105 protein-coding genes (1 of these 105 running past the window's edge) are annotated in these 114,473 nt (G+C 61.6%); 29 read left to right on the top strand and 76 right to left on the bottom strand.

Annotation, left to right across the window (positions count from 1 at the left end):
* Window positions 1-848, bottom strand: the 5' portion of a protein-coding gene (locus QZ190_RS09350; protein WP_291915491.1) for a LysR family transcriptional regulator. The gene continues 79 nt to the left of window position 1, outside the view; the window shows 848 of its 927 coding nt (coding positions 1-848); its start codon is at window positions 846-848; the stop codon falls past the left edge of the window.
* A 150-nt stretch (window positions 849-998) separates the two neighbouring features.
* On the opposite strand from QZ190_RS09350, the gene QZ190_RS09345 reads away from it, so the two are divergent.
* The gene (locus QZ190_RS09345; RefSeq protein ID WP_291915490.1) at window positions 999-2,012 is read left to right on the top strand and encodes a tripartite tricarboxylate transporter substrate binding protein; all 1,014 of its coding nucleotides are present in this window, start codon (window positions 999-1,001) and stop codon (window positions 2,010-2,012) included.
* A 31-nt stretch (window positions 2,013-2,043) separates the two neighbouring features.
* Window positions 2,044-3,753: an amidohydrolase family protein gene (locus QZ190_RS09340; RefSeq protein WP_291915489.1), complete on the top strand. Its 1,710-nt coding sequence runs from the start codon at window positions 2,044-2,046 to the stop codon at window positions 3,751-3,753.
* A gap of 70 nt (window positions 3,754-3,823) precedes the next feature.
* On the opposite strand, the gene QZ190_RS09335 is transcribed toward QZ190_RS09340, so the two are convergent.
* The 8 genes from QZ190_RS09335 to QZ190_RS09300 all read right to left on the bottom strand — a co-directional run bounded on the left by QZ190_RS09335 (window position 3,824) and on the right by QZ190_RS09300 (window position 15,601).
* Entirely contained in the window at window positions 3,824-6,247 is a 2,424-nt protein-coding gene (locus QZ190_RS09335) for a response regulator (protein ID WP_291915488.1), read from the bottom strand.
* A 126-nt stretch (window positions 6,248-6,373) separates the two neighbouring features.
* A complete protein-coding gene (apbC, locus tag QZ190_RS09330) occupies window positions 6,374-7,462 on the bottom strand; it encodes an iron-sulfur cluster carrier protein ApbC (RefSeq protein WP_291915487.1) in 1,089 nt (362 codons plus the stop codon).
* Between the two features lie 43 nt (window positions 7,463-7,505).
* Window positions 7,506-10,562, bottom strand: a complete 3,057-nt coding sequence (locus QZ190_RS09325; RefSeq protein ID WP_291915486.1) for a DEAD/DEAH box helicase family protein — start codon at window positions 10,560-10,562, stop codon at window positions 7,506-7,508.
* Complete coding sequence (locus QZ190_RS09320) at window positions 10,559-10,957, bottom strand: HI0074 family nucleotidyltransferase substrate-binding subunit (RefSeq protein WP_291915485.1); 399 nt, start codon at window positions 10,955-10,957, stop codon at window positions 10,559-10,561. The genes QZ190_RS09325 and QZ190_RS09320 overlap by 4 nt, the downstream gene beginning before the upstream one ends.
* A 1-nt stretch (window position 10,958) precedes the next feature.
* Window positions 10,959-12,860: a DNA methyltransferase gene (locus QZ190_RS09315; RefSeq protein WP_291915484.1), complete on the bottom strand. Its 1,902-nt coding sequence runs from the start codon at window positions 12,858-12,860 to the stop codon at window positions 10,959-10,961.
* 21 nt (window positions 12,861-12,881) lie between these two features.
* Window positions 12,882-13,442, bottom strand: a complete 561-nt coding sequence (locus QZ190_RS09310; protein ID WP_194945614.1) for a hypothetical protein — start codon at window positions 13,440-13,442, stop codon at window positions 12,882-12,884.
* Window positions 13,439-14,833: an AAA family ATPase gene (locus tag QZ190_RS09305; protein WP_291915483.1), complete on the bottom strand. Its 1,395-nt coding sequence runs from the start codon at window positions 14,831-14,833 to the stop codon at window positions 13,439-13,441. Before QZ190_RS09305 ends, QZ190_RS09310 begins: the two co-directional genes overlap by 4 nt.
* Before the next feature lie 30 nt (window positions 14,834-14,863).
* Window positions 14,864-15,601 (bottom strand): UPF0149 family protein, encoded by a 738-nt coding sequence (locus tag QZ190_RS09300; RefSeq protein WP_291915482.1) that lies wholly within the window; start codon window positions 15,599-15,601, stop codon window positions 14,864-14,866.
* A gap of 85 nt (window positions 15,602-15,686) precedes the next feature.
* Here QZ190_RS09300 and metG point away from each other — a divergent pair, with 85 nt between their 5' ends.
* The 5 genes from metG (at window position 15,687) to QZ190_RS09275 (ending at window position 21,479) form a co-directional block, all read left to right on the top strand.
* Window positions 15,687-17,780: a methionine--tRNA ligase gene (metG, locus tag QZ190_RS09295; RefSeq protein WP_291915481.1), complete on the top strand. Its 2,094-nt coding sequence runs from the start codon at window positions 15,687-15,689 to the stop codon at window positions 17,778-17,780.
* A 26-nt stretch (window positions 17,781-17,806) separates the two neighbouring features.
* Entirely contained in the window at window positions 17,807-18,544 is a 738-nt protein-coding gene (locus QZ190_RS09290; protein ID WP_291915480.1) for a YoaK family protein, read from the top strand.
* 30 nt (window positions 18,545-18,574) lie between these two features.
* Entirely contained in the window at window positions 18,575-20,254 is a 1,680-nt protein-coding gene (locus tag QZ190_RS09285) for a SulP family inorganic anion transporter (protein WP_291915479.1), read from the top strand.
* A gap of 77 nt (window positions 20,255-20,331) precedes the next feature.
* A complete protein-coding gene (locus QZ190_RS09280) occupies window positions 20,332-20,535 on the top strand; it encodes a DUF3460 family protein (RefSeq protein WP_291915478.1) in 204 nt (67 codons plus the stop codon).
* Between the two features lie 146 nt (window positions 20,536-20,681).
* Window positions 20,682-21,479, top strand: coding sequence for a ScpA family protein (locus QZ190_RS09275; protein ID WP_291915509.1), 798 nt, complete (start codon window positions 20,682-20,684; stop codon window positions 21,477-21,479).
* A gap of 10 nt (window positions 21,480-21,489) precedes the next feature.
* On the opposite strand, the gene ruvC is transcribed toward QZ190_RS09275, so the two are convergent.
* From ruvC to QZ190_RS09200, 15 genes are all read right to left on the bottom strand, one after another.
* Complete coding sequence (gene ruvC / locus QZ190_RS09270) at window positions 21,490-22,038, bottom strand: crossover junction endodeoxyribonuclease RuvC (protein ID WP_291915508.1); 549 nt, start codon at window positions 22,036-22,038, stop codon at window positions 21,490-21,492.
* A 26-nt stretch (window positions 22,039-22,064) separates the two neighbouring features.
* Complete coding sequence (mtgA, locus tag QZ190_RS09265; protein WP_291915507.1) at window positions 22,065-22,796, bottom strand: monofunctional biosynthetic peptidoglycan transglycosylase; 732 nt, start codon at window positions 22,794-22,796, stop codon at window positions 22,065-22,067.
* Window positions 22,797-22,833: 37 nt separating this feature from the next.
* Entirely contained in the window at window positions 22,834-23,763 is a 930-nt protein-coding gene (locus QZ190_RS09260; protein WP_291915477.1) for an energy transducer TonB, read from the bottom strand.
* Window positions 23,753-25,816, bottom strand: a complete 2,064-nt coding sequence (locus tag QZ190_RS09255) for an RNB domain-containing ribonuclease (RefSeq protein WP_291915476.1) — start codon at window positions 25,814-25,816, stop codon at window positions 23,753-23,755. The genes QZ190_RS09260 and QZ190_RS09255 overlap by 11 nt, the downstream gene beginning before the upstream one ends.
* 44 nt (window positions 25,817-25,860) lie before the next feature.
* Entirely contained in the window at window positions 25,861-26,445 is a 585-nt protein-coding gene (locus QZ190_RS09250; RefSeq protein ID WP_291915475.1) for a YqiA/YcfP family alpha/beta fold hydrolase, read from the bottom strand.
* A 6-nt stretch (window positions 26,446-26,451) separates the two neighbouring features.
* Window positions 26,452-28,320 (bottom strand): potassium transporter Kup, encoded by a 1,869-nt coding sequence (locus QZ190_RS09245; protein WP_291915474.1) that lies wholly within the window; start codon window positions 28,318-28,320, stop codon window positions 26,452-26,454.
* 111 nt (window positions 28,321-28,431) lie between these two features.
* A complete protein-coding gene (gene gshA, locus QZ190_RS09240) occupies window positions 28,432-29,727 on the bottom strand; it encodes a glutamate--cysteine ligase (protein ID WP_291915473.1) in 1,296 nt (431 codons plus the stop codon).
* A gap of 127 nt (window positions 29,728-29,854) precedes the next feature.
* Window positions 29,855-31,135 carry a glutamate-5-semialdehyde dehydrogenase gene (locus tag QZ190_RS09235; RefSeq protein WP_291915472.1) on the bottom strand — a complete coding sequence of 427 codons (1,281 nt, stop codon included), beginning with the start codon at window positions 31,133-31,135 and terminating at the stop codon, window positions 29,855-29,857.
* Window positions 31,136-31,164: 29 nt separating this feature from the next.
* Window positions 31,165-32,217, bottom strand: coding sequence for a DNA polymerase III subunit delta (gene holA / locus QZ190_RS09230; protein ID WP_291915471.1), 1,053 nt, complete (start codon window positions 32,215-32,217; stop codon window positions 31,165-31,167).
* An 8-nt stretch (window positions 32,218-32,225) separates the two neighbouring features.
* Window positions 32,226-32,762, bottom strand: coding sequence for an LPS assembly lipoprotein LptE (gene lptE, locus QZ190_RS09225; protein ID WP_291915470.1), 537 nt, complete (start codon window positions 32,760-32,762; stop codon window positions 32,226-32,228).
* A gap of 42 nt (window positions 32,763-32,804) precedes the next feature.
* On the bottom strand, window positions 32,805-35,492 hold the full coding sequence (leuS, locus tag QZ190_RS09220) for a leucine--tRNA ligase (RefSeq protein WP_291915469.1): 2,688 nt from the start codon (window positions 35,490-35,492) through the stop codon (window positions 32,805-32,807).
* Window positions 35,493-35,573: 81 nt separating this feature from the next.
* On the bottom strand, window positions 35,574-35,993 hold the full coding sequence (locus QZ190_RS09215) for a biopolymer transporter ExbD (protein ID WP_291915468.1): 420 nt from the start codon (window positions 35,991-35,993) through the stop codon (window positions 35,574-35,576).
* 6 nt (window positions 35,994-35,999) lie between these two features.
* Entirely contained in the window at window positions 36,000-36,644 is a 645-nt protein-coding gene (locus tag QZ190_RS09210; RefSeq protein WP_291915467.1) for a MotA/TolQ/ExbB proton channel family protein, read from the bottom strand.
* A 28-nt stretch (window positions 36,645-36,672) separates the two neighbouring features.
* On the bottom strand, window positions 36,673-37,488 hold the full coding sequence (dapB, locus tag QZ190_RS09205) for a 4-hydroxy-tetrahydrodipicolinate reductase (protein ID WP_291915466.1): 816 nt from the start codon (window positions 37,486-37,488) through the stop codon (window positions 36,673-36,675).
* Between the two features lie 70 nt (window positions 37,489-37,558).
* Window positions 37,559-38,122, bottom strand: a complete 564-nt coding sequence (locus tag QZ190_RS09200; RefSeq protein WP_291915465.1) for an outer membrane protein assembly factor BamE — start codon at window positions 38,120-38,122, stop codon at window positions 37,559-37,561.
* A gap of 85 nt (window positions 38,123-38,207) precedes the next feature.
* Here QZ190_RS09200 and fur point away from each other — a divergent pair, with 85 nt between their 5' ends.
* On the top strand, window positions 38,208-38,639 hold the full coding sequence (fur, locus tag QZ190_RS09195; RefSeq protein ID WP_062406039.1) for a ferric iron uptake transcriptional regulator: 432 nt from the start codon (window positions 38,208-38,210) through the stop codon (window positions 38,637-38,639).
* Between the two features lie 19 nt (window positions 38,640-38,658).
* Here the strand turns inward: fur and hprK are convergent, their stop codons facing one another.
* The 4 genes from hprK to QZ190_RS09175 all read right to left on the bottom strand — a co-directional run bounded on the left by hprK (window position 38,659) and on the right by QZ190_RS09175 (window position 42,038).
* Entirely contained in the window at window positions 38,659-39,600 is a 942-nt protein-coding gene (gene hprK, locus QZ190_RS09190; RefSeq protein ID WP_291915464.1) for an HPr(Ser) kinase/phosphatase, read from the bottom strand.
* Between the two features lie 25 nt (window positions 39,601-39,625).
* A complete protein-coding gene (locus QZ190_RS09185; RefSeq protein WP_108351589.1) occupies window positions 39,626-40,093 on the bottom strand; it encodes a PTS sugar transporter subunit IIA in 468 nt (155 codons plus the stop codon).
* A 144-nt stretch (window positions 40,094-40,237) separates the two neighbouring features.
* Window positions 40,238-40,567: a ribosome-associated translation inhibitor RaiA gene (gene raiA, locus QZ190_RS09180; RefSeq protein ID WP_108362105.1), complete on the bottom strand. Its 330-nt coding sequence runs from the start codon at window positions 40,565-40,567 to the stop codon at window positions 40,238-40,240.
* Between the two features lie 247 nt (window positions 40,568-40,814).
* Complete coding sequence (locus QZ190_RS09175; RefSeq protein WP_291915463.1) at window positions 40,815-42,038, bottom strand: MFS transporter; 1,224 nt, start codon at window positions 42,036-42,038, stop codon at window positions 40,815-40,817.
* A gap of 99 nt (window positions 42,039-42,137) precedes the next feature.
* Here QZ190_RS09175 and QZ190_RS09170 point away from each other — a divergent pair, with 99 nt between their 5' ends.
* Both QZ190_RS09170 and corA read left to right on the top strand, forming a co-directional pair.
* A complete protein-coding gene (locus tag QZ190_RS09170; protein ID WP_291915462.1) occupies window positions 42,138-43,343 on the top strand; it encodes a patatin-like phospholipase family protein in 1,206 nt (401 codons plus the stop codon).
* Between the two features lie 156 nt (window positions 43,344-43,499).
* On the top strand, window positions 43,500-44,486 hold the full coding sequence (gene corA / locus QZ190_RS09165) for a magnesium/cobalt transporter CorA (protein WP_291915461.1): 987 nt from the start codon (window positions 43,500-43,502) through the stop codon (window positions 44,484-44,486).
* 9 nt (window positions 44,487-44,495) lie between these two features.
* Here the strand turns inward: corA and QZ190_RS09160 are convergent, their stop codons facing one another.
* The 4 genes from QZ190_RS09160 to QZ190_RS09145 all read right to left on the bottom strand — a co-directional run bounded on the left by QZ190_RS09160 (window position 44,496) and on the right by QZ190_RS09145 (window position 50,202).
* Entirely contained in the window at window positions 44,496-45,257 is a 762-nt protein-coding gene (locus tag QZ190_RS09160) for a 5'-methylthioadenosine/adenosylhomocysteine nucleosidase (RefSeq protein WP_291915460.1), read from the bottom strand.
* Between the two features lie 97 nt (window positions 45,258-45,354).
* Window positions 45,355-47,037, bottom strand: a complete 1,683-nt coding sequence (locus tag QZ190_RS09155) for a long-chain-fatty-acid--CoA ligase (protein ID WP_291915459.1) — start codon at window positions 47,035-47,037, stop codon at window positions 45,355-45,357.
* Between the two features lie 127 nt (window positions 47,038-47,164).
* Entirely contained in the window at window positions 47,165-48,583 is a 1,419-nt protein-coding gene (pntB, locus tag QZ190_RS09150) for a Re/Si-specific NAD(P)(+) transhydrogenase subunit beta (RefSeq protein ID WP_291915458.1), read from the bottom strand.
* 17 nt (window positions 48,584-48,600) lie between these two features.
* The gene (locus QZ190_RS09145) at window positions 48,601-50,202 is read right to left on the bottom strand and encodes a Re/Si-specific NAD(P)(+) transhydrogenase subunit alpha (RefSeq protein ID WP_291915457.1); all 1,602 of its coding nucleotides are present in this window, start codon (window positions 50,200-50,202) and stop codon (window positions 48,601-48,603) included.
* A gap of 228 nt (window positions 50,203-50,430) precedes the next feature.
* Here QZ190_RS09145 and QZ190_RS09140 point away from each other — a divergent pair, with 228 nt between their 5' ends.
* Both QZ190_RS09140 and QZ190_RS09135 read left to right on the top strand, forming a co-directional pair.
* Window positions 50,431-50,925 carry an NUDIX hydrolase gene (locus QZ190_RS09140; protein WP_291915456.1) on the top strand — a complete coding sequence of 165 codons (495 nt, stop codon included), beginning with the start codon at window positions 50,431-50,433 and terminating at the stop codon, window positions 50,923-50,925.
* Window positions 50,922-51,683: a sulfite exporter TauE/SafE family protein gene (locus tag QZ190_RS09135; protein ID WP_291915455.1), complete on the top strand. Its 762-nt coding sequence runs from the start codon at window positions 50,922-50,924 to the stop codon at window positions 51,681-51,683. Before QZ190_RS09140 ends, QZ190_RS09135 begins: the two co-directional genes overlap by 4 nt.
* Window positions 51,684-51,704: 21 nt before the next feature.
* On the opposite strand, the gene QZ190_RS09130 is transcribed toward QZ190_RS09135, so the two are convergent.
* From QZ190_RS09130 to QZ190_RS09115, 4 genes are read right to left on the bottom strand one after another with little or no spacing between them, the layout of a single operon-like run.
* Window positions 51,705-53,156, bottom strand: a complete 1,452-nt coding sequence (locus QZ190_RS09130) for a GDSL-type esterase/lipase family protein (RefSeq protein ID WP_291915454.1) — start codon at window positions 53,154-53,156, stop codon at window positions 51,705-51,707.
* Window positions 53,153-54,136, bottom strand: coding sequence for a DUF459 domain-containing protein (locus tag QZ190_RS09125; RefSeq protein WP_291915453.1), 984 nt, complete (start codon window positions 54,134-54,136; stop codon window positions 53,153-53,155). Before QZ190_RS09125 ends, QZ190_RS09130 begins: the two co-directional genes overlap by 4 nt.
* A gap of 13 nt (window positions 54,137-54,149) precedes the next feature.
* Window positions 54,150-55,562: an MBOAT family O-acyltransferase gene (locus QZ190_RS09120; RefSeq protein ID WP_291915452.1), complete on the bottom strand. Its 1,413-nt coding sequence runs from the start codon at window positions 55,560-55,562 to the stop codon at window positions 54,150-54,152.
* Window positions 55,563-55,572: 10 nt separating this feature from the next.
* Window positions 55,573-56,301: a lytic transglycosylase domain-containing protein gene (locus QZ190_RS09115; RefSeq protein ID WP_291915451.1), complete on the bottom strand. Its 729-nt coding sequence runs from the start codon at window positions 56,299-56,301 to the stop codon at window positions 55,573-55,575.
* Between the two features lie 74 nt (window positions 56,302-56,375).
* On the opposite strand from QZ190_RS09115, the gene mnmA reads away from it, so the two are divergent.
* Window positions 56,376-57,521, top strand: a complete 1,146-nt coding sequence (mnmA, locus tag QZ190_RS09110) for a tRNA 2-thiouridine(34) synthase MnmA (RefSeq protein WP_291915450.1) — start codon at window positions 56,376-56,378, stop codon at window positions 57,519-57,521.
* 1 nt (window position 57,522) lies between these two features.
* On the opposite strand, the gene tcuB is transcribed toward mnmA, so the two are convergent.
* The 7 genes from tcuB to QZ190_RS09075 all read right to left on the bottom strand — a co-directional run bounded on the left by tcuB (window position 57,523) and on the right by QZ190_RS09075 (window position 64,898).
* Window positions 57,523-58,689 carry a tricarballylate utilization 4Fe-4S protein TcuB gene (gene tcuB, locus QZ190_RS09105; RefSeq protein WP_291915449.1) on the bottom strand — a complete coding sequence of 389 codons (1,167 nt, stop codon included), beginning with the start codon at window positions 58,687-58,689 and terminating at the stop codon, window positions 57,523-57,525.
* Complete coding sequence (tcuA, locus tag QZ190_RS09100; protein ID WP_291915448.1) at window positions 58,676-60,118, bottom strand: FAD-dependent tricarballylate dehydrogenase TcuA; 1,443 nt, start codon at window positions 60,116-60,118, stop codon at window positions 58,676-58,678. Before tcuA ends, tcuB begins: the two co-directional genes overlap by 14 nt.
* A 32-nt stretch (window positions 60,119-60,150) precedes the next feature.
* Entirely contained in the window at window positions 60,151-60,906 is a 756-nt protein-coding gene (locus tag QZ190_RS09095; RefSeq protein WP_291915447.1) for an SDR family oxidoreductase, read from the bottom strand.
* 163 nt (window positions 60,907-61,069) lie between these two features.
* Window positions 61,070-62,029, bottom strand: coding sequence for a LysR substrate-binding domain-containing protein (locus tag QZ190_RS09090; RefSeq protein ID WP_291915446.1), 960 nt, complete (start codon window positions 62,027-62,029; stop codon window positions 61,070-61,072).
* 4 nt (window positions 62,030-62,033) lie between these two features.
* Window positions 62,034-63,062 (bottom strand): C4-dicarboxylate ABC transporter, encoded by a 1,029-nt coding sequence (locus tag QZ190_RS09085; RefSeq protein WP_291915445.1) that lies wholly within the window; start codon window positions 63,060-63,062, stop codon window positions 62,034-62,036.
* 75 nt (window positions 63,063-63,137) lie between these two features.
* A complete protein-coding gene (gene ssb / locus QZ190_RS09080) occupies window positions 63,138-63,632 on the bottom strand; it encodes a single-stranded DNA-binding protein (RefSeq protein WP_291915444.1) in 495 nt (164 codons plus the stop codon).
* Window positions 63,633-63,710: 78 nt separating this feature from the next.
* On the bottom strand, window positions 63,711-64,898 hold the full coding sequence (locus tag QZ190_RS09075) for an MFS transporter (RefSeq protein WP_291915506.1): 1,188 nt from the start codon (window positions 64,896-64,898) through the stop codon (window positions 63,711-63,713).
* 192 nt (window positions 64,899-65,090) lie between these two features.
* Between QZ190_RS09075 and uvrA the strand changes: the two genes are divergently transcribed.
* The 3 genes from uvrA to QZ190_RS09060 all read left to right on the top strand — a co-directional run bounded on the left by uvrA (window position 65,091) and on the right by QZ190_RS09060 (window position 69,126).
* A complete protein-coding gene (gene uvrA, locus QZ190_RS09070) occupies window positions 65,091-67,994 on the top strand; it encodes an excinuclease ABC subunit UvrA (RefSeq protein ID WP_291915505.1) in 2,904 nt (967 codons plus the stop codon).
* 52 nt (window positions 67,995-68,046) lie between these two features.
* A complete protein-coding gene (locus QZ190_RS09065; RefSeq protein WP_291915443.1) occupies window positions 68,047-68,433 on the top strand; it encodes a glutaredoxin in 387 nt (128 codons plus the stop codon).
* A gap of 81 nt (window positions 68,434-68,514) precedes the next feature.
* Window positions 68,515-69,126 (top strand): CYTH domain-containing protein, encoded by a 612-nt coding sequence (locus tag QZ190_RS09060; protein ID WP_291915442.1) that lies wholly within the window; start codon window positions 68,515-68,517, stop codon window positions 69,124-69,126.
* On the opposite strand, the gene QZ190_RS09055 is transcribed toward QZ190_RS09060, so the two are convergent.
* Entirely contained in the window at window positions 69,123-70,067 is a 945-nt protein-coding gene (locus QZ190_RS09055; RefSeq protein WP_291915441.1) for an AraC family transcriptional regulator, read from the bottom strand. The genes QZ190_RS09060 and QZ190_RS09055 overlap by 4 nt on opposite strands.
* 99 nt (window positions 70,068-70,166) lie before the next feature.
* Here QZ190_RS09055 and QZ190_RS09050 point away from each other — a divergent pair, with 99 nt between their 5' ends.
* Window positions 70,167-71,564 (top strand): cytochrome P450, encoded by a 1,398-nt coding sequence (locus tag QZ190_RS09050; protein ID WP_291915440.1) that lies wholly within the window; start codon window positions 70,167-70,169, stop codon window positions 71,562-71,564.
* Between the two features lie 5 nt (window positions 71,565-71,569).
* Here the strand turns inward: QZ190_RS09050 and QZ190_RS09045 are convergent, their stop codons facing one another.
* The 4 genes from QZ190_RS09045 to QZ190_RS09030 all read right to left on the bottom strand — a co-directional run bounded on the left by QZ190_RS09045 (window position 71,570) and on the right by QZ190_RS09030 (window position 72,942).
* Window positions 71,570-71,821 (bottom strand): Txe/YoeB family addiction module toxin, encoded by a 252-nt coding sequence (locus QZ190_RS09045; RefSeq protein ID WP_291915439.1) that lies wholly within the window; start codon window positions 71,819-71,821, stop codon window positions 71,570-71,572.
* A gap of 7 nt (window positions 71,822-71,828) precedes the next feature.
* Window positions 71,829-72,083, bottom strand: coding sequence for a type II toxin-antitoxin system Phd/YefM family antitoxin (locus tag QZ190_RS09040; RefSeq protein WP_291915438.1), 255 nt, complete (start codon window positions 72,081-72,083; stop codon window positions 71,829-71,831).
* A 95-nt stretch (window positions 72,084-72,178) separates the two neighbouring features.
* Window positions 72,179-72,586, bottom strand: a complete 408-nt coding sequence (locus tag QZ190_RS09035; RefSeq protein WP_291915437.1) for a PaaI family thioesterase — start codon at window positions 72,584-72,586, stop codon at window positions 72,179-72,181.
* The gene (locus tag QZ190_RS09030; RefSeq protein ID WP_291915436.1) at window positions 72,583-72,942 is read right to left on the bottom strand and encodes a MerR family transcriptional regulator; all 360 of its coding nucleotides are present in this window, start codon (window positions 72,940-72,942) and stop codon (window positions 72,583-72,585) included. Before QZ190_RS09030 ends, QZ190_RS09035 begins: the two co-directional genes overlap by 4 nt.
* A 242-nt stretch (window positions 72,943-73,184) precedes the next feature.
* Between QZ190_RS09030 and QZ190_RS09025 the strand changes: the two genes are divergently transcribed.
* Both QZ190_RS09025 and QZ190_RS09020 read left to right on the top strand, forming a co-directional pair.
* On the top strand, window positions 73,185-73,718 hold the full coding sequence (locus QZ190_RS09025) for a hypothetical protein (protein WP_291915435.1): 534 nt from the start codon (window positions 73,185-73,187) through the stop codon (window positions 73,716-73,718).
* Between the two features lie 115 nt (window positions 73,719-73,833).
* The gene (locus QZ190_RS09020) at window positions 73,834-75,009 is read left to right on the top strand and encodes a serine hydrolase (RefSeq protein WP_291915434.1); all 1,176 of its coding nucleotides are present in this window, start codon (window positions 73,834-73,836) and stop codon (window positions 75,007-75,009) included.
* Window positions 75,010-75,039: 30 nt separating this feature from the next.
* On the opposite strand, the gene QZ190_RS09015 is transcribed toward QZ190_RS09020, so the two are convergent.
* Window positions 75,040-76,020 carry an AraC family transcriptional regulator gene (locus QZ190_RS09015; RefSeq protein ID WP_291915433.1) on the bottom strand — a complete coding sequence of 327 codons (981 nt, stop codon included), beginning with the start codon at window positions 76,018-76,020 and terminating at the stop codon, window positions 75,040-75,042.
* 107 nt (window positions 76,021-76,127) lie between these two features.
* Between QZ190_RS09015 and QZ190_RS09010 the strand changes: the two genes are divergently transcribed.
* From QZ190_RS09010 to gdhA, 6 genes are all read left to right on the top strand, one after another.
* On the top strand, window positions 76,128-76,517 hold the full coding sequence (locus tag QZ190_RS09010; RefSeq protein ID WP_291915432.1) for a carboxymuconolactone decarboxylase family protein: 390 nt from the start codon (window positions 76,128-76,130) through the stop codon (window positions 76,515-76,517).
* Between the two features lie 21 nt (window positions 76,518-76,538).
* A complete protein-coding gene (locus QZ190_RS09005) occupies window positions 76,539-77,600 on the top strand; it encodes a 3-keto-5-aminohexanoate cleavage protein (protein WP_291915431.1) in 1,062 nt (353 codons plus the stop codon).
* A gap of 30 nt (window positions 77,601-77,630) precedes the next feature.
* Entirely contained in the window at window positions 77,631-78,632 is a 1,002-nt protein-coding gene (locus tag QZ190_RS09000; protein ID WP_291915430.1) for a tripartite tricarboxylate transporter substrate binding protein, read from the top strand.
* A 6-nt stretch (window positions 78,633-78,638) separates the two neighbouring features.
* A complete protein-coding gene (locus tag QZ190_RS08995; protein ID WP_291915429.1) occupies window positions 78,639-79,463 on the top strand; it encodes an SDR family NAD(P)-dependent oxidoreductase in 825 nt (274 codons plus the stop codon).
* A gap of 136 nt (window positions 79,464-79,599) precedes the next feature.
* Complete coding sequence (locus QZ190_RS08990; protein ID WP_291915428.1) at window positions 79,600-81,219, top strand: long-chain-fatty-acid--CoA ligase; 1,620 nt, start codon at window positions 79,600-79,602, stop codon at window positions 81,217-81,219.
* 201 nt (window positions 81,220-81,420) lie between these two features.
* Window positions 81,421-82,764, top strand: coding sequence for an NADP-specific glutamate dehydrogenase (gene gdhA / locus QZ190_RS08985; protein WP_291915427.1), 1,344 nt, complete (start codon window positions 81,421-81,423; stop codon window positions 82,762-82,764).
* A gap of 10 nt (window positions 82,765-82,774) precedes the next feature.
* On the opposite strand, the gene QZ190_RS08980 is transcribed toward gdhA, so the two are convergent.
* Window positions 82,775-83,392 carry a glutathione S-transferase family protein gene (locus QZ190_RS08980; protein WP_291915426.1) on the bottom strand — a complete coding sequence of 206 codons (618 nt, stop codon included), beginning with the start codon at window positions 83,390-83,392 and terminating at the stop codon, window positions 82,775-82,777.
* Between the two features lie 220 nt (window positions 83,393-83,612).
* Here QZ190_RS08980 and QZ190_RS08975 point away from each other — a divergent pair, with 220 nt between their 5' ends.
* Both QZ190_RS08975 and QZ190_RS08970 read left to right on the top strand, forming a co-directional pair.
* Complete coding sequence (locus QZ190_RS08975; RefSeq protein WP_291915425.1) at window positions 83,613-84,800, top strand: acyl-CoA dehydrogenase family protein; 1,188 nt, start codon at window positions 83,613-83,615, stop codon at window positions 84,798-84,800.
* A gap of 39 nt (window positions 84,801-84,839) precedes the next feature.
* Window positions 84,840-85,889, top strand: a complete 1,050-nt coding sequence (locus tag QZ190_RS08970) for a serine hydrolase (protein ID WP_291915424.1) — start codon at window positions 84,840-84,842, stop codon at window positions 85,887-85,889.
* Window positions 85,890-85,904: 15 nt separating this feature from the next.
* Here QZ190_RS08970 and QZ190_RS08965 read toward each other — a convergent pair whose 3' ends face one another.
* The 5 genes from QZ190_RS08965 to pyrF all read right to left on the bottom strand — a co-directional run bounded on the left by QZ190_RS08965 (window position 85,905) and on the right by pyrF (window position 89,244).
* Window positions 85,905-86,318: a VOC family protein gene (locus QZ190_RS08965; RefSeq protein ID WP_089953187.1), complete on the bottom strand. Its 414-nt coding sequence runs from the start codon at window positions 86,316-86,318 to the stop codon at window positions 85,905-85,907.
* Window positions 86,319-86,501: 183 nt separating this feature from the next.
* Window positions 86,502-86,714: a hypothetical protein gene (locus QZ190_RS08960; RefSeq protein ID WP_291915423.1), complete on the bottom strand. Its 213-nt coding sequence runs from the start codon at window positions 86,712-86,714 to the stop codon at window positions 86,502-86,504.
* Between the two features lie 87 nt (window positions 86,715-86,801).
* Window positions 86,802-87,422 carry a DUF1016 N-terminal domain-containing protein gene (locus QZ190_RS08955; RefSeq protein WP_291915422.1) on the bottom strand — a complete coding sequence of 207 codons (621 nt, stop codon included), beginning with the start codon at window positions 87,420-87,422 and terminating at the stop codon, window positions 86,802-86,804.
* Window positions 87,423-87,622: 200 nt separating this feature from the next.
* Window positions 87,623-88,387 (bottom strand): enoyl-CoA hydratase/isomerase family protein, encoded by a 765-nt coding sequence (locus QZ190_RS08950; protein WP_291915421.1) that lies wholly within the window; start codon window positions 88,385-88,387, stop codon window positions 87,623-87,625.
* A gap of 11 nt (window positions 88,388-88,398) precedes the next feature.
* Complete coding sequence (gene pyrF / locus QZ190_RS08945) at window positions 88,399-89,244, bottom strand: orotidine-5'-phosphate decarboxylase (RefSeq protein ID WP_291915420.1); 846 nt, start codon at window positions 89,242-89,244, stop codon at window positions 88,399-88,401.
* A 34-nt stretch (window positions 89,245-89,278) separates the two neighbouring features.
* Between pyrF and QZ190_RS08940 the strand changes: the two genes are divergently transcribed.
* Entirely contained in the window at window positions 89,279-90,166 is an 888-nt protein-coding gene (locus QZ190_RS08940) for a DMT family transporter (RefSeq protein ID WP_291915419.1), read from the top strand.
* A gap of 57 nt (window positions 90,167-90,223) precedes the next feature.
* Here the strand turns inward: QZ190_RS08940 and lpxC are convergent, their stop codons facing one another.
* The 21 genes from lpxC to dapF form a co-directional block, all read right to left on the bottom strand.
* Window positions 90,224-91,147 carry a UDP-3-O-acyl-N-acetylglucosamine deacetylase gene (gene lpxC, locus QZ190_RS08935; protein WP_291915418.1) on the bottom strand — a complete coding sequence of 308 codons (924 nt, stop codon included), beginning with the start codon at window positions 91,145-91,147 and terminating at the stop codon, window positions 90,224-90,226.
* A 153-nt stretch (window positions 91,148-91,300) separates the two neighbouring features.
* Window positions 91,301-92,515, bottom strand: coding sequence for a cell division protein FtsZ (gene ftsZ / locus QZ190_RS08930; RefSeq protein ID WP_291915417.1), 1,215 nt, complete (start codon window positions 92,513-92,515; stop codon window positions 91,301-91,303).
* A gap of 135 nt (window positions 92,516-92,650) precedes the next feature.
* Window positions 92,651-93,880, bottom strand: a complete 1,230-nt coding sequence (gene ftsA / locus QZ190_RS08925; RefSeq protein ID WP_108362535.1) for a cell division protein FtsA — start codon at window positions 93,878-93,880, stop codon at window positions 92,651-92,653.
* A 40-nt stretch (window positions 93,881-93,920) separates the two neighbouring features.
* Window positions 93,921-94,709 (bottom strand): cell division protein FtsQ/DivIB, encoded by a 789-nt coding sequence (locus tag QZ190_RS08920; protein ID WP_291915416.1) that lies wholly within the window; start codon window positions 94,707-94,709, stop codon window positions 93,921-93,923.
* On the bottom strand, window positions 94,706-95,680 hold the full coding sequence (locus tag QZ190_RS08915; RefSeq protein ID WP_291915415.1) for a D-alanine--D-alanine ligase: 975 nt from the start codon (window positions 95,678-95,680) through the stop codon (window positions 94,706-94,708). Before QZ190_RS08915 ends, QZ190_RS08920 begins: the two co-directional genes overlap by 4 nt.
* Complete coding sequence (murC, locus tag QZ190_RS08910) at window positions 95,677-97,113, bottom strand: UDP-N-acetylmuramate--L-alanine ligase (protein ID WP_291915414.1); 1,437 nt, start codon at window positions 97,111-97,113, stop codon at window positions 95,677-95,679. The genes QZ190_RS08915 and murC overlap by 4 nt, the downstream gene beginning before the upstream one ends.
* The gene (gene murG / locus QZ190_RS08905; RefSeq protein WP_291915413.1) at window positions 97,110-98,180 is read right to left on the bottom strand and encodes an undecaprenyldiphospho-muramoylpentapeptide beta-N-acetylglucosaminyltransferase; all 1,071 of its coding nucleotides are present in this window, start codon (window positions 98,178-98,180) and stop codon (window positions 97,110-97,112) included. Before murG ends, murC begins: the two co-directional genes overlap by 4 nt.
* Window positions 98,177-99,427, bottom strand: coding sequence for a putative lipid II flippase FtsW (gene ftsW / locus QZ190_RS08900; RefSeq protein WP_291915504.1), 1,251 nt, complete (start codon window positions 99,425-99,427; stop codon window positions 98,177-98,179). Before ftsW ends, murG begins: the two co-directional genes overlap by 4 nt.
* Window positions 99,428-99,474: 47 nt before the next feature.
* Complete coding sequence (gene murD / locus QZ190_RS08895) at window positions 99,475-101,229, bottom strand: UDP-N-acetylmuramoyl-L-alanine--D-glutamate ligase (protein ID WP_291915412.1); 1,755 nt, start codon at window positions 101,227-101,229, stop codon at window positions 99,475-99,477.
* Between the two features lie 3 nt (window positions 101,230-101,232).
* Window positions 101,233-102,411, bottom strand: a complete 1,179-nt coding sequence (gene mraY / locus QZ190_RS08890) for a phospho-N-acetylmuramoyl-pentapeptide-transferase (RefSeq protein ID WP_291915411.1) — start codon at window positions 102,409-102,411, stop codon at window positions 101,233-101,235.
* Complete coding sequence (gene murF / locus QZ190_RS08885; protein ID WP_291915410.1) at window positions 102,401-103,849, bottom strand: UDP-N-acetylmuramoyl-tripeptide--D-alanyl-D-alanine ligase; 1,449 nt, start codon at window positions 103,847-103,849, stop codon at window positions 102,401-102,403. Before murF ends, mraY begins: the two co-directional genes overlap by 11 nt.
* On the bottom strand, window positions 103,846-105,378 hold the full coding sequence (locus tag QZ190_RS08880; RefSeq protein WP_291915409.1) for a UDP-N-acetylmuramoyl-L-alanyl-D-glutamate--2,6-diaminopimelate ligase: 1,533 nt from the start codon (window positions 105,376-105,378) through the stop codon (window positions 103,846-103,848). The genes murF and QZ190_RS08880 overlap by 4 nt, the downstream gene beginning before the upstream one ends.
* Entirely contained in the window at window positions 105,378-107,117 is a 1,740-nt protein-coding gene (locus tag QZ190_RS08875; protein WP_291915408.1) for a penicillin-binding protein 2, read from the bottom strand. Before QZ190_RS08875 ends, QZ190_RS08880 begins: the two co-directional genes overlap by 1 nt.
* Window positions 107,114-107,425: a cell division protein FtsL gene (gene ftsL, locus QZ190_RS08870; protein ID WP_291915407.1), complete on the bottom strand. Its 312-nt coding sequence runs from the start codon at window positions 107,423-107,425 to the stop codon at window positions 107,114-107,116. The genes QZ190_RS08875 and ftsL overlap by 4 nt, the downstream gene beginning before the upstream one ends.
* Window positions 107,422-108,351 (bottom strand): 16S rRNA (cytosine(1402)-N(4))-methyltransferase RsmH, encoded by a 930-nt coding sequence (rsmH, locus tag QZ190_RS08865; RefSeq protein WP_291915406.1) that lies wholly within the window; start codon window positions 108,349-108,351, stop codon window positions 107,422-107,424. The genes ftsL and rsmH overlap by 4 nt, the downstream gene beginning before the upstream one ends.
* A 5-nt stretch (window positions 108,352-108,356) precedes the next feature.
* Window positions 108,357-108,785: a division/cell wall cluster transcriptional repressor MraZ gene (gene mraZ, locus QZ190_RS08860; RefSeq protein ID WP_291915405.1), complete on the bottom strand. Its 429-nt coding sequence runs from the start codon at window positions 108,783-108,785 to the stop codon at window positions 108,357-108,359.
* A gap of 339 nt (window positions 108,786-109,124) precedes the next feature.
* Entirely contained in the window at window positions 109,125-109,940 is an 816-nt protein-coding gene (dksA, locus tag QZ190_RS08855) for an RNA polymerase-binding protein DksA (RefSeq protein ID WP_291915503.1), read from the bottom strand.
* Between the two features lie 407 nt (window positions 109,941-110,347).
* The gene (locus QZ190_RS08850) at window positions 110,348-111,445 is read right to left on the bottom strand and encodes a GTP-binding protein (RefSeq protein WP_291915404.1); all 1,098 of its coding nucleotides are present in this window, start codon (window positions 111,443-111,445) and stop codon (window positions 110,348-110,350) included.
* A 119-nt stretch (window positions 111,446-111,564) separates the two neighbouring features.
* A complete protein-coding gene (gene xerC, locus QZ190_RS08845; RefSeq protein WP_291915403.1) occupies window positions 111,565-112,554 on the bottom strand; it encodes a tyrosine recombinase XerC in 990 nt (329 codons plus the stop codon).
* Window positions 112,555-112,572: 18 nt separating this feature from the next.
* Window positions 112,573-113,259 carry a DUF484 family protein gene (locus QZ190_RS08840; protein WP_291915402.1) on the bottom strand — a complete coding sequence of 229 codons (687 nt, stop codon included), beginning with the start codon at window positions 113,257-113,259 and terminating at the stop codon, window positions 112,573-112,575.
* 25 nt (window positions 113,260-113,284) lie between these two features.
* Window positions 113,285-114,154 carry a diaminopimelate epimerase gene (gene dapF, locus QZ190_RS08835; protein ID WP_291915401.1) on the bottom strand — a complete coding sequence of 290 codons (870 nt, stop codon included), beginning with the start codon at window positions 114,152-114,154 and terminating at the stop codon, window positions 113,285-113,287.
* Window positions 114,155-114,215: 61 nt separating this feature from the next.
* On the opposite strand from dapF, the gene QZ190_RS08830 reads away from it, so the two are divergent.
* Window positions 114,216-114,473: NUDIX domain-containing protein (locus tag QZ190_RS08830; protein WP_291915400.1), on the top strand; the 258-nt coding region annotated here is incomplete at its 3' end.

The following is a 114,473-nucleotide window of genomic DNA, read 5'->3' as shown; positions in this document are numbered from 1 at the left end:
CGCTGGCGGTGGTGAACCACAGAAATACCGACTGGCTGGGCCTGTGCGTACTGCACGTGGCGCAAGACCTGCACACGCCCTTGTGTCAGACAGCTGTGCATGCCCTCGTGCGTGGCCAGCAACACATGGTCACTGGCAGCCACCACGGCTTGCAGCACATGGATCTCGTCACAAACCAGCGCCATGGGCAAGGCCTGCACATCCTCGATGCCGTACAAAGCGCACAGGTTTTCCTGGGCCTTGCGCGGCAGCTGGGGCCCCATCAAACCATAGGTCCGAAAAGCCGCCAACTGCCTGACCGCGCCCATCGCCAACAAGGGATGCCCCGTTCGGACAAAAAAAGCAAACCGCTGGCTGGGCAAGGCTTGAATCTGAAAATCCTGCGGCGGCGGCAAGCTCTGGGTCAGGGCCACCACAAAATCGAGTTCATGGCGTTCGAGCTTGCCCAACAACCTCTGCCAGCTGCCAATGTCCACCTGGACTTTGAGCCCCGGACGCTCGCGGGCCTGGTGGATCAAGACCCCCGTCAAAAAAGCCGCAGCCGGAAAAACCCCGACCCCGAAGTTCACCTGCCCGGTCTGCACGCCGCGCAACTGGTCTGCTTCATTTTTGAGGTTCTGCGCATCCCCCAAAAGACGGTTGGCCCGCTGCACCACGAGCTGGCCCGCATCGGTGAGGCTGACCCCCTCATGGGATCGGTTGAGCAACGCCAGACCTAAAGTGCTCTCCAGCGTCTGGATGCTGCGGGTCAGCGCCGGGGGTGTCAGGTGCAAGCGCTGGGCAGCCTTCAAGAACGAATGCTCTTGCGCGATGACGACCAGGTGTTCCAAGCGTTTGAGGTTCAACATAAAAAATAGTCAATTGCTTCATATTATTTTGCAATTGTTTTTAACACTGCAAGCCTCTAAGCTGAGCTTTGATGCGCTGCAGGTGACAGCCCACGGCTTTGATCACGGCGTCCTTGGCCAGCCATCCCACCACCACAACAGGAGACAAAAATGAACTTTCGCAAGAACGAATCGCTGCAACCAGTTCGCCGGCAATTGACGGCCCTGATGCTCTTGGCCTGGGGCGTGAGCAGTGCACCGGCCATGGCACAGGAGCCTCAGTGGCCCACACCCGGCAAACCCGTGCGCATCGTGGTGCCGTTCCCTGCCGGCTCTGGTTCTGATGGGCTGGCCCGCACGATTGCGCGCAAATTGAGCGAAGACACCGGCGGCAACTTTGTCGTGGACAACAAGCCCGGCGCGGGAACGCTGATCGGTGCACAGGACGTGGCACGCGCGGCCAACGACGGTCACACCCTGCTGTACACCATCGTGGTCACCCACACCCAGAACCCGCATCTGTACAGCAAACTGCCCTACGACCCGTTCAAGGACTTCACGCCCATCACCCAAGTGGCCCGCTCCGCCACAGTGCTGGTGGTCAACAAGGAGTCGCCCTTCAACTCGGTGCGCGACATGCTCAACTTTGCACGCAGCAACCCTGGCAAACTCAACTTCGCCTCCTTCAGCCAGGGCTCGACCTCGCACCTGAATGCCGAAATGCTGATGATGCGCAGCAACACCCAGATGGTGCATGTGCCCTACAAAGGCACGCCAGACGCCACACGGGCCCTGATGGCAGGCGATGTGCAGTTTTACTTTGACGGCACCGCCACCGCTGTGGAGGGCGCCAAGGCGGGTCGATTCAAGCTCCTGGCGGTTGCTGCCGACAAGCGCTTGAGTGTCCTGCCCGACTTGCCCACCATGACCGAGGCTGGGGTGGAGGGCATCGACATTGTGGGCTGGCAGGGCTTTTTTGCCCCTGGCAACATGTCGCCTGCCCTGGCCAAAAAAGTCTCTGACGCCATGGGCCGCGCCTTGAAATCGACCGAGGTGAGCCAAATGATCACCACCCAGGGCAATGAAGTCAGCGGTGCTGGACCTGAAGAGTTTGCCCGCATCGTCAAGCGCGACCACGAACGCTGGGGTGCCGTCATCAAACGCCTGAACCTCAAGCTCGACTGAACTTCTCCCCCATCACCACAGGAATTTCCCCATGCACGATCTCGTGATTCGCGGCGGCAGCCTCATTGACGGCACCGGCGCACCCGCCCAAGCAGGCGACATCGCCATCGACCAAGGCGTCATCAGCCAGGTGGGTGGCAAGGCAGGCCCAGCCCGCCGCACCCTCGACGCCCAAGGCGCCCTGGTCACACCCGGCTGGATCGACATCCACACCCACTACGACGGCCAGGCCACCTGGGACCCCTACCTCTCACCCTCCACGGCGCACGGCGTGACCAGCGTGGTCATGGGCAACTGCGGCATGGGCTTTGCCCCGGTCAAGCCCGACAAGCGCGACTGGCTGATCTCGGTCATGGAGGGCGTGGAGGACATCCCCGGTGCGGTGCTGTCCGAAGGCATCCAGTGGGATTGGGAAAGCTTTCCCGAATACATGGATGCCCTGGCACGCCGCCCCAAGGCCCTGGACATCGCCACGCAAATCCCCCACTCGGCCGTGCGGGCCTATGTGATGGGCGAACGCGGCATCCAGCACGATGAGACCACACCGGACGACCTGTTCGAGATGTGCGCCATTGTGCGCGAGGCGCTCAAGGCTGGCGCGTTTGGTTTTTCCACCTCACGCACCTTTTTGCACAAATACGACCAGCGCAAATACCCGCCAGGCACCTTTGCCACGGGCGAAGAAATTTCCACCCTGGGCCAAGTGCTGGGCGAGGTGGGTCACGGCGTGTTTCAGATGACGTCCAACCACATCTCCATGCACCACGAGATTCCGTGGATGCGCAATCTGGCCCTCAAAAACAAGCTGCCCGTGCTCTTTAACTTGCAGCAAACCGACCCGGCACCCGATTTGTGGAAAGAGATTCTGGGCACCCTGAAAGACGCCCACCAACAAGACATCCCCCTGTATGGCGGCATCTGCGGCCGCCCTGTGGGCCTGCTGTTTTCGTGGCACAGCAGCTTGCACCCCTTCATCGTGAGCCCGGTCTATCTGGAGATCGCCAAGCTGCCCTGGCCCGAGCGCATCGCACGGCTGCGCCAGCCTGAAGTACGCCAGTCCATCCTGACCGGCGAACGCCTGCGCACCGACGAGCGCATGCGCACCATGTTTGGCAACTTCCACAAAATCTACCGCCTGGCCGACAACCCGGACTACGAGCCCGAAGCCAGCGAAAGCGTGCAGGCCATGATGCAAGCCCAGGGCCGCAGCGGCCTGGAAATCGTCTATGACCTGATGATGGAACGCGATGGCATGGCCATGCTCTATTACCCGAGCTTCAACTACTCCTACGGCAATCTGGACCACCTGCAAGAATGGCTGCAGACCGATGTGACCGTCAACAGCCTGTCGGATGGCGGCGCGCACTGCAACTACATCTGCGACGTGAGCATGCCCACCTTCATGTTGACGCACTGGAGCCGTTCGCGCACCCGGGGCGGCACATTCAGCGTGGAAGCCATGGTCAAGCGCCAGACACATGACACGGCCCGCCTCTACGGCATGCAGGACCGGGGCACACTGCAAGTGGGCAAGAAAGCCGACATCAACATCATCGACTACGACAAACTGCGCCTGTACGCCCCCGAAATGGTGTACGACCTGCCCGCAGGCGGGCGGCGCCTGACCCAGCGCTGCGATGGCTACATCGCCACCTTGGTGGCTGGCCAGCCCATCTTTGAAAACCAGCAAGCCACTGGCGCTTTGCCGGGTCAACTCATGCGGGCCGGCCAAAAAAGCTGACGCCGCCAAGCATCAGCGAATCCCCCTCAGCGCTGTCTTGCGCTGGGGGCCCTCATCAGCCAACCAAAAATCAGTTCGGTGCGTCGCCCTCAGCAGCATGGGGCACATTCAGCACCCGCTCAATTTCCTTTTGCAACGCCGCCTGTGACATGGGCTTGGACACATAGCCGTCCGCCCCCGCCCCCAGGAAACGCTCACGGTCACCGGTCATGGCGTGGGCCGTGACCATGAGGACGCGGGTTCTTCGGCCTTGTTCAGCCTCCCGCTCACGCAGCAGCTTGAGGGCGGTGATGCCATCCATGACCGGCATCATCACGTCCATCAGGACCACGTCGAATCGGTCTTTCTCCAGCACATCCAGCGCCTGCAAACCATCACAGGCAGAGACGTAACGGTAACCCATGCGCTGCAGCATGATCTCGGCCAGCTTGCGGTTGATGTCGTGGTCCTCCACGAGCAACACCGAGATCGGTTTTTGGTAAACCGGGCTCAAACTCAGGTCCGAGGTCTGGCCAGATGCTGCGCTTTGGTCGTCGGCATCCAAACTGGTTTTTTCGACCGGCAAGGTCACTGTGAAGCAAGCGCCCAGGTCGGGCTGCCCGTTGGCGCTGATTTCACCGCCCATCAAATGCACCAGTCGACGGGTGATGGCCAGGCCCAGGCCCGTGCCCCCGAACGAGCGCGTGACCGAGCCATCGCCTTGGGTGAAGGGGCTGAACAGCGCCGCCGTGCGAGACGGATCAAAACCAATGCCTGTGTCGGTGATGCTGATGCGCAACACGCAGTGGTCCGCGTCCTGGCCGGGCACGGCTTGCGCGGCCACGGTGACCGCACCGACTTCGGTGAACTTGATGGCATTGCCAATCAGGTTGGTCAAGACCTGGCGCATGCGCACCGGATCCATCCAGGCCCATTCGGGCACCGCCGCTGAAATGTCCACCTGCAGATCGATGCCCTTGACACGGGCCAACTGCTCCAGGGAACGGCTGGTGTCGTGGATCAATTGACCCGGACTGACCTTGAGCAGCTCCAGCTCCAACGCCTGGGCTTCGATTTTCGAAAAATCCAGAATCTGGTTGATGATGTGCAGCAAGTGGTTGGCCGAGTCGCGCGCCAGAGTCAGGTATTCCTTTTGCGCCGCCTTGTCCTGGGTGTCCATGGCCAGTTCGGTCATGCCCACGATGCCGTTCATGGGGGTGCGGATTTCATGGCTCATGTTGGCCAGGAATTCACCGCGCATGCGGTTGTCCTGCTCTGCCTTTTCCTTGGCCTCGATGAGCATCCGCTGGGCATTTTCAATGGCCGTGAAGTCCTGCATCACCCCGACAAAATGCACCTCCTCGTCCACCCGCATCTCGCTGATGGTCAGGCGCAGCGAGAACAATTGGCCATCTTTGCGACGACCATGGAGCACGCGCGGCTGGTTGATGATCTTCTTTTCACCCGTGCGTTGGTAGGTCTGCATGTAATCGTCATGCCGCCCCCCATCCTCGGGTCCCATCAGCATGTCCAGTTTCTGGCCGTTGAGCTCCTCGGAGGTGTAACCGAAGATGGCCTCGGTGGCGGCATTGCACTGCACGATCAAACCTTGGGCATCGGCCACCACAATGGCCTCGGGCACCGACTTGAAAATGCTTTGCAACTTGCTTTCGCTCAAGCGCATTTGCCGCTCTATTTGCTTGCGCTCGTTGATTTCTTCGCTCAGCTGCTCAATCGCCGCACGCCGCTCGGTCGACAATTTGCGCGACGTGAGCAAGGCCTGGCGGAATCGCCGCACCGTCCACCACACCAGCAGCAGACCCAAAAAGAGCACCGCCAACAGGACCACAAAGGTGCGGTTGAGGATGCCAGTGCTGGTGGTTTGCCACTGCGAGACGGGCAGCACCACCTCCAGGGCGCCACGCACATCGCCGGTTTTCCAGTCGGTGCGGGGTGAGCTGGGGTAACTGTTGTGGCAGGCCACGCAGCGCAGCGTCATGCGGTCGGCTTGGGCGTAGCGCAATACCCGCTCGCCGTTGAGGATCTCCTCGCGCACAAAAGGCACATCCGGCTTTTCTTTCAGATGCTGCAGGGCCTGGCGTTGAAAGTCATCGAGTTGACGCTCTTGCACGCGCCAAGGGAAGGGCTTTTCGCTGTACAGCCGCACCTGGGTGCCGCCATCCACCTTGGACAGGTAATGCCCCAAATCCAGCGTCAAGGTGGCAGGCAAAGGCAGTGTATTTTTCCGATTTTTATAGTCGTGCGTCACATGCACGCCCGCCTCCATGGCGCGGGGCACGATCTGATCGGTGTAGAAATTGCGAAATTGCGTGAGGCTCACGGCATGGGCCTGCGCACTTTCGGTGGCGTATTGGCGCACCATACGCTCGCTGGCCTGGTAGGTGTAGAGCACCACCCACAGGCAAACGCCCGCCAAAAGGAGGCCCAGCCACCACAAAGGCCAGCGCTGAAGCGTTTGACGAATCCAAAAAATGGGTAAAAGGAGGTATTTCACATGACGCCTTTGATACTGGACGCATGATAACAACGAATACCTATGGACTCTTTACAGTGGGTATCCCAAGAAACCCAGGGTTCACGGCCCGCCCGGCTGCCTGGCCGGGCGGCCGTGACTTGGCGCTCAGGTGTCCTTGCTGACCTTGATGGTCGGGAACTTGGACGAGAAGTCTTTGGCCTTGGCCGCGATCTTGACCGCCACCTGGCGGGCTACCGCTTTGTAAATCTGGGCCACTTCGCCGTCGGGGTCGTAGACCACGGTGGGCTTGCCGCTGTCGGCCTGCAGGCGAATTTGCATGTCCAGCGGCAGTGCGCCGAGGTAATCCATGCCGTATTCAGCGGCCATTTTCTTGCCGCCGTCAGCGCCAAAGATGTGCTCGACATGGCCGCAATTGGTGCACACATGCACCGCCATGTTTTCGACCAAGCCCAAAATCGGCACGCCGACTTTCTCGAACATCTTCACGCCTTTTTTGGCGTCCAAGAGGGCAATGTCCTGCGGGGTGGTCACGATCACCGCGCCCGTCATGGGCACGCGCTGGCTCAGCGTCAGCTGGATGTCGCCCGTGCCCGGGGGCATGTCCACGATCAAATAGTCGAGTTCTTTCCAGTTGGTCTGGCGCAGCAGCTGCTCCAGCGCCTGGGTGGCCATGGGGCCGCGCCAGATCATGGCTTCGTCGGCGTTGACCAGGAAGCCAATCGACATGACTTGCACGCCGTAGTTCTCCAGCGGCTCCATGGTCTGGCCGTCTTCGCTCTCGGGGCGGCCTTCGATGCCCATCATCATGGGCTGGCTGGGGCCGTAAATGTCGGCGTCCAGCAGGCCCACTTTGGCCCCCTCGGCCGCCAGCGCCAGGGCCAGGTTCACGGCGGTGGTGCTTTTGCCCACGCCACCCTTGCCGGAGGCCACAGCCACGATGTTTTTGACCTGCGGCAGCAGGGCCACACCGCGCTGGGCGGCGTGCGCCGTGATCTTGCTGGTCACGTTGGCCGACACGTTGAACACACCCGCCACGCCTTTGGCGGCGGCAATCAAGGCCTGGCGAATGCCGGGAATCTGGCTCTTGGCCGGGTAGCCCAGCTCCACGTCAAAGGCGACATCGCCGCCTTCGACTTGCAGGTTTTTCAGGGTTTTGGTGGAAACAAAATCTTTGCCCGTGTTCGGGTCAATGACGGCTTGCAGGGCTTGGAGGAGTTGTTCGGTGGTCGCCATGGGTCTCTTTATTGAAAAAAATTGGTTTGAAGTCTAACGGGCTTCAGTTGTGCCCAAAAAAGCGTCGGTCGATGTCCGCACGCCATGCGCGGTCAAAAACTAAGCCGCATTCGAGTTGCGTGCGGCCATCTTGTTCCAGCGCCAAGTCACCCGCCTGCGCAAAGCGTTCATCGCAAAAAGCCTCTGTCAGCCGGTCCAAAAGCGCTTGTTTGTAGTCCGTGTCCTCGTTGTCCAGGTGCAGGCCCTTGGTTTCCATGAGCACCAGGCGGGCTTCGTTGCCCTCGCTCAAAAAGCCGAACACGAAGTCTGGGTAAACCTTGTGCCTGCGCCAGCCTTGCAAGCCGTATTGGGTTTTGGCCACATTGCGGTGCCACCAGCGCAAGGCGGCCTGCTCGTCCAGATAGCCTGCAAAAGCCGCCTCAAAGTCATTCATATCGGGCGTTTGCAAGGCAGGCACAAGCAGACTCTTTTGTACATCGGTCAAACCATCGCTGCGGGTGAGCTTGTGGGCCTTGCCGGTTTGCAGCCATTCGTCGTGGCTGGGCAATTCGTAATCGGTGGCATCCGCCCGCAAACGAAACTCGATGCGCCCTTGTGCCGTCAACCCCTCAAACACCTGCTGTGCCATCTCGTCACGCCAGGCCTGCAGCTCAACCCGCAACCGCTCAATCAACGTGGCCGCCGACGCTGCCACCGCCGATTCGGCCCAGGTCTGCAAACAGCGCTGCACCACCGCATCGACCCAGCCCCACACCAGCCAGGGATTGGGGGCAATATCGACCAAAGCCCGTACCAGCTGCCCACGGTCCAAAGTCAGGGCTTCGGCCGAATCGCTGCGCGCCCGGCGCAACGGAGCCTGCACGTCTTGCAACACCGTCAAATCCACCATCAAGCGGGCCTCGCTGCCCGACATGCGCAGCGACTGACTGGGTTTCCAGCCCACCGCCAAGGTATCGGGGTTCAGGTCTTGCCAGGGCACGCGGGCCAGCACATCGCTCTCGTACACCAGCTTGCGCCGGGGCTGGCCAGGCTCGGCCCATGTCACGGTGGGCAAAAACAAACGCAAATGCGCCAGTCCCTCGCGCCGCGTCAATTGGCGCACCTGCGGGGCATCCGGCCCCGAACCACCATTGCCGCGCACCGCCATGGCCAAGTCGCCCATGCCTTCAGTCTCCAGCGACTGCTTGATGGCCTTGACCACCTCGCCGGTCTGAATGTCATGGCAAAACACATAACAAGCGTCCAGCGCTTCATGCCCCGTTTTGGCCACATGGGGCAGCCGCAAAATCCGCCCCACCAATTGCGTGAGCGCCCGCTTGCCCTTGCTGGCTGCCAGCGAACACAGCACATAGGCAAAGGGGCAATCCCAGCCCTCTTGCAAGGCCTGCTTGGTGATGATCACCCGCACCTGCGAGGTGGGCGAGAGCAAATCCTCGTCGCCCAATTCGTCCTTGTCGCTGGTTTTTTCGCGAATTTGGGTCTCGGCAAAGCCCATCTGCGCCAAAAACTCGCGCACATGCTGGGCATGGATGAAGCCTGAATCGATCTGGTCCTTGCCCGTGCGCTCCACCTGCACCAGCAAAATCGGCCGAATGTAGCGCGCCGTCTCGCCCTGCAGCACCTCGGCCTGTCGGGCCAGCGCATTGAGTTGGTCCACGCTGGCCGATAAGCAGCTTTGCCAGTCGGCCCAAGCGCGCACGTCCACATGAATGGGCAGCTTGATCATCTCGGCGGCATCCAGATCGGTGCCGCGCACGTCCACCAAAATGTTGGAACCCGACACCGCACCCGCCGCTTTGCTGCCTGACGCGCCCGCCTCTACCACACGCGGCGTGGCCGACAACTCCAGCATGAAGGACGGGTTGAACCCGTCAATGGTGCGCAAAGCGTTGTCGGTGTAGCCGTGGTGCCCTTCGTCAATCACCACCATCGGGCGCACAAGCCGCATCACATTGCCCAACGAGCTTTTGACAATGCTGCCCTTTTGGCGCGCCTGCATACCGCCCGAATCCTTGCCCGATCCGTCAGCCCAAACACTGCCATACACATCCAGGTTGGGCACATCGGCCAGCAAGGCCCAATGGGCCTCGATGTCGTCCTCGAACGGCAAAAAGCCCTGCACATTGCCCCGGTCCCGGAAAAATCGCAGCGTCTCCTTGGACTGCCGCGCCGCCGAAGCCAGCATCAGCACCATCACGCACAAGTGGCTTTCCACATCCAGGCGCGACAGCGGCGAGTCTTTCTCCAAAATCTTCACCCGCCCTGCCCCGACCACGTTGAGCATTTGCCGGTAAGGGTGGTCGCGATTGGACAGCGTCTTGAGGGTCTGGCGGTAAATCGCCTCGTTGGGCACCACCCACAGCACCAGGCCGGTAGACCGGCGCAAATACCCCTCAAACACCTTTCCCACGCTGGCCGCAGCCAGCAGCGTCTTGCCGCCGCCCGTGGGCACCTTCAGGCATACATTCGGAATGGCCCGGCCAGCCCCGTCAAAGCGGCTGGAATGCGGGCGCTCGGCATAGGCCTCTGGCAAAGCACGCGCGTCGTGCAAGGCCTGCCAAGCCGACTTGGGGAAATCGGCCAGGGACTGCTTGGCATCGCTCATCTTCTCCATGGCCTTGACCTGCGCCATGGCCGCCAAAGCCTGATCAGAATCGGCGCGGGCGCTGCGCAACTCGGCCAAATAGGCATCGAGCTTGAGCAGTGACTTGGCCTGAAAGTCTTTCAGATCGTCAAACCCCAGTGCACGGGGCAAGCTCACCGCGGCTCGGCGCGGCTGCCAAAAGACCTGCCGGTCTTTTTCCACCTGCTGCCTGAAGCCATCGCTCAAAGTCGATTGCCAATGGCTCAAATCAATGCCTCTGAGCGAACGCAAATCGTCCACAGCCGCCCAAAGCGCGGTGAAGTCCTGTGCGCTCCAATCGGGCGCATCCGCCATCAGATCAATGTCCGACGCCGGGCGATGGTCGCCCCGGGCGCGCGATCCATACACCCACACGCGCTCCAACCCCACAAAGCGTCCAAACACCTCATGCAGTTGCAGCGTGAGTTCCGGCCCCAAGCCAAAGTCGATCACCGCATTGGAAACCACGGCCGTCATGCTTGCGCCTGCAGATGCGCCAGCACACGCTCGAACTCCGGGATGGCATCCAAGCGCACCATGGCGGCCAGGCCGATGGCCATGTCTTCGTCGTAGGCATGGCTCACCCCATTGCGCCCTTTGCGCAAGCGATCCCACAAGGACTCATCAGTGATGTAGCGCATCTTGAATGCCGTCTCCAACGCGGCAAACGCCACCCTCGGGGTTTCCACATCCCCCTTGTCCTGCAGCACGGCCCGCATGGCTTGCCAAGCCATTTCAAACGTGTAGACAAAGCGCAGCAACAGCGAATCGCGTGTCTTGCGGTCTTCACTGTCCTGAGCCGTTTCTTTCAGCGTCGCCAGGGCTTGCGTAAACTTGTCTAACTGCAGCTTCGTACTCTGAGAAAAAGCCATTTCACCACCCCCTGAGCAAAGCAAAGGGCAGCGCCGCAAAGTCCATGCGGTTCTCGGCCAATTGCTTGTTGCTCAAATACTTGGCCGGGGCAAACACCAGGTGTTTTTTGCCATCGCCCTTGTCCGCGCCCCACTGGGCAAAGGCCTGCGCCCGGCTCAGGTTGAGCGCCGCCTCGGTCGACTTGAGGAAGGCCAGGTTCGGCTCATAGACCAGCCAAACATGGGCATCGGCCGCCTCGCCCAGATAAAAGCGCGGGGCTTTTTTGGGGGTGGGTGGCAAGGTGCCGCCCGTGGCGGTGTGGAACAGCCAGGCCCCCAAGGCCTCAAACGCGGGCAAGTTTTCGCCGGACAGCATCTTCTCGATGTTGAGCGGATCGCCCAGCGTGCAATAGGTGAACTCGCCGCCCAGGCCTTCGGCGCGTTCAGAGACTTTCTTTTCGCCCTCCACCCGCAGCAAGCCGTCTTTCAGCTCCACGTTGATCTTGTCAAAACGCTTTTGACCTGTATTTTTCAATGTCGCATCTTGCATAGGGATGCCCATTTGAATTTCTGCCCCAGGTCGCAGCAGTGTGAGTTGTGTCGATTCCTCAACAAAACCCTCGCGCTGTTTGATCGCCTCGACCTTGGCCAACCAGTCGGCGGCTTTTTTGAACTGGGTGAAATTGATCTTTTCTTCCAGCAGCGTTTCGCGCTGCGTGCCCACCCAGGCATAACCCTGGATGGCGCGGCGCACCCGCTCGGCGGTCAGGCGATCGGCATAGTCCTCGCCCTCCACAAGAATGAACTGGCGGTTGCCGTTGTCTTTGGCGTTAGCTTTGAGCACGGCGTGGGCGGTGGTGGCACTGCCGGCAAAGCTGTCGAGCACGATGGATTCGGGATGGCTGGCCAGCTCCAAAATGCGCTCCAGCAAAGCCACCGGCTTGGGCGTGATGGTGGACTCTTCGCCCTTGAGCATGCCCATTTCGATCAGAGTTTTCTTGGCGTCTTGGGTGTGACCGACTTCATCGTAAAACCAGAGGGTTTGGGGGGTGCGGCCTTGTTTGACTTCGGAAAGATAACGCTTGATAGATGGCACATTGTTTCCAAACTCACCCCACCAAATACGACCTTCAGCGTCCATTTCTTTGAATTTAGATTCTTTGACGCGCCAGTAATTTCCCGGCGGGGGGCCATCAATCACCCGCCCGCTTGGGCAAACAATCGAGTAAGTGCCTTCGCTGTAAAAGTTACGAGCCGACAAATCGCTCGACTTCCAAGGGCCATTCTTGTCGTTATCGGCATTGGAATAGCGAGCATCCATGTCCTCGGTGCGTTCCAACAAATTCGGCCGCCAAATCTTCTTGTCTTTGGCATAGACCAGTACATAGTCATGGTCTTCGCTGAAAAACTGAGCTGTTCCCTTGGGGGCGTAATTCTTCTGCCAAATGCAAGTCGCCACAAAATTATCAGCACCCAAAATTTCGTCCAGCATGTCACGGGCGTGGTGCACCTCGTTGTCATCCAGCGTGATCCAGATCGAGCCGTTGTCCGCCATCAGCTCACGCAGCAGAACCAGACGCGGCCACATCATGCACAGCCACTTGTCGTGCCGCAGCATGTCCTCGCCGTCCACCGGGTTGGTGCTCAGCCACTCTTTCATGATGGGGCTGTTCACCCCGTCGCTGTAGCACCAGCCCTCGTTGCCGGTGTTGTAAGGCGGGTCAATGAACACCAAATCCACCTTGCCCGCATAGCGCGGCAGCAAGGCCTTGAGCGCGTGCAGGTTGTCCCCGTGAATGACCAGGCTGCTGTTCAAGTCCCCCGGCCCGATCCCTTTGGCCTTGTCCACCACCAGCGGCCGATAAGGCACTGTCAGGTGGTGGTTGTACACATATTCTTTGCCTTTGAAGACGATTTCGGGCATAGGTTTTCTTTCAGCACAGCATCAAACACCAACGAAGGCATTGGCCTCGGCGTCGGGTTCAAGTGCTTTTAATTTTTTGTCGGTGGTCCAGATGTGAACCAGGTATGTTTTCAATGAGCTGTTTTTGTGCTTGTCACGCAATTTTTTGGCTTCCAGTGCAATGGCCGCATTGGTCAAACCTTGGCGATCAGGGGCCAAGGTTTTAAATTCTTGGGTCAATCCCGTGACCGCATCACGGAAGTCCTGAACGGTTCTGGCATCGTTCATGGACGAGACAATCGTCAAAGGTGTTTCGCCCGAGAGCCAGATGTCTACGGTCTCCACCAACATGGCGGACAAGCGTCTTCTCTCTTGTCCATTTTTCACATCTGCGACATGGTTACCCAACTCAAACAAAACAGGCAAAGGCACCTGCAACTGATCGGTCATACGTCGGGCATTTTCAAACCGTTGAAAAATCGGGACGTAAGCGCGATCACTGCTGCAATCGGGCACTTGAAACAGTTCTAACAAATAAGAAGTGTCCACCACAATCAAGCGCACAACACTCACCGATGGATTGGATTTGGCCTGCTTGCTCACAGCACAAACTTTCTGTTGGCCTCTTGAATTTTTTGGAGCCATTGCAATCCGCGCTCGGCTCGCTGTTCAGCAAAGCCCGGTTGCACGTGTTTTTCCAGCACCTGCTGGGTCATCAACTCCCCCAAACGCCCTTGCTCCAGCATTGACTCAGAAGCCGGGAGGTCTGGAATAGGGAGCAACCGGGATGCGCCCACAGCGGGGTCATAGAAGCACAACACCACCGATTTGATTTGCTCATCACTGAGTTGATCAAGGGTGGCGGGGTTGTGTGTGGTGGCCAATACATTGAGCTTGCGACGCTCTGCGGTCTCCCAGACAGCGTCCATGAGCACCTTTACGCGGGCTGGGTGGATGCCATTGTCAATTTCTTCAACAACCAAACGTGAGCCTGTTGGCACAGTTTCCAAGGCCGTCAAGATGGCCAAGGCTCGCAATGTGCCGTCTGACATTTGGCGCGAACTGAGCACCGATTGATCGCTGTATCGAAAACCCAAACCGACCTCGCCCAAACTGGTTTTTTCGAAAACAAAATCCGTGAAAGAGTCCTCTGGCAATTGCCGAATTCTCTGCAAAATCAAATCGAATGATGCTCTCGCATTGTGTTGCCGAACAACTGACACCATAGGATTCTTTTTCAAATCTTCTGGTGAAACATCCGTATCAGCCAATAGCTTCAAACCATAAAGCACCGAAGCCAAATTTGCCCCGTCACGGAAAAGCTGGGTTTGGCCAATGTTTTCGTAGTCACGCATGCGCTTGGGGTGCGGATCGAAAACATAGGCATGTTTTAAATGGTTACGGATGCCATTCACTACGAACAAAGCTTGATCCGACGTCTTGTTATTGGATGTCGGCAATGTTTCATACCGCGACAAAGTTGAAACCTGCGCCGTCAATGCACGGATGGGCTTCTTGCTACCCTTTGCGAAATTATCAAATTGGACCTGAATGATGTCGTCACTTTCACGGGTAAATCGTCCCGCTGTTGCAAAAAGCGTTCGCTCGCCCCAAATCAGTCTCTCTTCAACGATGTGAGGTGAATTGCCTGCGGCGACACTGATGGTGTACTCGACAGGCAGACCTTTGACATGCGCGGTGAACTTCAATGTCAGTTGCCCAGGATCTATCAATTCATTGATCGGGTCATAACCCGCATGCTCTCTTCGAGGGCAATTCCTCAACCCCCCCCGAATTTCAAATGTGCTGCCTCCGCCGCGACCCACGTCGCTGATTTCATGCAAGGACCGCCCTTGCGCCAATTCGGCTAAGAGCTCTACGCCTTCAATCACATTGCTCTTGCCGGCCCCGTTGCGCCCAATGAGCAATGTCACTGGGTTTAACAACTCAATCTGGGCATCCGAGAAATTTTTGAAGTTGATGAGGTGGTGCATGTCTTTCCTTCCGTGCGTTCAGGCAATCGCTCAATTCGCCCCGTGACAGTGCTTGTACTTGCGTCCGCTGCCGCAGTGGCAGGGATCATTTCGACCCAGCTTAGGGCCATCGCGCCGCACGGGCTGGAGCGGGGTGTTGGCGCCACGAATGGGGCTCTGCACTTGGCCGCTGACTTTTTGTTGTCTGCGTTGGACCAGCCAATAAGCGTGCACTTGGCGGACTGTGTCGCCCAAGCCGTCCGCTGCGGATTGGTGTTCGGAATCGTCCTGATTCAAGCGCTCCAAGGCAGCCCAGCCATCTGGAGAACCATACAACAGCACCGTGCTCAGCAGTTCTGGTTGTTCCAGCATTAAGGTGTCCCAAGCTTTACCACCAATGCTGATGCCGTGGTGGTAGCCCATGCACCACTCATCAATGATCGGCACATGGGTTCCATCGTCCAATTCACGCTCGTAAATTTGAGGCTCATAAAGCTCGGGCAACTCGGTCAATGTTTGTGCAATGGCGTTCCATTGCTTCATGATCAGCCCCATGACCTTTTCGGCTTCGGCCTGGTCTTTGAAATGAGCGCCTTCTTGCCCGTTTTCGGTGTCCCAGACCCAGCGCAGCATCTCGCTGGGCATGATCAGTTCAGGGCCAGAAACCACCGCAGTCAGGTAACCATCGAGCATGGTCACGTCCATGCAATGTTCTGGAGCGTCATCCCTGAACAAAAATTGGTCCAGAAATTCAACTTCCTCGGGCGTCCAAAAGGGGTTGTGATTCATAAATTGGGATTGTCGCAGAGCCGATGGCCAGCCCACAGGGGGTCCTCCCTATAAAATCGCCCCCTTGTCTTGAAGGTTTTGCCCCATGTCTGCCCCCAACGCGCCCCGCCAGCTTTTTGTCACCACCGCCCTGCCTTACGCCAACGGCAACTTCCACATCGGCCACATCATGGAATACATCCAGGCCGACATCTGGGTGCGTTTCCAGCGCATGCAGGGCAGTCAGGTCAATTTTGTGGGCGCCGACGACACGCACGGCGCGCCCATCATGATCGCCGCCGAAAAGGCGGGCAAAACGCCCCAGCAGTTCGTGGCCGACATCGCGGCCGGCCGCAAGCCCTATCTAGACGGCTTTCATATCCAGTTTGACAACTGGCACAGCACTGATGCGCCAGAAAACCACGAGTTGGCCCGCCAGATTTACCGTGACCTGCGCGACATTTCGGCGGCCGATGGCGGCTCGCTGATCGAGGTCCGCTCGGTCGAGCAGTTCTTTGACCCGCAAAAGAACATGTTTTTGCCGGACCGTTTCATCAAAGGCGAGTGCCCCAAGTGCCACGCCAAAGACCAGTATGGCGACAACTGCGAGAGCTGCGGCGCGGTCTACGCGCCCACCGACCTGATCAACCCGTTTTCGGCCCTGTCGGGTGCCAAGCCGGAGCTGAAAACCTCGGAGCACTTCTTTTTCAAGCTGTCCGACCCGCGCTGCGTCGACTTTTTGAGCCAGTGGACCCAAGACGGCAAGCTGCAGCCCGAGGTGGCCAACAAGGTCAAAGAGTGGTTTTCGGTGCGCACCAACCCCGACGGCACGACCAGCGAAGGCCTGGGCGACTGGGACATCTCGCGCGACGCGCCCTACTTCGGCATCGAAATCCCCGACGCGCCGGGCAAGTACTTTTATGTCTGGCTCGACGCGCCTGTGGGCTACCTGGCGTCCCTGAAAAACCTGCTGGACAAGCGCGGGGAAGACTACAACGCCTACATGGCCAACCCCGCGCTGGAGCAGTACCACTTCATCGGCAAAGACATCGTCACCTTCCACACGCTGTTCTGGCCGGCCATGCTGCATTTCAGTGGCCGCAAAACGCCCAACAGCGTGTTCGTTCACGGCTTCCTCACCGTGAACAACGGCGAGAAAATGAGCAAGAGCCGCGGCACGGGCCTGGACCCGCTCAAGTACCTGAGCCTGGGCATGAACCCCGAGTGGCTGCGCTACTACCTGGCGGCCAAACTCTCGGCCCGCAACGAAGACATCGACTTCAACGCCGAAGACTTCATGGCGCGGGTCAACTCCGACCTGATCGGCAAGTTTGTGAACATCGCCTCGCGCTCGGCCGGCTTCATCGCCAAGCGCTTTGGCGGCCAACTCGGCCCCGTGAGCGCCGACGGCCAAGCCTTGCTGACGACCTTGCAAGCCGCTGCGCCGACCATTGCCGCGCTTTACGACGAACGCGAATACGCCAAAGCGCTGCGCGAAATCATGCTGCTGACCGACAAGGTCAACAGCTATGTGGACCAAAACAAACCTTGGGACCTGGCCAAACAAGAAGGCCAAGACGCCCGCTTGCACGACGTGTGCAGCACCTGCATCGAAGCCTTCCGCTTGCTCAGCCTGCAACTCAAGCCCGTGCTGCCGGCCTTGGCGGCGCAAGTCGAGGCCTTCTTGAACGTCGCGCCCTTCACCTTTGCACAAGCACAACAGCTGCTGGGCGCGGGCCACACCATCAACGCCTACCAGCACCTGATGCAGCGCGTCACGCCCGAACAACTCGAAGCCCTGTTCGAGCAGCCCGCCGTGGTCGAAGACAAGCTCATCCCTGGCGGCGAGGAGATCGCCCCCACCATCTCCATCGACGACTTCGCCAAAGTGGACCTGCGCATTGCCCAGATCGTGAACTGCGAACCGGTCGAAGGCTCGGTCAAGCTGCTGCGCCTGACGCTGGACGTGGGCGAAGGCCGCATGCGCAACGTGTTCAGTGGCATCGCCAGCATGTACAAGCCCGAAGACCTGATCGGTAAGCTGACCGTGATGGTGGCCAACCTGGCGCCGCGCAAGATGAAGTTTGGTGTGTCGGAGGGCATGGTGCTGGCCGCCAGCCATGCCGACGACAAGGCGGACGCGGGCATTTACGTGCTGCAGCCCTGGCCGGGTGCCCAACCCGGCATGCGCATCCACTGAAATAGCCGCACACGAGCACACTGCACATGTTCCCCCTGATCCACGGATGGACCGATGTGCAGCGAAGCCCTGAGGCCAATCTGCGGCTGGGCTTGGTGCTGACCTTTGTGGCCGGGGCCACCAACGCAGGCGGTTTTTTGGCGGTGGGCAGCTACACCTCGCACATGACCGGCATCGTGTCCTCGGTGGCCGATGATCTGGTATTGGGCAACATCGCCCTCGCGCTGGCAGGCATCGTTTGCTTGATGGCCTTTGTGGCCGGGGCCATGTGCACTGCCGTGCTGGTCAACTGGGGCTTGCGCCAGCAGCTGCGCAGCAGCTACAGCTTGCCGTTGCTGCTCGAATCCGGGGCCTTGCTGGTGTTTGGGCTGTTTGGGGCGGCCATTGCGGCCTGGTCGCAGCTGTTTGTGCCGGTCACAGTGGTCCTGTTGTGCTTCATCATGGGCCTGCAAAACGCGGTCATCACCAAAATTTCCAAAGCCGAAATCCGCACCACCCACATCACCGGGCTGGTGACGGACCTGGGCATCGAGCTGGGCAAACTTGTGTACATGAACCGCAGCCAGCCCGGCTCCCCCGTGCGAGCCAACCGCCAACGCCTGCGGGTGCAGTTGGCCCTGGTGCTGGGCTTTTTTCTGGGCGGGCTGACGGGGGCGCTGGGTTTCAAGTACTGGGGTTACATCACCACGGTGCCTTTGGCGGCCCTGCTCTGGGTTTTATGCCTGCGCCCCTTGTTGACCGACCTGCGCAAGCATGCCGCATAATTTGTTCAGAAAAACAAATACAAGACACCCATGAACTGGATGCAGGCCACGCATTTGTTTCGTCCCCGTTTGCTCGACAGCCTGCACGGCTACAACCGTGAGCGCTTGACCCAAGACGTGGGCGCAGGCCTCACAGTCGGGGTGGTGGCCCTGCCACTGGCCATGGCCTTTGCCATCGCCTCCGGCCTCAAACCCGAGGCGGGTCTGTTCACCGCCATCATTGCGGGTTTTCTGATCTCGGCGCTCGGCGGCAGCCGGGTGCAAATCGGTGGACCAGCCGGGGCCTTCATCGTGATCGTCTACGGCATCGTCGAGCGCTATGGCCTGGCCAACCTGATCTTGGCCACCGCCATGTCGGGCGTGCTGCTGTTTTTGATGGGCTTGTTCCGTCTGGGCACGCTGATACGCTTCATCCCGGTGGCGGTGGTGATCGGTTTCACCAACGGCATCGCAGTGCTGATCATGCTGTCACAAATCAAGGATTTGCTGGGCCTGAAAGTGGCCACCATGCCGGCCGATTTCTTTGGCATCCTGAACACCCTGTGGCTGAACCTGCACACGGCCAACCTGGCCGCCTTGCTGTTGGCCTTGGCGTCCTTGTCCTTGGTGGTGGGTTGGTTGCGCATGAGCCGCCGCTTGATGGACACGCGGTACGGCTGGGTCAGCATGGTGCCCGGCTCGATTGTGGCGCTGGTGTTTGCCACCTTGGTCACCTGGCTGCTGAGCCTGCCCGTGGAGACGATTGGCAGCAAGTTTGGCGGCATCCCCTCGTCCTTGCCCGGCTTTGCCTGGCCCGAGTTCAGCTGGGACAGCGCCCGCTTTTTGCTCATGCCGACCTTGACCTTGACGCTGTTGGGGGCGATTGAATCGCTGTTGTGCGCCCGCATTGCCGACGGCATGATCGGCGACCGCCACAACCCCAACCAGGAGCTGATGGCGCAAGGCGTGGCCAACTTCGTCACGCCGTTTTTTGGCGGCATGCCCGCCACCGGCACCATTGCCCGCACGGTGACCAACATCAAAAGCGGCGGCACCACCCCGATTTCGGGCATGGTGCATGCGCTGACCTTGCTGGCCGTGGTGCTGGTGGCTGCGCCCCTGGCCGGGCACATTCCGCTGGCCGCGCTGGCAGCGATCTTGATGTTTGTGGCCTGGAACATGGGTGAATGGCGCGAATTCATGCACCTGCGCCAGTACCGCATGCCCTACCGCATCACCTTGCTGGCGGTGTTTTTCCTCACCGTGGTGTTTGACCTGACGGTGGCGGTCGAGGTCGGGCTGATCGCAGCCTGCCTGACTTTCATCTACCGCATCTCCAGCTTGACACGCTGCGAGGGCGTGACACGTATCGAGCAGCCGGGTCTGGCCGGTTTCGAGCACCGGGTGCAGGCCTGGCGCCTGTACGGTGCGCTGTTTTTCGGGGCCGTGAAGCTGGTCGAGGCCATCGAGGACAAAATCAGCACGCCCACGCTGGTGCTGGACCTGAAAAACGTGATCTACATCGACTCCTCGGGCGCGGACGCACTGATGAACCTGATCGAGACCTGCCGCAAGAAACAGGTGCAGCTGATCGTGTGCGGCCTGACGCACCAGCCGCTGGACATGGCCCAGCGCAGTGGCCTGCTGGAACATGTCAAAGAGCATCTGCAGCCCGACCTGAACAGCAGCCTGGCCCTGGCCGTCAGCCTGAGCGCAGACCCGGCCCGTTAAAATGGTGCCAATCAGGTTTTGGTGGTCTTCTGGGGCTGCCAAAACCCTTTGTTAATGCCCCGCACAGATTGCCCACCATGTCCATTTTTCGCCGCCCCGATTACAGCTCCGACACGACCCAGTTCATTGACCAGCTCAAGGCCCAGCGCCCCGAGCTCGAATCCGAACAGCGCCAAGGCCGTGGACTGCTGTGGGACAAACCGATTGACCGCGACATCCAGGCCGAATTCAAGCAAGGCCGCGTGGCGCAAAAGCCCTACGTCTACCAAACCAAGGCCTGAGCGGCACTGGCTCCAGCCCTGACCCCTCTCCTGACTTCTATCCTGCCCTTTTTTCTGCCCGACTTTTCAGGTCCAGACACCCCGTGAGCACCACGCCGCCCCAGCCCGAACCCCTGCAGCTGCCAGAAGCCTCGGCCAGCGCAGCCATGCCTGCGGTGGTGGACCAGGTGGCTTTGGCGCGTTTGTATGGCGAGCCGCTGTTTGCCATGCCCAGCGACCTGTACATCCCGCCGGATGCGCTGGAGGTGTTTCTGGAGGCCTTCGAAGGCCCACTGGACTTGCTGCTGTACCTCATCCGCAAGCAGAACTTCAACATTCTCGACATCCCCATGGCGGGCGTGACGCGCCAGTACCTGAGCTATGTGGAAGAAATCCGCCAGCGCAACCTGGAGCTGGCGGCCGAATACCTGCTCATGGCGGCCATGCTGATCGAGATCAAGTCGCGCATGCTGCTGCCCCCGAAAAAAGTGGCCGAGGGCGAAGAGGCCGAAGACCCGCGCGCCGAGCTGGTGCGCCGCCTGCTCGAATACGAGCAGATGAAGCTGGCCTCGATGCAGCTGAATGTGATCCCGCAATACGGCCGCGACTTTCTGCAGGCCCAGGTGTACATCGAGCAAAGCCTGCAACCGCGCTTTCCCGAGGTCAGCATGGACGAGCTGCAATCGGCCTGGCGCGACATTTTGAAGCGCGCCAACCTGGTGCAGCACCACAAGATCAGCCGCGAAGAGCTCAGCGTGCGCGAGCACATGAGCATCGTGCTCAAGCACCTGCAAGGGCGCAAGTTTGTGGAGTTTGAACACCTGTTCGACCCGAGTCTGGGTGTGCCAGTGCTGGTGGTCACCTTCATCGCCTTGCTGGAGCTGGCCAAGGAAACCCTGATCGAGATCACCCAGGCCGAGGCCTTTGCGCCGATTTACGTGCGCCTGGCCTATACCCCCAACTGATCGAAGGCCGTCAGTGGCTGCGCCCGCTGCGGAACATGCCGTGGGTTTTGCGGCTGAGCACGCCTTGCGCAGCCAGCTTGTTCATCGAGGGGCTGGCATGCGCGTGGGTGATGGCCATGCCCAACGCATCGGCCGCGTCTTGCCGGGGCAGCACCGGCAACTGCAGCAAACGCTTGACCATTTCCTGAATTTGCGATTTGGCCGCTCGGCCATGGCCGGTGACCGATTGCTTCATTTGCAAAGCGGTGTACTCGGCCACCGGCAAGTCGCACGACACCAAGGCCGTGACGGCGCAGCCCCGGGCCTGGCCCAGCAGCAATGTCGCTTGCGGGTTGACGTTGACGAACACGATCTCGACCGAGGCCACATCGGGCTGGTAACGCGCGGTGATTTCACGCACGCCGTCGTAGATGATTTTCAGCCGGGCAGGCAGGTTGCCCATCTCGCTGCGCGTGGTCTCGATCACGCCGCTGGCCACGTACTGCAGGCGTGAGCCGGTGATCTCGATCACGCCAAAGCCGGTGGTTTGCAAGCCCGGGTCGATGCCCAGGATGCGGATGCTGGCAGGCGCCGGGGTGCTCAGGCTCATGGCAGCACCACATCGTTCATGCGGGCCATGATGGTCTCGGCGCGCCGCGCCAGGTAGGCCGATTGCGCCAGCTTTTCAAAATAACGCGGGCGCGGCAGCATGACCGCCAGGCGCGCGGCCTCCCAAGCGTTCAGCCGGGCCGCGCTTTTGCGAAAGTAGTGCTGCGCCGCCGCCTCGGCACCGAACACGCCCTCGCCCCACTCCACGCTGTTGAGGTAGATCTCCAAAATCCGCTCTTTGCTGAGCAAGGCCTCCAGCGTCAGGGCCAACACCATCTCCTGGCCCTTGCGCAGCAGCGTGCGCTCACCCGACAAAAACAGGTTTTTGGCCAGCTGCTGGGTGATGGTGGAGCCGCCCACGATTTTCACGTCCACAGGTTTGTCCGGTTGACGCTGGGCGCGTTTTTCGGCTTGCGCTTTGGCCCGGGCATTTTTCTCCCAGGCTTTTTCCAGCGACTGCCACCAGATGCCATGGTGCTGGGTGAAGGCGGCGTCTTCTGAAGCGATCACGGCGCGTTGCAAACTGGTGGACATGGCTTTGATCGCCACGGATTCCTGCCGCCAAGGCAATTGGCCTTGCTGCTTGAGAATTTGCCAGGCTTGCGAGCGCTGGAAGCTGGTGGACTCGGGCGCAATCCAGTTCATGGCCACGATGCGCAGGGCAAAAAACAGCTGCAAAGCCACAACGGCCAGCACCAGCAAGAGCAACCAGCGTCCCCAAGCGCGCATCATGCAGCAGCCTTGATGGGGCAAGCCATGGACCCACTCACGGCTTGGCGGGCTCGGAAGCCAACATGCGGGTGCCCAATGTGTCGTCCCGCGAGAAGTTGAAACGCGAGACCACCACGATTTGATCGGCCTGGGCCCGCATTTTTCGGTTGAAGTTGCCAAACGGTGCTGCATTGCGCACGATGGCCACCGCGCGCTCGTCGAGCAACTTATTGCCCGACGAGCGGGCCACCTCGGTGCTGAGCAACTGCCCCCGGCTGTCCACCGTGATCACCATGGTCAGTTGACCATAGAGCTTTTCACCTGCCGCCTCGGGGAAGTTCAAGGTGCCCTGGTACTCGATGGTGCGGCGCATTTTGTCGTAGTAAATCGCATACACCACCTCTTGCGTGGCGGGGCTGATGTAGCGCTTGCGAGCCGCCCCTTGGGTTTGGTCCACGCGCTGCTCGATTTGCGCCAACTGGCGGGCCAGTTGCTGCTGACGTTGCACCTTGGCCTCGCGATCGGGGCTGTCGGTTTTGTCGCCCGCATTCTCCCGGGTGAGCACGGCCAACTCATCCTTGAGTTGGGTCAGCAAACGCATTTGCTGCAATTTGAGCACTTCGATTTTTTTCTGGGCTGCGCTGATGTCCATGCCCGGATCGGCGTTCATCGCGGGCGGCAAGGGCGAGCTGGAAATGCGCACTTCGGGCACCTCGCCGCCGCCAGCCAGACGGACCTGCGCCAAGGCCTGGGCTTCCTGGGGGCGCTCCTGGCTGCGCGCATTGACCAACATCACTTCCAGCGGGGTGTCCTGAAACACACGGTTGTAGGCCTCAGGTGCCGCAAACCGGAAACCGACCAAACCCGCGTGAACGGCCACGGACAAGCCCAATGCCCATTTCAGGCCCCGGTGGGAGGTCTGTTGCAAACGGCCTGCCATCGGTTGGGCCGCCTTGGCTGGCGGTGGTTTTTTTTCAGGGCGCATGGGGGGGCGTGCTGTCGTTCAGGTCCACCGCGATGGTCACCGGGCCCGCAGGCAGGTTGTCCTCATCCTCGGCCTCTTGTTCGGCCTCATCCGTGCCAGCGCCCTGGCCTTCGGCGTCCAGGTGCGCGATGACGGTGCCACGCACATCCAGTGCCATCAGGTCCACATCGGCCAGCTTGACGCGCACGCGCGCACCGCGCGGCAGGTTGTGCGCACCCATGACGCTGAACATCAGCGGCAAGGTGTCGGCACGCACCAGCCAGGTGCCGCCGCCCATTTCCTTGACCAGGCTGGCGTCCAGCTCCTCGATGCTGCGCTGCTGCACATGGCGCAGCGTCCAGTAACGCTCCATGCTCGACTGCACGCCGTTGTAAGCGCTGTAGGCGGCATCGAAGCCGCTGATGATGGAAAACAACTCGGCGTCTTTGGGTTTGAAAGGCGCGGCCAATGCGGCCGTGGCGCCATGCTTGGCACAAGCGATGATCTGCCATTGGTTGACCAGGTCGGTGTAGCGGCGCAGCGGCGAGGTGCTCCAGGCGTAGCTGGGCACACCAATACCGGCATGCGGCAGCGCCTTGGTGCCCATGCGCACCTTGACGCCGGGCGCCAGACTGGCCTGGCTGCGGTAAATGCCGGGCACACCCAGCTGGGCCATCCACTGGCCCCAGGTGCTGTTGGCCAAAATCATGGCCTCGGCCACCATCAAATCGAGCGGCGCGCCGCGCTGGCGGGTGCCGATCACCACCGTCTCGTCGCCCGTGGGCGGCAAGTCATTGCTCTCACGCTCGAGCTTGAAGCTGTAGTCCGGGCGGTTGAAGTTTTCGGGCTTGCCGCGCACCACTTCGCGCCGCGCTTTCAGGGTTTGCGCCAGACGCCAGTAAAAAGCCAAGGTGTCGCGGCTCACCGGCACATCGGCGTGGTCGCTCTGGTCTTCGCCCTCCAGCCATTCGCGGGTGATGCGGTCATCCAGTTGGTCATGGCGCAGGTTGACCAAAATCGGCACGCGCTCCAGGCGCGTCTCGGCGCTTTGCACCTCCAGCGTGTCTTCGCTGAAAGTCACATACAGCGACACCGCCGGGCAGTCGCGCCCTTCGATCAGGGTGTAGGCCTGCACCACGCTGTCGGGCAGCATGGTGATTTTGTAACCGGGCATGTAGACGGTGGACAGTCGGGCGCGGCCCAGCTGGTCGATGGCGCTGCCAGGGCTCAGGGCCAGGCCAGGTGCGGCAATGTGGATGCCCACGGTGACCGTGCCCGTGCCCAAACCCTGCAGCGACAGGGCGTCGTCGATTTCGGTGGTGTGAGAGTCGTCAATCGAAAAGGCCTGCACCGGCGCCAGTGGCAAGTCGTCGGTGATGGCAGGCGCTTGCAAAGGGGGAAAGCCCGTGCCCTTGGGGAAGAGGTCAAACAGGAAACGCTGCCAATGGAAATCCCAGGGCGAGGCGATGGCGCCCGCGTTTTGCAGCAGGTCCAAAGGCGCGGTCTGGCTGCTTTTGCTGGCCTCGACCACGGCTTTGTATTCGGGCGTGTTCTTGTCGGGGCGAAACAGGATTTTGTAGAGCTGCTCGCGGATCGGATCGGGGCAAGTGCCGGCCACCAGATCGGCCGACCAGACCTCAATCTGGGCCTGAACCTGCTTTTTCTTCTCGATGGCCAGCAAGGCCTGCTGCACGATTTCGGCCGGGGCTTTGCGAAAACGCCCCTTGGCACCCCCCCGGCGGAAGTAATGCGGCGCTTCGTGCAGGCGCAGCAAAGCCGCCACCTGCTCGGTGGTGCTGGCGTTGGCGCTGAAATAGTCTTGTGCCAGATCGCCAAAGCCGAACTCTTCGTCCGGGGCGCACTCGTAGGCCAGCTCCAGCTCGATGCTTTGGCTCAATGCGGCGGCATCGAGCAACAAAGCGGCCGGGGCCGGTTTGTCGAACCTGAGCAGCATGTGGGCCGATTTGACCTTGACCCGTTTACCGGAGTCGAGTTCGACCTGCGCAGAGGCCTCGGCTTCGGACATGATCCGACCGGCCATGAATTTGCCGGCATCTTCAAATAATACGTACATGGCGGGATTTTCCCACGCCACCCGGCCATTCGGCCCGCCGGGCTTCACGCCAGCTGCAGAAATTCAAGGATTTGCGGCAAGTGGTCTTCAAAATCGCTCAGGGCGTGGTCACTGCCCTCGATCAGGCGCACTTGCCCAGCCTGGTGCCGGGCCAGCATTTCACGCCAGTCCAGCACCTCGTCGCCCTTGGCAATCAAGGCCAGCGTGGCAGGCCGGGTTGGCAAGGGCTGACTTTCTAGCCGCATCAGCTCTTGCACATAAGCCGGCTCAAAAAAGATGCTTTGCGCCGGGTCTTGCCAGACCGGGTGCTCGCCGATGTACCGCGCCAGATCGCGCGAAGGATGCACGGCCGGGTTGATCAGCACCGCAGGAACACCCAGGTGCGCCGACAGCCATGCCGCATAAAAGCCCCCGAGCGAAGACCCCATGACCGCCATCTGCCCGCGCGGCCAGGCGACCGTGCCCTGCAGCAACAGGTCCATGGCTTGTGCGGGCGAAGCGGGCAGCTGCGGACACCACCAAGTGACAGCGGGCTGCAAGGCCTGCACCCGCTGGGCCATGATTTGGGCCTTGGCCGACTGCGGCGACGACCTGAAGCCATGCAGGTAGAGCAAATGGGTGGTGCGCACGGAGCCTCAGATTTCGATTTTCGAGCCCAACTCGACCACCGCATTGGTGGGCAGGTTCAAAAACGCGGCCGCGCCGCTGGCGTTGTGGTGCATCTGGGCAAAGAGTTTTTCGCGCCAGGGGGCCATGCCGCCGCCGATGGTGGGGATCACGATGTCGCGTGAGAGGAAGTAGCTGGTCGTCATCGGGTCCAGCTTGTAGCCCTCGCCCTGGATTTTGGTCAAGGCGGTCGGCAAATCGGGGTTGTCCTTGAAGCCGTAGTTCACGATGACTTGCCAGCAGTCATGCCCCAGCGGTGTCACATCCAGACGCTCTTGGGCGTCGATGCGCGGCACCTCGTGGCTGCGCACGGTGACAAACAGGTTGCGTTCGTGCAGCACTTTGTTGTGCTTCAAGTTGTGCAGCAAGGCGTTGGGCACCGCGCCCGTCTCGGCCGTGAGGAACACCGCCGTGCCCTCTACCCGTGTGGGCGGCGAAATGAACACCGCCTCCAGGAAATCCGTCAGGCGCAAGGCGTCCGAGCGCAAAGAGTCGTTGAGCAAGCGGCGACCGTCGTGCCAGGTCAGCATCAGGGTGAACACCGCTGCACCGATCAAGAGCGGGAACCAACCGCCTTCGAACAGCTTGAGCAGGTTGGACGCCCAAAAGGCCAGATCGACCACAAAGAAAAAACCGGTGGCACCGATGCACAGAGCCAGCGGCAGCTTCCAGGCGTAGCGGATCACAAAGAAGGTGAGCACCGTGGTGATCAGCATGTCGGTGCACACCGCAATGCCGTAAGCGGCAGCCAGGTTGCTCGACGACTTGAACATGACCACCGCCAGCACGATGGCCACAAACAAGCCCCAGTTCACAAAAGGCATGTACACCTGGCCCGTGTCGGTCTCGCTGGTGTGCAGCACCTGCAGGCGCGGCAGATAACCCAGCTGAATGACCTGTTTGGTCACGCTGAACGCGCCGGAAATCAAGGCTTGTGATGCGATCACTGTGGCCATGGTCGCCAGGCCCACCAGCGGCAGCAAGGCCCAGTCGGGGGCCATCATGAAGAAGGGGTTTTTCACGGCCTCGGGTTCAGCCAAGAGCAACGCGCCCTGGCCAAAATAGTTCAAGGTCAGGCAAGGCATGACCACACTGAACCAGGCCAGGCGGATGGGCTTTTTGCCAAAGTGCCCCATGTCGGCATACAGCGCTTCGCCACCCGTGACGCACAAGACCACCGCACCCAAAATGATGAAGGTGGTGCCCGGCTCGTTCCACATGAAGCCCAACGCGTAGTGCGGGCTGATGGCCAGCAAAATTTCGGGGTGGTGCGCGATGTGTGACACGCCCAGCACCGCGATGGTGGCAAACCAGACCAGGGTGATGGGGCCAAAGAACTTGCCGATGCCTGCCGTGCCGCGTTTTTGGACCCAAAACAGGCCAAAAAGGATCACCAGCGTGAGCGGAATCACGTATTTCTTGAAAGCGGGGGAGATGACCTCCAGGCCTTCGACGGCCGACAGCACCGAAATGGCCGGGGTGATCACCCCATCGCCATAAAACAGGCAGGTGCCAAAGATGCCCACGATCAGCAACACCTTGCGCAGCTGTGGCCGGTCTTTGACCGATTGCGAGGCCAGCGCCAGCATGGCCACCAGCCCGCCCTCGCCGTGGTTGTCGGCGCGCAGCACCAGCACCACGTACTTGACCGACACGATGGTGGTCAGGGTCCAGAAAAAGATGGAAAGAATGCCGTAGACGTTGTCGGGTGTGAAAGGCACATGGCCGGAGCCAAACACCTCTTTCATGGCGTACAGCACGCTGGTGCCGATGTCGCCATACACGACGCCGATGGCGCCCAAGGTCAATGCAGCAAGAGTAGAACGGGAGGAAGACACAGGCTGTGACCTGACGCGGGTCAAGCCGGATGAAAACAAGAAGACTATTTTGCGCCCGATTTCAAGCCGATGTCACCGCCCATTTGGCGATATTGTTGCAGCGCAACAACTTCAGTCGTAGACCTCGGCCTCAGGGTCGGTGGCTTCGAGCTCATAGCTGGCGGCCAGCATGGCCAGGCGGCCAATCACGCCGTACATGTAAAAGCGGTTGGGCACGCTGGCACCGGGTTTGACGCCTGGCTGGGGCAGGTGCGGCGTGTCGGCAAAGGCCAAAGGCACAAAGCTCGCACCCGGGGCGTTCAGATTCTCGTCCACGCCGCGCTCGGCATGCACCCGGTAAAAACCACCCACCACATAGCGGTCCATCATGTAGACCACCGGCTCGGCCACGGCGTCGTTGATGCGCTCGTTGGTCAGCACGCCTTCCTGGATGATCACATCGTTGACGGTCTGGCCGTCCTTGATGACGTTCATCTTGTTGCGGGTTTTGCGGTTGAGTTGGTCCAGATCGGACACATCGCGCACCGTCATGATGCCCATGCCATAGGTCCCGTTGTCGGCTTTGACCACCACAAACGGCTTCTCGTTGATGCCGTATTCCTTGTATTTGCGCTTGATCTTGGTCAGCAGCGCGTCCACGTTGCTGCGCAGGCAGTCCATGCCCGTGCCTTCGGCAAAGTTCACATCGCCGCACTGGCTGAACATCGGGTTGATGAGCCAGGGGTCAATGCCCAGCAGCTTGCCAAAGCGCTTGGCCACTTCTTCATAGCTCTGGAAATGCTTGGTCTTGCGGCGCACGCTCCAGCCCGCGTGCAGGGGCGGCAGCAAGAACTGCTCGTGCAGCTCTTCCAGAATGCCCGGGGCACCCGCTGACAGGTCGTTGTTGAGCAAGATGGTGCAGGGGTCGAAGTCTTTGAGGCCCAGGCGGTGCTGGCTGCGCACCACAGGCTCGAGCGTCACGCTCTCGCCGTTGGGCAGCTCAATGACCGTGGTTTCCTTGATCTCGGGGTTGATCGAGCCCAAGCGCACGTTCAGCCCAGCCATGTGGAAGACACGCTGCAGCTGCGCCACATTGGTCAGGTAAAAGGTGTTGCGCGTGTGGTTTTCGGGAATGATCAGCAGGTTTTTGGCCTCGGGGCAGATCTTTTCGATGGCCGCCTGCGCGGCCTGCACCGCCAAAGGCAGCATTTCGGGCGTCAGGTTGTTCCAGCCGCCGGGGTAGAGGTTGGTGTCCACCGGGGCGAGCTTGAAGCCCGCGTTGCGGATATCGACCGAGGTGTAAATGGGCGGCGTGTGCTCCATCCATTCCAGGCGGAACCAGCGCTCAATGGCCGGCATGGAGTCGAGGATGCGCTGCTCCAACTCATTGATGGGGCCGGTCAGGGCGGTGACGAGATGGGGAACCATGGGCATCCTTTATCGGGCAAAAACGGGACAAAACAGAAAAATCATATGGGGCCGGTCAGCGCCATTGCAAGCGCCTAGCGGACACAGCGCCAGCCGCATGTGCGCCTGAGCACTGAGAGCGCGGCGCTCAGCCACGCACCTCGCCCTCGCCCAGCACCACGTACTTGAGCGAGGTCAGGCCTTCGATGCCCACCGGGCCACGGGCGTGGAATTTGTCGGTGCTGATGCCAATTTCGGCACCCAGCCCGTACTCAAAACCATCGGCAAAGCGGGTGCTGGCATTGACCATGACGCTGGCCGAGTCCACTTCGCGCAAAAAGCGCTGGGCGTGCACGTGGTCGCGGGTCAGGATGGCGTCGGTGTGGTGGCTGCTGTAGTGGTTGATGTGGGCAATCGCCTCGTCCACCCCTTCGACCACCTTGATGCTGATGATGGGCGCAAGGTATTCCTCGAACCAGTCCTTCTCGGTGGCGTCCTTGAGCGTGGCTTTGGCCACCTGGCTCAAAATCGCCTTGGCCTTGGGGCAGCAACGCATTTCCACGCCTTTGCCCGCGTACACCGCACCGATTTTGGGCAGGAATTCAGCGGCCACGCCCCGTGCCACCAACAGGCTTTCACTGGCGTTGCAAGGGCTGTACTTTTGGGTTTTGGCGTTGTCGGCCACTTTCACGGCCATGTCGATGTCGCAGGGATCGTCCACATAGGTGTGGCAATTGCCATCCAGGTGTTTGATGACGGGCACTTTGGCCTCGGCACTGATGCGCTCGATCAGGCCCTTGCCGCCACGCGGGATGACCACGTCCACAAACTGCGGCATGGTGATGAGCTGCCCCACGGCGGCACGGTCGGTGGTTTGCACCAGCTGCACCGCATCGACGGGCAGACCGCTCTCGGTCAGGGCTTGCTGAACCAACTTGGCCAAGGCCTTGTTCGAGTCAATCGCCTCGGAGCCACCGCGCAGGATGCAGGCGTTGCCGCTCTTGATGGACAGGCTGGCCGCTTCAATGGTCACGTTGGGGCGGCTCTCGAAAATCATGCCAAACACACCAATCGGCACCCGCATCTGGCCCACGCGGATGCCGCTGGGCACCTGCTTCATGCCGATGATTTCGCCAATGACATCGGGCATGGCGGCCAACTGCTCGCAGCCCTGGGCGCAGGTTTCGAGCACTTGGGGGGTCAATTTCAGGCGATCCACCATCGGCTCGGCCAAACCAGCGGCGCGGGCGCGTTCCAGGTCTTTGGCGTTGTCCAGCTGCAAAGCGTCGGTGTTGGCACGCAACAAGGCGGCCAGATGGCGCAAAGCCTTGTTTTTGGTGGCGGCCGAGGCTTTGGCCATCAGGGCCGAGGCCGTTTTGGCCTGCTGGCCCAGGCTGTGCATGTGTTCAGCGGTGTTCAATTCAGTCATGCCTGCATTTTCGCAGATGCACCTGCCACTCAGCGCACGTTGCAAAAACGCGAAAATCGCACGGCCAGGCGTTGCAGCGCCTGCCAGGGGTCGGTGGGCCAATCGGGCACTTTCAAGCCTTTGACGATGCCGTCCACCTGGTGGGCCGCTTGCAGCAAGCCGTTCAGGCGGGCTTCGCTCATGCGGGGCAGCACGCGCTCGAACAAACGTTCACGCGGGCCCCAGACGCGCTGCTCGCGCAGCGCCATGGGCAGGGGCTTGCCAGCGGTCATGGCGTCTTTCACGCGCTTCATGGCGCGGATGTCTTCTGCGATGGTGTAGTGCACCAGCACCGCGGCCTCGCCCTCGGCCTGCAGGCCGTCGAGCATGCGCTGCACCCGGGCCACCTGGCCCGACAAGACCGATTCGGAGAGCTTGAACACGTCGTAGCGGGCCACATTCACCACGGCCGACTCGACCTGCGCCTGGCTGAGTTCGCCTGCTGGGTAGAGCAGCCCCAGCTTCTGGATTTCCTGGTGTGCGGCCAGCAAGTTGCCTTCCACACGGTCGGCAAAAAACTGCAGCGTGCGCTGCCCCTCTTCGCCTGCGGCCACGCTTTGGCCCTGCATTTGCAGGCGCTGGGCGATCCACTGGGGCAAGGCGTTTCGATCAACCGGATCGATCTGGATGGACACGCCACCGTTTTCGAGCGCGCCAAACCAGGCCCCTTTGCGGGTGGCCGCATCCAGGCGCGGCAGCAAGACCAAGGTCAAGGTGCTGTCGTTGCCTTGGGCCGAGGCCACCAATTGCTGAATGGCGGTGCTGCCTTCTTTTCCCGGTTTACCTGAAGGGATGCGCACTTCGACGATTTGCTTGTCGGCAAACAGGCTCAGCGAGCCGCCTGCGGCCAGCACCTCGCTCCAATCGAAATGGGCCCCGGAGACGGTGTGCACACTGCGCTCGGTGTAGCCCTGCGCGCGGGCGCTGGCGCGGATGGCGTCGGCCGCCTCTTGCTGCATCAGGGGCTCGTCGCCGTGCAGGATGTACAGGCTGCGCAGGCCTTTTTGCAGGTGCGCACCGAGCTGGGGCAGGGCCAGTTGCATGGCGCGGCTCAGGGTTTGGCCGTCGCCGCGGGCCGGGGCTTGACCGCCGACAGCCGCCGCATGATCTGCTGCACGATGTCGGTCTGCATGTCGCGGTACATGGTGGCTTGTTCGATTTCCTTGGACAGGGCTGCGGTTTCGGTGAAACTCAGGTCGCGTTGCTGGGACAGCTCGACCGGCTCGATCAGCACCTGGCCTTGGGGTGTGCGCAAACGAAAGCGCACGCGCAAGCGCAATTGCAGCTCGCGCACCTGGCCAGAAGCGTTCACACCCACCACCGCCTGCTGGCGCTCTTCGCTCAGAATGTCCAGCACCGCATCGGCGGTGGCCATTTGTGCGGGCTCGGTCAGCAGCGTGATGCGGCCTGTGCCCAGCAGGTTGCGGCGCAACTCGACGCCCAGAGGCGAGTTGGTCGAAAAATTGGCGAACAGCGTCTTGAAGGGGTAATCGCCCGCGCTGCGCAACTGAAAGCCGCAGGCCGACAAACCGGCCAGCATTGGGCCGGCACCGAGCAACAGGCCAAAACGGCGGCGTGAGGTGTTCATCACAGGGCGATCATCGGCGTGAGCGGACATCGGGCCGTGGGCTCACAGCACCACGTTGACCAGACGGCCAGGCACCACAATCACCTTTTTGGGCGCGGCACCTGCGGCCTGCTTGACAAGCGCTTCATGGGCCAAGGCAGCGGCTTCGATCTGGGCCTTGTCGGCGCTGGCGGGCACGAGGATGGACCCGCGCAGCTTGCCGTTGATTTGCAGCATCAGCTCGATCTGGTCTCGCTCCAGAGCCGACTCGTCCACGCTGGGCCAAGGCGCGTCGAGCAACTCGCCTGCCGCTTGGGCAAAACCCAGTTGCTGCCAGATTTCGTCGGTGATGTGCGGGCAAGCGGGGTAGAGCATGCGCATCAAAATCGAGACGCCTTCACACAGGGCGGCGGTGTCGCCCGGGCTGCCGTCGTGCTTGAAGTCTTCCAGCGCATTCAGCAGCTTCATGCAACCGGACACCACCGTGTTGTATTGCATGCGCTCGTAGTCGTAACCCACTTGCTTGAGCACCAGGTGCATCTCGCGGCGCAGTGCTTTGGCGGCATCCCCCAAAGCGGCCTGGCTCAGGTCCTGACCCGTGGCCGAGCGCAGCAGCTCGTGGTGCTTGAACGCGAAGTTCCACACGCGGCGCAAAAAGCGGTAGCTGCCTTCCACGGCCGAGTCGTTCCACTCCAGCGTGACTTCGGGTGGCGCGGTGAACATGGTGTACAGGCGCGCCGTGTCGGCGCCGTAGCGCTCGATCAGGTCCTGCGGGTCCACGCCATTGTTCTTGGACTTGGACATGGTGCCCACGCCCTCGTAATCTATTGGCGTGCCCACGGGCAAGCGGCCATCACCGCTGTCGGCTTCGTTCTTGAGCTTGGCGCCCACCACTTTGCCGGTCTCGTCGAGCACATGCTCCACGTCGTGCGGCCAGAAGTAATCCTTGCCGCCTTTGGCGGTGCGGCGCGAGTAGATGTGGTTGAGCACCATGCCCTGCGTGAGCAATTTGCTGAAGGGCTCGTCCACCTTGACCAAACCCAGGTCGCGCATGACCTTGGTCCAAAAGCGAGCGTACAAGAGGTGCAGGATCGCGTGCTCGATGCCGCCAATGTATTGATCCATCGGCATCCAGTAATCGGCACCATCGGCGACCATGGCTTGGTCATTCTTGGGATCGCAATAGCGCATGAAATACCAGGACGAATCCACGAAGGTGTCCATGGTGTCGGTCTCGCGGCGGGCCGCTTTGCCGCACACAGGGCAGGTCACGCCCGCATGGAAGCCTTCGTGCTTGTGCAGCGGGTTGCCCGAACCATCAGGGATGCAGTCTTGCGGCAGCACCACGGGCAGGTCTTTTTCAGGCACCGGCACCGCGCCATGCTCATCGCAATGGATGATCGGGATCGGCGTACCCCAGTAGCGCTGGCGGCTCACGCCCCAGTCGCGCAAACGCCAAGTGGTTTTCTTCTCGCCCAAGCCTTTGGCGGCGAGCAGCTCGGCAACCTTGGTGACGGCGGCTTTTTGGTTCAAGCCGTCGAGTTCGCCGGAGTTGATGCACACGCAGCTTTGCTTGTCGCCGTACCAATCTTGCCAAACCGTGGCATCAAAGGCCTGATCCTTGACCGACACCACCTGACGGATCGGCAACTGGTACTTGAGGGCAAACGCAAAGTCACGCTCGTCGTGTGCAGGCACACCCATCACCGCGCCGTCGCCGTAAGACATCAGCACGTAATTGCCCACCCAGACCTCGACCTGCGCGCCGGTCAAGGGATGCGTGACGAACAGGCCCGTGGCCATGCCCTTTTTCTCTTGCGTGGCCATTTCGGCCTCGGTCGTGCCGCCGGTTTTGCATTCTTCGAGGAAGGCCGCCAACGCGGGGTTCGATGCAGCAGCGTGCAGTGCCAGCGGATGTTCTGCAGCCACAGCACAAAAGGTCACACCCATGATGGTGTCGGCGCGGGTGGTGAAGACGTACATCTTGCCGTCGCCAATCAGCTGACCATCTGCACCTTTGATGTCATGGGTGAAGGCAAAGCGCACGCCTTCACTCTTGCCAATCCAGTTTTCCTGCATCAGGCGCACTTTGTCAGGCCAGCCGTTCAGCGTGGCTTTCTCATTGCCGATCTGCACATGGTCCAGCAGCTCTTGCGCGTAAGCGGTGATGTTCAAGTAGTAACCGGGGATCTCGCGCTTTTCAACCGGAGCGCCCGTGCGCCAGCCTTTGCCATCGATGACTTGCTCGTTGGCCAGCACGGTCTGGTCCACCGGGTCCCAGTTGACGACCTGGGTCTTGCGGTAGGCGATGCCTTTTTCCAGCATCTTCAAGAACAGCCACTGGTTCCACTTGTAATAGGTCGGGTCGCAGGTGGCGACTTCGCGTGACCAGTCGATGGCCAGGCCCATGGCCTGCATCTGCTTTTTCATGTACGCGATGTTTTCGTACGTCCATTTGGCCGGGGGCACACCATTCTTCAAAGCGGCGTTTTCGGCGGGCAGGCCAAACGCGTCCCAGCCCATGGGCATCAAGACGTTGAAGCCCTTCATGCGCAGGCTGCGCGTGAGCATGTCGTTGATGGTGTAGTTGCGCACATGGCCCATGTGCAGCTTGCCGCTGGGGTAAGGCAGCATGGAGCAGGCGTAGAACTTCTTTTTGCTGGCGTCTTCGGTGACGCGGTAGGCATCGCGGGCGGTCCAGCGGGACTGCGCAGCGGGTTCGACTTCGAGGTGGTTGTACTTGTCTTGCATAGGGCTAAATTGTAGGGGCTGGGCGGGCCCTGGCCTGGCGAAGGCGCGGCAAGGCCACAGCCGCTCGGACGGGGGGCGACTTCAGGGCGAAACCACCTCGGCCACAAAGCCGATTCGGCTCAAACCGGCTTTTTGGGCCAAGCCCATGGCTTCGACCACCCGGCCATAGGGCACAGAGGCATCGGCACGCAGCTCCAGCTCGGTCAGCGGGTTGCGGCGGGCAGCTTGGGTCAGTTGCTCGCGCAAGGCGTTTTCGGCCATCGGTTGGTCGTTCAGGAACCAGCGGCCTTGCGCATCGACCACCAGAACCACGGCCTGGGGGGCGGCACCCGATTCCCCGCCTTCGCTTTGGGGCAGGTCCAGGCGAATGGCGCTGGTCATCAGGGGGGCGGTCAGGATGAAGATGACCAGCAACACCAGCATCACGTCCACCAGGGGTGTGACGTTGATCTCGCTCATGGGCGCTTCGGCTGGGCGGCTGGGCAGGCGTCCAAAAGCCATGACCGCTCAGTCCCGGGGGCCGGCGAGCAAGGCGCGCAGATCGTGGGCAAAGCCTTCGAGCTCAGCCTCGATCTGGCCAATACGCCGCCCCAGCAGGTTGTAGCCCAGCACCGCCGGAATCGCCACCGCCAGACCGGCAGCGGTCATGACCAGGGCTTCGCCCACAGGCCCGGCAATTTGTTCGATGCGAATGGGGCCACCCTCGGCCATGCCACTCAAGGCATTAAAAATACCCCAAACCGTGCCCAGCAAACCAATAAAGGGCGATGTGGAGCCGGCCGTGGCCAGCAGCACCTGCCCCCATTGCAAGCGGCGCAGCACCGATTGCATGGCCTCGCGCAGCACACGGGTGAGTTGGTGGTGGCGCTGGCCCGCCGAGGCCAAAGTGCCGCCCAAGGGCAGCAAGGTGGCATCGAGCAAGGGCAGCACACAGGCTTCGCGGTCAAACTGGGCCACGCGCTGGCGGGCATCGTCAAAGCCCGCGGCTTGCCAAAAAGCGGCCACGCTGCGCGGCACGTCTTGCGTGACACGCGAGAGCAAACGCCATTTCCAGGCGATCACCACCCAGCTGCTCACCGACAAGGCCAGCAGCATGAGCGCCAGCACGCGGCTGACGACATCGCTGTGCAGCAGGAAGTCGTTCAGGCTCATGGGCGGCTTTCGGGTGGGGGGGGGCGCGTCAGCGCAGGTTCAGCACGTCGAACATGTCAAACAGGCCACGCGGCTGAGTGGCCAAAAAGCGCACGGCCCGCAAACTCCCTTGTGCATAGGTCGACCGGCTGGAAGATTTGTGCGTGACCTCGATGCGCTCGCCGATCCCTGCAAACAGCACCGTGTGGTCGCCCACAATGTCGCCGCCGCGAATGGTCGAAAAACCGATGGTGGACGGATCGCGCTCGCCAGTGTGGCCATAACGCTCGTACACGGCGCAGTCTTTCAAGTCGCGGCCAATCGCCTCGGCGATGACTTCACCCATCTTGAGGGCGGTGCCCGAGGGCGCGTCCACCTTGTGGCGGTGGTGGGCTTCGATGATCTCGATGTCGTAACCCGTGGACATGGCTTGCGCGGCCATTTGCAGCAATTTCAAGGTGACGTTGACGCCCACACTCATGTTCGGGGCCATGACGATGGCGATGTCCCGGGCGATCTCGGCGATCTCGGCTTTTTGCGCATCGGTGAAACCCGTGGTGCCAATGACCGCCTTGACGCCCAGTTCGCGGCAGACCTGGAGGTGGGCGAGCGTGCCTTCTGGGCGGGTGAAATCGATCAGGCAGGATGCGCCTTGCAGGCCTGCGCGCAAGTCGGCGGTGACGGTGGTGCCCGTCACTCGGCCCATCGCCGCTCCCGCGTCTTGCCCCAGCGCCGGGCTGGCCGCGATGTCCAGCGCACCCGCGAGGCGGCAGTCGTCGGTGGCCAAGATGGCTTCGATCAGCATGTGCCCCATGCGGCCGGATGCGCCGGCGACGGTGATGGGCAAGAAGTGGGATGAGGTCATGTCTTGAATGGGCAAAATGTTGAGGGCTCGGCCGTTGGGATCACGTCAGGAGACATCCAGCACGGGATGTTCAGCGGATGGCCGGCTCCAAAGGTGGGTAGCTGCGCGGCAAAGCCGCAGGCGCCGGGGCAGCTGAGGTCGATTCGGCGCGGGCCGCAGGGGTCGATGCCGGGGTGAATTTCTTCAATTCTTCTTCACTGGCTTGCAGGGGAGGCAGTTTGCCCACCGACTGGGGCCGCACCAGACGTCCGGCAAACTCCGACTCGCTGGGCAGAACGTCGCTGTCGACTTGTTCGAGCACATCGCCCTTGAAGTAAACCGTGAGCCTGAAGTTTTGCGCGGCCACGCCCTGACGCTGGATGCTGAAGGCGTAGTCCCAACGGTCAGCATGGAACAAACTGGCGATCAAGGGCGTGCCCAGGATTTCACGCACCTGGGCGCGTGCCATGCCGGGACGCAAGGCCTGGCGCTGCTCGTTCGAGACAAAATTGCCTTGCACCACCTCGGGCACAAAGGGCTTGAAAGTGTCGCGGCTCACGGAGCCGGACAAGTTGCCACAACCGGCCAGGCTCGCACCCAGCAAGAGGGCTGCCAGGCCTTGGGCGGTAAGACGAAAAGTCAGGGAAGCTGTCATGGTTGAGGGTGTGCCGATATGATCAGGTCATTGTAGCGGCAGCCTTGCCGCAGGACCGCCACTGGCGACCCCATCCTCACAGCCCATGAGCCAGATCGACGAACTGAAAAACAACGGCCTCAAAGCCACCTTGCCGCGCCTGAAAATCCTGGAGGTTTTCCAAAGCGGTTCGATGCGCCACATGACGGCCGAAGACGTGTTCCGTCATCTGCTCAAGGACAATGCCGACATCGGCCTGGCCACCGTTTACCGGGTGCTGACCCAGTTCGAGCAAGCGGGCATCCTCAGCCGCAACCACTTCGAAAGTGGCAAAGCAGTGTACGAACTCAACGAGGGCCAGCACCACGACCACATGGTGTGTCTGGACTGCGGCCGGGTGGAAGAGTTTTATGACGCAGAAATTGAATCACGCCAACAGGCTGTGGCTCAGGCCAAGGGTTTTGTGATCGCCGACCATGCCCTGAGTCTTTACGCGCACTGCACGCAAAAACCCTGCCCGCACCGCAACGCCCGCTGACAAAGCGCTTGCCCCGCCCTCAGCCCATGGCGCGGCGCTGACGCTCGATGAAATCCTGGTAAGTGTCGATGCCGCGCATCTGCAAGATGGTGTTGCGCACTGCCGCTTCCACCAACACCGCGATGTTGCGCCCGGCCATGACCTGGATCACCACTTTTTGCACCGGAATGCCCAGCACGTCTTGCCGCAAGGGCTCGGAGGGCAGGCGCTCGTAATCGCGCTCCAATGTTTCACGGCGCACCAGGTGCACGATGAGTTTGAGCCGCATCTTGCGGCGCACCGCCGTCTCGCCAAAGATGGCGCGGATGTCCAAAAGGCCAATGCCGCGCACTTCCAGCAGGTTTTGCAGCAAATCGGGGCAGCGCGCTTCGATGGTGGTCTGGTTGATGCGGTACAGGTCCACCGCGTCGTCGGCCACCAAGCCATTGCCACGCGAGATCAACTCCAGGCCCAGCTCGCTTTTGCCCAGACCCGATTCACCCGTGATCAGCACGCCCATGCCCAAAATGTCCATGAACACGCCGTGCATGGTGGTGCGGTCGGCAAAGTGTTTGGACAAATACGCACGCAGCACATCGATCACGAAGGCAGAGGACTGCTCGGTGGCAAACATCGGAATTTGCGCCCGCTCGCACATGGCCAGCAAGGCCTCGGGCGCGGTCTGGCCGTCGGCCAGCACCAGAACCGGCGGCTCCAGCGTCACGATGCGTGCAATGCGCCGCGAGCAGTCGTCCGGCGTGCCATTCGTGAGGTAAGCGACTTCGCGCGGCCCTAGAATCTGCACGCGGTAGGGATGGATGTAATTGAGGTAGCCCACCAGGTCAGCGCCAGAGCGGGCTTGGCGCACAGCGACCTCGTCAAAGCGCCTCTCGGAAGCGCCCAGCCCCGCTTGCCACTGCCACCTGAGTTGTTGGCGGTGGTCCTCAAAAAGGACATCGGCACTGATGACGGAGGGTTTCATCGCCTGCAGGCTGTGAAAAAGGGAGTCAGGCGGTTTGGGCCGATTGCCATTGGGCAATCAACTGGTGCAGACCCGCTTGGGCTGTGCTGCTTTTGATGCTTTCGCGCAAAGCGGTGTCGCTGAGCAGCTCGGCGATCTCGGACAGGATTTCCAGATGCTTTTGGGTCGCCGCTTCGGGCACCAGCAAAAAGATCAGCAAATTAACAGGCTGCTCGTCCGGCGCATCAAAACCAATGGGCTGGGCCAGCTGAAAGACGGCGGCCATCGGGGCTTTGAGGCCCTTGATGCGACCGTGCGGGATGGCCACACCGTGGCCCAAGCCCGTGGAGCCCAATCGCTCGCGAGCAAACAGGCTGTCGGTGACCAAGGCACGCGACAAGCCATGCAGATTCTCAAAGAGAAGTCCGGCTTCTTCGAATGCGCGTTTCTTGCTGGTGGCTTCCACCCCCACAAGAACTTGGGCAACAGGCAATATGGATGAGAGTCGGTTCATGGTCGAGGCCGGATTATGCACCCGATCCGCCAACAGGCTTTGTCCCTGGCCTGACCGGGTCGCGAGAAGTCGGGCCAGGGTGTGCGCCAAGGGCGCGAAAAAAAGGCCGCTTGCAGCGGCCTCGGCTGGACAGAAGTCGAGAGGTCACATCATGCGCTTGGGCGCACTGTGGTGGTGGTCGGTGATGCGGTCCTTGTGTTTGACCACCTGACGATCGAGTTTGTCCACCAGATCGTCCACCGCAGCGTACAGGTCTTCATGGGCGCTTTCGGCAAACAGGTCATTGCCTTTGACGTGGATGTTGCATTCGGCGCGTTGGCGCTTGTCTTTTTCCTTCTGCTTTTCGACGGTCAGCAGCACTTTCACATCGACCACCTGGTCAAAATGCCGGGTGATGCGATCAAGTTTCCCCGTGACGTACTGGCGCAAAGCCGGGGTCACTTCCAAATGGTGCCCGCTGATGGTTAAATTCATAATCGTCGCCTCCATAGATTCAGGGTAGGGAAAGCCCCGCCGGGGCGGGACTCTGAAACCACCTTTGAGGGATGGTTCAACCCCACTATGCGCGCCCCGAAATGGAAAAGCAATACGCCTAAAACTAAACCTGTAAAGTCCGCTGCTTTTGCCCCCAAAGCCCCATTTCGGTGCTATCGTCCGATTTGCAACAGGGTTATGACCCTGCTGTCTTGCCGCTCAGGACGCGCCCTGGCAACTGCCCCATCTAGCCCGCCACTTGAGCAGGCGCCCCATGCAGGCGCAAATGTCCGGCCAGCCAAACGCTGAGCAAGCTGGCCACCACCCCCAACAAGCCCGCCACCCAATACAAGGTGAGTTGCCCCTGCGCGTCGCGCCCGATGATGAGCCCCGCCACCAGTGCGGCCAGGCCCATGGAGGCCGACTGCACGGCCGAGTTCAGGGTCATGAAGGTGCCGCGCAAACGGGGCAGGGCCGCCGAAGAAATCATTGCCATGCCGGGAATCATGCGCCCACTCATGACGGTAAAAAACAGCGTCGATATCGCCAGCAAACCCCATAAGGGCAGGCCTTGCGAGAGGGTGGTGGCCATCAAGGGCACGGTCACCGCCAAAGCCAGGCGTTGGAACATCCGGACCTTGCCCACCCGGTCCGTCAGGCGGCCAAAATAGCGCGCAGTGAGCAAGGTGGCCACACCGCCACACAGGTAGATCCAGGGCACCTCAGAGGCTTGCATGCCCGCATTGGACTGCAGGTAAATGGTGATGTAAGGAATGACCGTGAAGGCTGCGAACATCATCAGGCCCGACACGGCAAACGCCTTGAGGTGGTTGGGCTCGGCCAGCACCTGGCCGATCCCGCGCCAAACACTCACCCGCTCGGGGTGGTGCAAGTGCGCGTCCAGCCGGGGCAAGGTTTGCCAGGCCCCCAGCGCCAGCAGGCCCACCAGCGCCGCGATGCCCACAAAAGGCGCATGCCAGTTGAAATGCGCTGCCAAAAACAGGCCCAGCGGCACGCCCGCCACGGTGGACACGGAAAACGAGGTCATCACCACACTCATGGCGCGGCCCCGGCGCTCAAAAGGAATCACATCGGCCACGATGGTCTGCGACAGGGCCGACAAGACCCCGCCAAACAAACCTGCGGCCACACGCGCCACCATCAACCACGCATAGTCGGGCGCCAAGGCGCAAGCCAAGGTGGCCAGCCCGAACAGGCTGTACATGGTGAGCAACAGCTGCTTGCGACTGAAACGGTCAATGTAGGTGGCCGCCATCAAACCCGAAAAGCCCGCCGACAAGGTGTAAGCCGAGACCAACAGCCCAAACTGGGCGTTGCTGATGCCGAACAGGGCCGTGAACTGCGGCCCCAGCGGCATCATGATCATGAAATCGAGGATGTGGGTGAACTGGATGCCGGCCAGCGTAAGGAGCAGCCAGCGCTCGCGCCGTGGGGTCAAATGTGGGGTCATGGAACAATGCCGTTGAATTGTTTGAATCTACCACCCACGGCCTTTGCAGCCTTTGTTCACGCTCACATGCCCATTGACCCCTTGACGCCCACCCCGCCAATGTCACGCCTTGCACCGCTCGGTTCGCCGCATCCACACCCCGTGCTGGGGCTGGTTCTGATGGGCGGCGGCGCACGCACCGCCTACCAAGCAGGCGCGCTGCAGGCGATTGGCCAACTGCTGAGCCGCACAGCGGGGCCCGCGCAAGCTTTTCCTTTTCAGGTGCTGGCAGGCACCTCGGCCGGGGCCTTGAACGCCACTTTTCTGGCCAGCAAGGCCATGGAGGGCCTGGCCGGGCTGAACGATCTGGCGCATTTTTGGACCCACATCCGCACCGAAGCGGTTTACCGCCTGCCCCAAACCCCACTGGACAAGTTCAGCCGTTGGGCCACTGCAGTGGGTTTGCTGCGCTCAGCCCGCGCCCATGCCGCCGCGATGGACAGCTTGGCCTTGGTCAACACCTTGCACCAGGCGATTGCCCTCGAGAAGATCGACACCGCCCTGCAAAGCGGCGTGCTGCAGGCGCTGGCCGTCACCGCATCGAGTTATTCCAGTGGCATTCATTGGACGTTTTGCCAAACCCGCGACGGCCAGCCGATCCCCTGGAGCCGCCCGGGCCGCCGCGCCGAGCAGCAGCCCATCACCATCGAGCACCTGATGGCGTCGAGCGCCATCCCCTTCATTTTCCCGTCCACCCCTTTGTGGGTCGACGGCGGCATGGAGTTTTTCGGAGACGGCTCGATGCGCCAGATCTCGCCCTTGTCCTCGGCCGTGCACCTTGGAGCGGACCGGATCTTGGCCATCGGGGTGAGCCAACCCCAGAGGGCCAGCCTGGCGGCACCCACCCGCGCTGCGGGACGCCCCTCGCTGGGCACGATCGCTGGCCACGCCATGGCCAGCGTGTTCCACGACACGCTGGAGGCCGATGTCGAGCAGATCACCCGCATCAACCAGGCCCTGGACAGCCTGCCCGAGGCGGTGCGCGCGGACCTGCCCTTGCGCCCGGTTCGGGTGCTGACCCTGCAGCCCAGTGCCTCGCTCGACGCCTTGGCGCAAGAGCACGCCCACACCCTGCCCCGGCCCATCCTTCGGGTGCTGGAAGGCTTGGGCGCCCTGCGCGGCAGTGGCGCGGCCCTCGCCAGTTACTTGCTGTTCGAGCCGGATTTCATCGCGGCGCTGATGGCTTTGGGTCAAGCAGATGTGCAGGCCCGCGCCGACGAAATCCTGTCTTTTCTGGCCCCCGCACAGGCACATCCGGTGCGATAATCCGCCGATTCATTCTGGAGACACATTGCCGTGGAAACTACCCCGAGTCGGTAGCTTTCGAACGCGCTGAGCACCCTGCCCATCGTTCGAAAGCTGCAGAAAACCCCTTCGCCGCCCCTTTGAACTTTTGGCACCTGGCCATTTTTCGGATTCGCCATGCTCAACATCTTCACACTCGCCAATGGCCGCCTCTTCCAGGAAGAGATCGAGTCACTGGAAGAACTTTCCCGCTTTCAGCCTATCTGGGTTGACCTGGAGTCGCCCACGCTCGAAGAAAAACGCTGGATCAAGCAGTACTTCGGCCTGTCCATCCCGGAAGACGCGATGGACGAGGACATCGAGGAATCGGCCCGTTTTTACGAAGAAGACAACGGCGAACTGCACATCCGCTCTGACTTTTTGATCGCCGACGAAGACGAGCCGCGCACGGTGCGCTGCGCCTTCATCCTGAACCAGCACAACGCCGAGCTGAAAAGCCAGGGCGTGCTGTTTTCCATCCACGACGAAGACGTGCCCGTGTTTCGCTTGCTGCGCATGCGCGCGCGCCGAGCCCCGGGCCTGATCGAAGACGCCAAAGATGTGCTGCTCAAGCTCTTTGACGCTGACGCCGAATACTCGGCGGACACACTCGAAGGCATTTACGACCAACTGGAAACGGCGGGCAAAAAAGTGTTGTCGGGTGATGTGACCGACGCCCTGGCCGGTGAGGTGCTGGGCGCGATTGCCCGCCAGGAAGACCTGAACGGCCGCATTCGCCGCAACGTGATGGACACGCGCCGCGCCGTGAGCTTCATGATGCGCTCCAAGATGCTCAACGCCGAACAATTCGAAGAAGCCCGCCAGATCTTGCGTGATATTGACTCGCTCGACTCCCACACGGCTTTTTTGTTCGACAAGATCAACTTCCTGATGGACGCCACCGTGGGTTTCATCAACATCAACCAGAACAAGATCATCAAGATCTTCTCGGTGGCCAGCGTGGCCTTGCTGCCGCCCACCTTGATCGCCAGCCTGTACGGCATGAACTTTCAGTACATGCCCGAGCTGTCGCAAAAATGGGGCTATCCGTACGCCCTGGCGCTGATGGCCGCCAGCGCCGTGGTGCCCATGTGGTACTTCCGCCGCCGGGGCTGGCTCAAATAAGGCACAGCTTCAGTCCGGCGCGCGCTGGCTCAGCCACTGCGACAGAATCGCCAGGCTGTAACGGCTGGCCACCTCGCGGATGAAGCGCCGAAAGTCGGTGTGCGCCGTGTCATCTGCCCGGTCCGAGATGGTGCGCACCGCCGCAAAGGGCACGCCATAGTCGTGGCAGACCTGCGCCACCGCCGCACCCTCCATCTCCACCGCCAAGGCCTCGGGCAGCGCTTGGCGCAGCGCATGGCTTTCGGCAGAGGTGGAGACAAAACGGTCGCCACTGATGACCAGGCCCTGGTGCACCCGGGGTGCACTCAATTGAAACTCGGCCAAGGTGCCGGCGCCCAGGTGCAGCGCGGCATCGGCCAGCACCTGCCCACTGGCCGCCCTGAGCTGCGCCAAAAGCGCAGGGTGAGCGTCAAACCGGGCCAGCCCATACAAGGGCACTTCGTAGCGGGGGAACAGCGGCGAGACATCCAGGTCGTGCTGCACAAAGCCATCGGCCACCACCACATCGCCCACCCGCACCCCAGAGCCCAGACCGCCCGCCACACCCGTGAAAACCAAGTTGTTGACTCCAAAGCGCTCCAGCAGCACCGTGGCCGTGGTGGCCGCAGCCACTTTGCCAATGCGCGAGAGCACCGCCACCACCGAGTGGCCTTGCCAGTGGCCCACCCAAAAGTCGCGTCCTGCCACCTGCACGCGCTGCTCGTCAGGCATCGCCGCCAACACGGCGGCCAGTTCTTCGTGCATGGCACTCATGATGCCGATCACTGCCATGGATCACCCCTCTGATGTGCTGCAAAAAAGAAAACGGCCACCTTGGAACAGGTGGCCGCAGGCCCGCGTTCGGGGCTTCAGCCCCGCAGCTTTGCGATCAGGCCTTGGCGCGCAATTCACGTCGCAAAATTTTACCCACCGGCGTCTTGGGCAATTCGTCGCGGAACTCGATCACGCGGGGCTGCTTGTACGCGGTCATGTTCTCGCGGCAGTAGGCGATGATCTGCGCCTCGGTCAGTGCCGGATCTTTGCGCACCACCACCAGTTTGACGGTCTCGCCGGTTTTCTCGTCGGGCACCCCAATGGCGGCGCACTCCAAAACACCCGGGCAAGCCGAGGCGACTTCTTCGACCTCGTTGGGGTAGACGTTGAAACCGCTGACCAGGATCATGTCCTTCTTGCGGTCCACGATCTTGAAATAGCCTCGCGCATCCACGATGCCGACATCGCCCGACTTGAAGTAGCCGTCGGCGGTCATGACCTTGGCGGTTTCGTCCGGACGCTGCCAGTAACCGGCCATCACTTGCGGGCCTTTGATGGCAATCTCGCCAGGTGTACCGGGGGTGGTCACCTCTTGGCCATCGTCGTCCAGCAGTTTCATCCAGGTGCCAGGAAGCGGCACGCCAATCGTGCCGGTGAACTCGGTGCTGGTGGTTGGGTTGCAACTGGCCGACGGGCTGGTTTCGGACAAGCCATAACCTTCGCAAATCGGGCAGCCTGTTTTCTCCAGCCAGAGCTTGGCCACGTTGGGGGTCACGGCCGTGCCGCCGCCCAAAGACACTTTCAAATTCGACCAGTTGACGGTGCCGAAATCCGGGTGATTGGCCAGCCCGTTGAACAAGGTGTTCACCGCAGGGAAGCTGTGGAATGTGTGCTTGGACAACTCCTTGAGCACCGCAGGCAAGTCACGCGGATTGGGGATCAGGATGGTCTTGCCCCCCATGCGCAGGCCCAGCATCATGTTCACCGTGAAGGCGAAGATGTGGTACAGCGGCAATGCGCACACATTGGTGGGCTGCTCGCCAGCCGGAATGCGCTTCATGACGGGCTCGTTCCAGGCCTCGGACTGAAGCACGTTGGCAATCACGTTGCGGTGCAGGAGCACCGCGCCCTTGGACACGCCGGTGGTGCCGCCCGTGTACTGCAGCACCGCGATGTCATCGGCCGACAGCTCGGGCTTGCGAAAAGCTTGCTGACGCCCATTGGAGAGGGCATCGTTGTAACGGATGGCCTTGGGCAAATGGAAGGCGGGCACCATCTTCTTGACGTTGCGCACCACGTAGTTAACCAAGTTGCCCTTGAGCAGGCCCAAGCGGTCGCCCATGGCGGCCAACACCACATGCTGCACCGGGGTTTGCGCGATGCACTTTTCCAGCGTGGCCGCAAAGTTCTCGATGATCACGATGGCCTTGGCGCCCGAATCCTTGAGCTGGTGCTCCAGTTCACGGGCGGTGTACAGCGGGTTGACGTTGACCACCACCAAACCCGCACGCAACACAGCGGCCACCGCCACCGGGTACTGCGGCACATTGGGCATCATGATGGCCACGCGGTCACCCTTGCTCAAACCCAATGATTGGAGGTATGCCGCCATGGCCAAACTGTCCTGGTCGGTTTGGGCAAAGCTGAATTCCTTGCCCATGAAGCTGTAGGCAGCGCGTTCTGAATACTTGGAAAAACTGTCTTCCAGCAAACCCACCAAAGAGCTGTATGCGGCGGGATTGATGTCGGCCGGGACGCCTTCGGGGTAACTCTTGAGCCAAATGGGATTCACGTTCATGTGGGGTTCTCCTGCGAATCAGTCTACCGTAAATCTGACACCTGACTGACGCTAAAAACCTCGGGTTTACGCGAAAAAAAAGGGGCGAAAAAGGCTCGCCCCTTGTGTCCAAAAATGAGTTGAGTTCTTAAGCCTTCAAAGCCATCAACACCTCATCGAGCATCTTTTTCGCATCGCCAAACAACATGCGGTTGTTCTCTTTGTAAAACAGCGGGTTGTCCACCCCTGCGTAGCCGCTGGCCATGGAGCGCTTCATCACAATGCTGGTGCGGGCCTTCCAGACTTCGAGCACCGGCATGCCGGCAATCGGGCTGGTCGGGTCGTCTTGCGCGGCCGGGTTCACGATGTCGTTGGCACCAATGACGATGGCCACATCGGTGTCCGGGAAATCGTCGTTGAGTTCGTCCATCTCGAACACGATGTCGTAAGGCACTTTGGCCTCGGCCAGCAAGACGTTCATGTGGCCCGGCATGCGGCCCGCTACGGGGTGGATGCCAAAGCGCACGTTCACACCTTTGTCTCGCAGTGTCTTGGTGATTTCAAACACCGTGTGCTGGGCTTGCGCCACGGCCATGCCGTAGCCCGGCACGATGATCACGTTCTTGGCGTCGCGCAACATTTCGGCGGTCTCGGCGGCCAAGATGGGGCTGACTTCACCTTGCGGCTCGGCCGCTTCGCCCGTGGGCTTGGGCGCTGCGGCCGTGGTGCCAAAGCCACCGGCGATCACGCTGATGAAGCTGCGGTTCATGGCATTGCACATGATGTAAGACAAAATCGCGCCGCTCGAGCCCACCAATGCGCCGATCACGATCAGCAAGTCATTGGAGAGCATGAAGCCGGTGGCCGCTGCGGCCCAGCCGGAGTAGCTGTTGAGCATGGACACCACCACTGGCATGTCGGCGCCACCAATGGCCATGACCATGTGGATACCGAACAGCAAGGCGATGGCGGTCATGATGAACAAGGGCAGCATGCCCTCTTCCACCGTCTGGGCGTTCATGAACTCACGACCGAAGTAAATCACCGCGATCAAACCCACCAGGTTCAGCCAGTGGCGAGCGGGCAGCAACAAAGGACTGCCGCCGATGCGGCCGGACAACTTGCCAAATGCCGCGACCGAACCCGAGAAAGTCACCGCGCCGATGAAGATGCCGATGTAAATTTCACCCGCGTGGATGGCGTGCGCCGCACCTTCCAAATTCTTGGAGGCTTCTGGATCCACATAAGTGGCGTAACCCACCAGCGCTGCGGCCATGCCAACCATGCTGTGCATGAGCGCCACGAGTTCGGGCATTTGCGTCATCTGCACTTTGCGCGCAGCGTACAGACCAATGAGCGCGCCCACCAGCACGGAGCCCACGATCATGGGAATGCCTTCGGCAGTGACTTGCGGGCCAAAGATGGTGGCCAGCACGGCCAAGCTCATGCCGATCATGCCGTAGAGGTTGCCGCGCCGTGCGGTTTCCTGGTTGGACAAACCACCCAGGCTGAGGATGAATAGGATGGTTGCGCCGATGTAGGCGACCGTGGCCAGACTTGCAGACATTCAGGGTCTCCTTCTTCTTATTTGCGAAACATGGCCAGCATGCGCTGGGTGACGGCAAAGCCGCCAAACATGTTGATGGCTGTCAGCACCAGCGCCAAAGCGGCCAGGATGCCGATCAGCGTGTTGGGACGCCCGGCCGCAGCCAGAGGCGAGATCTGCACCAGCGCGCCGATGGCGATGATGGAGCTGATCGCGTTGGTCACGCTCATGAGCGGTGTGTGCAAAGCGGGCTTGACGTTCCAGACCACCATGTAGCCCACAAAGCAGGCCAACACAAACACCGTGAAGTGCGACAGGAAGGCCGCTGGCGCATACGCGCCCACCAGCACCAGCAGCACAGCGGCGACGGCCGAAACGATCAGCAACTGGCCCACCGGCATGGGGCCCGACGGCTCGCCGTGGCCGTGGCCTTTTTTGGCGGCAGGCGCGGCAGCGGGCTTGGGCGCGGGCTTGGGGGCGGCCACCAGAGGTGGGGCAGGCCAGGTGATTTCACCGTTTTTGATGACCGTCAGGCCCCGGATCGCGTCATCTTCCATGTTGACGTTGATCACGCCGTCCTTGGTCTTGCACAGCTCTTCGGTCAAGCGGAACAAGTTGGTGCCGTACAGTGTGGACGACTGACGCGCCATGCGCGAAGCCAGGTCGGTATAGCCCACAATCGTCACACCGTGCTTGACGACGGCTTTGCCGGGCTCGGTCAGTTCGCAGTTGCCGCCTTGCTCGGCGGCCATGTCCACGATCACGCTGCCGGGCTTCATGCTTTGCACCATCTCGGCGGTGATCAGCTTGGGCGCGGGTTTGCCGGGGATCAGCGCAGTGGTGATGATGATGTCGCACTCTTTGGCCTGCTTGGCGTACATCTCGCGCTGCGCGGCCTGGAAGCCTTCGCTCATGACCTTGGCGTAACCGCCGCCGCCCGAGCCTTCTTCTTCGTAATCCACTTTGACGAATTCACCGCCGAGCGACACGACCTGGTCGGCCACTTCAGCGCGGGTGTCGTTGGCGCGCACGATGGCGCCCAGGCTGGCGGCCGCGCCAATGGCGGCGAGACCTGCCACACCGGCGCCAGCAATGAACACTTTGGCAGGAGGGACTTTGCCCGCGGCCGTGATCTGGCCGTTGAAGAAGCGACCAAACGCATTGGCCGACTCGACCACAGCGCGGTAACCGCTCACACCCGCCATCGAGGTCAGCGCGTCCATCTTCTGGGCGCGGCTGAGCGTGCGAGGCAGTGCGTCAATCGACAGCGCCGTGACTTTTTTGGCCGCCAGCTGCTGCATCAAATCGGGGTTTTGGGCGGGCCACAAAAAGCCAATCAAGGTCTGGCCTTCGTGCATCAGCGCCACTTCGTCGGGTGTGGGGGCACGCACTTTAAAGACAATGTCGCTGCCGCTCCACAATGCCGCCGCATTCGGCGCAATCGTGGCACCGGCTTCGACATAGGCAGCATCCGACAGGTCGGCGAGCTCGCCCGCGCCCTGCTCCACCACCACGGCAAAGCCGAGTTTGACCAGCTTGGTCACCGCATCGGGGACCGTGGCCACCCGTTTTTCACCAGGGAAAATTTCCCGGGGTACGCCAATGCGCTGGGGCTTGGGGGCGTTGTCGCCTGTTTGCATGAATGTCTCCTCACTCAATCCACAAAAAAAATACGGCCAATTCGAAAGCTTAACCGAAGTCAATCTATTCAAGTCCAAAGCAAGTCCTTTGCGAACTTGTGCGGGACAGCAGAGTCTAAATATCAGTCGATGCTGATGTTTTGGCCCAACTGAACCCGAAGGCACCTTTTTGGTGCCTCCATGCAGCGGCAAAGCGCTTTGGCCCGTCGGGACACCGATAATCCTGTCATGGACACACGCTGGAAACCCAATGTCACCGTGGCCGCCATCATCGAGCGTGATGGCCGCTACCTGTTGATCGAAGAGCACACCCAAGAAGGTTTGCGCCTGAACAACCCGGCAGGTCACCTGGACCCGGGCGAATCGCCCGCACAAGCCTGCGCCCGCGAAGCGCTGGAAGAAACCGCCCAGCCCTTCACGCCCACTGCCTTGGTGGGCATTTACCTCTCACGCTTTCAGCGCCCGGCAACCGGCGAAGACATCACCTATGTGCGCATGGCTTTTTGCGGCGACATCGGCGAGCTGCAGCCCCATCTGAGCCTGGACGAGGGCATCGTGCGCACCCTCTGGATGACCCCCGAAGAAGTGCGCGCCAGCGCCGAGCGCCACCGCAGCCCCCTGGTTTTGCGCTGCATTGAAGACCACCTGGCCGGGCAACGCTTCCCGTTGGCGGTGATCCACACCGACCCGGCCGTGGCCGATTTGCCCCCCCTGTCAGCATGAGTCCCGATCTGCCCACCGAAGCCCTGTGGCTGCTCACAGGCGCGGCCGCTTTCGCCGCGGGCGTGCTCAATGCGATCGCCGGAGGCGGTAGTTTTCTCACCTTTCCCGCCCTGGTTTTTGCCGGTGTGCCGCCCTTGGCGGCCAATGCCACCAGCGCCATGGCCGTCAGCCCGGGTTACCTGGGCAGTGTGCTGGGGTTTCGCTCGGAGCTGCAAACCCTGCCCCGCGCCCTGCTGCAGCGCGAAGTGGCGATTGCCGCAACAGGCGGCTTGATCGGCGCAGGCCTGCTGCTAATCACCCCGGCGCGGGTGTTCTCAGGCCTCGTGCCCTGGTTGCTGCTGCTGGCCACGGCGCTCTTTGCGGCCGGCCCCTGGCTCGCCCGGCGCAATTCGGGGCAAGGCCACCCCACTTGGCGACTGCCGGGCCTGATGGGTGTGGCCATTTATGGCGGCTACTTCAACGGCGGCTTGGGCATTTTGCTGATGGCGCTGTACACCTTGACGGGTGAGAGCCGGCTCAACACCGTCAACGCCCTGAAAAACCTCAACTCCTTTGTGCTGTCTTTGCTGTCGGTGGCCGCCTTTGCGGTGGCCGGAGCCATCGTCTGGCCGCAGGCCCTTTGGATGATGGCGCTGGCCACGGCGGGCGGCTGGACCGGTGCCCGCCTGGCCAAACGCCTGCCCGTGCGCTGGGTGCGCTGGCTGGTGATCGGCACCGGCTTGGTGATGAGCGTGGTGTTTTTTGCGCGTACGGGCTGAGCGCGCACCGCCTGCCAAAACTCAACGGTTGGCCGCAGGCGAAGGCAAAGGCAAAGGGTCAAACAGGGCCGGGCCCCAGCCCAAATCTTGCGCCATCAACTGCGCCAAACGCTGATAGCCGGGCACGGTGAAGTGGATCAGGTCCCGCGCCATCAGAGGCGGGTTGTGCCGCGCCCATCGGTAAGCACTGCCTGCGCCGCCCATGGCCTCGAACATGCTCCAGGCATGGCAGCCATTCGCCTGCGCCACCTGCTTTTGAATGCGGCCAATCTCGTCGTGCACGCGGGTAAAACGCAGCACATCGGGGGCGGCTGCTTCTGCGCCACGGGGCGCGGACATGCTCCCCTTTTGTGAACGCCGCAACAACACGCCCCTGTCGCCCGGCGCGATCAGCAAGCAGGCCGTTTGGGGAAACGCCGCCCGCCACTGAGACACCGAGGCCTGCAGCATCTGCCGGTAAGCCTGGGCACTGAAGGGCTGGACATTGCCCTCGTTGGTGCCAAAAGCCAACACCACCAGGTCATAAGGCGGCTCGGGCCACCAGGGCGCAAGCGACTCCGGCCGCACATGCCGCCAGCCCCCGACCGTGGCCCCGGGATAGCCAAACACATCCATTTGCAAACGCACAGATGGGGCCACCGGCCACTCCAGGCCCTGCACCCGCAAGGGGCCTTGCACCACCCGCAAGGCCAGGGTCGAGATGCCGCTCTGGCCAGCCAACTCCAGCACAGCTGGCCCCTGAGGGCCCTGCAAGCTGATGGTCTGTTCGGGACCGTCGTCCACCCGCAGCGCCAGCAAGATGGGCCGCTCGGTCTGCTGGTAAAGCAGGCGCACAAGGGCATGCTCGGCGCGCCTGGACGCGCTGCGCAGGTCCAGCGCCAGCCAGGCACCGTCCTGGCGGCTGCGCATGTTGACCAAGCCGGGGCCCGGGTAAGCCGCGCCGTCACTTTGGGCATGGGCGGGCTCGTAATGCCAGTCGGGGCTCACACAGGTTTTGCGCAAAGGCAGGCGCACGCCCGCACGGCCCAAGTTGGCCGGCACGAAACGCGCACGCACCTGATCGGGCGCAAGGCGCGACAAACGCTGCAGCTCCTGGGTGAAAAACCCGGCCGCCAGGTGGCTGTCGCTCCAAATGCCGACGCGCAACACCGAAGCGCCCACCCGAGGCCACAAAGGCGCAGCGGCAGGCCCTTCATTCTGGACAGGCTCCGGCCTCTGGGATGCGGCCTTCAAATAGGTCTGCACCTGCTGGTCGACCTCGGCCTGAGTGGGCCATTCAACCGGGTCGGGATCGGCCGGTCTGGGGGGCCTTGGCTTAGGGGGTGGCAAACCGCATTGCAAATCGGGGGCATCGGACTGAGTCTGCACCTGCATGCGGGTGACGGGCGCTGACCCGCTTTGGGCCTGCCCCAGTGTGCTACTCCAGGTCAACACCAGGCAGACGGCCGCTTGTGCAAGCTTGAAAGGTTTCATGGCTGCCGCGCCTGCTCGATGTGGGTCAGCAGGGCTTGGCTGATCAGGCGCTGGCCCGAAGGCGTGAGGTGGATGCCGTCTTGGGCGCGCAGATTCACACGCTGTCCATCTTCTTTGAGTTTGAATTTTTGAAAAGGTGCTGACAAGGTGCCGATCAGGGGCTCTGTGGCCAGGTAATCTGTTCCCCATTGGGTGGCTCGGGCGTGAAAGATGTGATTTTGCAGGACGGCGCCGTCCCGGATCCGACCTTCCTGCATGGCGGGCAGCCCCACCCAGATCACGCGCACCTGGCGCTGCTCGGCAGCGGCCAACACCTCGTCCACACGCAAAGCGTAGTTCAAGGCCCAGCCAGGTGATGGAAACAAATGGCGACGACCATCGACCAGCAAGTCCCAAGGGTCATTGGGGCCCAGAAAGACCACCAACAGGGTCAGGCTTTGGGCATCCATTTCATCGGCCATGCGGGCGGGCCAATCAAAGTACCGCCGCATGGTCAGACCCGTGCTTGTACGGCTCAAATCCTGCACTTGCCAATCGGGGTACAGGCGCTTGATGTCTCGCATGAACAAGGGCGCAATGCCTTGCATCATCGAGTCACCCGCCAGCAAAATGCGCTGGGGACCCAGGGCCAGCTTCTGTTGCGCCAAGGTGGGCAAAAATTCTCCCGGCGGCAACGGACTGGGCAAGTCCTGCAGCTGCGGTGGCTCAGGCGTGCGCTTGGGCAAGGCCTGCGCCTCCTCTTGAATACCCGCCGAAGAGGGCCAATTCAAACGAAACAAGGGCCTGGCACCACCAGAGCGAACGCGCTCATCGAGCCAACGTGAAGGCGCAAACAAAGCATCGGCCACGGCAGGCGGCAAAGCCGCCTCCAGGCTGACGTGGTAGCGAACGCCCAGGTACTTCTCCAGGGAAGTCAGCCAACTCAGGCAGACCACCAAGGCCACGCTGGGCAAAAGCCAACTGAGTTGACGTGCAGACAAATGACGGCGCATATCAAAACCGGAAATAAATGAAAGCAGGCACCCCCTCGGGGGCCCCATACAGCACCACACACAACAGCAGGGCCAGCAAAACGGCGCCCAGCCAGGGCCCCAAACGCGCCAACCCAGCCACGCTCTGACGCTGCCACCACAAGGCCCGAGGACTCAGGCCCCACACCAGCGCAGCCACGCCCAACAAACCCCACCACGGCAATTGCTCGGGCAGCCAAAAACCAGCCGGGCTATCCCACAGGCCCTGTAACATGTGCAGCGCCTGAGGCACCGACTCGGCGCGAAAAAACACCCAGGCCACACTGACAAAAACAAAGGTCAGGATTTGCGCCACCGAGCGCGGCCAAGCCGGCATACCCAGGCGCTTGGCGGTGTTCTGCACCACCACGCCCAGCCCGTGCAGCAAACCCCAGACCACAAAAGTCCAGTTGGCCCCGTGCCACAAACCGCTGATCAGCATGCCCAACAGCACATTCAGCTGCGTGCGACCCCAGCCCAGTCGGTTGCCGCCCATGGGGATGTAAATGTAATCGCGGATGAAGCTGGACAAAGACACATGCCAGCGTGTCCAGAAATCGGACAGGTTGCGCGCCAAATAGGGCTGCCGAAAATTGACGGGCAACCGGTAACCCAGCAACAAAGCCAGCCCGGTCACGATCAGGGTGTAGCCCGCAAAATCCAGAAAAATCTGCAAGCTGTAGCCCAGCATGGCAGCCGCCAGCGACACACTGGCGTAGTGGTCGGGAAACTTGTAAACCGGGTCCACCACCTGCGCGGACAACCAGGACGCCAACACCACCTTTTGCACCAGACCCAAGGCGATCAGATACAGGGCCAGCCAAGCTTGGCGAGGGCGGCCCACGCGGCGGGCCGGGTTTTGCTCATCGATCTGGGCAAAAAATTGCTCAGCCCGCCAGATCGGCCCGGCAAACAAGGTCGGCCAAAAACTCAGGAACAACAGCACATCCGGCCAGGAACGGGCCAAAGCCGGTGCGCGCCCCACCATGACCAGGTAACTCACCGCCTGAAAGGTGAAAAACGACACCCCCACAGGTGTCACCCCATCGAGCACGGGCAACAAGGAGACAAAGCCTGTGTGCTGCAGGAGAGCCTGAAAGGTCTCACGCACAAACTCATAGTATTTGACGAAAAAAAGAAAAGACCCGGCCAGCCACAGGCCCAGCACCAAGGGCAACCGCCCTGGCCCAGCCCGCTCAATCCAGCGCCCCAGACCCCAGACAACGGTGCTGTAAGCCCCCAAAACCAAAGCAAAAATGGGCACCCAGGTGGCGTACAAGCCGTAAGCTGAGGCGATGAGCAAGCCGCGCTGCGCACGCGGGTGTTCGGCCAAAGACCAGTAAATTGGCAAAAACAACAAACACAGGAGCGCGAACTCGGGCGAGACAAAACTCATTCAGAACAATTCACTGTGTAGGCACCTTCACACCTGCGGCCACTTGATCGAGCAAGGCCTGCTCAGCCATGACCTTGGCCACATATCCGCCATCTTCCGTGAGCTCATAGCCGCCCAGATAAAACTTGAGGCCCTCCTCGATGGAGCCACCACGCAGCTTGATGGCGTCGGCCAGCACGCCGACGCCCACACGCAAATTGGTGATCGGGTCAAAAGCCGCCAATTTGCCACCATAGGCTTCGTAGCGCTGGGCATGGATGCCGGTCATGACCTGCATCAATCCTTGCGCTCCGGCTTGGCTTTGCACATAAGGGTGAAAGTTGGATTCGATGGCCATCACCCCCAAAATCAGGTGAGGGGCCAGCTTGTGCTTTTTGCCCAGCACATGGGCCTCGGCCACCAAGGCCGCCAAAGGCTCGGGCGCCACTTTGTACTTGCGCCCCAGCCAGACGGCCACGGCCGCCTGAGGTCGGGGCAGGTCCTGTAAATGGACTGCGGTGGCACGATCGGCTGCGTTTTCCGGCAACCAGGACAGCAACACCTGACGCTCACGCAACCAGTCGAACAGCGCCCCCTCCGCTTGGTTCAACCATTGGGGCTGCCACCACAAGGCCAGCACCAGGGCGGCCGCTCCCAAGCCCACCATGGCCAAGCCACTGTGGGTCACGATGAACAGGCCTCGCGCCGTGTCGCGCAAGAAAGTCCGGATGGGGGGGCACCATGTGCAATGCAAGGTCATGAATGGGAACCAATCGGGCATTATAAATTTTCGCCATCTGCCGACCGAGGCGGCGCGCACGGGATAATTCGGGCATGTCTCATCTTGCACGTGTGGTCGTCGGTTTGTCCGGCGGCGTCGATTCAGCCGTCACCGCCCATCTGCTCCAACAGCAGGGCCACGAGGTGATCGGCATCTTCATGAAAAACTGGGAAGACGACGATGACAGCGAGTACTGCTCGTCCAACGTCGACTTCGTCGATGCCGCCGCCGTCGCCGATGTGCTGGGCATCGAGATCGAGCACGTCAATTTCGCGGCCGATTACAAAGACCGGGTTTTTTCAGAGTTTGTACGCGAATACCAGGCTGGACGCACGCCCAACCCGGACATCCTGTGCAACGCAGAAATCAAGTTCAAGTCGTTTTTGGACCACGCCATGCGCTTGGGGGCCGAAAAAATTGCAACGGGTCACTACGCCCGCGTGCGACAGAACATGACCACAGGCCTGTTTGAGCTGCTCAAGGGCCTAGACCCCTCCAAAGACCAAAGCTACTTTTTGCACCGCCTGAACCAGGCGCAATTGTCCAAAACCCTGTTTCCGGTGGGCGAACTGCACAAGACCGAGGTGCGCCGCATTGCCGAAGAGATTGGCCTGCCCAACGCCCGGAAAAAAGACTCCACCGGCATTTGCTTCATTGGCGAGCGGCCGTTTCGCGAGTTTTTGAACCGCTACATCAGCAAAGAACCCGGCCCGATCAAAGACCCGTCAGGGCGCACCATTGGAAAACATGTGGGGCTGAGCTTTTACACCCTGGGCCAGCGCCAGGGCCTGGGCATCGGTGGCATCAAAACCAAAGGTGCACAAAGAGGCGGCGGCGAACACACACCTTGGTTTGTGGCCCGCAAAGACATTCCGAACAACACCTTGTGGGTGGTGCAAGGCCACGACCACCCCTGGCTGCTGTCACCCCAACTGCAGGCCACCGATGTGAGCTGGTGCGCGGGGCAAGCGCCGTCGCCAGGGGCCTATGCCGCCAAGACGCGCTACCGGCAAACCGATGCGCCTTGCGTTCTGCAAGCGCTCGGCATGCCCGATGGGTCCACAGGTTTTGAGTTGTCGTTCAGCGAACCCCAATGGGCGGTCACCCCCGGACAAAGCGCGGTGCTGTACGACGGCGAAGTGTGCCTGGGGGGTGGCGTGATCCACTCGGCCAGCGCCTGCCCCCCCAAGACGGACTGATTTATTCCGCGCCCAGCCCCAATCGGTTAGGCTGGCGCTTTTCGATGGCAAAGCGCAGCAAAGCCGCCGTGCGGAAAACGCCGTGCGCAAACTTGCCATAGGGCAAGGTCAAGAACAAAGCCATCACCGCGCCCAGGTGCAGCGCCAGCATCAAAGGCATGGCCGCCGTGGTACCCAGCAGCCACAGCAATAAGCCCGTCACGCTGACCAAAAACAGCAAAGCGATGAAACCCCGGTCCATGGGCTTTTGCGCTGCGTCGCCGTGGTCCGGGTGGCGGCGCAGGTTCAAGCGCCACAAACCGGCTGTCCCCACCGTCAGACTCACCCCGCCAATGACGCCGAGCAGCTTGGGCAAAGTGCTCAGGTCATACGGTGCGGGCCAACCCAAAACATAGTGGTAGAGAGTAGCCACGCTGGTGGCAGCAAAACACAGCATGAAGCCGTAAAACGTCAGGTGGTGGTAGCGCCTGCGGGCATGCGTCCACGCGTCGTCTTCGTTGTGGCAGCCGTCGCCGTGGCCACCGTCCAGGTATTTCAGGCGCAAGGCGGCGTGCGCGGCCTCGGCAGCGGCGGGTGGCGTCAAATCGGCCCCGCTGGTGGCGGGCGTCACATCACGCCAAAAGCGCCGAACACCCAAGGCGAGCGCCAAGACGGCAAACAAGAAGATGGGCGCGAACAAACTCACCATCAGGTTGTGCGGAAACACCGCATAAAAGCCGCCCGCAACCGGAGCAGACCACAGGGTGCCCTGGCGCAACATGGCCAAAGCCAGGAACAGCGCGAGGCCCGCAGCCAAGGCCACCGACAAGGTCAGCCCGTTGCGTTGGTACAAACTGCCCAAGGCGGGTGGCCAAGCGTAGTCGGCATAGGTCTGGCCGCGCACCTGGGCCATGGCCTTGGGCACGTTGATGGCAAAGTCGTGCGGTGGAGCATATTGGCAAGCGTGCAGACACGCACCGCAGTTGTGGCACAAGTTGGCCATGTAATGGATATCGGCCTTGCCAAACTCCAGCCGCCGCGTCATGGCCGGGAACACCGCACAAAAACCCTCGCAGTAGCGGCAGCCATTGCAAATTTGCATTTGCCGGGCCACTTCGGCTTCGGGTGCGGTCAACTCGCCGCGTGCCAGCGCACGGGCATCGCGCGTCAGGGCTTCAAGCGTTTGCATGAGCCGCTCCTTCTTTTTGAGCTTTGACGGCTTTGGCCGCCTGCTCGCCCGCGATGCGGCCAAAGGCCGTGCCAATCGTCATGCCCACCCCGGCGGTGTAACCCTTGCCCAGCACATTGCCCGCCATCATCTCGCCCGCCACAAACAGGTTGGGGCTGGGCTGGTCGTTGAATCGCACAGCGGTCGTGTCATCGGTTTTGAGGCCCAGATAAGTGAAAGTGACGCCAGGCCGCACGGCATAGGCGTAATAAGGCGCGGTGTCCAGCGGACGCGCCCAATGGGTTTTGGCCGGACTCACGCCCTCGGTGTGGCAGTCGTCCAGCGCCGTGTGATCGAACTTGCCTTCGCGGCAGGCCGCGTTGTAGTCGTTGAGCGTTTGCATGAAGGTCGCTTCATCCAGGCCCAGCTTGCGGGCCAGCTCGGGCAGGCTGTCCGCCTGCGTGCCTTCAAACACAGGCGGCATGAAGCGGCCCACTGCCTTGGCGTCGATGATCGAATACGCCACCTGTCCCGGCTGCTGCGCCACCAAACGGCCCCAGATCGCGTAACGCTTGGGCCAGAAGTCTTCGCCCTCGTCGTAAAAACGCCGCGCCTCGCGGTTGACCACCACGCCCAATGACACGCAGTCAATGCGGGTGCAAATGCCGCCGTCGTACAAGGGCGCACGGGCGTCGATCGCCACCATGTGCGCCTGCGTCGGGTCACCAATGCGGTCAGCGCCTTGTTCCAACATGTGCTTGAGCAAGACGCCCTGGTTAAAGCGTGTGCCACGAATCAAAAACTGATCCGCCGGGTATTCACCACGCTCGTTTTGCCCCCAAGCCTCGCGCAGCCACTCGCGATTGGACTCGAAGCCCCCAGCTGCCAACACGCAAGTGCGGGCCTCGATGCGTTCGCGCCGCACGCTGCCATCGGGCAGCTTGTGCATGACCGACGCGGCCACAAAGCGGCCCTCATCCAATTCAACGGTGTCGACTTCGGCGTTGTAGTGGATCTGCACGCCCAATTTTTCGGCGCTGCGGTAATAGGCATTGACCAAGGCCTTGCCCCCGCCCATGAAAAACGCGTTGGTGCGGGCGGTGTGCAAAGCGCCCGACAGCGAAGGCTGAAAGCGCACGCCGTGCTTGACCATCCAGGGTCTGCAGGTGGCCGAGTGGCGAATCGCCAAACGAGCCAGGTGCTCGTCGGTCAAGCCGCCTGTGACCTTGAGCAGGTCTTGCCAGAACTCTTCTTCCGGGTAGGCATCGACCAGCACATCTTGGGGGGCGTCGTGCATGCAGCGCAAATTGCGCGTATGGCCCGAATTGCCACCGCGCCACTCGCGCGGGGCCGATTCGAGCAGCATCACGCTGGCCCCAGCTTCGCGGGCCATGAGGGCCGCGCACAGGGCCGCGTTGCCGCCGCCGATGACCAAAACATCCACACTCATAAACACTTTCAAAGAGGGCGATCAGGACCGCATCAAAACTGGTATTTGCGCAAACCACCGTCCACCGGAATCACAGCGCCCGTGATGTAACTGGCCAAGGGCGATGCCAAAAACGTGACCAGGTTGGCCATGTCTTCGGGCTCGCCATAGCGGCCCATGGGGATTTCGTTCTCGCACTGCCACTGGCGGTACTCGGGCGTGTAGTTGCGAAAAATCTGCTCGGAATGGATACGCCCCGGCGGCACGCAGTTCACCGTCACGCCGTGCTTGCCCACCATGCGCGACAAACCTTTAGCCCAGCTGTGCATGCCGGCCTTGGCGCAAAACGCCCCATTGGTGTGCTCGGGTTCGCTCTTGCCAGTGATATTAATGATGCGGCCCCATTGGCGCGCAATCATCTGGTCGATCAAGGCATCGGCCACTTGGCGCGGGCGGTGAAAGTTCAAGGTGATGGCTTCTTGCCAGGCCTCTTCGCTCACATGCAACTCTTTGAAGCTGCGCGACCCCCCGGCGTTGTTCACCAAAATGTCCACACTGCCCAAACCCGCCAGAGCCGCATCGGCCAAGCGCTTGGCTGCGTCTTCGGCATACAGGTCTGACTCGATGATCACGGGGGCGTGACCCCCTGCGGCCACGATCTCGGCGGCCAACTCCTGGAGTTTGTCGACGCGGCGCGCCGATACCGCCACGCGCACGCCCTCAGCGGCCAGGGCTTTGGCGATGCCACGTCCTATGCCCACGCTGGCGCCAGTCACCAAGGCTGTTTTATTTTTGAGCTGCATGTCCATGGAAATCTTTCAAAAGGATGTCTAAGACTGGACTTTAGCCCGCCCCCACAACTTTGCGCAGCCCCTGACAGACATAGGGCCATCACAAAGCGTGATACCCCCCGGCTTAACCACCTTTAGGTCGTGTCTTGGCAGCATCCCCCGGGACGCGACCCACTCAGACTCAGACCTGTGGACTCAGTGATGCGCCCAGCCAAGCGCCGCTGCCCACCAAGGTACGCGCGCAATCGGCCAAAACCACCCGCGCAGCCAATGCGGCAGGAGACAGCTCATCCTCGGACAAACCACACAACCAATTGCTGCGCTTGACCTGGTGATCGGTGATGCGTGCCATGTGCAAAGACTGCTTGGCATCGGCTTGCCGCGCTACAGCCGCCCAAGGCTGCAAGGTAGCGCCCATGCCCGCTTGCACAGCGTCCATCAGCATGGACAGGGAGTCGACCTCCAGCGCCACCAAGGGTGTGAGCTTGGCGCGCAAAAAAGCGGCGTCCAAGGTGCTGCGCAAACCGTGTGGACCTGTGGGCAAAATCAGGGGCTGATCCTTGAGTTGGGCCATGCGCAAAGCAGCCGGCACCCCGGGCTTGATGGCGTGGCGTGCACTGATCAGGAAAATATCCTCTTCTATCAGCGGCAACACACTCCAGCGCCGGGCCGCTTGAACCGACGGGCTTGTGCCCATCGGCAGGTCAAACAGCACGGCCAAATCGAGTTGGCGCGCGTTGAGCATGCTCGACAAATGGCCCGACAAACTCTCGACCATGTGCAGGCGCACATCTGGATAGCGCTCACGCATGGCCTGCATCAAGGGCAAGCCCAGCACTGCCGCCGTGGTCGGAGCCAAGCCCACGCTCACCGTGCCCGTCAAACGGGCCTGCTGGGCGGCACGAATGGCCTGCTCCGCATGGCGCAGCGTGAGCTGGGCCTCTCGGAAAAAAGCCGCGCCCGCCTCGGTGGGCGTCACGCCCTGTGGACTGCGCTGCAAAAGGCGGGTGCTCAACTCGCCTTCCAAACGGGTGATTTGCTGGCTCAAGGCCGACTGCACCAGGTTCAAATCCAGCGCGGCGCGGCTGATGCTACCCAGCTCCACCACCCGCACAAAATAACGCAGTTGCCTCAGTTCCATGGCGTCATCTGCCTGCGGGTTGGAATGGGTCTGCACCCGCCTTGGGCAAGGGCGCAGGCCCTTCGGGCTGCAGCAGTTGCCCCCGCATCAAACCGCGCAGCGTGGCCAGCAGCAAAGTGCCAATGACACCCGTGACGACCCACAGCCACACACTGGCCAGCCACTGCGCAAGCCCCGGCTCGGGGCTCAGGAGCAAGCCCAGCGCCGCCGAAGCCGCCAAGGGAAAAGACATCCCCCAAAAAGGCATGCCAAAGGGCTGCTGCAGGCAGCGCCTGAGCACCGTGAAAGACAGCAAGGTAAAAAACAAAGCCACGCCCGCCAGCATGTGCACCGCCAAGGCAGGCGCACCCAGCGCATGCCCCGACAGGGCCAGCACCGAAGGCGGTGCGATCATGATGAAGGTGGTGGGCAACAGGCGCTGCGGCCATAAGCCCCACATGCCAATGCGCACCCAAACCAGCGCGAGAGCCACCGGCCACAGCACCGCCGCCAGCCCGTATTGCGCGGCCGCCCACACGGGGTGCCCCAAGCTCACCCCGGCCAAAGCGGGCAACACATTGCCCACCACCGGAATGAACAAGGCGGGGGTGATCGCCGGCCAAAAATCCTGCCCTGTCAAACCCGGCTGCAGCCAACGCCCAACCACACCCAAAGTGGCCAGCAGCAAACCCGTTGCACCCAGCATCCACATCACATCGGCCCACAGGCTGTAACCCTGGTGCACCACCCACACCGTGGGCAACAACACCAACGAAGACGGAAGCGCGGCCACAAACACATGCCGAATGGGATGGCGTGCATCCGCCAGCAAGGCCGCCGGGTACCGCACCAGCCGCCACAACTGGCCCAGCAGCAGCACCACCAACACCCCTGCAGCCAGCACGCCCACTGCCTGCGACACCAGCAGCGCCACAGACCCCGAATGGGGCACGGCACGCGCCCAGGCCAGCGACAAACCGCACAGGCCCATGACCATGGCAAACCAGGCAAAACCCAGGTGCTGCACGGAGGGTGCGGGCGTTTGTTGTGTCATGAGGAAACAGGGGCGTTAAAAAACCCGTGGGGTGAGCCACGGGTTGGGGTTTGGCACAGCAGCCGCTTGTCAAAATTAGAACGGAATGTCGTCGTCCATGTCGTCAAAGTTGCTGGCCGCTGGCTTGGGGGCCGCAGCCGGGCGCTGAGCGGGCGCAGCCGCAGGACGCGCAGGGGCCTGGCGGGGCGCATAACCCCCACCGCCACCGCCATCTTCAGACGGGCCGCCCATGCCCTGGCGGCTGCCCAGCATCTGCATGCTGTCGGCACGGATGTCGGTGGCGTACTTTTCCACGCCGTTTTTGTCGGTGTATTTGCGGGTGCGCAGGCTGCCTTCGACATACACCTGGCTGCCTTTGCGCAGGTACTGGCCCGCGATCTCGGCGAGCTTGGCAAAAAAGCTGATGCTGTGCCACTCGGTGGCCTCGCGCATCTCGCCCGTGGCCTTGTCCTTGTAACGGTCGGTGGTGGCCACGCGGATGCTGGTGACCGCATCGCCCGAGGGCAGGTAGCGGGTTTCGGGGTCGGCGCCCAGGTTGCCGACGATGATGACTTTGTTGACGGATGCCATGGAAACTCCTCGATAGATGCACCAATTATGGGGCCAATCCGGCCTCTGGCGGGCCGATGCCCAAGCCTGCCACGCCCCTCAAGCCGCCTGTCCGACGGGTGCAGCACGGCCCGGCGTTTGCATGGGCCAGGCCACCCACAGCCACACCAGCAGAGCAAGGCCGCAACACAAAAACAGCACCGGGCTGCCCCAGGACTTGACCAGCCAGCCGCCCAACAGCCCACCGGCAAAAAAACCCAGCGACTGCAGCGTGTTGTAGACCCCCATGGCCGTGCCGCGCATGGCCCGAGGCGCGATGCGCGAGGCCAAACTCGGCTGCGTCGCCTCCAGGGCATTGAAGCCACAGAAAAACACCAGCAGCAGCAGTGCCATCGCACTCAAGCTGGTGGTGCCAGCCGACTGCACCAGCAAACCCGCCTCCACCAGCGCCATCAAAGCAATTGAGATGAGAAAGACTTTTTTCAGGTGGCCACGCCGCTCCATGGCAAACACCACACCCAAAAACAAAAACGACAGCAAGACCGCTGGCAAATACACCTGCCAGTGCTGCGACGTCTGCAAACCCGCCTGAACCAGCAAGGCCGGCACCGACACCCACATGGCCAGTTGCACCGCGTGCAACACAAACACGCCCACATTCAGGCGCATCAGGTCGGCATGGGCCAGCACATCACGCAGTCGCCCCCGGCCCTGCCCCAGCACCGGCTCGGGCGCAGGGGGCGCCCCCCAAATGACCACGCCCACGCCCAACAGCGCCAGCAGACCCGTGAGCCAAAACAGGCCGGGTAAACCAATCCAAGCTGTGAGCAAGGGCGATACCACCAAGGACAGGGCGAACATCAAACCGATGCTGCCGCCCACCAAAGCCATGGCCTTGGTGCGCACCTCGTCGCGCGTCAGGTCGGCCAGCAAGGCCGTGACCGCCGCCGACACCGCCCCCGCCCCCTGCAAGCTGCGCCCCATCAGCAAACCGGTCAGGTCGGTGGCCGCAGCCGCCCAAAAGCTGCCCAAGGCAAAAATCACCAAGCCCAACACAATGACGCGCTTGCGTCCAAAGCGGTCCGAGGCCATGCCAAAGGGCAGTTGCAGCAAGCCCTGCGTCAGGCCATAAATGCCCATGGCCAGGCCCAGCCACACCGGGTCTTCACCGCCGGGGTAGCGGCGCGCCTCGAGGGCAAACACGGGCAAGACCAGAAACAAACCCAGCATGCGCAGCGCAAAAATGCTGGCCAGCGAGGCGCTGGCACGGCGCTCGATGGGCGTCATGCGCAAAGCGTCTGAATCGGAATAAGGCGAGGAATCGGCCACAAAAGAACTCAAAAAGCCCCAAAACGGGGAAATGCAAAAGCCGAATTGTCCCAGATTGACCGCCCCCAGCGCCCAGCAGGAGGTCAAAGGGGATAATCAAAGGTTTTGCTGATCTGGCTGCCCCACGTGAAATTTGCCGACCCTTCTCTCTTGCCCGACGAACCCGAACCCGCGCGGTATCTGGCCTCAGCGCTGCGGCAAACCCACATCAGCGTGCGAGGCGCGCGCACCCACAACCTGAAAAACATCGACCTCGACATCCCGCGCAACCAGCTGGTGGTGATCACCGGCTTGTCGGGCTCGGGCAAGTCGAGTCTGGCTTTTGACACGCTGTACGCCGAAGGCCAGCGCCGCTATGTGGAAAGCCTGTCGGCCTATGCAAGGCAGTTCTTGCAGCTGATGGACAAGCCCGATGTGGACCTGATCGAGGGTCTGTCGCCCGCGATTTCCATTGAGCAAAAAGCCACCAGCCACAACCCGCGATCGACCGTGGGCACGGTGACCGAAATCCACGACTACCTGCGCCTTTTGTATGCCCGCGCAGGCACGCCGTACTGCCCCGACCACAATCTGCCCCTGCAAGCGCAGACCGTGAGCCAGATGGTGGACGCCGTGCTGGCCCTGCCCGAAGACACCAAACTCATGATCCTCGCGCCCATTGCGCGTGAGAAAAAAGGCGAGTTTGAGAAAGTGTTTGAGCAGATGCAGGCGCTGGGCTATGTGCGCTTTCGCATCAATGGCCAGACGGTGGAGGTGGAAGACCTGCCCACACTCAAGAAAAACGAAAAACACAACATCGACGTGGTGGTGGACCGCATCAAAGTGCGATCTGAAGAAGATGCCAAAGCCCGCGACGCCCTGCGCCAGCGCTTGGCCGAGAGCTTTGAGGCCGCATTGCACCTGGCCGAGCACCGCGCCGTGGCACTCGAGATGGACACCGGCAAAGAACACCTGTTCAACGCGAAGTTCTCCTGCCCGGTGTGCACCTATTCCATCAGCGAGCTGGAGCCACGCTTGTTTTCGTTCAACTCGCCCATGGGCGCTTGCCCGACTTGCGACGGCATCGGCAGCATGGCGTTTTTCGACCCCGAGCGCGTCGTGGCCTTCCCCTCGCTCAGCTTGGCCAGTGGCGCCATCAAGGGCTGGGACCGGCGCAACGGTTTTTACTTCAGCATGCTCGAAAGCCTGGCCAAGCATTACCAGTTCGACATCGAAGCGCCGTTTGAAAAACTCGCTCCAGCGCACCAACAGGTTTTGCTGCACGGCTCGGGCGATGAAGAAATCAAGTTCAGCTACACCATGGAGTCCGGCGCCTCGCAGGGCAAGAAGGTCAGCAAGAAGCACCCGTTTGAGGGGATCATCCCCAACATGACGCGGCGCTACCGCGAGACCGACTCGGCCGTGGTGCGCGAAGACCTGGCCCGTTACCGCAACATGCAAGCCTGCACCAGCTGCCATGGCACGCGCTTGCGGCGCGAAGCCCGCCATGTGCGCATTGGTGAAGGCGATCAAGCCCGCGCCATTTACGAGATCAGCCACATCACGCTGGGCGAGTCGCAACAGTATTTTCAGGGCCTGACCATGCACGGGGCCAAGGCCGACATCGCCGACAAGGTGGTGCGCGAGATCGCACTGCGCCTGAAGTTTTTGAACGACGTGGGCCTGAATTATTTGAGCCTGGACCGCAGCGCCGACACCCTGTCGGGCGGCGAATCGCAGCGCATTCGCTTGGCCAGCCAGATCGGCTCGGGCCTCACGGGCGTGATGTATGTGCTGGACGAACCCAGCATCGGCTTGCACCAGCGCGACAACGACCGCCTGATTGGCACGCTACAACACCTGCGCGACATCGGCAACAGCGTGCTGGTGGTCGAGCACGACGAAGACATGATCCGCGTGGCCGACCATGTGATCGACATGGGGCCGGGCGCGGGCGTGCACGGTGGGCGCGTGATGGCGCAAGGCACTTGCGCCGACATCCTGGCCGCACCCGATTCGGTCACCGGCCAGTACATGTCGGGCCGCAAAAAGATCGAGATTCCGAAGCGCCACAAAGCGGGCAAGGACTTCATCGAAATCGTTGGTGCGTCGGGCAACAACCTGAAAAACGTGAACGTGAAGTTCCCCGTGGGGCTGCTGACTTGCGTGACCGGCGTATCCGGCTCAGGCAAATCCACCCTGGTCAACGACACGCTGTACACCGCCGCCGCCCACCAGATCCACCGTGCGCACGACGAAGCCGCCTCCCACGAAGAGATCAAAGGGCTGGATCACTTCGACAAGGTCATTAACGTCGACCAGTCGCCGATTGGCCGCACGCCACGCAGCAACCCGGCCACCTACACGGGCCTGTTCACCCACATCCGTGAGCTGATGGCCGAAGTGCCCGCCGCACGCGAGCGCGGCTACGGCCCGGGGCGTTTCAGCTTCAACGTGACCGGGGGCCGCTGCGAAGCCTGCCAAGGCGACGGCATGGTGAAAGTGGAGATGCACTTTTTGCCCGATGTGTATGTGCCCTGCGACGTGTGCCATGGCATGCGTTACAACCGCGAAACGCTGGAAGTGCAATACAAGGGCCAGAACATCGCGCAGATTTTGAACATGACGGTAGAAGCCGCGCACCAGTTCTTCAGCGCCGTGCCGAACATTGCACGCAAGCTGCAAACCCTGCTCGACGTGGGTCTGACCTACATTCGCCTGGGCCAAAGCGCCACCACCTTATCGGGCGGCGAGGCCCAGCGCGTCAAGCTCGCACTGGAACTGTCCAAACGCGACACGGGCCGCACCCTGTACATATTGGACGAACCCACCACCGGCCTGCACTTTGCCGACATTGACTTGCTGCTCAAAGTGCTGCACCAGTTGCGCGACGCGGGCAACACCATCGTCATCATCGAACACAACCTCGACGTGATCAAAACCGCCGACTGGTTGATCGACATGGGGCCTGAGGGTGGTGCGGGTGGCGGCACGGTACTGGGCGAAGGCACCCCCGAACAACTGTCCAAAAACAAGGCCAGCTTCACGGGCCACTATTTAGCCCGTTTGCTGTGATGGTGCGGCTTCCCCCTATTTTTTCACCCACTTTTGAATTGTTGAGACCCGTATGAAACCCCTGATCCGTGCTTTTTTCAGAACCCTGCGCATCGTGCTCGGCCCCATCATGCTGCTCAAAGAGCGCCTGACCCAACCCACTGGCGTGGTGCGCGCGCCTGCGGCGCAAGCCAGCGTGGACCAGCAGTGCCAAAGCCTGGCGCTTTACCAGTTCAGCACCTGCCCGTTTTGCATCAAGGTGCGCCAAGAAATGCGCCGCCTGTCCTTGCCCATTGAAAAGCGCGATGCGCAGCACCATACCGCCAACCGCGACGCCTTGCTTCAAGGCACGGGCGCGACTCAAGTGCCTTGCCTGCGGATCACTGAAGCCGATGGTCAAACGCGTTGGCTCAAGGATTCGGCCGCGATCGTGGCGTATCTGCGCAAGCGCTTTGCCTGAAGGTCGGCATCACAAACCGTTTGTAGGTCGGCGGCTTCAGCCCCGACAAGCTCCCTGACCACGCACCCCGAACCACGCCCCATGGAAACCGAACTCAAACTCGGCCTGTCAGCGGCCGACCTGCCGCGCCTGCTGGCCCACCCACTGCTGACGCAAGCGGGTGACACGCAGCGCCTGCTCAACACCTATTTCGACACGCCCGACTTGGCACTGCAACAGCGCCGCATGGCGGTGCGCGAAAGGCTGGCGGGTGATCAATGGCTGCTGACGGTGAAGACCGCAGGTCAAAGCCAAAACGGCTTGTCGCGCAGGCAAGAGTGGGAAGGCCCGACCACGCCGGGTGCGCTGCAGTTCGATGCGCTGGTGGATGACGCCACGCTGGCGCAAGACCTGATGACGCTGCGCCCCGATTTACGCGCCTTGTTTTGTACCGACTTTGAGCGTCAGCGCTGGGTCATCACCCATGATGGCGCGCGCATCGAAGTGGCGCTGGACCAAGGCCGCATTCATGTGCCCGGCACCGATCTGAGTGAGCCGCTGCTGGAGCTGGAGCTTGAATTGCTCAGCGGCCCCGAGTCGACCTTGATGCTGCTGGCCGATGTGCTGCGCCAAACACCCCAAGGCCCCGTGACGCTTGCGCCCAGCGATGCGAGCAAAGCGCAGCGGGGGATGGCGCTTTGGGTTCAGCGTTAAGGTATCTCGGCCACCGTGAAAGGCACGTCATACCCGGCCAACTGCGCCCAGGCCCGGTAAACCCAAAACGCTTCTTCATGCCATACCCCATGGCGCAACACCTCCGGGCTGAAGCCCGTGATGCGGCGGGTCTCGCGGATGAAATGGCTTTGGTCTGAAAACCCGTTGTCCAGCGCGATCTGGGTCCAGTCCAGCCGGTCTTCAAGTATCGCTTCCATCACCGCAAAAAAAGCAGCCTCGCCCCTGACGGAGCCTTGCAACTTGCGCAAGGACCAGCCTGTCCATTGCTTGATGCGGCGCTCGGACTGCCGCAAACTGCGGCCCCAGCCTGTGGCGGCGGCCCGCAGGGCCAGGGCCTCCATCCAGGGTGCAAGGTTCTGTCCCCACCCGCCAAGCGAGCCGGTGTGATCACGCGAATTCAGTGATCGCTGCTGCCAAATCTGCAGCAGCTCCGCCAACAAACGCGCCACCCGTCGATCGACATCGACCGGGTCATTCAGCCTCTGATATGCGGCCAGCACATCAGGGGGCAACACCTCGTTGGCATCGACGATTTGATCGCTCAGGGTCTGAGGCTCCAATCCGGTGAGCGCCCAAAACGCATCCGGATACAGGATGACCATCAAGCCCTCCGCTTCAGGCCCATAAAAAGCGCTGCGCGGCGCACTGTGCGGCCCCATCACCGAAAAAGACGGCACTGGCTCACGGGCCGCCATCGGTTCGCACCCCACACCTGCCGCCAGCGCATCGATGCTGCCCCGAAACAGCACACTGATCGTGCACACGGGGCCTGCGGGGTAATGCCCCCAACGCTGCGGCTCGGTCAACGCCATGCCCACCGTGCTGCGCCAGAGCACCGCACGCACACAAGTGTGCAAACCCCAAGGCGGCAACCAGCTACGGACCGGAGAAAACGAAGTGGGGGCATGGGCTGGCGGCATGCACAAAGTATAGGTAAACGGTCTTTCAATCGAAATGGATAACCCCAAAGTGTCGATTCGATTCAAGACGCCACGCGACCAGCCATGCAAGATCGCCCCATGAACACACCCACCGATGCCACCCGCGTTCCCGGCCCCACTGCACCACTGTGGGGGCTGAGCCTGCTGCGCACCATGCGAGCCGACTATTTGGGGTTTGTCAGGCGCTTGCAAAGCCAGCACCCTGACATCGCAAAAGTGCAGGTCTTGAACGAACACATCACCCATGTCTTTCAGCCTGAGTGGGTGCGTCAAGTGCTGGTGGACCAAGCCAACGCGCTCATCCGCTGGGAACGCGCCACCGAGGTGTTCAGTATCTCGATGGGGCAAAGCGTGCTGGTCACAGAAGGTACGACATGGCAACGCCAACGCCGCATGTTGCAACCGAGGTTCACACCCAAGCGGGTGGCAGGCTACGCCGCTTTGATGGCGTCGGCCGCACACGACGCGCTGAGCGCCCTGGGGCAGCGCGTTGGCGGCCAAAGCGTGAACATGGACGCCCTCATGACGGACATGACACTGGACGTGATCTTGCGCGCCTTGTTTGGATCACATCAGGTCCGGGATGCCCGGCCCGTGTCGCAGGCCATCCAGACTTTGAGCCATTCGGGCTTTTCTGAGCTGTTCAAACCGTTTTCATGGCCCCTGTGGATGCCCTTGCCTTCTGTGCGCAAAGTGCGTCAGGCCAAACAGACGCTGGACCTGGTGATCCAGCAACACATTCAAGCTCAACAGTCGACGGCCAGCAACGATGGCCATGATCTGCTGACCATGCTGCGACTGGCCCGCGACCCCGAGCACCCAGACCAAGGTCTGAGTGCGCAAGAGCTGCACGACCAGACCATGGTGATGTTTCAGGCCGGTCATGAAACCACGGCCACCGCCATGACTTGGTGGAGCGGCCTGATCGCGCGTCACCCTGAAGTGGCCCAACGCATTCACGCCGAAGTCGATGCGGTGTTGCAGGGCCAAACACCGACACCCGCCACCTTGCAGCAAATGCCATGGCTGCAAGCCAGCCTCAAAGAAGCCTTGCGCCTGTTCCCGCCTGCGGCCATCTTGTTCACGCGTCGCGCACTCAAAGACCTGCAAGTCGGCCCGTGGACCGTGCCCCAAGGCCATCTGATCGCTTTCACGCCTTATGTGATCCAGCGCGATGCGCGCTGGTTCGCGTTACCCGATGAGTTCAAGCCTGAGCGCTTTTTGCCCGGTGCCCCCGACATCCCGCGAGGTGTGTGGATGCCCTTTGGCACCGGCCCCCGGGTGTGTATTGGCCAGCACTTTGCGCTGCTCGAAATGGGGCTGATCGCGGCCATGCTGATGCAGCGCTTCCGACTGGAATGGCCTGAAGGTGCGTCATGGCCCGAAGGCGATCTGGCGGTGACTTTGCGGCCTGCACAAGCCATTCGGCTGAAACTGCATCCAAGGGCCGACATTGCACCCTCGCAGGGTGGATGAACCGCTTACTGGTAATGCCCCCGACAGGCGATCACCGTCAATTCCACATCGTCTACGGCGTAGACCAGTCGATGGACGTCGTCGATGCGTCGCGACCAATAACCAGACAAATTGCCCAGCAGCGGCTCGGGCTTGCCAATGCCGTCAAACGGGTCGAGCCGGGCGGCATCGCTCAACAGCTTGATTAGTTTGAGTGTCTTTTTATCCTGCCTTTGCATGTACAGGTCATCGGCGCAGGCAAGCGAAGTGAATGCCATCCCCGGCTCATGCGGACAGCATTTGGCGTCGTTTGACTTTGCCTGCTTTGTGTTCGGCAATGGATGCCGCCAAGTGCGCTGAATTGGCGGGGCTGGACAGCAGGTAAAGGGTTTCAGCCATGCTTTGGTAATGCGCCATGGACATGACCACCACATCACCCCCGTCGCGTCGGGTGATGATGGTGATGTCGGCATCGGCTTGCACGCCATCCAGCACGGACTTCAACCCCTTGCGCGCTTCGGAATAACGGATGATTCGCATGGCTGTGACTTGCTCAATAGATTGGACAAATATTGTCGCTTTTTTAAGCCACGGGTGGCGACAATCACTAAAGAGCATTCACCACGCTGCACAGGTCACGCGGCGATCACCGTCAGCAGTGTTTGACCGTTAGCCACCAGCTTCTCGCCCTCTGCATCCACCGCAAACAAATCACAGCTGGTAAAAACCTGCGTCTTGCCCGGTTTGACGACCCGAGCACGGGCTATGAACTTTTGCCCCACAGCGGGCCGCAAGCAGTTGACCGAAAAGTTGGCGGCCAACAAATTCGGCCCTGCCACGGTGCCCGCTGCGAAACCGCACGCAGTGTCGATCAGAGTGCCGATCAAACCCGCATGCAAGAAGCCTGAATACTGCCCGACCTCTGGGCGCCAGGGCATCTGGATTTCCACAAAGCCGGGTTCTGCCACCGTCACTTCGATGCCACACCACCGATTGAATTCGGCAATGGCGTTGATTTTTTTCAGCATCTCCAATGGGCTCATGGTTTTCTCCTGGCTTGGGTTTTGAACCACCCGATGTGGTCCATCAGTTTTTTGCGAAGTGCTTGCTGCTCGGTCATGAGTTGGTCAATTTCGGCTACGCGCACCAAGATCGCGTCGATCATGTCTTGGGCCGACAATTTGCCCGTTTTGAAGCGCGGCAAGTATTCGGCGATCAGGGGCAGCGAGAAGTCCAACTCCCGAGACATGGCGATGAAGACCACATGCCGGACGGTTTCCTCGTCGTAATCGCGGTAGCCGTTGGGCAAGCGCTGGCACGCAATCAGGCCTGCCGCCTCGTAGCGCCGCAAGCGGTGCACCGACACCTGGGTTCTGGCTGAGAGTTCTGAAATGCGCATGAATTCAGTCTAGCAACGCTCGCACAGCGCCAAGCTTTAAGCCGTTGACACTCAGGCGACTCAGACCCTCGCGACTGCCCTGTGGTTTGTGCATTCACCAAACAGCCTCGCATTCAGCCAAGTTCGTCTGATACAGATCATTTTTCGAGAGAAAAGAGGCCTTTAGATCTCTCATAAAATTCAAAGTGGGAAATAAAAAATTCTTAGCCATGAACTGCCTTCATCGACACCCAACACCCCACATGCTCAAACGTTTCCTGTTGGCCACTGCGGCCCTTGGCTGCGCATCAGCGGTCTGCGCCCAAACGCCAGCGTCGACCCCCGAAACGCACGGCTTTCAGATCAAAGGCGAAGTCCACTACCGCTGCTTTGGCGGCAACCCGCCCAAATCGCGCGACTCGCGGACACAGGTGGCCTGTGACAACAAGGACCACCACAAAGTTCTTTTCAACGAGCGTGTGAACGTGCAAATCAAACAAGAACCGTCGCCGGACAACGACCCCACCTTGACCGGTGGGCTCACGCGAACAGCCACTTACCAAGGCCGTAAATTCACACTGGGCATGAGCTTGTTCAAGGACTTGGAGCCTGGTCAGCCTGCGGTGTACCGACTGCGAACCGTCGCGCAAGACGATGAGCCCCGCAACCCTCGTCAATCCGAGTGGATGAGCCGAGCCAGTGCGGTCAAGTCTTTGAACCCCTTGACGGTTCAGTACCTGTCTGTGGGTCAGCCCGAGGAAATCGTTTTCTCGGTGAGCATTGCGCCCACGCCCTAAGCCTCTGAAGTGAATCCTCTTGGATGGTTGGAACCCCACAAAATGCCAGTGAACAAAAGGTGATACCCCTTCGCGGCACGCGGGTGTACAAATCGCTCTTGTTCTGGAGCTCCCGATGACCCATCACCCCCCTCTTGCCCACGCGCACCCCGCCGACGTCGGCCTGTGCCCCGATCGTACGCAGCGCCTCATGGACGTGCTGCGCCGCGAAGTGGCCAGCGGCCGACTGCCCGGTGCCGTGGCCATGGTGGCGAGACGCGGGCAAATCGCCTTGTTCGAGGCCGTGGGCCAGCAAGACCCGGCCACGGGCACGCCCATGCAGACCGACAGCATCTTCCGCATCTATTCGATGACCAAGCCGGTGGTGTCGGTGGCGGTGATGATGCTGGTCGAGCGCGGCCACTTGCTCTTAAGTGACCCAGTCAGCCGCTGGTTGCCCGAGTTTGCGAACCAGCAAGTGGCCACGGCCAACGGGCTGGAGCCGGTGCGCAACCCCGCCACCGTGCAAGACCTGCTGCGCCACACGGCCGGGTTGACCTATGAATTTCTGGGCACATCGTCCGTGCAGCAGCAATACGGCCAAGCCAAAATCGCCTCGCGCGAGCGCACCAACGCCGAGTTTTCGCAAACACTGGCGGCCATGCCGCTGCAGTTCCAACCCGGCAGCGTGTGGGCTTACAGCCGCGCCACCGATGTGCTGGGCAGGTTGGTCGAGGTGGTCAGCGGCCAAGGCTTGGGGGCATTCCTGCAAGCCGAAATCTTTGGCCCACTGGGCATGGTGGACACCGGCTTTGCCGTGCCACCCGAGCAGCATCACCGCATTGCCGAGCCCTTTGCACACGACCCCGATGGTGGCGTACCGATGAAGGTTTTGGAGCCCCGCCAAGTGCCCGCCATGGAGGGCGGCGGCGGTGGACTCATGTCCACGGCGATGGACTACACCCGCTTTTTGCAGTGCCTGCGCAACCGGGGCGAGCTGAACGGCGTGCGCCTGCTCGGCCCCCACACGGTGGACTTCATGACCGCCGACCACCTGGGTGGCATACCGGCAGACGGCACCTTGCTGCCACCCGGCCACGGCTTCGGTCTCGGGTTTGCGGTTCGCACCCACCTGGGCCTGTCGCCGGTGCCGGGCTCGGTGGGCTTGTATTACTGGGGCGGCATCGCGGGCACCACCTTCTTTGTGGACCCGGCGCTCGACATGTATGCGATGCTGATGGTCCAGGCGCCCAACCAAAGGGATTACTATCGCCCCCTGTTCCGCGATTTGGTGTACGCAGCGCTACTGTGACGGGACACGGGTCAGAGGTGCACAAACGGCTCAAGCATCACGGGCACGGGCACCAAACTGGTCGCGGTACCAACGCGAGAACGCGCTGGGTGCCGAAAACCCCAGCAGGCTGGACACCTGCGCCAGCGGTCTGGATTTGTCCAGCAGGTATTGCCCCACGATCTGGCTGCGGTGTGCATCGACCAGTTGATGAAAACCAGTGTTTTCTGCCGAGAGCCGCCGCGTGATGGTGCGGCGATCACAGCCCAAATGTTGCGCCACCACATCGGCCGTGCACTGCCCCAAGGGCAGCAGCAGCAAAATCAATTGCTGCACCTGGTGTGTGAAAGAAGGCGCATCCACCGCCTTGGAGGCGATCAATTCCTGCGCATAGCGTGCCATCACCGGGTCGGCGCTGGGGTTGGGCTGGTCCAGGTCTGAATGGCTGCACAGCAAGCCATTGAACTCGTGGTTGAACGCCACCTGGTCGCCAAACACACGGTGGTGTGTCGCGCGATGGGCGGGCGCACTGTGAGAGAAGCAAACCAATCGCGGACGCCATGCGGCACCCATGAAAAGGCTGAGGATGCGGTAGGTCACCGCCATGGCCAATTCAGTGGCCTGCCGCCTGGATTCGAAAAAGTCCATGGCGAACTCTTCACGAATCAGGACCAAGGGGCCCGATTCTTCAATCCGAATCACCAAGGCTTCGTTGTGCACCCGGATGTGGCGCACGATGGCGTCGAGGGCGTGGCGCAAAGTGGGCTCGTCGCGCAGCAGCAAACCCAAAGGTCCCAGATTGGACAACCGGCGCGATTCGCCCATGCGCAAGCCAAATGCGGGCTCTGCCGCGTCACGCGCCGCCATTTCCAGCAAGCGGACCACCGCGTTGGTGTCGATCTTCAAGTCCGGATCGCTCAGGCATTTGGCGGGCAAACCCACCGTTCTCACCAAGGCCACCGGGTCCAAGCCGCATTGCTGCGCAATTTCAGCGAAATGCGTCAAGCTGGCACTGCGGATCAGGGTGGACATAGGGGATTCCCGTAAAGTCCCAAAATGGTAATTCAATGTCCCGTTTTGTCAATTGGCATGTCCCCGATTTTTGAATACTTGACACAGCTTCAAAACGACACAAACCCATGTCCACGCCCCACACTGCCGAAACAACTCCGACACCCATCAGCGATGCCCTGCATGCCAACGGCTACTGGAATCCCAATTGGGACCCGATCGCCGAGGTTGACAAAGTCTGGATGGAAAAGTTCCTGAACATGGGGCTGCATGGCAAACATGTGCTCGACCCCAAGACTTTCGAGTTGATCGCGATCGCGGTCGATGCCTCGTGCACCCACATGTATGCGCCCGGCGTGCGGACACACATTCGCAAGGCTCTGGCGCTGGGCGTGACGAAGGAAGAAATCGCGGCCGTGCTGCAGCTGACCTCGGTGCTGGGCGTTCACACCATGAGCATGGGCGCCCCGATCTTGCTCGAAGAAGTCGCCGCACGTCAAACCACAAACCCCACCTGATTTTTTCAAAAGGACAACCCCATGCATTTCCTTGACGACTCGCTTCTGCCTGAAAACCAGCAAAAACTCGTGATCCAGGTCGCGCCTTACGGCCCCCAATGGGCACCCGGCGACAGCAGCGACATCCCGGTCACGATGGATGACCAAATCCAGAAAGCGGTGGATTGCTACAACGCGGGAGCCACCGTGCTGCATGTGCATGTGCGCGAGGCCGATGGCAAAGGCAGCAAGCGCCTGTCGATGTTCAACGAGATGCTGGCGCGCCTGCGCGAGGCGGTGCCCAAAATGGTCCTGCAGGTCGGCGGCTCGATCTCGTTTGCGCCCGAAGACGATGGCCAGGCCGCCAAATGGTTATCGGATGACACCCGGCACATGCTGGCCGATCTGGACCCCAAACCAGACCAGGTCACGGTGGCCGTGAACACCAGCCAGATGAACATCATGGACCTGATGATGGACGGCGATTTCACCGGCACCTCTTTTGAAAACCCGCAGCTGCAGGCCGCTTATGAAGACATGGTTGTGCCCTCCAACCCCAGCTGGCACCGCGAACACATCCGCCGCTTGGTGGCCGCAGGCATCCAGCCGCACTTCATGCTGGGGCATATCCACCAGCTCGAATCGGTCGAACGCCTGATTCGCCGTGGGCACTACTGCGGCCCGTTGATTTTGAATTACGTTGCCATCGGTGGCAGCGTGGCTGGGCTTAACCCGGCCGACATGCTGGAGTTCGTGCGCCGCGTGCCCGATGGCGCGGTGCTGACGCTGGAAACCCTGAACCGCCATGTGTACCCCATGACCGCCATGGCGATTGCCTTGGGTTTGCATGTGCGCTGCGGCATTGAAGACACCCTCAATGGCCCCCACCGCGAACGCATGAGTTCGGTGCAACAGGTCGAACACATGGTCAAGCAAGCGCGCCTGCTCAACCGCGACGTGGCCAATGGCGACGAAGCCCGCAATATCTACCAAATCGGTCAGTTCTACAAAGACACCGACGAAACTTTGGCCCGCTTGGGCTATGCACCCAACCGCCGTCCTGGCGAACGCGGCACCCCGGTGCGACACTTTCAGACCGCCTGAACAACCCTCACAAACACACAGGAGACAAACATGAACACCACCACACGCCCTTCCTCTGCACCCCGCCGCGCACTACTCTCACTGGGCCTGGCGCTCAGCGCTTTCAGCCTCGGCGTACAAGCGCAACCGCTGTCCGACCGCCCCATCAAAATCGTGGTCGGCGCGCCCGCAGGTGGCACCGCCGACATCATTGCCCGCTTGGTGGGCAATGCCATGTCCACCAGCATGGGCCAGCCGGTGGTGGTGGACAACAAACCGGGTGCAGGTGGCGCGATCGCCATGGACGCCATGCTGTCGGCCCCCAAAGATGGCCACACCTATTTGTTGTCGGTCAACGCGCTGGTGACCGAACTGCCTTACACGATCAAACCCAAATACGATCCGTTCAAAGACCTCAAACCTGTGGTCGAGCTGGCTGGCAGCGGGCTGGTGCTGGTGGGCAATGCGGCCTTGCCCCCCAAGGACCTGAAAGAGATGATCGCCTATGTGAAAGCCAATCCGGGCAAGATCAACTTTGCGTCCTACACGCCGGGCACCTTGTCACACGTGCTGGGTCTTCAGCTCAACAAACTGGCGGGCCTAGACATGAACCATGTGGGTTACAAAGGTTCGCCACCCGCACTGCAAGATGTGATGGGCGGTTCTGTCCAATTCATGTTTGACGGCTTGCCCACTTCGGTACCCAACATCAAAGGCGGCAAGTTGCGTGCATTCGCGGTCACATCACCACAGCGTTCGCATGCCTTGCCCGATGTGCCGACCATGGCCGAGCTCGGCTTCAAGGACATGACCCGCACCGCATGGCTGGGCTTGTGGGCCGTGCCAGGGCACCCCGATGCTGCATTCAAACGCATTCGCGAAGAAGCCCTCAAGGCACTGGCCACACCCGCTGTGCGTGACCGCCTGATGGCTGTGGGCCTGAACGTGAACACCCAAAACCCACCCACACCTGAACAAATGGCCAAAAGCCTGCAGGAGGACTACGAGTCTGTGGGCGTCATGCTGAAGTCAGTCAACTACAAGCCCGAGTAAAGCACCATGCAGCTGCAAGGCAAGGTGGTGCTGGTCACCGGGGCTGGGCTGGGCCTGGGCGGCACCATCGCCCAAGCCATGGCCCGACAAGGCGCATCGCTGGTCATCTGCGACGTGAACCTGGAGGCCTTGCACACCACGCAGGCGGCGGTGCAGGCCTTGGGTGCCGACTGCCTCGCGCTGGAATGCGATGTCTCCAGCAGCACGGCCGTCGACAACATGTTTGCCCTTGCAGGGGAGCGCTTTGGCACGGTGGACGTGCTGGTCAACAACGCGGCGCGCATTCCCAACTCGCCCACCGAGACCGAACGGCGCAACCTGCACTACGCCTACATGACCACGCCCATGCCCCGTCAGGCCTTGGGCATCGTCGCCTCCTTGTCCGACGAAGACTGGCTCAAGTGGTGGGGCGTCAACATGCACGGCGTGTTTTATTGCACGCGTGCCGCCTTGCGCTTCATGCAGCCCCAAAAATCGGGGCGCATCATCAACATCGCATCGATTGCCGGGCTGGGTGCAGGCAGCACCCACAGCCCAGGTTATTCGGCCACCAAGGCGGGGGTCATCAGCCTGACCCAAACCACAGCATTGGATGTGGCCGGTGCCAACATCTACGTCAATGCCATTGCCTGCGGCGGCGTGCTCACCCCACCGTTCGAGTCGTATCTGGCCAGCGCCAGCGAAGACCAGAAAAACAGCCTCTACCAAATGGTGCCCAGCGGGCGACTCGGCCGCCCCGAGGAATACGCCAACGTGGCCGTGTTTTTAGCGGCGCAAGACCATTACCTTGTAGGCCAGGTCATCAGCCCCAACGGTGGCTACGTGATCTGACGGCAGCTTTGTCAATCGCAACCTCTCTTTAAGGGGTGCCACAGATACCCAAACACAGCTTGCAAACGCGATCGCATGAGCTGTTATTGTTGCGGCCGCACTTCGTATTTAAACCACACCTTCAGGAGTCTCCCCCATGCCCCAACCCGGCCTCATGATGAACTGCCCCATGCTCATTTCGGGCATTCTTGAACACGGCGCTGCCCAGTTTGGCGAGCAGGAAGTCGTCTCGCGCGAGACGCACGGCCCCTTGCACCGCAGCACCTATGCCGATGTGGCCCGGCGCTCGCGCCAACTGGCCAACGCTTTGGCGCAGATGGGCCTGAAGGCGGGCAGCGCGGTTGGCTCGATCGCCTGGAACAACCACCGCCACCTGGAGGCCTATTACGCGGTCTCGGGCAGCGGCATGGTCATGCACACCTGCAACCCGCGCCTGCACCCGCAGCAGCTGATCTACGTGATCAACCACGCCGAAGACGAAGTCGTGCTGTTTGACGCCACCTTTGCGCCGCTCGTCAAAGGCATTGCCGCGCATTGCCCCAAAGTGCGCGCCTGGGTCTGCCTGGCCGATGCGGCCAACACGCCCGCGATTGAGGGCGTGAGCGTGCTGAACTACGAAGACCTGATCGCAGCGCACCCCACCACTTTTGCTTGGCCCGAGCTGGACGAGAACACGGGTGCAGCGCTGTGCTACACCTCGGGCACCACCGGCAATCCCAAGGGCGTGCTGTACTCGCACCGCGCCATCGTCATGAACGCCACGGCCGGCTGCATGCCCGATGTGCTGGGCCTGTCCTCGCAAGAGACCATCTTGCCCGTGGTACCCATGTTCCACATCAACGCCTGGTGCATCCCCTACGCCGCACTGGTGGCAGGCACCAAGCTGGTCTTGCCCGGCCCCAAACTCGACGGCACCAGCTTGTACGAGCTGATGGACAGCGAGCAGGTCACCATCAGCGCGGGCGTGCCCACCATCTGGATGGGTCTGATCCAGCATGTGGAGCAAAACAACTTGCGCTTTGCCCACATGAAGCGCACCTGCGTGGGCGGCTCGGCCATGCCCATGGCACTGATCGCCAAGTTTGTGGACAACTATGGCGTGGAAGTGCGCCACGGCTGGGGCATGACCGAAACCACCGCCGTGGCCACCATGAGTTTGCTGACCCGCACCGACCGCCTCAAACCTGCAGCCGAGCAACACGCGATCGTAGCCAAACAAGGCCGCGCGGTTTCGGGCATCGAGATCAAAATCGTGGACGAAAACGGGGCCACACTGCCACGCGACGGTACATCCCAAGGCGAGCTCATGGTGCGCGGCCAGTGGATCGTGGAGCGCTACTTCAAGGCCGAGAAAACCGCGCTGATCGACGGCTGGTTCCCCACGGGCGACATCGCCACCATCGACGCACAAGGCACCATGCAAATCCGCGACCGCACCAAAGACGTGATCAAGACCGGGGGCGAGTGGATCAGCTCGATTGACCTGGAAAACGCCGCCATCGGTCACCCCGCTGTGGGCATGGCCGCCGTCATTGGCGTCAAGCACCCCAAGTGGGACGAGCGCCCGCTGCTGTTCATCGTGCGCAAGCCGGGCCAAACGGTTGAGAAGCAGGAGATCCTGGACTTTTTGGCCACCAAGGTCGCCAAATGGTGGGTGCCCGACGACGTGGTCTTCCTCGAATCCCTGCCCGTGGGTGGCACCGGCAAGGTGCAGAAAAACGACCTGCGCAAGGACTACGGCGGCGTGTTCAGCTGAGGCCACTTGGGGCTTGGGGTGCGGTTGACAGCGCACCCCAAGTACTGTCTTTGCCGTCCGATACATTGCACCAAATAAGGGCATTTACCACCCACCACTCCTGAAAATTGCGCCAAAAATGGGACCAGAACACCAATACAGGGATTTCCCTGTGTGAAAATCTGATTCCTTTTTATCCAAACGCACTCAAACGGAGCATCCATGACAACAGGCAGCCTGGCCCAGTTTCTCGCCACGGTCAACGACCGCAACCCCGGCCAACCCGAATTCATGCAGGCGGTCACCGAGGTCATGGAAAGCCTCTGGCCCTTCATCGAGCAGCACCCCCAATATGCCGAGCAAGCCTTGCTCGAGCGCTTGGTCGAGCCCGAGCGCGTGGTCATGTTCCGGATCTCCTGGGTTGACGACAAAGGCCAGGTGCAAGTCAACAAGGGCTACCGCATCCAGCACAGCATGGCCATTGGCCCCTACAAAGGCGGCCTGCGTTTTCACCCCTCGGTCAACCTGTCGGTGCTCAAGTTCCTGGCTTTCGAGCAGACCTTCAAAAACGCGCTGACCACCCTGCCCATGGGCGGCGGCAAAGGCGGCTCCGACTTCGACCCCAAAGGCAAGAGCAAAGGCGAAGTCATGCGCTTTTGCCAGGCTTTTGCTTCCGAGTTGTTCCGCCATGTCGGCCCAGACACCGATGTACCAGCGGGTGACATCGGCGTGGGTGGCCGCGAAGTCGGCTTCATCGCCGGCATGTACAAAAAACTCTCGAACAACGCCGCCAGCGTCTTCACCGGCAAGGGCCTGAGCTTTGGCGGCTCGCTGATTCGCCCCGAGGCCACTGGCTACGGCACCGTCTACTTTGCCGACGAAATGCTCAAGACCCGCGGCATGTCCTTTGAAGGCATGCGCGTGTCGGTCTCCGGCTCGGGCAACGTGGCCCAATACGCGGTCGAAAAAGCCATGGCCCTGGGTGCCAAGGTTGTGACCGTGTCCGATTCGAGCGGCACCGTGGTCGATGAAGACGGCTTCACCCCCGAAAAACTCGCCATCCTGATGAAGGTCAAAAACCACGACTACGGCCGCGTCGACGACTACGCCCAGCTGGTCGGTGCCCGATTCGAAGCCGGCAAGACCCCTTGGCACATCAAGGTGGACGTGGCCCTGCCCTGCGCCACCCAAAACGAGCTCGACGCCAACGACGCCAAGACCCTGATCGCCAACGGCGTGATCTGCGTGGCCGAAGGCGCCAACATGCCCTCGACCATCGAAGCAGCCAAAGCCTTCGAAGCGGCGGGCGTGCTGTACGCACCGGGCAAGGCCAGCAACGCCGGTGGCGTGGCCACCTCGGGTCTGGAAATGAGCCAGAACGCGCTGCGCCTGTCGTGGAGCCGCGAAGAGGTGGACGCCCGCCTGCTGGGCATCATGCAAAACATCCACGCCGCCTGCCTGAAGTACGGCAAGCGCAGCGACGGCAGCGTGAGCTACATCGACGGCGCGAACATCGCCGGTTTCGTGAAAGTGGCCGACGCGATGCTGGCCCAGGGCGTGATTTAAGTCCTCAGCCTCAAGCCCTGGCGCTCGGCCGCTCGTTCATGCGGTCGCGCCAGGCTTGCAGGGCGCTCATGCCCTCGTCGCCGGGCACAAATTTCATCAGCCCCCGCGCAAACTCCAGTGCGCAAAACGCGGTGATGTCGGCGATGGTGAAGCGCTCGCCCGCAATGAAGGGCTGGCTTTGCAGCCGCTGGTCAAAACCCCGCGCCACATCGCGCACCTTCTCGGCCTGTGAGCGACCAAACTCGGGGAACTGCGGCTTCTCCAAAGCCGCCAAGCCCGGGTGACTGTGGCGGATCGCATTGGCAATGCCGCCCAGCAAATACAACTCCACCTGCCGGTCGGCCATCTCGATGAAGCCGCGCTCATCACCCACACCCATCAGGTTGGGCTCGGGGTAGCGGCCCTCCAGCAAGGTGCAGATCGCCCGGGTCTCGGTGATCACACGGCCGTCATCCAGTTCCAGCGCGGGCACTTTGGCCAGCGGGCTTTTGGCCAAATAGTCAGGCTGGCGGTGCTCGCCGCCGTTCAGGTCCATGTTGACCATCTCGATGCCGGTGATGTTTTTCTCAATCAAAAACATCAACACCCGGCGGGGGCTGGGGGCGCGGTGGGCGGTGTAAAGCTTCATGGTTTTCCTTTTTTAGGGCAGGGGCATGGCCCAGTCTTGTGCCCATGCCCTGCAGACTAGCACCCGCCTGATTTGACCCATGCCACACAGATGACAGTCGCCGCAGACATCAAGAATAGACACCCCGGCGACACCCAGTCACAGGCCGGACAGGGCGCGGCCGACGCAGGCTTTCCAATCGCCTCTAGAAACATTGATCAAACTTTGAGAAAACGCCAGCATGAACTTCGACATCCCACCGGACATTGCAGCCCTGCGCGAGCGCACGCGGCAGTTCATTGCCGAACAAGTGATCCCTTTGGAAGGCGACCCGCGCCATGGCCTGCACGGCCCGTCTGAAGACTTGCGCCGTGAGCTGGTGGCGCGCGCTCGTGCAGCCGGCTTGCTCACACCACACGCTTCCAAAGAAATGGGCGGCCTGGGTCTGAGCCACATCGCCAAAGCGGTGGTGTTTGAAGAAGCCGGTTACTCCAACCTGGGGCCCACCGCGCTCAACATCCACGCCCCCGACGAAGGCAACATCCACCTGATGGAAGAGGTGGCCACCCCCGCGCAAAAAGAACGCTGGCTGCGCCCGCAGGCAGCGGGCCTCACGCGCTCATGCTTTGCCATGACCGAGCCCGACCCCGGCGCGGGCGCTGACCCGTCGATGCTCAAAACCACCGCTGTGCGCGACGGCGACGACTACCTGATCAATGGCCGCAAATGGTTCATCACCGGCGCCGACGGGGCGGATTACGTCATCGTCATGGCGCGCATGGAAGACGGCTCGGCCACCATGTTTTTGGCCGACATGGACCAGCCCGGCATCCACCACGAGCGCAGCATGGACACACTGGACAACTGCTTCACAGGCGGCCACGGCGTGCTGCGCTTTGAGAACCTGCGCGTGCCCGCCACCGACGTGCTGGGCGAAGTGGGCCAGGGCTTTCGCTACGCGCAGATTCGGCTGGCACCGGCACGCCTGACACACTGCATGCGCTGGCTGGGGCAGGCGCGGCGCGCACACGACATCGCGCTCGACTACGCCAGCCGCCGCCACGCCTTTGGCAAACCGCTGGCCGAACACGAAGGCGTGGGCTTCATGCTGGCCGACAACGACATCGACCTGCACACCGCCCGCCTGCACATCTGGCACACCGCCTGGCTGCTCGACCAAGGCCAAAAAGGCGGCTTTGAATCGAGCCGCGCCAAAGTGGCCTGCTCCGAAGCCGAGTGGCGCGTGGTAGACCGCTGCGTGCAGATTCTGGGCGGCCAGGGCGTGACGGGCGATACGCCCGTCATGCGCATCTTCATGGACATGCGCGCCTTCAGAATTTATGACGGCCCGAGTGAAGTGCACCGCTGGAGCATGGCGCGCAAACTCGTTTACAAATCACAGCAGGCCGCCAAAGCAGCGCTGAGCTGATCGCCCAGACGCCCCCCCTTTCTTGATACGAGCTTGCGCATGACCCCATCCCTTGAATCGGCCCTGGCATTCATCCAATCGTGCGAAACACCCTGGTCGCGTGACACCTCACCGCCTTGGGGCATCCATGATGTGGACCCACCGCCCTACAACCGCTTGTATGGCCCAGTCCATGGGCGTGGGCCTGTGTCTGGGGTTTTGTTTCACCGGCACCAACTCTTGGCCCAATGGGGCGAGCCGCACAAGGCCGACCTCACCTTCAGCGTGGCCAAAACCTACTTGGCCTTGCTGGCCGGCCTGGCCTTTGACCAAGGGCTGATCCAAGACGTCCACACCCCCGTGGTTCAGCAATGCCCCGGCATTGGCTTTGAGGGCGATCGGCTCTCGCGCATCACCTGGCACCATTTGCTGCAGCAAACCAGCGAATGGGAAGGCACTTGTTTGGGCATTCCGGAACAAGTCGACCGCTACCGCTGGCTGCCTTACCAAACGGGCCAAGCCGACGGCCAAAAAGGCGATGCACGGCCACTGGGCGAGCCGGGCTCGCGGTATGAATACAACGACGTGCGTATCAACCAACTGTCATTGGCCTTGCTGCACCTGTTCAAGCGGCCGCTGCCCGAGGTGTTTGAAGAATTTTTCCGACAACCTCTGGGGTGCACGGACACGTTTCAATGGGTGGGTTACGAGCAAGGCTGGACCGAGGTCAACGGCCAACGCATGATGTCGGTGCCGGGCGGCAGCCACTGGGGCGGCGGCGTGTCCATCTCGGCCATGGACCAGGCGCTGATTGGTCTGATGCTCATGGGGCAAGGCCAGTTCAAGGGCCAACAACTTTTGTCAAAACAATGGCTGCAGATGATGCAGCAGCCCTGCGACATCGCGCCCTATTACGGCTACCTGATTTGGCTCAACCAAGATGGCGCGCTGTTCAAGGATGCGCCCCGCACTTCCTGGTTTGCCATTGGCGCGGGGTCCTCCATCACCTGGGTCGATCCCGTGCTGGAGCTGGTCTGCATCATGCGCTGGATTGATGCCGCCAAAACAAACGACTGCATCGCCCAGGTGATGCAGTCGTTGAAGCCCTGAAAAAGGCGCTGCGGCTTACTTGGCGAAAAGACTTTCGGGGTTGGCAAAGGCCTTGAACTCCACCGCGTTGCCGCAAGGGTCCAAAAAGAACATGGTGGCCTGCTCGCCCACTTGGCCCTTGAATCGGATGTGTGGCTCAATGACAAATGAGGTGCCCGCTTTTTTGAGCTTGTCGGCCATGGCCTCCCACTGGCCCATCTCCATCACCAAACCAAAATGGCGCACAGGCACGTTGTCGCCATCGACCGCGCTGGTGTTGTGGTGCCCCGCCTCGGAAGGGCTCAGGTGCGCCACGATTTGGTGGCCGTAAAAATTGAAGTCGATCCAGTGCTCACTGGAGCGGCCTTCGGGACAGCCCAACAAATCGCCATAAAACGCTCTGGCCTTGGCCAAAGAAGTGACGGGGAAAGCCAAATGGAATGGTTGCATGGTGCGCTCTGCCTGAAATCAAAAAACAGATTTTGCACCGAACAGCGTGTGGTGGGGGCATTTTGGTGACAGTGGGGGACTCGAGTTTGGGGCGTTGAAAGGTATGCGTGGCACTGAACCTCAGGCATCTTGCAGGCCACGAATCGACATGCTCACCCAAGCACACAGACTGCCACCCGAAACTCACTCCCCCTCCCCCAACTTCAAAAACACCGCATATTCATTCATCACATCCACGGCAATGGTCTTGCCCGCTTGCAAGGCGGCTAGGTGTTCGGGGCTGAGGGTGAAGCGTTCCCCGCCCCAGCGCTGGCCAAAGGGGGTTTCGTTGCCGTCGGCATCAAAGGGCTGATCGACGATCAGCACGTTCGTGCGCTTGTCATGGCTGTGGTTCATGGTTCAACCTCGTCCGAGTCACCTTCGTGCACATCCAAAGCCAAACCATCACGCCCCGTCCACCCTTGCAGCCGCGCTGCAATTTGCTCAGGGCTGGGCAAGTCTGCCTGATAGCTTGCGGGCAGTTGCGGGGTGACGGTGTAGGTGGCAATGCCCAGCGCATGGCTGGCGGAGCGCAGTGCGTACTCGACCACACTCGGGCACTGCGGCGTCAAAGTTGGTCTGCCCGAGCAGGTACTGGTGGTAACTGTGGTTGTCCAGTTGGTGCTGCAACACTTTACTGGTCCAACCAAAACGGGCAGTGGCACGCAGGTAAAACTCGCGCTCGAGGTCGTCTTTGCAGCGGGCCATGATGAGCAAATTTTTTGCCCAGCTGATTTCTCCTATCAGCGATTGGAGTTTTGGCTTGTCACGGTATTCGTTGTAAAACTGGCGCATGCCCCACAGGTTTTGGGCTGAAAACCCGTTGCGCCCGGGGAACTCTGCTTGCAGGTCTCGCGCCAGGTTTTCGACCACGGACTTTCCCCAGCCGAGTGCGTTTTGTCTTTGGCTGATGTTTTCACCCGGCCACCAATAAAGCGCCAACAGTTCGCTGTTGACAGCACGCAGGGCCTGGAGCTGCCGCTGGCGTATCTGGGTTTTGACTTCCATGAGAAAGTCGGAATAGCCCTTGGGGGCCATGGGCTCCATTGGCAATTCAGAACTCATATTCCAGCCCCCCAAACTTCTGATTCATATGGCGTATCCCACATTTCTCGGTAAGCCCGAATGTATCCCGCCGTCGCCTGAGGTGCAAAGGTGAACCAAAAAATCCATTTTGCACTGAACACCATGCGTCGGGCGAGTGCATTTAGGTGACAGCAGAGGCTTGCTGAATGCGCCAGCGATAGAAATTTGGCTTGCAGGCTTCAACGCAAAGCCTGATCCCGCGCTGCCCGTGACTCGGGGCTGGAGGCGGCCAGCGCGATTTGGTCGTGTGCCATGTACGAGGTGGCATGGTTCAGCGCCGTGGCGGCCGCGTTGACCGACTCTTTGCTCATGCGCATGGTGGCGGCGGGTTGGGCCAGGGTTTGCGCGGCCAGGGCTTGTGCGCGGATCAAGGCTTGGCCTTTGTCACTGAGGTAGTCGACCAGTCCAAGGCTCAGGGCTTCGGGCGCAGCCACGCGTTCGCACAAGATGGTCAGGCGCTTGGCTTTGGCCGGGCCCAGCAGGTTGACCAAACGGGGGATGGTGCCCCAGGTGAGCGGTATGCCCAAGGCGATTTCGGGCAAGGACACAAAGGCGTCTTGCGCCAACACACGCCAGTCGCAGGCCAAAGACAGCGCCAGCCCGCCGCCCACGGCATAGCCTTCGATGGCGGCGATGGTGATCTGCGGCATTTCTTCCCAGGCCTTGCACATCCGAAAACCCGTGCCTGCAATGTCGCGCCGCTGAACAGTGGACAAGCTATCGTCGGCCCAAGCTTGCGCATCGTTCAAATCAGCACCTGCCGAAAAGCACCGCGCATCGCCCGTGAGGATGACCACGTCGATGTCCGTGCGATCGCTCAGGACCCGCGCCAAGGCAGTGATCTCGCGCATCAGGGCGCGAGACAGGGCATGGCGAACTTGGGGCCGGTTCAAATGAACTTCAACCAAGCGGCCTTGTTCTTTGAGGACCAAATGTTCGTACATGCAGGTTTCCTTTATCGGGGCTTGGCCGCTTCCAGCATGTCCCGCGTCTTCATCGCCACTTGGCGCGCCGCGGCTTCAAAGTCGTCGCCACTCGATGCATAGAGCACCGCACGAGACGAATTAACGATGATGGCCCCTGCGCTGGAGCCGTCGGCATTCGCACGCCAGCCCGCCTTGACGGTGGCCACGGCATCGCCGCCTTGTGCGCCCACACCGGGGATCAAGAGGGGTACGGTGGGGGCCAGTTCGCGCACGCGCTCGATCTCGGCCGGGTAAGTGGCGCCCACCACCAGGCCGAGTTGGCCGTTCAGGTTCCACGGGCCTTGGGCCAGGCGGGCCACATGTTCGTAAAGGCGGGGCTGGCCTTCCACCGAAGCCAGGCGCTGGTTTTGCAGGTCGTCACCGCCGGGGTTGGAGGTGCGGCACAGCAAAAATGCACCTTTGCCTTCGTACTTGAGGTAAGGCGCCACCGAATCCCAGCCCATGAAGGGGGACAGGGTCACGGCGTCAGCGCCGTAGCGCTCAAAGGCTTCTTTGGCGTATTGCTCTGCCGTGGAGCCGATGTCGCCGCGCTTGGCGTCCAAAATGATGGGCACATGCGGGGCCACGCGGCGCATGTGTTCCATCAGCCGTTCGAGCTGGCCTTCGGCGCGGTGTGCGGCAAAGTAGGCAATTTGGGGCTTGTAGCTGCTGACCAGGTCGGCCGTAGCGTCGACGATGCGGGCGCAAAAGTCGTAGATTTTGTTGGCGTCGCCCTTGTAGGCGGCGGGGAACTTGGTGGGTTCGGGGTCCAGGCCCACGCAAAGCATGGAGCCGTTTTGGCGCTCGGCGGCGCGCAGCATGTCGAGGAAGGTCATAGGGCGATTTTAAAGCCCGTCTAAGATGCTGCCCATGCACAAGCTTTCTCCGATCCAATGGACCCTTCTGGTTTTGCTCACCCTGGTTTGGGGGGTCAATTGGCCCGTCATGAAGCTGGGGGTGACGGGTTTTCCACCGCTCACCTTCCGAATGATGTGCCTGTGGCTGGGCGTGCCCATTTTGGGCATGGCGCTGGTGTTCATGAAGGTGCCTTTTCGGATTCCGCGCGCCCACTGGCGTGAGTTGCTGGTGCTGTCCGTGTTCAACATGTTCATCTGGCACGCGCTGATGATCGTGGCGGTGCAATCGCTCTCCAGCGGACGGGCGGCGATTTTGGGCTACACCATGCCCATGTTTTCGGCCCTTTTGGGGGCTTGGGTGTTTGGCGATCAGCTGGCCAAACGGTCCTGGGCCGGGGTGGCTGCGGCCAGCTTGGGGGTGGTTTTGCTGCTCTGGCATGAGTTGTCCAACCTGAGCGGCCGCCCGGTGGGCGTTTTTCTGGCCTTGGCCGCTGCCAGCACTTGGGCCTTGGGCACCCAGTTGCTGCGCCGCACCCGCATGCCTGTGCCGACTTTGGCGATATCGTTTTGGATGACGCTGCTGACGGCGGTGGTCATCAGCCTGTTGGCCGTGGGCCTGGAGAGTGCGCGTTGGGTCAGTCCATCGTCCAGCAACTGGTTTGCCATCGTTTTCAATGCGGTGCTGGTGTTTGGCTTTGCGCATGCCGCCTGGTTTTATCTGGCCCGCAGTTTGCCCCCTGTGGCCTCCACGCTGAGTGTGATGTTGATTCCGGTGCTGGGCGTGTTCAGTGGTGCGCTGTGGCTCAACGAAATCTTGCACTGGCAAGATTGGGCGGCAGTGGGTTTGATGACCGCTTCGATCGCTTTTGTGCTGTGGCCCGCCAAAAAACAAGCGGCCTGATCTGAAGTCTCGAGGGCGATTGCGGCGCAGAAATCGTCAAACAGTTCGCCAATCAGCTCACCAGGCCGGCTGCAAGGCCGCAAAACCTTTGGGAGCCTGGCTGGACTTGTCAAAGGTCACGATCTCGTAGGCGTCGGGTTGGGCCAGCAGTGCGCGCAGCAGCTGGTTGTTCATGGCGTGGCCCGAGCGGAAGGCGCTGTAGGCGGCCAACAAAGGTTTTCCCACGATGTACAGGTCGCCCATGGCGTCCAGGATTTTGTGTTTGACGAATTCGTCGTCGTAACGCAAGCCGTCGGCGTTGAGCACCTTGTAGTCGTCCATGACGATGGCGTTGTCCAGGCCACCGCCCAGGGCCAGGCCGTTGGCGCGCATCATTTCCACGTCTTTGGTGAAGCCGAAGGTGCGGGCACGGGCGATGTCGCGCGCGTAGACGCCCTCGGACATGTCGAACACCACCTGCTGGCCTGTCGAGTCGACCGCGGGGTGGCGGAAGTCGATTTCGAAGCTGAGTTTGTAGCCGTGAAAGGGCTCGAGCTTGGCCCACTTGGTGTTGCTGCCCTCCCCTTCGCTGACCTGCACGGTTTTGAGCACCCGCAAAAAGCGCTTGGGCGCGTTTTGCTCCACGATGCCCGCACTTTGCAACAAGAAGACAAACGAAGAGGCTGAGCCATCCAGAATGGGCACTTCTTCGGCGGTGATGTCCACATACAGGTTGTCGATGCCCAGCCCGGCGCAAGCCGACATCAGGTGCTCCACCGTGAAGACCTTGGCCTGGCCCACCGAGATGGTCGAAGCCAGTCGCGTGTCGGTGACCGATTCGGCCCGAACGGGGATGTCCACCGGCTCGGGCAGGTCCACCCGGCGAAACACGATGCCGGTGTCAGGTGCAGCCGGGCGCAGGGTCAATTCGACCCGCTGGCCACTGTGCAAACCCACGCCAACGGCCTGGGTCAGGGTTTTGAGGGTGCGTTGAGCGAGCATGTTGGCATTTTAAATCGGGCGGTCTTGTCGTGTGCTGACAAGGTGTTCAAGAAGCCCATGGCTGGTCTGTTCAAACGGCCCCGTGCCTGAAAAAAAGCCAGACCGGCGGGTGCCGGTCTGGCCTGGGTCCACATCGCCCGCAGGGCGAATGGATCAGTCGGCTTGCTTGCGCAAGAAAGCGGGGATCTCGATGTCGTCCATGCCCGCATTGGCCATGCCGTCCACACGCGCGGCTGCGTGGGTGCGGTTGCTGCGCCAGATGGCCGGGGTGTTCATGCCCGCAGCGCCCAAGGCAGCTGCGTTGCCCATGGGCGTGGCCACCGCCTCTTGCCCACCCATCATGAAGGGGGCGTTGTCAGTGCCGGTGCGCAGCACTTGCAAAGGAGGCGCTGTGCGGCGAGCACCGGCCTTGGCCAGGCCTGTGGCCACCACGGTCACACGGATCTGGTCGCCCAGGCTCTCGTCGTAGGCAGTGCCATAAATGACGTGCGCATCTTCCGAGGCGCAGTCGCGAATGGTGTTCATGGCTTGCTTGGATTCGGACAACTTCAAGGAACCCTTGGCGGCACTGATCAAGACCAGCACACCACGCGCGCCCTTGAGGTCCACGCCTTCGAGCAGCGGGCAAGCCACGGCTTGCTCGGCTGCGATGCGGGCGCGGTCCGGACCGCTGGCAGCGGCCGTGCCCATCATGGCTTTGCCAGGCTCGCCCATGACGGTGCGCACGTCTTCAAAGTCGACGTTCACATGGCCGGGCACGTTGATGATTTCGGCAATGCCGCCCACGGCATTTTTCAGCACGTCGTTGGCATGCGAGAAAGCCTCGTCTTGGGTCATGTCTTCGCCACCAGGCAACTCCAGCAGCTTTTCGTTGAGCACCACGATCAGCGAGTCCACGCTGGCTTCGAGTTCCTTCATGCCTTCGTCGGCATTGTCCATGCGGCGCTTGCCTTCAAAGTCGAAAGGCTTGGTGACCACGCCGACAGTCAAGATGCCCATCTCTTTGGCAATGCGTGCGATCACGGGCGCTGCGCCGGTGCCGGTGCCGCCGCCCATGCCGGCGGTGATGAACAACATGTGCGCACCTTCAATGGCCGAGCGGATGTCGGCCTCGGCGGCTTGCGCGGCTTCACGGCCTTTGTCGGGCTTGCTGCCAGCGCCCAGACCGGTTTGGCCCAGTTGCACAAAACGGTGGGCCGCGCTGCGGGCCAGGGCTTGTGCGTCGGTGTTGGCGCAGATGAATTCCACGCCTTGGACCTGGCGCTCGATCATGTGCTCCACGGCATTGCCGCCGCCGCCGCCCACCCCGATCACTTTGATCTGGGTGCCTTGGTTGAATTCCTCTGTCTGGATCATTTCGATGGTCATGGTACTTCTCCTAAATGGTTTGCAGTTGCCTGAAAGTTTTCTGAATTCGTTGTTTCGTTTGAAGGTGTTGTCAACATCGCAGCGGTATGGACAGAGGTGGGCTGCTTCTGGCCTGAAAAATCTGGGTCCAGTTCATCAGAAGTTCCCCACAATGAAGTCTTTGAATCGGCCAAAAGCGTTGTTCACCGAACTCTTCTTTTGGGTCACCTTGTAGCCGCGCAGGCGGGCCAAGCGGGCCTCTTCCAGCAGACCCATCACGGTCGCTGCGCGCGGCTGGCTGACCATGTCGGCCAAACCGCCTGAATACTTGGGCAAACCCCGGCGCACTGGCTTGAGGAAAATGTCCTCGCCCAATTCGATCATGCCCGGCATCACCGCGCTGCCGCCCGTGAGCACAATGCCCGAGGACAGCACTTCTTCGTAACCCGACTCGCGGATGACTTGGTGCACCAGCGAGAAGATCTCTTCGATGCGCGGCTCGATCACGCCGGCCAAAGCCTGGCGGCTGAGCATGCGCGGCCCCCGGTCGCCCAGGCCCGGCACTTCCACCTGTGCATCCGGGTCGGCCAGCAATTGCTTGGCGTAACCGCTTTCAACCTTGATGTCTTCGGCATCCTTGGTGGGCGTGCGCAAGGCCATGGCAATGTCGCTGGTGATCAGGTCACCGGCAATCGGGATGACGGCAGTGTGGCGGATGGAGCCGTTGGCAAAAATTGCCACATCGGTTGTGCCCGCGCCGATATCCACACACACCACACCCAACTCGCGCTCGTCTTCGGACAAAACGGCCAGGCTCGACGACTGGGGGTTGAGCAGCAGCTGGTCCACTTCGAGTCCGCAGCGGCGCACACACTTGATGATGTTTTCTGCTGCGCTTTGGGCACCGGTGACGATGTGCACCTTGGCCTCCAGGCGCATGCCGCTCATGCCGATGGGCTCCTTGACCTCCTGGCTGTCGATGACGAACTCCTGGGGGGCCACCAGCAGCAGACGCTGGTCGCTGGAGATGTTGATGGCCCGTGCCGTCTCCATCACCCGGGCCAGATCGGCCTGGGTGACTTCCTTGTCCTTGATGGCCACCATGCCACTGGAGTTGATGCCCCGAATGTGGCTGCCCGTGATGCCCACGTTCACACGGGTGATCTTGCAGTCGGCCATCAGCTCGGCCTCTTTGAGCGCTTGCTGGATGCTTTGCACTGTGGCGTCGATGTTGACCACCACGCCGCGCTTGAGCCCATTGCCCGGCGCGATGCCCAGCCCGGCAATCTTGAGCTGACCGTCGGCCATGACCTCGGCCACCACGGCCATGACCTTGGACGTTCCGATGTCCAGGCCAACGACCAGATCTTTGTACTCTTTTGCCATTTCAACCACCGTTTCCGTTTATTTCCTGCGCCTTGATCACTCAAGGCTTTTTCTTGTTGTCTGCATCCACCGTGCTCACACCGTGCAAGCGCAGGGCATAAGCATCCTTGTGCCGCAAATCCGCACCGACCAAAGCTGAAGCACCTCGCCCGTAACGAGCGGTCACCTGTTTCAACGTTGTCAAAAACACATCCAGCCTTTGCAATATTTCTGTGCGGCTGCCACGACCGAGCTCAATCTGCGCACCATGCTGGGTTTGCACGCGCCAGCTGCCACGGGGGGTCAGCTCCAGCAAGTCGATTTGCATGTCCAGCGCCTGAAAGCGCGGGCTCAAAGCCAGGTACATCGCGGCCACGGTCTGCGACTCGGCTGCAGGCCCCTTCATGCGCGGCAGACGCTCGGCGTCGGCATCGTCCAGACTGGCCTCAAACACTTGGCCTTGTTCGTTGATCAAGGTGCCTGCGTCTTCATCGCCCCACAGGGCCATGGGACGGTGCTCCAGCAAAACCGCCCGCAAACGGTTGGGGAAATCGCGGTGCACCACCGCCACACGCACCCAAGGCACGGCCTCGAAAGCCTGCCGCGTCTTAGCCAGATCGATGGTGAAAAAATTACCTTCCAGCTTGGGCAGCACGTGCGTGCGGAATGCAAACGCGTTGTTTCGGCTCACCTCGCCTTGCACCGTGATCGTTTGCAGCGCGAAGCTGGGGTGACGGATCATCCACCATGCCCAGCTGCCCAAAGCCAGCAGCACAAACACAACCACCAGCAAAGCGGTGGCCATGTTCATGAGCCGGACATCGGCAGGCAAGGGCATGGTTTTTTTCATGCAGCAGTTCCCACGTAATCGAGCGCAGCATGAGCCAGCAAATGTGAGCACAGCGCCTCGTAAGGCATGCCATCGGCCGCTGCCGACATGGGCACCAGCGAGTGCCCGGTCATGCCGGGCGAGGTGTTGATTTCCAGCAAATAGGGCTGGCGAGTTGCGCCATCGATCATCACGTCGATGCGGCCCCAGCCCCTGCAGCCCAGCGTTTGGTAAGCCTGACGAACCAGCGCCTGAATGGCGGCTTCTTCCTGAGCGGGCAAACCGCAGGGCACCAGGTACTGCGTGTCGTCGGTGAAGTACTTGTTCTGGTAGTCGTAATTGCCTTCGGGGGCCACGATGCGGATCACCGGCAAGGCGCGGGCTTGATCGCCTGCGCCCAGCACCGGGCAGGTGACCTCGTCGCCCACGATGCACTGCTCACACAGGATGTCGTGGTCGCACGCGGCCGCAGCGCGCAAAGCGGCGTGCAGGTCTTCGGCCCGTACCACCTTGCTCACACCAATCGAAGAGCCTTCGCGTGCGGGCTTGACGATCAAAGGCAGGCCCAAGGTCTGGATGAGGTCTTCGGCTGACAAGCTGTCGATTTGCGCGGGGTGAACCAGCACATGGCGCGGCACGGGCAAGCCCTCGGCTTGCCAGACGCGTTTGGTCATGACCTTGTCCATGGCGATGCTTGACGCCATCACACCCGAACCGGTGTAGGGAATGCCCATCAACTCCAGCGCGCCTTGCACCGTGCCGTCTTCGCCAAAACGGCCATGCAAAGCAATGAAGCAGCGCTTGAAGCCGTCTTTTTTGAGTTCGCTCAACTCGCGCTCGGCCGGGTCAAAGGCATGGGCGTCAACGCCCGCAGACCGCAAAGCCTGGAGCACGCCCTGGCCCGACATGAGGGAGACTTCACGCTCGGCCGAGCGTCCACCCATCAAAACGGCCACTTTGCCCATGTTCATCTGTTTGGCATTCTGTGTCATGCGATCACCTCTTTGGCCGCATCTTTGACGCAGCCGCCCAAGGCCACCACCTGCGCCGGGGTGCCTCCAATGGAGCCTGCGCCCATGCAAATGAGCACATCGCCATCGCGTGCGTTGTTCATCACGGCTTGCGGCATGTCGGCAATCGCGTCCACAAAGACGGGTTCGACCTTGCCTGCCACGCGCAACGCCCGAGCCAGCGAACGGCCGTCGGCGGCCACGATGGGCGCTTCACCTGCGGCATACACCTCGGACAGCAACACGCTGTCGCAGCCCTGGCCAATGACTTTCACGAAGTCTTCAAAACAATCTCGCGTGCGGCTGTAGCGGTGCGGCTGGAAAGCCAGCACCAAACGGCGGCCCGGGAATGCACCACGGGCTGCGGCCAGCGTGGCCGCCATCTCGACCGGGTGGTGCCCGTAATCGTCGATGACCGTGAAGCGCCCTTGGCCATCGGCCGTGGCCACTTCGCCATAACGCTGGAAACGGCGGCCCACGCCCTTGAACTGGGCCAGAGCGCGTTGCACAGCCGCATCATCCACACCCAACTCGACGGCCACGGAAATCGCGGCCAGGGCATTGAGCACGTTGTGCACACCGGGCAAGTTCAGCACGATGGGCAAGTCGGGCAAAGTCACGCCGTTGCGCCGTTGCACCGTGAAGTGCATCTGCCCGTTTTGGGCCCGCACGTCCACCGCGCGCACTTGGGCGCCCTCGTTCAGGCCATAAGTGGTCACGGGACGGGCGATGTCGTCGACGATGGACTGCACACCAAGGTCGTCCGAGCAGACGATGGCGGTGCCGTAAAACGGCATGCGGTGCAAGAACTCGACAAAGGCCGCCTTGAGCTTGGCCAGGTCGTGGCCATAGGTTTCCATGTGATCGGCATCGATGTTGGTCACCACCGCCATCACGGGCAACAGGTTCAAAAACGAAGCGTCCGACTCGTCAGCTTCCACCACGATGTAGTCGCCCGTGCCCAGCTTGGCGTTCGCCCCTGCGCTGTTCAAGCGGCCGCCAATCACAAAGGTCGGATCCAGTCCGGCCTCGGCCAAAACACTGGCCACCAAACTGGTGGTGGTGGTTTTGCCGTGTGTGCCGGCAATGGCCACGCCTTGCTTCATGCGCATGAGTTCGGCCAACATGACGGCGCGAGGCACGATGGGGATATGGCGCGCCCGTGCGGCCAGCACCTCGGGGTTGTCGGCTTTCACGGCGGTCGATGTGACCACGGCATCGGCGTCTTGCACGTTGCCCGCACTGTGACCCACATGGGTGGCGATGCCCAAAGCCGCCAGGCGCTGCAGTGTGGCGCTGTCGGACAAATCGGAGCCGGAAATCTGGTAACCCAAATTGAGCAACACTTCGGCAATGCCGCTCATGCCTGAGCCGCCCACACCGATGAAATGAATTTTTCGGATGGCGTGTTTCATGCCGCCAACTCCTCACAAGCCATCACAACCTCCCTGGTCGCATTTGTTTTTTTCTGTGCGTAGGCTTTTTGTGCCACGTCTTGTAATGTGTCGCGGCTCAAGGCCGTCAGGCGCTCGGCCAGGTGCTGCGCGGTCAACTCGGCCTGAGGCACCAGCCAGCCGCCCCCCGAGGCCACCAAAAACTGCGCATTGGTGGTCTGGTGGTCGTCAACGGCAAATGGGAATGGCACATACAAAGCAGCCACACCCACCGCCGCCAACTCGGTCACGGTGCTGGCCCCTGCACGGCAAATGACCAGATCGGCCTGAGCAAACGCCGTGGCCGTGTCGTCGATGAACGGGGTCAATTCGGCCTGCACGCCTGCGGCCTCGTAGTTGGCCCGCAGCGCGTCAATTTGTTTGGCCCCGCTTTGGTGGATGACGTGCGGGCGTGTGGCCTCTGGCATCAAGGCCAGGGCCTGCGGCACGATGTCGTTGAGAGCCTTGGCCCCCAAGCTGCCGCCCACCACCAACACACGCAAGGGGCCGCTGCGTCCGGCAAAGCGTTCAGCGGGCGCGGCCTGTTCTGTGAAAGCGCGGCGCAAGGGGTTGCCCACCCATTGCCCGGTTTTGAAGACACCGGGGAAGGCGGTGAACACACGATCGCCCAATTGGGCCAGTACCTTGTTGGCCAGGCCCGCCACCGAGTTTTGTTCGTGCAGCACCAGGGGCTTGCTCCACAGGCTGGCCATCATGCCGCCCGGGAAAGTGATGTAGCCGCCCAGGCCCAACACCACATCGGGTTGCACCCGGCGCACCACCTGCAGGCTTTGCCAGAACGCACGCAACAGCCGCAGCGGCAACAAGGCCAATGTTTGCAGACCTTTGCCGCGCACGCCACCAAACGCAACCGGCTCAAAAGCGAATCCACGCGCGGGCACCAAGGCTTGCTCCATGCTGTTCGGCGCTCCCAACCAGTGCACCTGCCAGCCGGCTTCGCGAAGGGCTTCGGCCACGGCCAGGCCCGGGAAAATGTGCCCGCCTGTGCCGCCCGCCATGACCAATGCCTTTTTGACCTTGTTCGTCATGGTCGGCCTCCGCGCATCATTTGTTTGTTCTCGGCGTCGATGCGCAGCACGATGGCGATCGCGATCAGGTTCATCATGATGGCCGAGCCGCCGTAACTCATCAGCGGCAAGGTCAGGCCCTTGGTAGGCAAGGCCCCCAGGTTCACGCCCATGTTGATGAAGGCCTGAAAACCGATCCAGATGCCCACGCCTTGCGCGACCAGGCCGGAAAACACTTTTTCCAGCGCAATGGCTTGACGCCCAATCACCATGATGCGACGGCTGAGCCACAGGAACAGGCCAATCACCAGGGTCACGCCGACCAGGCCAAACTCTTCACCGATCACGGCCAGCAAGAAGTCGGTGTGCGCCTCGGGTAACCAGTGCAACTTCTCCACACTGCCGCCCAGGCCAACGCCCCAGACTTCACCTCGGCCAATGGCGATCAGCGAATGCGTCAACTGGTAGCCTTTGCCCAATGCGTGCTCGGCACTGAAGGGGTCAAGGTAGGCAAAAATCCGCTCCCGCCGCCAGGGCGACTCGGCGATCATGATCACGAAAGCCAGGATCAAAATGCCCAGGATCAGGAAAAACATGCGGGCATTCACACCCCCCAGGAACAAGATGCCCATGGCGATGATGGCGATCACCATGAACGCGCCCATGTCCGGCTCGGCCAGCAAGAACACACCCGCCACGCCGACCGCAGCGCCGATGGGCCAGACGGCTTTGAAAAACTTCTCTTTCACATCCATCTTGCGCACCATGTAATTGGCGGCGTAGATGATGGTGGCCAGCTTGGCCAACTCGGAAGGCTGGAAATTCATGACACCAAATGAGATCCAGCGGCGTGCGCCATTGACGCCTTTGCCGATGAAGGGGATCAGCACCACAGCCAGCAAGATGAGCGAAAACACAAACAAGGGGCGAGCGACTTTTTCCCAAGTCTCCATGCGCACCTGGAAGGCCAGCAAGGCCATGATGCAGCCCACGACCATGGAAATGACATGGCGAGTGAGGAAATGGGTTTGGCTGTAGCGCGAAAAACGTGGGTTGTCCGGCATCGCGATCGAGGCCGAGTACACCATGACCATGCCCCACAGCAGCAAGGCCACCACCACCCAGACCAAGGCCTGGTCCACGCTTTGCATGCGGGCCGGGCGGCCATGGACTCGACCGGCCATGCCGTAGTCACCCAGATTGACCGGCAAACCTTGAGAACTCGCCCCAGTCGCACCGACCAGCCCGCCTGTGACACGGTGCAACAGGCCAGCAGCCGACTGCTGCAGTCGCTGAGGGAAAGTGATGGCTTCGCTCACAGCCCCCCCTCCATGGCCACACCCGCCGCTTCGGCCAAGCTGGCCACAGCCTGGACAAACACCTCGGCGCGGTGGCCATAGTTGTCAAACATGTCAAAGCTCGCGCAAGCGGGCGACATCAAGACCGCATCGCCGCTGCGGGCCAGGGCCGCAGCTTGCTTGACGGCGTCATGCATGTCGGCGGCGTCGTGCAGCGGCACGTCCGTGCCTTGCAGCGCTTCACGGATCACGGGGGCGTCGCGGCCGATCAAGACCACGCCCCGGGCAAAGCGCTGGACGGGTTCAGCCAAGGGCGAAAAGTCCTGGCCCTTGCCTTCGCCACCCAAAATGACCACCACGCGGCGGTCCGCCCCCAAGCCTTGCAAGGCGGCCACGGTGGCGCCCACGTTGGTGCCCTTGCTGTCGTCGAAATATTCGACCTCATGGACGATGGCCACCGGCTCGACACGGTGCGGCTCGCCCCGGTATTCGCGCAGGCCATAAAGCATGGGGCCCAAAGCGCAACCTGCGCTGCTGGCCAGGGCCAAGGCAGCGAGCGCATTGACCGCGTTGTGGCGGCCGCGAATGCGCAAGGCGTCGGCGGGCATCAGGCGCTGGATGTGCAATTCTTCTGCCGCGTCCTTGCGGCGGCGGCGTGTTTCATCGGCCTCCAGGGCGCGCACCAACCACGTCATGCCGTGCGTGACTTCGATGCCAAAGTCGCCCGGGCGCTGGGGCATGTCGCCTCCAAACAGCACACAAGCGCGCTCCACAGGCTTTTGCAACTTCACGCGCACAGGCTCAGGCCGCATGGCCATGACTTGCGCGTCTTCGCGGTTGAGCACCATCAATGCCTGTGCGCCAAAAATGCGGGCTTTGGCGGCGGCGTAGGCGGCCATGCTGCCATGCCAGTCCAGGTGGTCTTGCGAGATGTTCAGCACGGTGGCAGCGGTCGGCTCAAAGCCTTCGCTGCTGTCGAGCTGGAAGCTCGACAGCTCCAGCACCCACACCTGGGGCAGTGCCTGGGCCATGGGGTCCTGCACGGCAGGAGCAACGGGCAGCGGCAGTTCAGCGGCGGCCTCTTCACCCATGCTGTCCAGCGTCTCGTCTGTATCGGCCGCCTCGCTTTCGGATTCATCCTGCGATTGCGCCGGGGTGACTGCCTCATGAGCAGTTGTCACCGATGACGGTACGCTGACCTGATTCTGGTTTTCAAGCTCAGCGGCGGCGCGTTCGGCTGCTTCTTGCTCGACCTGCACATGCGCTTGCGCCATCGCTTCGGTCAAGGTGTCCAGCAGCGTGGGTCCAATGTTGCCGGCCACTTTTACGGTTTTTCCCGCACGCGCCACCAGCTGCCCAGTGAGCGATGTGACCGTGGTCTTGCCATTGGTGCCGCTGATGGCCAACACCTGCGGCGCGTAGCCAAAGCGCGCCTTCAAATCCTGCAAACCAGCGGCGAACAAGCTCAGCTCACCGCCTTGCCACAGGCCCATGCTGCGCGCTGCATCCACGACGGGAGCCACCACCTCAGGGGCCAGGCCCGGGCTGCGGAACACCGCACGCACCGACATGCCTTCGACCAGACTGGCTTCAAAGGGACCTGGCACAAAACGCACAGCAGGCCACTCGGCCTGCAAAACGGCCAACTGTGGCGGCGTCTCACGGGTGTCGGCCACGGTCACGTCAGCCCCGGCATGCGCGCACCAGCGGGCCATCGCCAGGCCCGAAGCACCCAAACCGAGAATCAGAACGTGTTGACCTTGGAGCTGCATGGCTTACCTCAGCTTCAGGGTCGACAAGCCGACCAGACACAGCAGCATGGTGATGATCCAGAAACGCACCACGACTTGCGTTTCCTTCCAGCCGCTCTTTTCAAAATGGTGGTGCAAGGGCGCCATCTTCAGGATGCGCCGACCCTCGCCGTATTTTTTCTTGGTGTACTTGAAATACGTGACCTGCGCCATGACCGACAAGGCCTCGACCACAAAGATGCCGCCCATGATGGCCAACACGATCTCCTGGCGCACGATCACGGCAATGGTGCCCAGCGCCGCGCCCAGCGCCAGCGCGCCCACGTCACCCATGAAGACTTGGGCCGGGTGGGTGTTGAACCACAAAAACGCCAAACCCGCACCCGCCATGGCGGCGCAGAAAATCAGCAACTCGCCCGAACCCGGAATGTGCGGGAAGAACAAGTACTTGGAATAAACCGAGCTGCCGGTCACATAGGCGAACACGCCCAATGCTGATCCCACCATGACCACTGGCATGATGGCCAAGCCGTCCAAACCGTCGGTCAGGTTGACTGCATTGCTGGACCCCACGATGACCAGATAAGTCAGCACCACAAAGCCCAGCACGCCCAGCGGGTAATTGATTTCTTTGAAGAAAGGCACCTGTAAACCAGCCTTGGGCGGCAGGCTCACATCAAAGCCCGACATCACCCACTGGCCAAACAAGTCGAGCACGCGCATGTTGGACACTTCGGAGATGCTGAACACCAAATACAGCGCGGCCAGCAAGCCGATGACCGATTGCCAGAAATACTTCTCGCGCGAACGCATGCCCTCGGGGTCTTTGTTGACCACCTTGCGCCAGTCGTCGACCCAACCAATGGCCCCAAAGCCCAGGGTCACGATCAGCACGATCCAGACAAAACGGTTGGACAGGTCAAACCACAGCAAAGTGGAGATGGCGATCGACAACAAGATGAGCACACCGCCCATGGTGGGCGTGCCGCTTTTGGACAGGTGCGACTCCATGCCGTAGCCACGGATGGGCTGGCCGATCTTGAGCGAGGTCAAGCGCCGGATGACCCAGGGGCCTGCGGCCAGGCCAATCAAGAGCGCCGTCATCGCGGCCATCACCGCACGAAAGGTGATGTATTGGAAAACACGCAAGAAGCCCCACTCGGGGGACAAACTTTGCAACCATTGGGCCAGGCTAAGCAGCATGGGACTCCCCTTTTTTATTGTTTTGACTGTTCTTGTCTTCGCCCCGTGACAGCAGGGCTTGCACCACGCGCTCCATCTTCATGAAACGCGAACCTTTGACGACCACGCTCTGAAAACCGTCCACTTGCGCCGTGACGGCCGCCAGCAAACGGTCCATGTTCTCGAAGTGTTGGGCTGCACCAAAGGCCTGCGCGCTGTGCACGCACAAGTCACCCAAGGTAAACAGCGCTTCGATGCCGCGCTCGGCGGCGTAGGCCCCCACCTCGGCATGGAACTCGGGGCCTTGGTTGCCCACTTCACCCATGTCGCCCAGCACCAGCAAACGCGGCGCAGGCAACTCGGCCAGCACATCAATAGCGGCACGCACCGAGTCGGGGTTGGCGTTGTAGGTGTCGTCGACCAAGGTGATCTCATTTGTAGCCGTTTGCAGCACCAGTGCACGCGAGCGGCCCTTGACCGGCTCAAACGCCACCAGACCCTGGGCCACGGCGGCCAGGGGCACGCCTGCGGCCAGGGCGCAGGCCGAAGCGGCCAAGGCATTTTTGACGTTGTGTCGCCCGGCGATGTGCAAGCGCACGGGCGCGGTGCCCTCGGGGGTTTTGAGGGTGAACTGCCAGGCACCCGATTGCCAGACCACCACAGCGGCCCTGACATCGGCCTCGCTGTGCGAGGCCATGGCAAAGCAGCGCTGCACCCGCTGACCTGACAGCTCACGCCACACGGGGGTGAATGCTTCGTCGGCCGGAAACACCGCCACGCCCTCAGGGGGCAAGGCTTGCAGCGCAGCGCCGTTTTCGTGCGCCACGGCTTCCACCGTGCCCATGAACTCCTGGTGCTCGCGCTGCGCGTTGTTGACCAAGGCCACGGTGGGCTGGGCCAATTTGGACAAATAGGCGATCTCGCCGGGATGGTTCATGCCCAGCTCGACCACGGCGATGCGGTGGTGGGCACGCAAATTGAACAAGGTCAGAGGCACACCAATGTCGTTGTTCAAGTTGCCTTGCGTGGACAAAGCGTCGTCCCCTGCATGGGCACGCAAGATGGACGCGATCATTTGAGTCACGGTGGTTTTGCCGTTGCTGCCGGTCACGGCGATCAGCGGCAGATTGAACTGCGCGCGCCAACCCGCCGCCAGCTCGCCCAATGCGATGCGCGCATCGGGCACCACCAGCGCGGGCAAACCGTGCGCCAGGGCCTGGGCTTCGCCAGAAGCCTCGCACACCACAGCCACCGCGCCTTGCGCCTTGGCTTGGGCGATGAACTGGTTGCCATCAAAACGCTCACCGCGCAAGGCCACAAACAGGTCGCCCGCTTGCAGGCTGCGGCTGTCGGTGTGCACCCGGTCGGCCACCACCGCTTGCAGATTCACACCACGGGCTTGGCTCAGCCAACTCAGGGCGAGCGTCAAACCCAGCTTCATGGACACGGGGGCATTCATGCGCTCACCCCCTGGCTCTGTGCAGCGCGCTGCTGCAAAGCCCTGCGGGCCTGCGCCACATCCGAAAACGGGTGGCGCACGCCCATGATCTCTTGCTCGCTTTCGTGGCCTTTGCCGGCCACCAGCACCACGTCTTGCGCGGCAGACTGTGCGACTGCGCCATCAATTGCCAAGGCGCGGTCGAGTTGAACGCGGGCCAATGTGGGGTGGCTCAGGCCTTGGACCATCGCGGCCACAATCGCCTCGGGCGATTCGGTGCGGGGGTTGTCGCTGGTCAGCACCACCTGGTCGGCACCGGCTTCGGCGGCTGCGGCCATCAGGGGGCGCTTGCTGGCATCGCGGTCACCGCCGCAGCCCAGCACACACCAGAGGCGACCACCCCGCAGCGACGCCTGCGAACGCAGCGCAGCCAGAGCTTGGGTGATGGCGTCGGGTGTGTGGGCGTAGTCCACGACCACCAACGGGCTGGCCACATCCATTTGATCAACCGACAGATCCACTGGCACGCGCTCCATGCGGCCAGGCACCGCCGTCAGCTGCGCGCAAGCCTGTACGGCTTGTGTCAAATCAAAACCCAGAGCGCGCAAACTGCCGATCACGCCCAGCAGGTTGTCCATGTTGTAGTCGCCGATCAAACCCGTGTGCAGGGTCTGCACGGCCTGGCCTTCGATCACCTCAAAAGCCAAACCCTGGGCACTGGTCAAGGCACGCGCTTGCAGACGGGCCGGGCCGCGCCGCGAGCAGGTCCAGACGTCGAGCGGGCCGCCTTGCAGCTGCTGGGCCAGCAAAGCGCCCTGCACATCGTCGATGTTGATGACGGCCGACTGCAAACCGGGCCACGCAAACAAAGCGGCCTTGGCCGACCAGTAGCGGGCCATGTCCCCGTGGTAGTCCAGGTGGTCCTGCGTGAAATTGGTGAACGCGGCCACGCGGATGTGTGTGCCATCCAGGCGGTGTTCGGCCAGGCCAATGGAAGAAGCTTCGATGGCGCAGTGCGTGACACCGTCATTGGCAAACTGGCGGAACTGGCGCTGCAGCAACACCGGGTCGGGCGTGGTCATGCCAGTGCTCACCAGATCGGGCAAACGGCCCACCCCCAAGGTGCCCACCAGCCCACAGGCTTTTTCCAACACGGGCGAAGACAGTGCCTGTGCCAACCACCAAGCGGTCGATGTTTTGCCGTTGGTGCCCGTGACCGCCAGCACCTGCAAAGCGCGGCTGGGTTGTTCATAGTAGGCGTCAGCCACCCAAGCGGTTTGCGCCTTCAGGTCGGGCATACAAGCCAGCGCTTCTTGGTCGGGGCTGTGCAACGCGTTCAGCCAAGGTGCGTGTCCAGCCTCTTCCATCAGGCAGGCGCTGGCGCCTTGTGCCAAGGCCTGCGTCAGGTAACGCCGCCCATCGGTGGCAGCGCCCGGCCAGGCAATGAAGCCGTCTCCTGCCTGCACCAAGCGGCTGTCGGTGCGCAGCTCGCCCGTCACGCGCGAGCGCAACCAGCGGGCCGCTTCCTGAGCGCTGTGCAGGGTGCGCATCAGAACGACTCCTCGACCGCTTTGGCCACGATCTGGGGCTTGACCGCCATGTCGGGCTGAACGCCCATCAGGCGCAAGGTTTGCTGCACCGTCTGGCTGAACACGGGTGCGGCCACGGCACCGCCATAGTAGACGCCGTTGGAGGGTTCATCGATCATCACAGCCACCACGATGCGGGGCTGCTCGACCGGGGCGATGCCCACGAAAAAGCCACGGTATTTTTTGCTGGCGTAGCCCTTGCCCTCTTGCTTGCGGGCCGTGCCCGACTTGCCCCCCACCGAATAACCGATGGTCTGGGCTTTTTGGCCGGTGCCGCCAGGCCCTGCGGCCATTTGCAGCATCTTGCGCATGGCTTTGGCATTGGCAGCGCTGATCACGCGGGTGCCCTGCACCTGTTGCTCGGCTTTCATCATGGTGGCCGGCACGATTTCGCCGTCTCGCGCAAACACGGTATAGGCCCGAGCCATCTGAAACAAACTGCCCGACACCCCGTAGCCATAGCTCATGGTGGCCTGCTCGACAGGCCGCCACGATTTATAAGGCCGCAAACGGCCACTGACCACGCCCGGAAATGGCAAGGCGGGTTTTTGCCCAAAACCCAACTCGGTGAACATCTCCCACATTTCGCGGGGCTCCAGCTGCATGGCCATCTTCACCGTGCCCACGTTGCTGGACTTCTGAATCACCTCGTTCACGCTCAGCATGCCGTAGGGGTGCACATCGCTGATGGTCGAGCCAGTGATGTTGATGCGTCCCGGAGCGGTCTGGATCATCGTCTCGGGCTTGACCAAACCTTGCTCCAGGGCCAGAGCCACCGTGAAGGGCTTCATGGTCGAGCCCGGCTCGAAGCTGTCGGTCAAGGCGCGGTTGCGCAATTGCTCACCGCTGAGGTTGACGCGCCGCGATGGCGAATAGCTGGGGTAATTGGCCAGCGCCAGAATTTCACCAGTCTGTGCATCCAGCACCACCACGCTGCCCGCCTTGGCCTTGTGCTCCTTGACCGCATCGCGCAGGGTCTGGTAGGCGTAAAACTGCACCTTGCTGTCGATGCTCAGCTGCAGGTCCTTGCCATCGACCGGGTGCACGGTTTCACCCACAGCCTCGACCACACGACCCAGTCGGTCCTTGATCACGCGGCGCGAACCAGCCTGACCCGCCAGCTGCTTTTGGAAAATCAGCTCCACACCCTCCTGACCCTTGTCTTCCACATTGGTGAAGCCCACGATGTGCGCAGCCGCTTCACCCTCGGGGTACAGACGCTTGTACTCCTTGATGTCGTAGACACCCTTGATGCCCAGCGCCCGTATTTCCTTGACCACGGGTTCGTCCATCTGGCGGCGCAGCCAGACAAAGGTTTTTTCTTCGTCCTTGAGTTTGTGCTCGAGCTCGGCGGGTGTCATCTCCAGCAAGCGGGCCAATTGGCGCAGCTTGACCGGGTCGCGCTCGAGGTCTTCCGGATTGGCCCAGATGCTGGGGGCCGGCACGCTCGAAGCCAACAGGACCCCGTTGCGGTCGAGCACACGGCCACGGTTGGCCGGCAACTCCAAGGTGCGGGCAAAGCGCACCTCACCTTGGCGAAGGAAGAAGTCGTTGTCAATCACCTGCACATGGGCTGCCCGGCCCACCAGGCCCAGAAAACCCAAGGCCATCGCAGCCACAATCAGTTTGCTGCGCCAGACCGGGGTCTTGCTCGCCAGCAAAGGGCTGGAAGTCAACTGGACGCTGCGGCTGCGGCTCACGGTTGAGCTCCCGCAGCTGGAAGGGACGCAGCGCCAGTGGCCGCGCCCTGGGCATTCACGTACTGGGTGATGGCCGGTGATGCTGTGCGCATGTTCAATTGCTGACGGGCAATTTGCTCCACCCGCAAAGGCGTGGCTTGAGCGCGGCGCTCGACTTCCAAGCGGTCATGGTCCACTTCGATGCGTTTGGCCTCTTTGCGTGCGGCCTCCAGGCCCATGAACATGCGACGCGACTCGTAGTGGCTGTGCACCAGCCACAAGGCGCTGACCACCGTGGCCACCAGCAAGAGCATGCTCACGCGGGTCATGCGGGCACCTCGGTGCGCTCGGCCATGCGCATGATGGCACTGCGCGAGCGAGGGTTGCCACGCACCTCTGCCTCGCTGGGGCGCACACGGCCATGGGTCTTCAGGCGCATCTTGACTGGTTCCGCAAACGGCACGCGCCGGTCCACCACCTCTTTGGAATGCTTGGCCATGAACTGCTTGACGATGCGGTCTTCCAGCGAGTGGAAGCTGATGACCACCAATCGACCACCCGGTGCCAACACCCGCAAGCTGCCCTCTAGCGCCTGTTCGAGCTCTTCAAGTTCGGCATTGATGAAAATCCGAAAAGCCTGAAATGTCCGCGTTGCAGGGTTCTGGCCCGGCTCGCGGGTTTTGACCGTGTCAGCCACGAGCTGGGCCAAATCGGAGGTGCTTGAAATTGGGCCCCGTTCCTGTCGGCGAGCCACAAGCGCCTTTGCAATCTGAAAAGCAAACCGTTCTTCGCCATAGTCACGTATCACCTCCGTGATTTGATCCACCTCCGCGGTGGCCAGCCAGTCGGCCACACTCTGTCCGCGCGTGGTGTCCATGCGCATGTCGAGCGGGCCCTCAAAACGAAAAGAAAAACCCCTCTCGGGGCTGTCAATCTGAGGGGAGCTGATGCCCAGGTCCATCAGCACACCATCGACACTGCCGGCGGGCAGTTCACCGAGGTGCGAAAAACCCTCGTGCCGAATGGCAAAACGGGTGTCTTCGATGCACGCAGCTTCTGCGATCGCTTCAAGGTCCTTGTCAAAAGCCAACAACCGCCCCTGAGGCGACAGACGGGACAGAATCAGGCGCGAATGACCGCCTCGGCCGAATGTGGCGTCCACATAAGCACCGTCGGCCCCGGCCGAGGCCTGAAGCAACTCGTCCACGGCTTCGTTCAAAAGCACGGTGGTGTGGGTCAGCACGTTGTCGGTCATGGCGCTCAGAAGGAAAAGTCTTTGAACACGTCAGGCATCTCGCCTTGCATGGCCTGCGCCTCTTGCGCGTCGTAGGTGGCTTTGTCCCACAGCTCAAAGTGGTTGCCCATGCCCAGCAGCATGGTGTCTTTGGCAATACCGGCAGCCTGGCGCAATTCGGGCGAGATCAGCACGCGCCCAGTGCCGTCCATCTCGACGTCCATGGCATTGCCTAAAAAGATGCGCTTCCACCATTGGGCCGACATGGGCAACTCGGCGATGCGCTCACGGAATTTTTCCCATTCGGGGCGGGGGAACACCATCAAGCAACCATGCGGGTGTTTGGTGATCGTCAGCTGGCCCTGTGCCGTGGCGCTCAAGACGTCACGGTGCCGTGTCGGTACAGACAACCGCCCCTTGGCATCCAGACTCAGCGATGAAGCCCCTTGAAACACGACGAAGACCCTTTGATGTGGAAAAAGCACATCAGTGGCACCAACTCCCACTTAATTGCACTTTTTTGCACTGTATCAGGAAATAGAGGTCTGACGATGGGTGTAGATCGATTTTTTTCAATGAAATCAAAGGCTTAGCACGTATTTTAAATCTTGGCGGAACCTGATTTTCTTTCTAAATTAAACACTTACACGTCACACTGCAAGTAACATCTCAAGTCATAATAAAGTCAAAAAATTTAAAATCAGTAAATTCAAAACAACACCCACAATCCACCGAACACCCATAAAAAAACCCCTGTCCAGGGGTTTTTTTATGGGTGTTCGGACAATCGGAACTCAGTCGCCAAACATCTTTTGTTTCAGTTCACGCCGCTGCTGGGCTTCCAACGACAAAGTGGCCGTGGGGCGAGCCAACAAACGGCCCACACCGATGGCCTCACCGGTTTCATCGCAAAACCCGTAATCGCCCGCATCGATGCGCTGAATGGATTGCTCGATCTTCTTGAGCAGCTTGCGCTCGCGGTCGCGTGTGCGCAACTCCAACGCATGCTCTTCTTCGATGGTCGCGCGGTCAGCCGGGTCGGGTACCACAACCGTGTCTTCGCGCAGGTGCTCGGTGGTTTGGCCAGCGCTGGCCAAAATGTCTTGCTTGAGGTGGGACAGTTTCAGGCGGAAATACGCCATCTGCTTGTCGTTCATGTACTCATCGTCCGACATCGCGAGGATCTCGGCGTCCGTCAGCTCTTCGACTTTCTTGGTTTTCCAGTTGTTGGCCAGCTTGGGGTCCTTCTTGATCGGCGCAAAAGGCACCGAGACGGCCGCAGGTGCTGCACTGGGCAAGAAACTGGACTTGGCTGCAGTGGAAGCCACTGCGGGTGGCAAGGAAGGCACGGTGATCTGGGCCAAACGGGCCGAAGGCCGTGTGGCGCGAACCAGCTGATCAGCCGCAGGTGCAGGTGCAATGCTGGCCGGATTGGATTCGACGGGAGTTGGGACTGATTCCACTTTGGTAACGCTCATGTTTTTTGCTTTGGGTGTCTGGGCTGGCGGGGCAGCCGTTGCAGCCTTGGGTGCAGCAGACGTTCGGGGAAGGCTGGCTTTGGCAGCCGCTTTGGATGGAGCTGGGGAGACCGCTGCGGTTTTGGCCTTCACTGCCTTGGCAGGCGCAGCCGGTTTGGGTGTGGACTTGGCCTGGGTCGCTGGCTTGACGACCGCTTTGACGGTCGACACTTTGGCCTTGGCAGCAGGCGCAGTGGTTTTAGGGGTCACTGCAGATTTGCCAAGGGGCTTTGTCTTCTTCGGGGTCTTCACGTCTTGTCTCCTAGCCGTGTCAAAGGGCAGACTCCTGACCGTCTGTCCCTGCGCAGCCGACCCGAAACCTGTTCATGTGCTTTTCAAACCCTTGTTATAGACCTTGTGGGGTTCGCCAGCTTCGCCCAAAAGGCGTTGCCATCGGCGGGCGATTGTAGCGACTAGAACGGTCAAAATTTGCCCGGGGGTGGATTAAAAGCCAGAACGGCCCAAAAGCATCGCCCTGCAGCGGCCCAGGGTGCGCGTCCTCACACCAGGCACTGCTCCAGGCCTTGAAGCAGGATGTCTTTGGGCAAATCGATGCCAATGAAAACCATCTTGCTCATTTTGGTCTCGCCATCGGCCCACATCGGGCCCAAATCGCTGCCCATGAGCTGGTGCACACCCTGGAAAATCACCTTGCGCTCGGTGCCGCGCATGTTCAACACGCCTTTGTAGCGCAGCATGCGCGGGCCATAAATGTTAACGATCGCACCCAGAAAATCTTCCAGCTTGGCCGGGTCAAAGGCTTTGTCCGAGCGGAACACAAAGCTTTTCACGTCATCGTCGTGGTGATGGTGGTGCCCATGGCCGTGCGCATGGTCGTGCTGGTGAGAGGGGTGGTCGCAGTGCTCACCGTGTTCATGGTCATGATCATGTTGGTGGGACGGGTGGTCGCAATGCTCACCATGCACATGGTCATGGGCATCGTCTTTCAGGAAGTCCGGGTCGATGTCCAGCTTGGCGTTCAGGTTGAAGCCCTTGAGGTCGAACACCTCGGACAAAGCCACCTCACCAAAATGCACCACTTTTTGTGGGGCGCGCGGGTTCATGTGTTTCAGGCGGTGCTGCAGGGCGTCCAGCTCCTCGGGCGAGACCAGATCGGCCTTGCTGATGAAGATCTGGTCCGCAAAGCCCACCTGACGGCGCGCTTCCTGGCGGTCGTTGAGCTGCTGGGCCGCGTGTTTGGCGTCCACCAGGGTCAGGATGGAGTCGAGCAAAAAGGTCTCGGCGATCTCGTCGTCCATGAAAAAAGTCTGCGCCACCGGGCCGGGGTCGGCCAGGCCGGTGGTCTCGATCACGATGCGGTCAAAGCTGAGCAAGCCCTTACGGCGCTTGGCCGCCAGCAGTTGCAGGGTCACGCGCAAGTCTTCGCGGATGGTGCAGCAGATGCAACCGTTGCTCATCTGGATGATCTGCTCATCGGTGTCCGAGACCAGGATGTCGTTGTCGATGTTTTCTTCGCCAAACTCGTTCTCGATCACGGCAATCTTTTGGCCGTGGGCCTCGGTCAGCACGCGCTTGAGCAAGGTGGTTTTGCCCGAGCCCAAAAAGCCGGTCAGGATGGTGGTGGGGATCAGGGACATGGCGCGGTTCCACTTCAAGACAAGAAAACAGGAGTTGGGGAGTGTAGCGACGAATTCAAGACCGGCATGAGCCCTGCGCAGATGGCCTCACAGGGCATTTGCAGCGCAGGCCCCTGGCCTCATTTGCGCTTGGCGCGGGGATGGGCCGCGTCGTAGGTTTTGGCCAGGTGCTGAAAATCCAGCCGCGTGTAGACCTGGGTGGTGCTGATGTTGGCGTGGCCCAGCAACTCTTGCACCGCACGTAAGTCGCCGCTGGACTGCAACACATGGCTGGCAAACGAATGGCGCAGCATGTGCGGGTGCACCGGGGTGGCCAGGCCCGCCAGCAGACTGCGGCGCTTGAGGCGCTGCGCCACGCCGCGTGGCGTCAGGCGCGTGCCGTAATGGCCGGGAAACAGCGCCAGCGCTATGGAAGATGCCCCAGGTGTGTGCTGCGTCAACATGCCGGTCAACTGCGGCCGCACGGCCAGCCAGTGTGTCAGCGCCTCGATGGCCGCGCGCCCCAAAGGCACAGTGCGGCGCTTGCTGCCTTTGCCCTGCACCTGCACCTCGGCGTTTTGCAAATCAATCCAGCCGCGCCCTGCACGGGCTGCCTCGGTGCTGGCCACCACGTCCAGCCCGGTCAGCTCGGCAATGCGCAGGCCGCAGCCGTAGAGCAGCTCCACCATGGCCGCGTCGCGGGCTTCGAGCCAGGGGTCGTCGTTGTCTTCTTCGTGCTCGGCCAGTTGCACCGCTTCGTCCACACCCAACGCCTTGGGCAAGGGCTTGGCCACACGCGGGGCCCGCACATCGGCCACTGGGTTAAGAGGGATCAAGCCCTCGCGTCCCAGCCAGGTGTAAAACCCGCGCCAGCCCGACAAAATGAGCGCAATGCCGCGCCCGCTGCGCCCGGCGCTGTGCATCTGGGCCACCCAACGGCGCACATGGCCGCTTTGCACCTGCAGCAAGGGCACTTGGGAGGCCGTCGCCATCTGGGCCAGGCGTGTCAAATCCAATTGGTACAGGGTGCAGGTGCGCTCGGCCAAGCGCTTTTCAAAGCGCACATGGTCCAGATAACGGGACACCAACGGGTCGGTGGCCGCCGCGACCGCCATGGCAGCATTCGACATGGCAGCATCCGACAAAGCTCAAGCCTTCTGACGCAAGACCGACAAGGCTGCACCCGCCAGCTCGGCCAGGCGCTCGAGCAGGTCGGTGCCCATCTGGCTGTTGAAGCGCTGGGCGTCAGGAGAGGCCAGCACCAGCAAGCCAAAAGCAGGCTGCCCCGGTGCCGCCCGCAAAGCGAGCAACGCCAACGATGCCGCCTGGGTGGGCTCGTCCAGCCACTGCACGGCTTCGTAGCCCGCGTTCGGCCCCACATAAGGCCGGTCCAGCGAGGTGGCCAGCGCCTGCACCGCCTCGGTCACGCCCTGGGCATAAGCCGCCTGGGCGTGCGCTCCCTGCAGCGACCACAAACGCAAAGCCACCTGCGGCACCTGAAACAGTTCGCGAATGTTGTCCACCGCCGACGCGGCCAGCTGGTCCTGCGGTGTCACCAGCAGCTCGCACGACCAGCGGTGCAGCTTGTCGGTGAGGATCATGTTCTCGTTGCCGTGCCGGATCATGTCCATGATGCGGTGCTCCAGGGCCTTGATCTTGTCGCGCAGCATTTGGGCCTGGCGCTCTTGCAGGCCCACCGCGCGGTGGCTTTGCGGGTGCGTCAGCTGCACCGTGGCCAAGAGTGAAGCGTGGCGCTCGAAAAAGTCCGGCGTGTTCACCAAATAGTCGGCAATGTCGTCTTCGGTGATGGGGCTCATGGGTTCGGGCGTGGTCATGGGGAGGCTCCAGAAATTCAAAGGGTCAAATGGCGTCAGGCACGTCGATGCTGCCCTCAAAAACAGAGGTGGCCGGGCCGGTCATCAGCACCGGGCTGTCGGCCTGGCCGGCCCACTCGATGGTGAGCACGCCGCCGTGGGTCTGCACATCCACACGCGCGTCCAGCCAGCCTTGGCGAATGCCCACGACCACCGCTGCGCAGGCACCTGTGCCGCAGGCCAGGGTCTCGCCCGCGCCGCGCTCGAACACCCGCAGCTTGATCTGGCTGCGCGAGACGATCTGCATGAAACCTGCGTTCACGCGTTTGGGGAAAGCCGGGTGGTTTTCAATCAGCGGCCCCTGGGCCAGCACCGGGAAGGTGTCCACATCGTCCACGCGCTGCACGGCGTGGGGGTTGCCCATGGACACCACACCCACGCGAGCCAGACCCAGTGCGCCCAAATCCAGATCAAACACCGGCCAGCCGTTGACCTGGTCACTGATGAGGCCAACGGGCATGAAGGGCACGCGCGCCCAGTCGAACACCGGCGCGCCCATGTCCACCGTCACGCGGCCGTCGGGGTTCATCCGCAATTCAATCTCGCCTTGCTGCACCTTCACCCGCACCGTGCTTTTGTCGGTCAGGCCTTTGTCGCGCACATAGCGCACAAAACAGCGGGCCCCGTTGCCGCAGTGCTCCACCTCGCCGCCATCGGCGTTGTGGATCACGTATTCAAAGTCCAGCCCAGGTGCAGGCGAAGGCCGCACCGTGAGGATCTGGTCGGCCCCTACGCCAAAGTGGCGGTCGGCCAGAAAGCGGTATTGGGCCGTGGTGAGGCCCAGGCGGCCTTGCGTCTCGTCGAGCACGACAAAATCGTTGCCGGCCCCTTGCATCTTGGTAAAGCGGATGTGCATGGCCGCGATTATCACCTTTGGCCCACACCGGAACAGGCCTCCAGTCCCCCGATAATGGGGCATGGCACGCACCTCCCAACTCCTCTACCCTCAACGTGAACCCGCGCCCCTGCGCCCAGCCGCCACCGTGCTGCTCTTGCGCGACGGCCCTGGCGGGCTCGAAGTTCTGATGACACGCCGCTCCATGACGGCCAGTTTCGCGCCCGGCGCCTATGTGTTTCCGGGTGGCGGCATCGACGCCGCCGATGCCCAAGCGCACAGCATGGCGCAGCGCCGCCCCACCCAAAGCGACCTGCACCTGACGCAGGCGATTGCCGCC

It is taken from the genome of Limnohabitans sp. (assembly GCF_017848645.1).
Lineage (GTDB): Bacteria > Pseudomonadota > Gammaproteobacteria > Burkholderiales > Burkholderiaceae_C > Limnohabitans_A.
The sequence above is the reverse complement of the archived record's forward strand: the minus strand, read 5'-3'. Positions and strand labels throughout refer to the sequence as shown.

Bases quoted from the DNA above. Each gene is read 5' to 3' on its own strand.
- QZ190_RS09345 (WP_291915490.1), top strand. From the start codon at position 999: ATGAACTTTCGCAAGAACGAATCGCTGCAACCAGTTCGCCGGCAATTG.
- QZ190_RS09340 (WP_291915489.1), top strand. From the start codon at position 2,044: ATGCACGATCTCGTGATTCGCGGCGGCAGCCTCATTGACGGCACCGGC.
- apbC (WP_291915487.1), bottom strand. From the start codon at position 7,462: ATGGCGACCACCGAACAACTCCTCCAAGCCCTGCAAGCCGTCATTGAC.
- QZ190_RS09325 (WP_291915486.1), bottom strand. From the start codon at position 10,562: ATGACGGCCGTGGTTTCCAATGCGGTGATCGACTTTGGCTTGGGGCCG.
- QZ190_RS09320 (WP_291915485.1), bottom strand. From the start codon at position 10,957: ATGGCTTTTTCTCAGAGTACGAAGCTGCAGTTAGACAAGTTTACGCAA.
- QZ190_RS09315 (WP_291915484.1), bottom strand. From the start codon at position 12,860: ATGCCCGAAATCGTCTTCAAAGGCAAAGAATATGTGTACAACCACCAC.
- QZ190_RS09305 (WP_291915483.1), bottom strand. From the start codon at position 14,833: ATGCACCACCTCATCAACTTCAAAAATTTCTCGGATGCCCAGATTGAG.
- QZ190_RS09300 (WP_291915482.1), bottom strand. From the start codon at position 15,601: ATGAATCACAACCCCTTTTGGACGCCCGAGGAAGTTGAATTTCTGGAC.
- metG (WP_291915481.1), top strand. From the start codon at position 15,687: ATGTCTGCCCCCAACGCGCCCCGCCAGCTTTTTGTCACCACCGCCCTG.
- QZ190_RS09290 (WP_291915480.1), top strand. From the start codon at position 17,807: ATGTTCCCCCTGATCCACGGATGGACCGATGTGCAGCGAAGCCCTGAG.
- QZ190_RS09285 (WP_291915479.1), top strand. From the start codon at position 18,575: ATGAACTGGATGCAGGCCACGCATTTGTTTCGTCCCCGTTTGCTCGAC.
- QZ190_RS09280 (WP_291915478.1), top strand. From the start codon at position 20,332: ATGTCCATTTTTCGCCGCCCCGATTACAGCTCCGACACGACCCAGTTC.
- QZ190_RS09275 (WP_291915509.1), top strand. From the start codon at position 20,682: ATGCCTGCGGTGGTGGACCAGGTGGCTTTGGCGCGTTTGTATGGCGAG.
- mtgA (WP_291915507.1), bottom strand. From the start codon at position 22,796: ATGCGCGCTTGGGGACGCTGGTTGCTCTTGCTGGTGCTGGCCGTTGTG.
- QZ190_RS09260 (WP_291915477.1), bottom strand. From the start codon at position 23,763: ATGCGCCCTGAAAAAAAACCACCGCCAGCCAAGGCGGCCCAACCGATG.
- QZ190_RS09255 (WP_291915476.1), bottom strand. From the start codon at position 25,816: ATGTACGTATTATTTGAAGATGCCGGCAAATTCATGGCCGGTCGGATC.
- gshA (WP_291915473.1), bottom strand. From the start codon at position 29,727: ATGGTTCCCCATCTCGTCACCGCCCTGACCGGCCCCATCAATGAGTTG.
- QZ190_RS09235 (WP_291915472.1), bottom strand. From the start codon at position 31,135: ATGACTGAATTGAACACCGCTGAACACATGCACAGCCTGGGCCAGCAG.
- holA (WP_291915471.1), bottom strand. From the start codon at position 32,217: ATGCAACTGGCCCTGCCCCAGCTCGGTGCGCACCTGCAAAAAGGCCTG.
- lptE (WP_291915470.1), bottom strand. From the start codon at position 32,762: ATGAACACCTCACGCCGCCGTTTTGGCCTGTTGCTCGGTGCCGGCCCA.
- leuS (WP_291915469.1), bottom strand. From the start codon at position 35,492: ATGCAAGACAAGTACAACCACCTCGAAGTCGAACCCGCTGCGCAGTCC.
- QZ190_RS09215 (WP_291915468.1), bottom strand. From the start codon at position 35,993: ATGGCTTTTGGACGCCTGCCCAGCCGCCCAGCCGAAGCGCCCATGAGC.
- QZ190_RS09210 (WP_291915467.1), bottom strand. From the start codon at position 36,644: ATGAGCCTGAACGACTTCCTGCTGCACAGCGATGTCGTCAGCCGCGTG.
- dapB (WP_291915466.1), bottom strand. From the start codon at position 37,488: ATGACCTCATCCCACTTCTTGCCCATCACCGTCGCCGGCGCATCCGGC.
- QZ190_RS09200 (WP_291915465.1), bottom strand. From the start codon at position 38,122: ATGACAGCTTCCCTGACTTTTCGTCTTACCGCCCAAGGCCTGGCAGCC.
- fur (WP_062406039.1), top strand. From the start codon at position 38,208: ATGAGCCAGATCGACGAACTGAAAAACAACGGCCTCAAAGCCACCTTG.
- hprK (WP_291915464.1), bottom strand. From the start codon at position 39,600: ATGAAACCCTCCGTCATCAGTGCCGATGTCCTTTTTGAGGACCACCGC.
- QZ190_RS09185 (WP_108351589.1), bottom strand. From the start codon at position 40,093: ATGAACCGACTCTCATCCATATTGCCTGTTGCCCAAGTTCTTGTGGGG.
- raiA (WP_108362105.1), bottom strand. From the start codon at position 40,567: ATGAATTTAACCATCAGCGGGCACCATTTGGAAGTGACCCCGGCTTTG.
- QZ190_RS09175 (WP_291915463.1), bottom strand. From the start codon at position 42,038: ATGACCCCACATTTGACCCCACGGCGCGAGCGCTGGCTGCTCCTTACG.
- QZ190_RS09170 (WP_291915462.1), top strand. From the start codon at position 42,138: ATGTCACGCCTTGCACCGCTCGGTTCGCCGCATCCACACCCCGTGCTG.
- corA (WP_291915461.1), top strand. From the start codon at position 43,500: ATGCTCAACATCTTCACACTCGCCAATGGCCGCCTCTTCCAGGAAGAG.
- QZ190_RS09160 (WP_291915460.1), bottom strand. From the start codon at position 45,257: ATGGCAGTGATCGGCATCATGAGTGCCATGCACGAAGAACTGGCCGCC.
- QZ190_RS09155 (WP_291915459.1), bottom strand. From the start codon at position 47,037: ATGAACGTGAATCCCATTTGGCTCAAGAGTTACCCCGAAGGCGTCCCG.
- pntB (WP_291915458.1), bottom strand. From the start codon at position 48,583: ATGTCTGCAAGTCTGGCCACGGTCGCCTACATCGGCGCAACCATCCTA.
- QZ190_RS09145 (WP_291915457.1), bottom strand. From the start codon at position 50,202: ATGCAAACAGGCGACAACGCCCCCAAGCCCCAGCGCATTGGCGTACCC.
- QZ190_RS09140 (WP_291915456.1), top strand. From the start codon at position 50,431: ATGGACACACGCTGGAAACCCAATGTCACCGTGGCCGCCATCATCGAG.
- QZ190_RS09135 (WP_291915455.1), top strand. From the start codon at position 50,922: ATGAGTCCCGATCTGCCCACCGAAGCCCTGTGGCTGCTCACAGGCGCG.
- QZ190_RS09130 (WP_291915454.1), bottom strand. From the start codon at position 53,156: ATGAAACCTTTCAAGCTTGCACAAGCGGCCGTCTGCCTGGTGTTGACC.
- QZ190_RS09120 (WP_291915452.1), bottom strand. From the start codon at position 55,562: ATGAGTTTTGTCTCGCCCGAGTTCGCGCTCCTGTGTTTGTTGTTTTTG.
- QZ190_RS09115 (WP_291915451.1), bottom strand. From the start codon at position 56,301: ATGACCTTGCATTGCACATGGTGCCCCCCCATCCGGACTTTCTTGCGC.
- mnmA (WP_291915450.1), top strand. From the start codon at position 56,376: ATGTCTCATCTTGCACGTGTGGTCGTCGGTTTGTCCGGCGGCGTCGAT.
- tcuB (WP_291915449.1), bottom strand. From the start codon at position 58,689: ATGCAAACGCTTGAAGCCCTGACGCGCGATGCCCGTGCGCTGGCACGC.
- tcuA (WP_291915448.1), bottom strand. From the start codon at position 60,118: ATGAGTGTGGATGTTTTGGTCATCGGCGGCGGCAACGCGGCCCTGTGC.
- QZ190_RS09095 (WP_291915447.1), bottom strand. From the start codon at position 60,906: ATGGACATGCAGCTCAAAAATAAAACAGCCTTGGTGACTGGCGCCAGC.
- QZ190_RS09090 (WP_291915446.1), bottom strand. From the start codon at position 62,029: ATGGAACTGAGGCAACTGCGTTATTTTGTGCGGGTGGTGGAGCTGGGT.
- QZ190_RS09085 (WP_291915445.1), bottom strand. From the start codon at position 63,062: ATGACACAACAAACGCCCGCACCCTCCGTGCAGCACCTGGGTTTTGCC.
- ssb (WP_291915444.1), bottom strand. From the start codon at position 63,632: ATGGCATCCGTCAACAAAGTCATCATCGTCGGCAACCTGGGCGCCGAC.
- QZ190_RS09075 (WP_291915506.1), bottom strand. From the start codon at position 64,898: ATGACGCCCATCGAGCGCCGTGCCAGCGCCTCGCTGGCCAGCATTTTT.
- QZ190_RS09065 (WP_291915443.1), top strand. From the start codon at position 68,047: ATGAAACCCCTGATCCGTGCTTTTTTCAGAACCCTGCGCATCGTGCTC.
- QZ190_RS09060 (WP_291915442.1), top strand. From the start codon at position 68,515: ATGGAAACCGAACTCAAACTCGGCCTGTCAGCGGCCGACCTGCCGCGC.
- QZ190_RS09055 (WP_291915441.1), bottom strand. From the start codon at position 70,067: ATGCCGCCAGCCCATGCCCCCACTTCGTTTTCTCCGGTCCGTAGCTGG.
- QZ190_RS09050 (WP_291915440.1), top strand. From the start codon at position 70,167: ATGAACACACCCACCGATGCCACCCGCGTTCCCGGCCCCACTGCACCA.
- QZ190_RS09045 (WP_291915439.1), bottom strand. From the start codon at position 71,821: ATGGCATTCACTTCGCTTGCCTGCGCCGATGACCTGTACATGCAAAGG.
- QZ190_RS09040 (WP_291915438.1), bottom strand. From the start codon at position 72,083: ATGCGAATCATCCGTTATTCCGAAGCGCGCAAGGGGTTGAAGTCCGTG.
- QZ190_RS09035 (WP_291915437.1), bottom strand. From the start codon at position 72,586: ATGAGCCCATTGGAGATGCTGAAAAAAATCAACGCCATTGCCGAATTC.
- QZ190_RS09030 (WP_291915436.1), bottom strand. From the start codon at position 72,942: ATGCGCATTTCAGAACTCTCAGCCAGAACCCAGGTGTCGGTGCACCGC.
- QZ190_RS09025 (WP_291915435.1), top strand. From the start codon at position 73,185: ATGCTCAAACGTTTCCTGTTGGCCACTGCGGCCCTTGGCTGCGCATCA.
- QZ190_RS09020 (WP_291915434.1), top strand. From the start codon at position 73,834: ATGACCCATCACCCCCCTCTTGCCCACGCGCACCCCGCCGACGTCGGC.
- QZ190_RS09015 (WP_291915433.1), bottom strand. From the start codon at position 76,020: ATGTCCACCCTGATCCGCAGTGCCAGCTTGACGCATTTCGCTGAAATT.
- QZ190_RS09010 (WP_291915432.1), top strand. From the start codon at position 76,128: ATGTCCACGCCCCACACTGCCGAAACAACTCCGACACCCATCAGCGAT.
- QZ190_RS09005 (WP_291915431.1), top strand. From the start codon at position 76,539: ATGCATTTCCTTGACGACTCGCTTCTGCCTGAAAACCAGCAAAAACTC.
- QZ190_RS09000 (WP_291915430.1), top strand. From the start codon at position 77,631: ATGAACACCACCACACGCCCTTCCTCTGCACCCCGCCGCGCACTACTC.
- QZ190_RS08995 (WP_291915429.1), top strand. From the start codon at position 78,639: ATGCAGCTGCAAGGCAAGGTGGTGCTGGTCACCGGGGCTGGGCTGGGC.
- QZ190_RS08990 (WP_291915428.1), top strand. From the start codon at position 79,600: ATGCCCCAACCCGGCCTCATGATGAACTGCCCCATGCTCATTTCGGGC.
- gdhA (WP_291915427.1), top strand. From the start codon at position 81,421: ATGACAACAGGCAGCCTGGCCCAGTTTCTCGCCACGGTCAACGACCGC.
- QZ190_RS08980 (WP_291915426.1), bottom strand. From the start codon at position 83,392: ATGAAGCTTTACACCGCCCACCGCGCCCCCAGCCCCCGCCGGGTGTTG.
- QZ190_RS08975 (WP_291915425.1), top strand. From the start codon at position 83,613: ATGAACTTCGACATCCCACCGGACATTGCAGCCCTGCGCGAGCGCACG.
- QZ190_RS08970 (WP_291915424.1), top strand. From the start codon at position 84,840: ATGACCCCATCCCTTGAATCGGCCCTGGCATTCATCCAATCGTGCGAA.
- QZ190_RS08965 (WP_089953187.1), bottom strand. From the start codon at position 86,318: ATGCAACCATTCCATTTGGCTTTCCCCGTCACTTCTTTGGCCAAGGCC.
- QZ190_RS08960 (WP_291915423.1), bottom strand. From the start codon at position 86,714: ATGAACCACAGCCATGACAAGCGCACGAACGTGCTGATCGTCGATCAG.
- QZ190_RS08955 (WP_291915422.1), bottom strand. From the start codon at position 87,422: ATGAGTTCTGAATTGCCAATGGAGCCCATGGCCCCCAAGGGCTATTCC.
- QZ190_RS08950 (WP_291915421.1), bottom strand. From the start codon at position 88,387: ATGTACGAACATTTGGTCCTCAAAGAACAAGGCCGCTTGGTTGAAGTT.
- pyrF (WP_291915420.1), bottom strand. From the start codon at position 89,244: ATGACCTTCCTCGACATGCTGCGCGCCGCCGAGCGCCAAAACGGCTCC.
- QZ190_RS08940 (WP_291915419.1), top strand. From the start codon at position 89,279: ATGCACAAGCTTTCTCCGATCCAATGGACCCTTCTGGTTTTGCTCACC.
- lpxC (WP_291915418.1), bottom strand. From the start codon at position 91,147: ATGCTCGCTCAACGCACCCTCAAAACCCTGACCCAGGCCGTTGGCGTG.
- ftsZ (WP_291915417.1), bottom strand. From the start codon at position 92,515: ATGACCATCGAAATGATCCAGACAGAGGAATTCAACCAAGGCACCCAG.
- ftsA (WP_108362535.1), bottom strand. From the start codon at position 93,880: ATGGCAAAAGAGTACAAAGATCTGGTCGTTGGCCTGGACATCGGAACG.
- QZ190_RS08920 (WP_291915416.1), bottom strand. From the start codon at position 94,709: ATGAAAAAAACCATGCCCTTGCCTGCCGATGTCCGGCTCATGAACATG.
- QZ190_RS08915 (WP_291915415.1), bottom strand. From the start codon at position 95,680: ATGACACAGAATGCCAAACAGATGAACATGGGCAAAGTGGCCGTTTTG.
- murC (WP_291915414.1), bottom strand. From the start codon at position 97,113: ATGAAACACGCCATCCGAAAAATTCATTTCATCGGTGTGGGCGGCTCA.
- murG (WP_291915413.1), bottom strand. From the start codon at position 98,180: ATGACGAACAAGGTCAAAAAGGCATTGGTCATGGCGGGCGGCACAGGC.
- murD (WP_291915412.1), bottom strand. From the start codon at position 101,229: ATGCAGCTCCAAGGTCAACACGTTCTGATTCTCGGTTTGGGTGCTTCG.
- mraY (WP_291915411.1), bottom strand. From the start codon at position 102,411: ATGCTGCTTAGCCTGGCCCAATGGTTGCAAAGTTTGTCCCCCGAGTGG.
- murF (WP_291915410.1), bottom strand. From the start codon at position 103,849: ATGAATGCCCCCGTGTCCATGAAGCTGGGTTTGACGCTCGCCCTGAGT.
- QZ190_RS08880 (WP_291915409.1), bottom strand. From the start codon at position 105,378: ATGCGCACCCTGCACAGCGCTCAGGAAGCGGCCCGCTGGTTGCGCTCG.
- ftsL (WP_291915407.1), bottom strand. From the start codon at position 107,425: ATGACCCGCGTGAGCATGCTCTTGCTGGTGGCCACGGTGGTCAGCGCC.
- rsmH (WP_291915406.1), bottom strand. From the start codon at position 108,351: ATGACCGACAACGTGCTGACCCACACCACCGTGCTTTTGAACGAAGCC.
- QZ190_RS08850 (WP_291915404.1), bottom strand. From the start codon at position 111,445: ATGTCCCTGATCCCCACCACCATCCTGACCGGCTTTTTGGGCTCGGGC.
- xerC (WP_291915403.1), bottom strand. From the start codon at position 112,554: ATGTCGAATGCTGCCATGGCGGTCGCGGCGGCCACCGACCCGTTGGTG.
- QZ190_RS08840 (WP_291915402.1), bottom strand. From the start codon at position 113,259: ATGACCACGCCCGAACCCATGAGCCCCATCACCGAAGACGACATTGCC.
- dapF (WP_291915401.1), bottom strand. From the start codon at position 114,154: ATGCACATCCGCTTTACCAAGATGCAAGGGGCCGGCAACGATTTTGTC.